The sequence below is a fragment of the uncultured Sneathiella sp. genome (assembly GCF_963976355.1).
GTDB lineage: Bacteria > Pseudomonadota > Alphaproteobacteria > Sneathiellales > Sneathiellaceae > Sneathiella.
Map to the genome: position 1 here is coordinate 114,651 of NZ_CAXBKA010000004.1, position 115,343 is coordinate 229,993.

The following is a 115,343-nucleotide window of genomic DNA, read 5'->3' on the forward strand; positions in this document are numbered from 1 at the left end:
CCAGGTCGCGACCGGATTGTCCCTTACCTTGTTTGGTGTCGGTCTCAGCGCTTTAATGGGGCAGGAATTTGTGGGAGAGCCAGTCTCGGCGCTGGGCAAACTCGATATTGCAGGTCTATCCGATCTGCCTTTTGTCGGGCCCATTCTCTTCGCACAGGATGCTCTGGTATATCTTTCCTTCGTTATGGTCGCCCTTGTCAGCTGGTTTCTCTATAAAACAAAGGCAGGGCTGATCCTGCGGGCCGTTGGCGATTCCCATAACGCAGCACATTCGATCGGCTATCCGGTGATCGCGATCCGTTATCTTGCCGTTATGTTCGGCGGGGCCATGTCGGGGATCGGCGGAGCTTATCTATCCCTCGCCTATACACCGATGTGGGCGGAGAATATGACTGCCGGACGCGGCTGGATTGCCCTTGCACTCATCGTTTTTGCGACATGGAAGCCGGGGCTTGTGCTGGTTGGCGCCTATATGTTTGGCGGCATTACGATTTTACAGTTGCACGCCCAGGCTGCCGGACTTAACGTACCCTCACAAATCCTTTCGATGCTGCCATATCTGGCGACCGTACTTGTCCTCGTCCTGATATCGAAAGATGAATCCCGTATTCGAAAACATGCCCCGGCTTGCATAGGCAAGATTTTTCATCCGGCAGCATGAAACCGAACTGTTTCTGTATAAAAAAGGAGAAAGCTAATGACACGAAAAAAATTCTCAGGCCTGATCAGCGTCGCTGCGTTGGCCGGCGCACTTCTAATGGGTGGAACCGCCAATGCCGAAGACAAGGTGGGCTTCATTTATGTTGGCCCGATTGGCGATCATGGTTGGACATATCGTCACGAACTTGGCCGCCAAGCCGTCCAGAAAGAATTCGGCGATAAGGTAAAAACCTCCTTTGTGGAAAGCGTTAAGGAATCAAGCAGTGAGCCGGTCATCCGCCAGATGGCAGCTGATGGCTATAAGCTTATCTTCACGACATCATTCGGTTTCATGAACCCGACGCTTAAAGTCGCCAAACAGTTTCCGGATGTGAAGTTCGAACATGCCACCGGCTATAAGCGGGCAGATAACGTCAGCACATATTCCTCGCGGTTTTATGAAGGGCGCTATGTGGTTGGCAAGATCGCGGGCAAGATGACGAAATCAAACGTCATTGGCTATGTCGGATCCTTTCCCATTCCGGAAGTTGTTCGCGGGATCAACGCCATGACGCTCGCCGCGCGTAGTGTCAATCCTGATGTGACGGTAAAGGTCGCCTGGGTAAATACATGGTATGATCCCGGCAAGGAAAGCGATGCGGCCAAGGCGCTGATTGATCAGGGCGCAGATATCATTATGCAACATACGGACAGCCCCGCACCGCTTCAGGTGGCTGAGAACCGGGGCGTCTGGGCGGTTGGACAGGCATCCGATATGGCCAAGTTCGCCCCCAAGGCACAGCTGACGGCGATTATCGACAATTGGGACGGTTACTATGTTGACCGCACCAGAGCGGTTCTTGATGGAACCTGGAAATCCGAGGATGTCTGGGGCGGTTTCAAATCCGGCATGGTAGAACTCGCACCTTACAACGACGCAATTCCAGAGGACGTTGTCGCTCTTGCCAAAGAAACCCGAAAAGGCATCGAAGATGGATCCATTCTTCCTTTCGCGGGTCCCTTTAACAAGCAGGATGGGTCCGTTGGCGCCGCGGAAGGGTCAGCTCTTGATGATGGAACGCTACTCGGCATGAACTGGTACGTCGAAGGTGTTGAAGGTCAGCTTCCCAAATAACGTTCAGTTTGCTCTGCCTTCCGCTGCTCAGGAGAGTTCAGCGGAAGGCAGGTTCTAATTGTTTGGAATGCCGTCATGACAGAACTTGATCGCTTCATCATGGAAATGCCCAAGGCGGAACTGCATTTGCATATTGAAGGCAGTCTCGAACCGGAACTTATGTTCGCATTAGCGCGCCGCAACAACATTAAAATTCCCTTCAAGAATGTTGACGAAGTCCGGGCCGCCTATCAATTTTCCAACCTCCAGGATTTTCTCGATATCTATTATCAGGGCATGAGCGTCCTGAAAACGGAACAGGATTTTTATGATCTGACCCTTGCTTATATTGCCCATATCCATGACCAGAATGTCATACATGCGGAAATTTTCTTTGATCCGCAGGGTCATACGGACCGCGGAGTTCCCTTTGCAACAGTGATCAACGGCATCAGTAGCGCTTTAAAGGAAGGGCGTGAGAAATATGGGATCACGTCAAAACTCATCATGTGTTTCCTGCGTCATTTAAGTGAAGAGGCGGCCTTTGAAACTCTTAAGCAGGCCCTTCCCCACCGTGATCAGATCATAGCGGTCGGGCTTGATTCATCCGAAGTCGGCTTTCCTCCGTCAAAATTTGACCGTGTATTTGAAAAGGCCAAATCGGAAGGCTTTCTTGCCGTTGCCCATGCAGGAGAAGAAGGACCGCCTGAGTATGTCTATGAAGCCCTTGATATGCTGAAGATCGATCGTTTGGATCACGGCAACCGGGCACTGGAGGATGACGCCTTGGTTAAACGACTTGTCGAAAGCCAAATGGCCCTCACGGTCTGTCCGTTATCCAACTTCAAGCTGGCGGGCATAACGGATATGCGTACGCATCCCATAAAGAGAATGCTGGATCTGGGCCTGAAGGCAACTGTTAATTCAGACGATCCCGCCTATTTTGGCGGATATGTGAACGAGAATTATCTGGCTATTTCCGAGAGTCTCAACCTGTCGAAGGACGACATCCTCAAATTGGCGAGAAACGGTTTCGAGGCGAGTTTTTGCACTGCCGACGAAAAGCAAGCGATGCTTGCTAAACTTGATGCTTTTGGATCCTAGCCGATGATTTTCCCGGTTGAACATCATCGCCAGGTTTCTTTTGAAGGTTCAACATTGTCGCTCCCGATTTATCTTGATTACCCAGCCTCCACACCATTGGACGATGAGGTCGCCGCAGCGATGGTAACCGCGGTAAAGGAATCTTCGGGCAATCCGCACAGCAGCACACATCACTTTGGTCATCAGGCCCGCCACTCGATTGAACAGGCGCAAGCGCATATCGCCAAACTCATTCATGCCCGACCTCATGAGATTATTTTCACATCAGGAGCGACGGAGGCCAACAATCTGGCGCTTCTGGGCTTCGTCCGAGCGGCTTCCGGTGCACGGCATGTTATATCGGTTGAGACGGAGCATGAAGCCGTCCTGCAGCCGCTTAAATATCTCTCAAAACATGAAGGTATCGCGCTTACACTGATGCAAGTCGATGAAAACGGCCTGATCGACCTCAAGGATCTAGAAAAAGCGATAAGGCCTGAAACAATCCTAGTATCCGTCATGGCCGTGAACAATGAAACGGGTGTGCGACAGGATATCAGCTCCATCGGCCGTATCTGTGCTGAGAGGAATATCGCCTTTCACTGTGATGCTGCACAAGCGCTCGTCACAGAAAGACTGGACGTTATTGAGGATGGCATCACGCTGCTCAGCCTGTCCGGGCATAAGATATATGGCCCAATGGGCATCGGTGCCCTCTATATAAAAGAGGGAACCAAAATTGCTCCTCTTTTCCATGGTGGCGGCCAGCAAAGGGATCTTCGCCCCGGCACGCTGCCAACAGCCCTTTGCGTCGGTCTAGGTGAGGCCTGCCGGATTGCAAATGAGAACAGGGAGAGGGATGCGCAACATGTTGGGCAGTTGCGGACGGTTTTTATAGATGCGTTGCGCAAAAGACTTGGTGAAGAGTTCCGCCTGAATGGCAACATGGCGCCGCATATTCCGGGATGTATCAGTATGACATTCGTGGGCCTCGATGCGGAGGATTTATTGCATGAATTGCCTGATCTGGCGCTGAGCACAGGGTCTGCCTGCGGTTCGATGAAATCTGAATCCTCCCATGTGCTTCGCGCTATGGGTCTCAGCGCCGAGGAGGTTGCCGCGACGGTCAGGATGGGCATCGGCCGGCCAACATCATTCGAAGACGTGCAATACGCCGCCCAACAAATTGCCGGTGCGTCTCGCAGGACTAGAAAAAGTTTTGAAGGCAGCTTGGACATCCGCCATGAGGGAAGTTGATGGAATTTGATTTAATGGAGTGGGTCCAACTGGCTGTTCGCTGGATACATATGATTACCGGCATCGCATGGATAGGCGCGTCCTTCTACTTCGTCTGGCTTGATATGAACCTGACCCCACCCGTCAAGGATGGATACAAGGACAAGGCCGGGGTCGGCGGTGAATTATGGGCCATACATGGCGGGGGTTTCTATGAAGTCCAGAAGTACCGGCTTGCACCTCCCGAAATCCCTCCGGTGCTCCACTGGTTTAAATATGAAGCCTATTTTACCTGGATCAGCGGCTTCATCCTGCTCACGATCCTCTATTATTTCGGGGCGGATATTTACCTCATTGACAGAAGCATTGCCGATATCTCTACGGATGCCGCCATTTTGATCGGACTTGGTTCGATTGTTGGCGGCTGGATAATCTATGATGCTCTTTGCAAATCGCCCCTGATCAATAATCAGGCCGCATTCGGCATTGTCCTTTTTATCCTGCTGACCTTCGCCGCTTTTGGCCTTTCGCAGATATTCAGCGGTCGCGGCGCCTATATTCATGTCGGAGCGATAATGGGAACCATCATGGTTGCCAATGTTCTTATGGTGATCATTCCCGGGCAGATGGCCCTCGTCTCAGCGGCAAAAAAAGGCGAAGCGCCGGATCCGGTCCATGGGTTGCGAGCGAAGCAGCGTTCCCTTCACAACAATTATTTTACGTTGCCTGTCCTCTTTATCATGATCAGCAACCATTATCCCATGACATACGGGAACACATATGGTTGGGCATTGCTCGCAGGTATCGCTCTGGTCGGCGTTCTTGTCCGGCATTACTTCAATATGAAAAACCAGGGCCGGGCGAAGCAGGGCTTTATTCTGCTGCCGATGGCCTTCATTCTATTCTTTGCGATCGCCTATGCCGCCGCGCCAAGGTCAGATAACGATGCACCGGCGGAGAAAGTTCCATTTGCACAGATCGAGAAAATCATTTTTGAGCGTTGCGCCAGTTGCCATGCGGCAAAGCCCGCAAACGCAGACTATGACGCCCCTCCCAAAGGAGTTCGCCTGGAGACACCTCAGCAAATTGCCCGCGAGAAAACCCGTATCAGACAGCAGTCGGTCGACACGAAGACCATGCCGCTTGGCAACCTCACCCAGATGACGGATGAGGAGCGCAAAATTATCGGCTGGTGGATTTCACAGGGCGCGTCGACCGATCAGGAATAGATCTGAACCGGATTTCCCGTTGCCACGGCGGCGGTCGCCTTTTCCTTCCGATCCCGGGAGAAATGGCGGATATATTTGCTTGTCACATTTTCGGTTTCAACGATGACGCACACATCAATTGTATTGAACTGGTGATCGATCACCGCACCGTCGCCGATATAACCGCCAAGGCGAAGATATCCTTTTAACAGGGGCGGAAGCTCCCGATGCGCCTGTTCGATATCAACTTCCTTACGCTTCATCATTTTCATCGGGATATAATGCTCTTCAAGCGCCCGTGGGCGTAAATGCCCGGGCGCCTTGTGATAGTGATGAAGATAGGACAAAACCCGCGCCTGCTCTTTCAGATCCGTACCATGAATGCTGCCACAGCCGAACATGATCTGCACGTCGTACTGATGGATATAGGTAGCAATACCCCGCCACAGCAGCTGCATCGCGCCCCGGCGGCGATAGGCGGCATCTATGCAGGAGCGTCCGAGCTCCATAATCTCACCGGGAAAGACGTTCAGATGGCCGAGATCAAATTCTGACTCCGAATAAAATCCACTGTTTTTCCGGGCAATGCTGCTCCTCAGGAAACGATAGGTTCCAACCACATACGGTGCTGCATCGGTTCCTTTTTCAAGGTCAATTACCAGCAGATGATCGCATATTTCATCGAAACGGTCTGTATCGCGCGCAAGGCTCTTACAAAGAGCCGACGGCGTCGCACCCATTTCTTCATAGAAAATCCGATAACGCAACGCCTGTGCCGCATCGATATCGGCGGCGCTTTTTGCAAGACGAAGCTCCAGGTTATTAAATCGCAAGGTTTCCAAAATACACTCCTACATACTCTTACGAGAGATTGCAGGAAGGTATCTCAAATAATTGTTGCGATTGGATGTCGGTTCAGTGACGCAACCTTTGCCCTTTTATGTCACATTTATTACAGCAATCGGGCCTAGTCGATCAGGGCCTGATAGACAAGTGCCCGCAATTCCTTACGCAGCGGATAGTAACTGCTCGGAATAAACTGCGTCAGGAAAAGAACGGTCATATCCTCAACCGGATCAACCCAGAAGACCGTACTTGCCATTCCGCCCCAGCCAAAATCACCCGGGGATCCCATCATTTGAGACAAGGCCGGCTCCAGCATGACCCAACCGCCAAGGCCAAAGCCGACACCCACAAAGGAAACTTCCGAGAAAACCGGCTGGCCGTAATTCGCGAGATCGCCGTCCAGATGGTTTTGGGTCATGAAATCGACTGTCCGCGACCCCAGCAGATGTCCGCCGTCATACTCCCCCAGTTTGCGGATCATCTCCGCAAATTTAAGATAATCTGCGGCAGTTGAAATCAGCCCGCCGCCACCGGAGTAACAGACTACGTTTTCCCGCTGGAAGGCGCTCTTCGTTCGGGAGTCCATGACGATGGATTTGCCAGCCTCATTGACCCCGTAGGCAGTGCTATAGCGATCAATTTTCTCGGCTGGTATGCCAAAATCCGTGTCCACCATTCCGAGAGGTTCAAATATATTTTCGTGAAAATAGGTTCTGAGGTCCTGCCCGGATATAACCTCCACCAAGCGCCCGATGACATCCGTCGATACCCCGTAATTCCATCGCTCTCCCGGATTAAAAAGCAGCGGCATGGCGGCGAGCTTTTCAATCTGACTCTCCAGACTTCCTCGCGTCGGACCAAAATCCATTTTCACATCGGTATAATGAGCGCCAAGCAGGCCTTCATTGAACCCATATGTCATGCCGGACATATGGGTGAGGAGGTTATGAATGGTCATTTTGCTGTTTGCCGGTTCCGTATCGTCGATGCTCCGGGCCTGTGGCCGAAGCACCTGCATATCCTTGAATGCGGGAATAAATTCTTCCAACGGATCATCCAGATGAAACAAACCCCGTTCATACAGCATCATCAACGCAACAGAGCTGATCGGCTTGGTCATGGAATAGAACCGAGCCATCGTATCCTCTTTCCAGGGAATATTGTTTTCCCTGTCCGCCTGACCTACGGATTTTGAATAGGCAACTTGACCCCCACGTACGACGACGGTCTGGGCGCCCGCAAGCTTGCCGCCTTCCACATACCGGTTCATCCAGTCCGTAATATATTCGAGCCGTGTTTTGCTAAAGCCGACGCTTTCGGTATCTTGAATGGATTTCACGCTCTCTGTCCTCCCCTTACAGATATGCTGGCTATGCCTGTATCGTTATTTGCTTCTGTTCACCCAGCCCTTCGACACCAAGCTTCATGATCTGGCCCGGCTTCAAGAATATGGGGGTTGGCTTCTGTCCCATCCCGACACCCGGCGGCGTCCCGGTCGAGATCACATCACCAACATCCAGGGTCATGAACTGGCTGAGATAGGAGATGATTTTGGCAACACCGAAGATCATCGTATCCGTATTACCGTCCTGCCGGCGCACACCGTCAACTTCGAGCCATAAATCAAGCTTTTGAGGATCCGGCACGTCATCACGCGTCACCAGCCACGGTCCGATGGGACCAAAGCTGTCATGGCTTTTGCCTTTTGTCCATTGCCCCAACCGTTCAGACTGGAACTCCCGCTCAGAGACATCATTCACGACACAATAGCCGGCCACATGATCCAGCGCCTCTGACTCGCTGACATATTTCGCGCGCTTGCCCATGACCACGCCTAGCTCAACCTCCCAGTCGGTTTTCACCGAGCTACGCGGTATTTCAACATTGTCATTGGGCCCGCAAATGGCAGATGTCGCCTTCATGAAGACAATGGGCTCAGTTGGCACCGGCTGGCCCGCCTCAGCAGCATGATCTGAATAGTTCAACCCTATGCACACAAATTTACCAACACTGCCCACACAAGGTCCAATGCGGGGCTCCCCCTCCACCAGCGGCAGGGACTTTGGATCAAGATCGCGAAGTTTTGCAATTCCTGCATCTGTCAGTACATCGCCCGATATATCGGAGACAATACCGCTAAGATCACGGATTTTACCCTCCGTATCGATCAGTCCCGGCTTTTCTTTTCCCAAAGGGCCGTATCTCAGTAAATTCATGCTCATTCCCCGCGTATTTTCAATTGTTTAGATTTTTATCACGATCTTTCCGAAGTGACCCGCCTGCTCCATCATGCGATAGGCCTCCCTCGCGTCCTGAAAGTCGACAGTCGCGTCAATAACCGGACGAATATCATTGTGTGAAAGCGCTGCGTTCATCCGCGCGAACATATCACGAGGACCGACATAAATCCCCTGCAAGGTGATGGATTTCCGCATGATGGATGTCGGGTCAATCTGCCCGCCCGTCAGCACGCCAACGAGAGATATGCGTCCCCCCAACCGCACCGCCGCAATCGATTTCTCAAGTGTGCCCGCGCCACCTACCTCGACAACCACATCAACTCCACGTCCGTCCGTCATCTCCAGGACCTTCTTTTCCCATTCCGGATGGTCCCTGTAGTTGATGACGTCTTTCGCACCGAGGGTTTTTGCCCGGTCAAGCTTCTCTTCACTGCTTGAGGTCAGGATCGTTCGAATACCTGAGGCTTTGGCAAGCTGCTGCGCAAAGATTGAAACACCTCCGGTGCCCAGAAGCAACGCAGTCTGTCCGGCACGCGCTTGCCCCCCTTCGATCAGGCAGTTCCAGGCGGTGAGACTGGCACAAGGCAAGGTTGCGGCCTCTTCAAACGACAGATGATCGGGAATCGGCAAGGCTCCGTTTTCTTGCAGAATTGCATATTCACATAGGAGGCCGTCGATTGGACCACCAAGGGCACTGGCCATTGCATCATTATGAATAGCCCCGCTGGTCCAATTCTGGAAAAAGGTTCCGACAACCCGTTCGCCCTTCTTAAAGGCAGTAACGCCACCGCCCACATCCTCAACAACACCTGCACCGTCGGAATTCGGAATACGCGGCTCCAGAATACCGCGTGCCCTGACATTCTTAATTGTCGACAGATCACGATAATTGATGGAGTTGGCGCGTAAGCGCACCAGTATCTCGCCAGGCCCCGGGGTTGGAACGTCCCGCTCGATCTGTTCAAGGCTCTCTATTCCCTGCTCTCCGTTGATGACCCAGGCTTTCATGAAATACTCCACCACTCACATAGTGCTTCTTTGAAAATGTAATTTATTTGTTTGCTGCAAAGCATTTTTTTAGTCCATAGTCTTGCTGGCCGATCCGGGTCGCCCTGTCCGGAATGGTGTTTATTCTTAATTCAATGCAGTCTGTGTCATGATCGCGCAATATCTTCCTGAATTCAATCTTTTCAATTTACTGGTTGTCTGCATCGCCTTCGCGCTTGGCGGATTTGTAAAAGGAATTGCAGCCTTTGGCCTTCCCACAATTGCGGTTCCGCCAATCGTTCTGTTTATGTCACTGCCGTCCGCCGTCTCCATCATGACCATTCCGATGGTCGTTACCAATTTCGTCCAGATGATGGTCTCCGGGCGGATCAAATCAGTCATCTTGCGCCATTGGCGGCTGTTCATAGGCCTGTTCATCGGCCTGCCAATTGGCGTCTTCATGCTCTCCGCAGTGGATACGCAATATTTGCTGATCGCGGTCGGTGTTTTCCTGATGTTTATCGCGACTCTCGAAATCACCGGTATCTCCTTTTCTTTTCTGGGAACACGGGAAAATTTATATGGCCCCTTAATTGGGCTGGTGGCCGGAATTATCGGTGGTATTACAACACTCTACGGTACCCTGCCGGTTTTCTTCTTCATTGCTCTCGGACTTGAAAAGGATGATTTCGTCTCCGCCGTAAGTGTCATGCTGTTCGGAGGCAGCATATTCCTGCTGCTCAGCCTGCAAAGCATGGACTTTCTGAAACCCACTGAAATCGCCTACAGCGTTATCGGACTTATTCCTCTATTTGCAGGCATGTGGGTCGGAACTAAAGTGCGCGGTCGTATTCCACAGGCCACATTCAAGAAGTTCGTCCTGATACTCGTTGCTCTGATAGGTGTGATAATGATCTACCGGGCACTATTCTGATTATTGGTTATTCTGCGGAAAGCCGAACATCGAGACTATCGGCACGGGGGATGGTGAAAGTGAATACCGCCCCTCCCTCCGGCTTGTTGACAACCCAGACCTGCCCTCCATGAAAAGTGACAATCTCACGACAGATGGCCAGTCCTAAGCCGGACCCCTGAGGTTTGTCCTCACCCCGATCAAGCGACTGGTGAAATTTTTCAAATATCCGCATAAGCATATTTTCCGGAATTCCCTTGCCGTTATCAGAGACACTGACTTCCAGCATGGTTTCAGTAATGGAAACCGAGATATTGATACGCCCTTGTGACTTATCACAGAACTTTATGGCATTTGACACAAGGTTGATGATGACCTGTATCAACTGATCGCGATCTGCACGTACATTGGGCAGATCATCCGGAGTTTGAACATCCACTATGACATCATTTTCCTTGATCAGACCGGCAAGTGACGCCATGGCTTCACGCAGCGTGGCGTCCATATCCACTGTATCGAGGGACCAATCCATCTGTCCTGCCTCCATCCTGGCAAGATCAAGTAGCTGATCGATAAGGCGCGTCAATCGTGAGCTTTCCTTGATGATAACATTTAGAAACTGCGCTCGCTCCTCTGGAGAAACTTCCGGATTATCCACAAGAATTTCGCCAAAGGCACGGAGCGACGTCAGCGGTGTCCGCAGTTCATGGCTGACCATAGAAAGAAAGTGATCTTTCAGGGAATCCAGTTCCTGCAATCGCTCATTCGCATTCCTGAGCTGCGCCGTTGCACGCTCTAGCTCCGCTGATTTTTGCTCCAGGCGGTGGCTGTATTCAATGACCTGGCTGGTTTCATCCAGAATGCGATACACTTCTTCAAGGCCGACAATCTCCCCCTTGACCACAGATCCCACCATCACCCTCGCCGTCGCCGAACCGATGGCACCTGCCAGCATTTTCTCAGCAAAATCGAGAAGCGCTGCGTCTGCCGTCTGGCTTTTCCGTAAATTGATATCCCGATCAGCCGCGAAATCCGAAAATGCTTGCGCCGCCCGCTGGACGCCCACGAAACGGCCTACCAGCTGCTGCAGATCCGCCACCGTTGCCGAACCGCGCCAGTACCGGCTGTCCCGCTCATCATCCGTGTGTCCAAAAACATCCACAAAAAGCGTACCCTGAATACGCTCGATCGCTGTCTGCTGCGTCAGGAGGGACACCAACCAATAGGCACCAATATTGAGCAGCATGCTCCAGAACAGGGCGTGAGTGAGACGGTCAAACCCATCCATTCCAAACAAGGCATAGGGCTTGAGCATGGCAATCCCATATGGCCCTTCCGAGATGAAACTCAACGGAAGCCATCCGGACTGCGCGAAGGATGGCAGCAACAGAGTATAGAGCCATGCCAAAAATCCGAGAGCAAGACCCGCCAAAGCTCCGCGGTAGGAGGCTCCCTTCCAAAAGATACCGCCAATGATAGCCGGTGCAAACTGTGCCGCCGCTGCAAAAGAAACAAGCCCGATAGTTACAAGCGAATAAGACTCGCTCGCGATCAGATAGTAGACATATCCCAAAATCAATATCATCAGAATGCTGACCCGCCTGATCGTCAGTAAAAGGCCGGTCAGATCGTCATTCTTGTTTATATTCAGCCCCTTCCAGCGCAGAAGAAGGGGCATTATGAGATCATTGCAGACCATGGTGCTCAAAGCGATCGCCGCGACAATTACCATGGAGGTTGCGGCAGACAGGCCGCCGACAAAAGCGATGAGGGCGAGAAAGGCCTGATCATGAAAAAGCGGCACGGTAAGCATGAACATATCCGCATCGGCCGACGCCCCGTCAAATGACAAGCGGCCCGCCAGCGCGATCGGCAAAACAAAGATATTGATGACCAGCAAATAAAGCGGGAACAGCCAGGTTGCCTTACGCAGAAATGACTCATCCGGGTTTTCGACTGCGGTGATATAGAACTGTCGTGGCAGACAAATGATCGCAGCCATGGATAAGACTGTCATCGTCATCCAGATACTGTAGTCATTATCACTTGATACCGTAAAAAGCTCATTGAGGCCCCTGTCCGCAGCCGTTGAAAACAAATCGGAGAAGCCATTAAACAGGCCGTAGGTTACGAAAAAGCCCACGGCGAGGAATGAGACCAGCTTGACCACGGATTCAAAGGCGATGGCGGCGACCAGTCCCTCATGGTGTTCGCTCGCATCGATGTGGCGTGTCCCGAAGAGAATGGCGAAGAGCGCAAGAGCAATTGCCACAATGAGGGTCGTATCAATAAAGAATATGGGCTCGCTCGGTGCATGGAGTAACGCCGTTTCTGACGAACTCACCAGAATGCGAAAACTGGTCGCAATCGATTTAAGCTGCAGGGAAATATAAGGCGTTGTCCCCACAACGGCGATGATGGTCACCAGCCCACCCAGCTTCGCCTGCTTGCCATAGCGCGACGCGATAAAGTCGGCGATGGAGGTGATGCGATGGACCTTGCAGATCCGGACAATCTTGACCCAGATGATCGACCAGAGCACGAAGACAAGCGTCGGACCAAGATAAATTGGCAGAAAATCAAGCCCCTGTGTCGCCGCCAAGCCAACACTGCCGTAGAATGTCCAGGAGGTGCAGAATACTGCAATTGACAGAGTGTATATGTAGGGGTTTCGGGTAAGAGGTCGGCCTTTTTCAGCCCGCGAATCGACAAATTGTGCAATAGCAAACAACAGGCCAAGGTAGAGAAACGAAACCGTGAGGACGATACCGCCGGACATCATTCATTTCCCCGCTCGCTATCGGCACCCGTTCTATCGCGCCCTGCGCCGGGTGTAGCGACCGTTTTCTCGATCCCGCGCCTTGCCCCAAGGGCTGTCATAGCAATTACAACTGCCCAGATCCCGAACATATACAAATAACTAACCGGAATTCCGAAAATTAAGGTCGGCACATCGAAAAGGGAAATCATGGGTGGCACGAAGGCTATCAGACAGACAACAAACAGCAGGATTGACCATTCCTTTTTGCGCCCGGTCCTAATCATCCATTCATGCCCGTATCATCTTCACTATTTCGCCTGATGTGCCGGTTTCTTTAGTGTAACAATATCCTTAACCATTTTACCAAGCGCCCGAGTGGAAAAGGGCTTTGTAACAAATTCATCCGCGCCCAGCGCAAGAGCCCGCTCCTTGTCAGCCTCGCGGCTTTTTGCCGACAACATAATAATTTTTACGTTCCGGCACGCGGCATTTGCCCGGATCGCCTCGCATACCGCAAAGCCGTCCTGTTTGGGCAACATGATATCCAATATCACCAGGTTGGGCACATAATCGTCTATCGCCCGCAACGCCTGATCACCATCTCGTGCAACACGCACCGTAAAACCTGCTTGTCTCAAAATAAACTGAAGAGACAGGACGATATTCGGTTCGTCCTCCACGACAAGCACCGTATGTGACATATTGACGTTCGCCTCCCTCACTTCGTCAAGGGTCCTGAGGGTCAACGGTCGGTTCCGGCTTTGCAATCAAGCTCTCTTATTATCCGTTGCCCAACCCTTCGGCTTCCTGAGCGTCAATTATACCCTATTCTTCCGGATATTGTCATCGGTCAATCTCTATCAGGGAGTGACGACTGCCAATACTATCTGTTCATTCGGTTTGAGATCAGATCATCAACGACAGCAGGTTCGGCCAATGTTGAGGTATCCCCCAAGCTCCCGTAATCATTTTCCGCAACTTTACGCAATATCCGTCGCATTATCTTGCCGGATCGGGTCTTTGGCAGTCCCGGCGCCCATTGGATCAGATCCGGCGTCGCGATTGGCCCGATTTCTTGCCGCACCCATTTCGAGAGCTCTGCCCGTAATTCTTCCGTGGGTTCGACCCCGGAAGTCAGAGTCACATACGCATATATTCCCTGCCCCTTGATATCGTGGGGATAGCCGACAACAGCAGCCTCGGCAACGAGTTCATGGGCGACCAGCGCGCTTTCGACTTCCGCTGTACCCATACGATGCCCGGATACATTGATCACGTCATCTACCCGACCGGTGATCCAGTAATATCCGTCCTCATCACGGCGGGCGCCGTCGCCCGTGAAATAACGGCCGGGGAAATTGGAAAAGTAAGTCTGGATGAAGCGCTCATGATCACCATAAACAGTCCGCATCTGGCCCGGCCAGCTATCCTTGATGCAAAGGACGCCTTCGCAGGCTCCCTCGAGTACCTTCCCCTCATTATCCACCATCACAGGGTCTATTCCGAAGAATGGAAGAGTAGCCGAGCCCGGCTTCAATGCCGTCGCACCAGGCAACGGAGAAATCAGAATACCGCCGGTCTCCGTCTGCCACCATGTATCAACGATCGGACATCGGCCTTCGCCAACGACATCATAATACCATCGCCAGGCCTCCGGATTAATCGGCTCTCCAACCGAGCCCAACAGTCGGAGCGACTTGCGGGATGTCTTTTTAACCGGTTCATCGCCATCACGCATCAAGGCACGGATTGCCGTAGGCGCCGTATAGAAAATATTGACCTGATGCTTATCGCAGACTTCCCAGAAGCGTGAGACAGTCGGGTAGTTCGGCACACCTTCAAACATCAGGGTTGTCGCCCCATTCGCGAGCGGTCCATAAATAATATAGCTATGGCCCGTTACCCAGCCGACATCGGCCGTACACCAGTAAATATCGCCATCGTGATAGTCAAATACATAACGATGCGTCATCGCTGCATAGACGATATATCCTCCGGTCGTATGCAGCACGCCCTTCGGTTGCCCGGTTGAGCCGGAGGTATAAAGGATGAAAAGCGGGTCTTCGGCGTTCATTTCTTCCGGAGGACAATCGGCGTCAACCTTGGCCATTTCTTCATGGTACCAGACATCCCGTCCTTCAACCCAGCCTGTCTTTTTGCCTGTGCGTTCAACAACGATACAGGTCGTACAGTCCGGACAATCTTCCAGTGCCTTGTCTGTATTGGCTTTCAGGGGAATAGGCTTGCCTCCGCGAACACCTTCATCCGCTGTAATGATGCAGTTTGACCTGCAGTCCCGAATACGGCCCGCCAATGCGTCCGGAGAAAAGCCGCCGAACACGATCGAATGAATGGCGCCGATACGGGTACAGGCCAGCATGGCAACAGCCGCTTCCACGATCATGGGCATATAGAGAGTTACGCGATCCCCTTTCTTAATTCCCTGCGCTTTCAAGACATTTGCAAACTTACATACCTCGGCATGTAATTCATGATATGTCAGGGTCTTATCGTCGTTGGGATCATCCCCTTCCCAGATTATCGCGGTGCTATCCCCACGGGCATCAAGATGCCTGTCGAGACAATTGTAGCTGACGTTAAGAGTTCCGTCATAGAACCAGCGAATGTGCAAATCATCTTTATCGTAGGAAACATCCTTGACCTTCGTATAAGGCTTTATCCAGTCAATGCGCTTGCCATGCTCTCCCCAAAAAGCCTCAGGATCCTCAATCGACGCACGGTACATTGCCTGATAATTCGTCTTATCGGCCCATGCCGTCTTCGCCAGCTCTTCCGGTACGGGATATAGATCCTTTGCAGACATTCTTTTAAGTCCTTTCACCCAGTGTTTGTCTTTGTCCTGTTACGTATCAACAATCAATAGGATATTTGAGCGTCCGTCGCCACCCCAATACGATCAAAATATTAGAATCTGCCAGTCTCCGGGCGATCAAATCGCCAGATACTCGTGACGTAATTCCTGATCATCAAGAACTTGCTGCGCTGTGCCGCGAAAGGCAATCTGGCCCATATCGAGGATTAAAGCCTTGTCCGCCAGCTTCAGCGCAGCGATCGCATTTTGCTCAACAATGATCGTCGTAATCCCCAGTTTCTTGATCTCCAGCAGAATCTTTTCAATCTCCTGCACAATGACAGGGGCTAGTCCTTCATAAGGCTCGTCCAGGAACAGGAGCTTCACATCCCGGGCAAGAGCCCGGGCAACCGCCAGCATCTGCTGTTCCCCGCCGGACATAGTAATTGCATCCTGATTACGCCGTTCCCCAAGACGGGGGAAATGATCATAAATACGTTCGATCTCCCAGCCTTTTGGTTCCGCGACTTGGGCAAGGACAAGATTCTCCTCCACCGTTAAACCACCAATGATCCGGCGATCTTCAGGTACGAGTTGAACACCCTCACTCGCGGCCTGAAAAGCCTTGAGCGTATGCATTGGCTTGCCGTCGAGATAAATTTCGCCACGCTTCAAATTCGGGCTATCAACCCGGGCAAGCGCCCGCAAAGTCGACGTCTTGCCGGCGCCATTGCGCCCCAGCAGCGCGACAATATCCCCTTCCTCGATATCGAAGGAAACACCTTGCACAATGTATGATTCGCCATAATAGGCGTGAATATCCTTTGCGCTAAAATAGGGCCTCTTTTCAGAAGTTTCAGACATTAGTGGGCCCCTCCCAGATAGGCTTCCTTGACTTTCGGATCCTCCCGAACGCTTTGTGGATCTCCCCCTGCGATAATCTGGCCACGGGCCAGCACGCTGACCTTATCGGCGAGACTGAACACAACATGCATATCATGTTCAATAATCACTTTTGTCATCCCCCGTGACTTGATCTTCTTAAGGAGCTCGATGGTTTGGTTGGTGTCATGACGCGCCATACCGGCTGTGGGCTCATCCAGAAGCAACAGGCGCGGGCGCAGGATCAGACACATCCCCAGTTCTAACCGCCGCTTGTCGCCACGGCTGAGACTGCCTGCCTCCGACATCATCATGTCCTTAAGCCCCACGTCCTCGAGAATATGCTCAGCTTCATCGCGAAGCTCCGACTGCTGGCTCAACAGCTTGTTGGCATTAAACCGAAAGGCCCCGTCCCGATGCGAAAAGGCGGGGATCATGACATTCTCAAGCAAGGTCATTTCCTGAAAAATCTCAGGAGTCTGGAAAACCCGTGCGACGCCAAGCTGGGCAATTTCATGGGGCTGCCGTCCCGTCAGTTCTGTACCGGCAAAGGTTACCTTACCGGTATCCGGCTTGAGGCGGCCGATGCACACATTCAGCAAGGTCGATTTACCGGCGCCGTTGGGGCCGATAATCGCATGTGTCGTCCCTTCCTCGACATTCAGGTTGACGTCGGAAAGGGCGCTAAGACCGCCAAAGCTCTTGTTGATATTATCGAGATGAAGAACGAGATCGCTCATAATGTACCCTCTACTCGCCAGCCTGTTTATGCGCTTCAACGGTCTGAGTTTTGTTGTTCCGACCTGATTTGACATAAGCGTAAATACGACGGAAACCCTCAACCAGCCCGCCTGGCAGGAATATCACGATGACCATGAACAACAGACCCAGGCTCAGGTGCCAACCGCTTCCGACAAAGAGGCCGACAACCGGCACAACAAAGTCGACGACACTGTCAGGCAGGAAGGAAAAGGCCTGTTGCAGCACATTATTGTCAAAGGCGGAGAAGATATTCTCAAAGTACTTGATCAATCCTGCACCCAGCATCGGCCCGACAAGCGTGCCGGCACCACCAAGAATGGTCATCAGCACAACCTCACCAGACTCGGTCCACTGCATCCGCTCGGCACCTGCCAGCGGGTCCGTCACCGCAAGAAGACTACCTGCCAAGCCAGCATACATGCCGGAAATTATAAACGCCGTCAGCATGTAGGGCCGGGTATTCAGACCCGTGTATTTCATCCGGTTTTGATTGGACTTGATGCCCTTCAGCATAAGACCGAACGGTGATCTGAATATCCGCAAGGAAATATAGAAGCAAATAACCAGCAACACGGCGCAGAAATAAAAGCCCGGATAGCCGCTCATCGTCTCCCCAAAAAGATCAGTACTCGGCAGGCCAGCAGGAGCCGATCCATCCGTGAACATCCGATCGAGAATACGAGGGTCAGATCGCGCAAGCTGCAATCCCGTCTCACCGTTTGTAATCGGCGTCAACACGGAATAGGCAAGATTGTAAGACATCTGTGCAAAGGCCAGCGTAAGGATCGAGAAGTATATCCCGGTCCGGCGCAAACTCAAGAAGCCAATGGCCGCGGCGAGAATGCCAGCAAACAGGACACCGAATATCACTGCCGGGATCACATTCATCGTCAATAATTTAAAAGACCACACGGCGGCATATGAACCCACCCCCAGGAAGGCGGCATGGCCGAAGGAGAGATATCCCGTCAGGCCGAAGAGAATATTGAATCCGATGGCAAAAATTCCGTAGATCGCGAATTTTTGCAGCAAATCCGGATAGTTGCCCCCAATCGGTTCGAGCCAGAGTGGCATCGCTAGGATAGCGGCGGCAAAAATGATCACCAGCATAGTGTCATTTAGTAACGGCTTCTTGGTATCAGTCATCCATCACTCCAGCCCGGCCCATGAGACCGCGTGGCAAGACCAGCAAAATTACAACAGCGACGAGATAAAGAATAATCTGGTCGATCCCCGGTAGAATCTCCTTCACTTCATTCATCGAGGCAAAAGACTGAACAACGCCCAGCAGGAATCCGGCGAGCACAGCACCACCAAGTGAGCCCATTCCGCCTACGACAACGACAACAAAGGAAAGCACTAGAAAATCCATCCCCAGATGATAGTCCGGTGGCAAAATCGGTGTGTACATCACACCCGCAACACCGGCAACGATGGCGGCAATGGCAAAGACGACCGTGAACCGCCGCTCGATATTGATACCGAGGAGGCCGACAGTCTCCCGGTCGCGCATGCCGGCCCGCACGACCATGCCATAGGTCGTGAATTGCAAAAATGCGAAGACCGCGAAAATGACAACAGCCGAGAAACAAAGATAAATCAGGCGCCACCAGGGATAGACCAGATTATCGCCAAGACCGACCCAGAGGCCAACATCAGCGCTGCCCGCCAAAATATCGGGGGCGGGCTGCGGTATCGGGTTAGCTCCGAAAAATGATTTAATAATTTCCTGAATAACGATTGCAAGGCCGAAGGTGACCAAGATCTGCTCTGCATGGGGGCGCTTATAGAAATGCTTGATCAGGCCCCGTTCCATGATATAGCCAACGAGTAGCATAAAAGGTATGGCCAACAGGATCGACAGCGGAACGGAATAATCGATAATCATCCGGCCTGTCTCGCCGAACCAGGTTTCAAGATAAGGCTGCTCTTTATAGGCAGCGAAGGCGGTAACACCTTCATCCCGGACCTTGACTGACAAACTAACCAGTTTCTGGAATGTCACGGCGCAAAAGGCGCCAAGCATGAATAATGCGCCATGGGCAAAATTCACAATCCCCAGCGTCCCGAACACCAGAGTCAGCCCCAATGCAATCAGGGCATATGCTGCTCCCTTATCAAGGCCATTGAGTATTTGAATAAAAATGGCATCCATAAAATCTACCCCAAGTAACCCTAAATCGCTTTTTTATAGCGACTTGAACACCGTCCAGAAATTTAAGGGCTGGCGCAGTTTACCATGCGCCAGCCCATGGTTTTCATTGGACTACATTTTTACTTCGTATGGACCCAATTCACCACCGAAAATTGTCCAATCATACTCAACCTGAGCACGTGGAGTAACATCAACCACTTTCAGCAGATCAAACTGACTGCTTGGGTTGTCATTCCCACGCACCACAAGAACATCTTTGAAGCACTGATGATCCTCTGCGCGGTAAAGCGTCGGGCCATTACCCATGCCATCAAAGTTGAAACCTTCAAGCTGCTTGATCACTTCCGGAGGATAAAATGTTCCGGCCATTTCACAGGCATTCGCATACAATAATGTCTGTACATAGCAGGTATGAGCAGCCATGGATGGCGGCGCGCCATATTCCGCACCGAAGGACTGAACAAAGGCCTTCGAGCCCTCATCCTGTAGTGACCAGTTCCAGTTGGTCGTACCCAGAATTCCCTTGATCGCATCGCCCGCACCTTGCGCCATCAGACGCGAGAAGAGAGGAACCACAATCTCGAAATTCTTACCATTGACCTGCTTGTCACGCAGACCGAACTGAACCGCCTGGCTAAGCGAGTTGATCATGTCCTTACCATAATGGTTCAAGATCAGAACGTCAGCTCCAGAATTCAGGACCGGTGTGATATACTGAGAGAAGTCACCGGCACCAACCGGCGTCTTTACCGTGTTCACCGTTTCCCAGCCAAGCGCCTCTGTCGAGTTCTTGATCGACTCTTCCTGGGTCCAGCCCCACGTATAATCGGCCGTCAGGTGATAAGCCCGGCGGTCACCGCCATACTCCTTATTCAGCACAGGCGCCAGCGCAGCACCGGACATGTAAGCATTGAAGAAATGCCGGAAGCCGTAGCGGCGCTTGTCCTTACCCGTCGTATCGTTGGAATGGGTCAAGCCAGCCATAAAGATAATGCCCTGCTCCTGACAGAGTGATTGAACGGCGACGGCCACACCGGAGGAAGAGCCGCCGGTAATCATCAAGACACCGTCTTTTTCAATCATGCGTTTCGCCGATTCGCGCGCTGCATCCGATTTCGTCTGGGTATCACCGGTTGAATAGGTCACTTTCTTGCCAAGAACACCGTTACCAGTGAGCATTGACGGCTTGAAGGTGTTCAGCATACCGCCGTCCCCTTCTCCGTTCAGATGCTTGACGGCGAGCATGTAGGCGCGCAGTTCATCGGCTCCCTCATCTGCGTAAGGCCCGGACTGCGGCACATTAAAGCCCAGTTTCAGTTCGCCGGAATTCTCAGGATTGTTGCGGAACTCTTCGGCCCAGGCGTTCTTTACAAAGAAGCTTGGCGTCGCAGCAACCAAGCCGCCAACAGCACCAGCCTTGAGTAGGCCGCGGCGCGACAAGCCTGATTTTTTAATATCGCTCATGAATTGTCTCCCATAGGTTATTGGATCATCCCCGGGCAGGGCGAACTTGATATGTTATTAATTCAGCTTCGACCCTACCATGTAAAAATTTCACATTTTTGCCATTTTTCCCAATAAAACCTTGTAAAATGGAGGTTTTTTATGTAAATATTTTCTAATTTATTTTGTAAATCTGTAAATTTGTGTAAATTTTAGGAGCCGCCAATGGCGAAATCCCCGCTTCTTGGCAATCGGTTACGGCGTTTGCGCAAGGAAAAAGAACTGACGCAGGTCGAGCTGGCCGATCGGCTGGGCATCTCCGCGAGCTATCTTAACCTTCTTGAACATAACCGGCGCAGCATCACCGTTCCCTTATTGTTGCATTTAAGCAAAATCCTGAAAGTCGACCCGCAGGTATTTTCACCTCAAGAAGAAGGCCATCTGATCGGGGAGATCACCGATGCCCTGAAAGACCCGCTCTTCTCGGACGATGAATTTACGGCCGACGAAATTGCCGAGATGGCCGCGGACGCCCCCTCGTTAAGTTCCGCCTTCAAGAAAACCTATGATGCCTTCAAAACCGCACAGACAAACTTGCAGCTTTTGAGCGAACGACTTTCCCAGGATTTGCTGTTTGCCGACTCATCTTTTCGACTACGAACGCTTGTGACGTCCATTATGTCGTCTACTGAGATTGTTCACGACAATGAAGACCTCAGCCCGAAGGAACGCAGGGAGTTTTTGCAAATCGCATTGAAAGATAGCGATGCGCTAAATGACACGGTAAATGAGATGCTAGGCGTCGTCGGTGACGGAAGTCTGACTGGCAAGACCTGGGCGCCCTCCCCGAACGAGGCTGTTTCTGATTTTATCCAGGCCCGTAATAACTATTTTGACCAGATAGAGACAGCAGCAACGGAGTTTCGAACGTCTCTAGGTGATAACAACCTTCCGCCAATGCCCCTCATGATCACACATTTACAACAGGAGTATGGCATAAGCGTCGATTTCGCGACGCGTGATAGCCATAATACCGAAGCAACGCTCTACGACGAGAAAAACCAGTCTCTGGTTCTCTCGAAGTCATTACCTCAATCAAGTGTGAATTTTCATCTTGCCCTGCTCTGCGGGCAATTGAAATTCCCCGAACTTTTTAAAGAACTGGCGAACGCACCAGAACTACCGACGGATGCTGCACAGCAAAAAGGGATAGCGGCGCTCGCCAATTATTTTGCCGGCGCCTTTTTACTGCCGTATGAGCAATTCTTTCGCTCAGCAGAAGATTTAAGATATGATATCGAACTCCTGCAGCAACAGTTCGACGCAAGCTTCGAACAGATCTGCCATCGGCTGACAACCTTGATGCGGCCCGGGAAAAACGGCGTGCCTTTTCACCTGATCCGATGCGATATCGCGGGCAATATTTCGAAGCGTTTCAGTGCCTCCGGCTTGCGTATCCCGAGATATGGCAACTCCTGCCCCCGCTGGGTCCTGCATGCCGCGTTCCTGACCCCGGGCACCTTATGTCCACAAATATCCGAAATGCCCGACGGAAGCCGTTTTTTCTCGATTGCCCGTACCGTCACTAAACCAAGCCTCGGATACGCCCAGCCAAAACGCCATTACGCCATCAGCATCGGATGCGATATTGCTGACGCACATCGACTAATTTATGCAGACAGCCTAAATCTCACCGCTCCAAAGGCCGTGATGCCCATCGGTATAACCTGTCGGCTTTGTGAGCGCCCGGACTGCGCCCAGCGCGCCGCACCACCGCCCTCTCAAACGCGGCAGGCTATACCTCAGAAGCGCAACATTTCACCGGGCATCGGGGATTTCTAAAGCGATCACAGAGAGCTAATAGCTATTGAGGACAAGTTGGCCTTTTGCGGTTCTGCGGATTGCGCCATCACGTATGGCCGTGAAGTCGAGTTGCATATTGACACCTGTAAGTGTCCGTTTATAAATCTGCATGTCATAACCGCCGGAGGCACTGATCGCCATTACATAAATGGTCAATGTCTGCTTTTCCAGCTGCGCCCAGGAAACCGTGTCCCCAGCATAGACATCACCTGAATTACTATCCTTCCAGACATTGCCCTTGTCCGTTTTGACAAAAGTGAGTGTGGTTTCCTTCAGAACTTCCGTAGGGTCTCCCGGTGTTCCTTTCTGGCGCAAGAGCGTCCGCCAGGTAATAGAAAAATCCCCTTCCGCCGTCGGCTTGATATTCACATCAATATCGCGACTCGTAATCGGAAAACTGACACTCACATTGCTTTCCGAGACAGCGTTGCCTCGCCAGTCCCCCTTGAAAGCAGAAATTGGCAAATCCTTTGCCATCGCAGTTGCGGGGGCGGCCATGACAACGGCCAGAACAAATATCAGAAGGCTTTTTATGTTACTCAAAACTCAGGTCCCCATAATTTTTTGCGTCATACTCCGTATGCGAGAATGCATTCTAAGATAAGCGACGCCTGCCTTCCAGTGTTTTAAATCCGGATTTAAAAGAAAAAAGGCCGCAGATAGCTACGGCCTTTTCCCTTCCTGTCAACAAAGCCATCAGCTTTCATCGACGACAATTTTTCCGTTGGTAATATCCGAATTGTCGAGAGACGCGTTTTCAACCACAATGGAGAAACCGGCTATTTCGACATTCGATCCGTCGGTGACTGTAATCGTTGTATTTCCTCCCGATTCTGAGAAGACAACATGATCTGCCCGTTCACCGGCTGCAATGTCAAGCCTGTCAAAAATTGCGGACAGGTTGATAACGTCTGAGTCACCGTTGGCGCCGAAATCTTCAATAACATCATGACCGTCTGACCCTACATCGCTGTAGTAGAACTGGTCATTGCCATCACCGCCAGACAAAGTATCATTCCCGCCAGCGCCAATAATAATGTCATTGATCGCACTGCCATCAATATCCTCACCCGCCGCAGTTCCCAGCAGGCTATAATCCGGCATGATCGTTATCGTCAGCACCGCCGAGCTCGTCGATCCATCCGTATCAACAATGGTATACCCTATCTCTTCCTGCTCGACCCCGGTGACACTCTTATTTGCAAGAAATGCATATGCACCGTTTTCAAAATTCATCTCCAGAAGACCAAAATCTGTATCAATATACAAAAGGTTGCCTTCAACCGTAGAATTCGGGCCTCCTGCAAGGGTATATGTCTCGCCTTTATAGCTGATGGATTCAATCGGAGTATCTGCAAGCGGGTCTGCGCCCAAAACATCATTATCGAGCACATTACCGGTTACCCAATTATATTCGGGGTCAATACTGGACGATAAATCCTCGACGTTATCTACATAGCTATAGGGTGTACCATCCGGATTATTATCTTCCGCTGTATTATCGATCTGGCCTAGATATATGCTATTTTGAGCATCACTTCCGATGCCAACAGCATGCACTTTAACTCCCGTGAGGCTGTTATTAACCCAATTGTTAAACCTATCAATACCGGCCAGCGTCTCTCCCACAGTTGGCTGTCCATCAGACAGGAAATATATCACCTTCTCATGACCTGGCATGAACTCAACGGTGCTCGTCAGGTCTAGAGCCGCTTCATAGTTAGTGTTGCCGCCGGTCAAAGTATCTAAATCATCAAGAGCATCCAACACGGACTGCAAAGTTGTATACGTCCCGGCATTATGAAAATTCGCGACTTCATCAAAATCTATCAGCGTTATCACGGTGTTCGGTTCATTTAGCTCGAACAGGTTAATTGCCAAATCTTTGAGTGCATCTTCCATCAATTGCAACTCGTACTGGCTCATACTGCCGGATGTATCCATTACAAAAACAGCGTGCGTATTGGATGGAGACACTGTTATTGTGGGACCGTCATTAACTGCAGTAGGTCCATCATCAGAAGGCGGCACCTCATCAACAGTTACATCGATAGTGAAGCTCGTGCTCGCTTCATTATTGCTATCGGTCAGCTCTCCACCACCAGCCACTGTTGCCCCTTCGGTCGCTGTCGCCGTTACGGTCAAAGTGAAATCCGTGTCATCATCCGTAGGCGGGGTAATTGTCAGATTTGCAAAGTCCCAACCTGTAATGTCAACGTCAGAACCATCACCAACGAAGTTATTGACACCATCGGAGAGCGTTGCCCCCACAGGCACGCCGCCAACGGACACAGCAAGAGTTTCAGAGCCGTCATTATCCTGAAGGGCGGCTGAAATTTCGGGAAGCTCTATCGCTGTGTTCTCATCCCCAGAGGCCGTGCTGTCGCCAGAAGTCGTCGGAGCATCGGCAACCGCATCAATGATGGCTGTCCCGTTGCCCTCCGCAGACCCGGTTGCGCCGGCGCCATTCTGGAAATTCGCCGTTACATCCAACGGAATATCCGCATCGGAGTTTTCTGGCGGCAACAGAAACATTAGCGGTAAAACACCATTAGAGGCCGAGACAGTATAGCTACCACCAGCAACATTCACTTCATTCCCTGCGCCTGTTCCGCCAACAAAGAAGCGTGATCCGGCAGGGAAGCCGGAAATATCAACGGACGTCAGTTCTTCATCTGTATCCGGTGTAAATCCGACAAAAACCTGCATCGGCAATTCAGATGTATCACCAACATTCTGGTTTGGCTGCCAATCTTCATATCCACCGCTTACCGATCCGGACTGACCATCCGCTGTCTCAAACGTCAGGGTAACCGTACCTGTCGGATCATCCGGTCCAGGAGGTGGCGGAGGCGGCGGCGGAGGTGTCTCGGGAGGTGTGCTGGAAATCGGATCAAAGTCCTCATTCTCACCAATAATCTCTTCAATTTCCTCACGGCCAAAAGACAATTCGGTCGGCGGCAGCAAGTCAGCAATCCCGATAGGATCGCCGATACTGCCCTCATTGAAAGGGGTGAAATTTGCGCCACCACCATCACTATTGTCGTCACCGGCCTCCGGATTGATGTCTGCGAGCGAGTATCCCTGAATAAGCGGAGTAATCTCGCTTATTTCCACGATTTCACCATCTATCAGTTCAATCTTAGGGGGATTTTCCGTTGCACCAAAAGTCAGGAAGTCCTGGAGCAGGATAGGTTCACCACCTTCAGCCGGAACAACAATCAGATTGCCTGAATCCTGTGTAAACAAGACACCCTGAAGCGATTCAATCGGTAACCTGATTGTCTTTCCAGGCGCTGCTTCAATAACAATTTCAGCACCGCTTGTATTTTTAGTGCCGATGGTGTTGTTACCGTTTGGCGTTACCATTTTACCCTACTCCACAAACCTAATTTAATCCTGGTGACGTCGAATCAGCTAACTCTCTCTAAAAATAGCCAAATTCTAGCCATATGTCTGTAAATTTGTTAATTCTGAAATAAAAGTACTATGAAGAAGCATATCTCTTCATCCCCTAAACGGGGGATATGATAAAAAAATTAGTAAAATTTTAATCTTCTTCGCCTGAGACTGGCGAAGAAAAAAGCGAAGGATTGCGTCATTTATCGAAAACGAGAAGACAGCGCGATCATGGTCATGATAGCGGATAGCAACGCAATCAATACTGAAATCAGGGCAATCGCCTTTAGGGAGGCGCCAGCATCCAGTGCAAACCCCATAAAGACGGGACCAAGCGCCGATCCGAACACCATAACGACAGTGGCCACCGAACGAATGGCACCGAGATGCCGGGTGCCATAAAGTTCCGGCCAAAGCGAAGACAATACCGGATTGGTCGACCCAGCTCCCACGCCAAGAAAAAACATGACAATCCCGGCAAATATCTGTTCAGGGAAAAAAGCAAATAAAAGTATGCCGAACGACATGGGCAGCAATACAAATGGGACGAGCCTGCGCGCCCGGAACATATCTACGAGAAAGCCGGCCATCATACCGCCACACAACGAAGCGATTGCAAAAATGACAAAGCTCAAACTCCATATTTCGAAATCCCACCCCTTCAGCGCGATGAAATACACCTGATGAAAAAACAGCCCGGTAATAATCGCGGCCTGCGCCATCGCCGTCGGAAGCAGTAGATAAAACTTACCGTCACGCAACATCTCTGCGCGGGTCCAGTGTTTGGCATCCTCATCTGCTGCCTGAAGTTCCGATGCTCCCGTTCCATCCTGATGGCTTGTATGCCGGATCAGGAAGGACGCGCCAGGCAACAATGTTATTGCCGCCAAAATCGCCATCCCCGGCCAAATCATGCGCCAATCGACAAAGCCAAGCGCCAACACGATGAGCGGTGGAAATAATGCCTCTCCCAATGGAAAACCAAGCGCAGCAATCGCAATGGCACGACCCCGCTCCACTTCATAACGACGTGCCATTGCCGTCAAGGCGACATGAGTCATCATTCCCTGTCCGAGAAACCGGACACCAATGATGCCAAAAAATAACGAGATTGGGCCTTGGACAAAACCAAACGCAATCATCGCCGCCACCATCAAAAGCCCGATCTTGAGAACGAAACTTTTGAGTGGCAAGCGATCAACCAGTGGTCCTGCCTTCCAGAGAAGCGCGGCGCAACACAGGGTGGCAACTGTATAGATACTGCCAAACTCTCCATTGCTGAGGCCAAAGTCATTGCGAATATGGCCGCCAATAACAGAGATCACATATGTCTGACCCGGCCCCGACCAGAAAGCCAGTAGCAACCCGAACAGAAGAAATCGCCATTCCTGACGGATGAAAGGTAAGGTACCTTGCAGACGCAACATTATTCACAACCGATAAAAAGCTAACGTCCGTCATTGCGTCATGTATGGAAGATCAAGTCAATCGAACAACGTCAGCTTATGAAGCATTTTTCGATCCGGTCCAGTGTTTCCATGGCTGGAAGGCATTGAGCCACCAAACTGTTTGGCTCGCGTCCTCTACTTCGCAAAGTTGAAGCCCCGAGAGGTTACGTCAAGCCGGAAAACCAAAATCAGGCCTCTTTGCACCAATTTCGCGAAAGCGAGCTTCTTAGAAATCAAAAATTGAACACTGCACCTCATAAAACGGGCTGGCATATCACTGCTCTGCATGCCAAAATCCGATTACAGGGAATAAAGATAAAAGCGAACAAAACGAATGCCAGAATATATCCTAGCCATTGATCAGGGTACCACGTCTAGCCGCGCCATCCTTTTCGATCAGGCGCATCAACCAGTAACCGTTGGACAGCAGGAATTCAAGCAGCATTTTCCGGCTTCCGGATGGGTCGAGCATGATCCGGAAGATATCTGGCACACAACGCTGGCAACCATTAAGCAGGCGCTGGAACGCGCAAACGCAACGATCAAAGATATCGCTGCCATCGGCATTACCAATCAGCGAGAAACAACCGTCATTTGGGATCGGGAAACTGGAAAGGCTATTCATAACGCAATTGTCTGGCAAGATCGTCGCACCGCACAGTTCTGTGCGGAACTGAAGTCGCAGAAACTGGAACCGTTATTCTCGGAAAGGACGGGGCTTTTACTGGACCCCTATTTTTCCGGCACCAAAATCACCTGGCTGCTTGATAATGTTACCGGAGCGCGTGATGCGGCCAATGCCGGGAAACTCGCGTTCGGGACGATAGACAGTTTCCTCCTCTGGCGGCTAACTGGTGGAAAGGTTCATGCGACGGACGCCACCAATGCCAGCCGAACACTCATCTATGATATTCATGAAGGATGCTGGTCCGATGAGTTGCTGGAAATTCTGAAAATTCCGAAGTCCCTGTTACCAGAGGCTCGAGACAGTTCAAGCGACTTCGGTGATCTGGACGCATCCCTGTTTGGCCACGCCGTCAAGATCACCGGCATCGCAGGCGATCAGCAGGCTGCCGTTGTCGGTCAGGCCTGCACCAAACCCGGCATGATGAAATCAACATACGGGACGGGTTGCTTCGCCCTGCTCAATACCGGCGATACACCTATTCAATCGACACATAAGCTTCTGACGACAATTGCGTATCAGTTAAACGGCAAGCCGACATATGCGCTGGAAGGATCAATTTTCGTTGCCGGTGCAGCGGTTCAATGGCTTCGGGACGGTCTTGGTATCATCGAACATGCGGCGCAATCGGGCGAGTTTGCAAAGGAGGCGGACGCCGGCCAGTCCGTCATAATGGTACCCGCTTTTGTCGGGATTGGCGCCCCCTACTGGGATGCGGATTGCCGTGGCGCGATATTCGGTCTCACCCGGGCAACCGGCCCGAAGGAACTCGCAAAGGCCGCGCTGGAAAGTGTCTGCTTTCAGACCCGGGACCTGCTCAACGCCATGCAGGCGGATTTCGCCGATAGCCAGTCCCACGAGACAGTGCTGCGGGTAGATGGCGGCATGGTCGCATCGGAATGGACAATGCAGCGGCTCGCCGACATTCTGGGGGCGCCGGTCGACCGCCCAGTCTCTGCAGAAACGACAGCTCTGGGGGCCGCCTATCTTGCCGGACTTCAGGTTGGGTTTTATCCATCGATTGAAGAGTTTTCGAATAGCTGGCAACGGGAGAGGCAGTTCGCGCCTTCTATCTCTCAACAGGAGCGCGAAGCCGCATATGAGAGATGGCAGGACGCGGTGCGCCGTACCCTCTCAAACCACTAATCGGATAATAAGGACAGAAAAGTCATACGCATGGCAGTAATCGAATATTTTTATGCCGGATATTCCGCTTTTGCCTATATCGGTCATGCGGAACTCTTGCGCATCGCCAAGGCAGCAGGGCGGGAAATTACCCACCGGCCATTCGATTTACGCAAACTCGTTCTGACAACCGGCGCACAGCCTATCGCCTCCCGGACACAAGCACATAAAGACTATTTCTTTGGCCGCGAGATCGAGCGTTGGGCGGAGTATCGCAACATACCAGTAATGAAAGGAACGCCAACCCACCACGCTCACGATATCACGCTTTCCAACTGTCTGTTGACCGCCGGCCTGGTTCAGGGTTTGAATATAGATACGCTGTCGCTGGAAATGTTGCACGCCCATTGGGTCGATGATTTTGATCTGGATAACCAAGAGGATCTGAAAGAAATATGCGCACGGGCCGGGATTGATCCAGCTCCGCTTCTTTCCGCCGCGCTATCCGATGAAGTGCGTGCACTCTATGATGCGAATACGGAGGAAGCCATCCGCCGGTCGGCTTTTGGCTCCCCCACATATTTCATTGATGGCGACATGTTCTATGGACAGGACCATCTGGAATTGATCGCCCATACCCTGAAGATCTAGCTGTCGCTATCAAGTGTTCCGGCATTCGGAACGAAAAGCTGCTGGCCAGCGATTTCATACTCTCCGATCATCTTCTGAGCCTTCGGGCTGACCAGCCATTTTTCAAGCTTCATGGCCAGCTCCTTTTTGACATGAGGATGTTTTTCCGGATTTACCGGCAAATATGCATATTGATTGAACAGCACCGGATCACCGGAAAACAGCAGTTCCAACTCCCCCTTATTCTTGAAATTCAGCCAGCTCGCACGGTCCGCGAAGACATATCCGTTCATTGCACTTGCTGTGTTGAGTGTGGCACCCATGCCGGAACCACTGGCACGATACCACTGCCCTCCGTCTTTTTCAGGGTCAAGGCCAGCCGATTTCCAGAGTGCCAGCTCTTTCCGGTGAGTACCACTATCATCCCCGCGGCTGACAAATACGCCGCCTTTCTCTGCAATAGCGGCCAAAGCGTCGGCTGCCGTTTTCGCGTCCTGAATGCCTGCCTCATCGGTTTTTGGGCCGATAAGGATAAAGTCATTATACATGACCTCCCGGCGGTGCGTACCAAACCCCTGCGCCACGAATTCCTCCTCGGCTTTGCGGGAATGTACCAGAATGGCATCAACGTCACCTGCCCGCCCCAATTTCAAGGCCTGGCCTGTTCCAACGATCAGGAGATGCACGTCAATTCCGAGGTCCTTCTTGATCTCGGGAACCAGAATATCCGACAGGCCGGAATTATGAAAAGAGGTCGTGACTGCCATTTTCATCTCGTCGGCCATCGTCACTGTCGCCGTCATCAACCAGATGGCCAATGCCGTTAAGAAAGATCGGAATTTCATATCAATAGATCTCCTCTGATAAAAGTTGTTGCTTCCTTGGTTTTGGGTCCGTCAAAAAAGTCACTGACGGCGGCGCGCTCGTGGATTGCGCCGTGATACATGAACAATATTTCCGATGCGAGTCGGCTTGCCTGCCCGAAGTCATGGGTCGCCATCACAATGCGCGTCCCTTCTTCAGTCGCCACCCGGATCAGCGCCTCGATCTCCTGGGTCGACGCGCCATCAAGATTTGTAGTTGGCTCATCAAGAAACAGGATATCCGGCGCCGTGATTAACGCCCTTGCCATTGCCAGTTTTTGCTTCTCTCCCCCGGAGAGAACAAGCGCGTTCCGGTGAGCCGCGTATTCCAGACCGACTTTTGCGGTCCAGTCTTCTGCTGTAGCCCGTGCCGTTCGATGACCAACACCGCGAACATAAAGCGGATAAGCGATATTTTCGATAACAGACCGACGCAGCATTACAGGTGTCTGGAATACGAAAGACTGGCGAGCGTAGGCATCACTTTTCCTGACGGACCATTTGACGCTGCCGGAACTCGCCTGTTCCAGACCATGCATCAGACGCAGCAGAGTTGTCTTCCCTGCCCCATTCGGTCCAATGACAATACTGCAGCCGGTTTCTCCGATATGAAGATCGAGCGGGCCGAGGATCGGCTTCCCGCCCTTGCGCACGGACACATTTTGCAGGGACACGGGAAGGATTGACGCTACCATGTCCCCTCGCGTTCTGTTCTCGACAAAGTATGAATCGCCAGATTAATCAGTATCGCTATGGTTATCAGGACAATGCCGAGGCCAAGCGCAAGCGGAAAGTTCCCCTTGCCCACCTCAAGAGCAATGGCCGTGGTCAACACACGGGTCAGATGATCAATATTTCCGCCGACGATCATGATGGCGCCGATCTCGCCAATGCCGCGGCCAAACCCCGTCAATGTTGCCGTCAACAATCCACGCCGCCCGTCCCAAAGCAAAGCCTTCATCCGCTGCCACTTGGTGGTCTTCACGGAGATAAGAAGGTCATGATACAGAAACCAGAGCTCCCGCATGGACTGATGTGAGATCGACGCAATAATCGGTGTCACGATGATCACCTGCGCGATGATCATGGCCGTCGGAGTGAACAGGAGGTTGAGAACACCGAACGGGCCGGATCGCGACAAAAGGATATAGACCACCAGCCCGACAACAACCGGGGGAAGTCCCATCAGCGCATTCAACAGTGCAACGGCGAGACGCCGGTATCGAAACCGCGTTACAGATAACCAGGCCCCAAACGGCAGACCAATCGCTGCGGCGATAAGAACGGCAGAAATTGTCACCTGCAAAGATCTCAGTGAAATTTCAATGAGGTCATGATCCAGGTGTATAATAAGCCCGACAGCCGATTGCAGCCCTTCAATTATATCGTTCATTCTGTCTGCAATGTATCGGAACCAGATGTTCCTCAGACTCCCTGTTTGCGTCGTTTTTTATTCCGCTTGCGCGCATTTCACAAGGAAGTAGTAAGGCATGGCAGATGTTATTACCAGAATCTTCCTGAAGAGTTCCAAATTCATCTCCAGAGGCATCTTTTCAGTTTTCTTTCGTATTGACGCGATATAGACAGTATACTCACTCAAAAAACGGGGGAACCTTTCATGCATCTGACCGAGCGCCAGGCAGAAATTGTTGAAATCGCCAAGTCGCGTGGACGAGTGCAGGTAGATGACCTGGCCGCGCATTTCGATATCACGCCACAAACGATCCGGATGGATCTGAACAGCCTCTGTGCCAATCGGGTGCTTGTTCGCTTCCATGGCGGCGCCCTCTTTCCGGAAGCGAATGAGAATGTGGAGTATGAAGCGAGGCGGCAGATAGCGGCCGCGGAAAAAGCCGCCATCGGAGAGGAAACTGCCAAAATCATCCCGGATCATTCCTCCCTTTTCATCAATATCGGCACAACAACGGAAGCGGTAGGACACAGCCTGGTCAATCACAAAGGCCTGATGGTCGTTACAAATAATATTAATGTCGCAAATAACTTACGACTTTATCCGTCAATCGAAGTCGCTATCGCCGGCGGTGTTGTCCGTCATTCAGATGGCGGCATTGTCGGTGAGGCCGCCATTGATTTCATCAACCAGTTTCGTGTTGATTATGCCGTCATCGGCGCCTCTGCCATTGATCCCGACGGCTCCCTCCTCGATTTTGATTTTCGTGAGGTCAAGGTTGCCCAGGCTATCATAGCGAACGCGCGCCATGTAATCCTTGTTGCTGATTCGACGAAATATGCCCGCCGTGCACCGGTGAAAATCGCCCGGATCGCTCAGGTGGACACACTGATTACCGATCGCGTTACTGAACCGTCCATCCGCCAAATCTGCGCTGAGGGCGATGTCCGGGTAATCGAAGTCGCCCCTTGATCCTTCATAAATCAGAAATGAGTCTTACAAGCGATATTTTCGTTTTATTTTCTTTTTGTTTTCATATATAGCTTATTACTCTTCGTTATGATCGATAATTCAGTGAATTCGCATTTCAGGAAAGCGGGGCTTGATGACCGCGGAATTTGACCTGTTTGTTATTGGTGGAGGTATAAACGGATGCGGCCTTGCACGTGATGCGGCAGGTCGTGGCTATTCCGTCGCTCTTTGCGAAATGAATGATCTCGCGAGCGGCACATCTTCCGGGTCGACAAAGCTCGTTCATGGTGGTCTTCGCTATCTTGAGCATTACGAGTTTCGCCTGGTTCAGAAGGCGCTCTCTGAGCGTGAGGTGCTTTGGTCAAATGCACCACATATTATCTGGCCGCTGCGTTTTGTGCTTCCACATCATAAAGGCTTGCGCCCCGCCTGGCTGCTGCGCTTCGGCCTCTTCCTTTATGATCACCTTGGCGGACGCAAGAAACTCCCTCCGACAAAAACGCTCGACCTTAGAAAGGCAATTCCGGGAAAGTCACTGAAAGAAGAATTTTCAAAGGGCTTCGAGTACTCGGACTGCTGGGTAGATGACTCCCGCCTGGTGGTGCTTAACGCGATGGACGCCGCTGCCCATGGCGCGGTTATCGAACCGCGAACAAAATGCATCTCGGCAGAGGAGAAAGATGGTCTTTGGTACGTAACAACAGAAGATGGTCAGGCAGGGAAAACGAAAACCAGAACGGCCCGGATGATTATTAACGCTGCAGGCCCGTGGGTTGACGATGTCATTGACGCAACGACACATAACAATACGTCCCATAATGTCCGCCTTGTTCAAGGTAGTCATATCGTTGTTCCCAAACTCTACGAACATGACGAATGCTATATATTTCAGAATGAGGATGAGCGTATTATCTTCGTCATCCCCTATGAGCAGGACTACACCCTGATCGGTACGACTGACAGGGATTACAATGGTGATCCGGGTAAGGTGACCATCAGCGAGTCGGAGATTTCATATCTATGCGATGCCGCCAGTGAATATCTGAAGAATCCGGTGAAAAACTCTGACGTCGTCTGGACCTATTCCGCGGTACGCCCGCTTGTCGATGACGGAGCCAGCAAGGCCCAGGAGGCGACGCGTGATTATGTCCTGAGATGGCAATCGGATACGGAGAGCGCCTTGCTCCTGAACATCTTCGGCGGAAAAATTACGACCTACCGCAGGCTGGCAGAAGCCGTTCTTGAAAAAGTGGAAGAAAAACTTGGCGCCAAGAAGGCCCCCTGGACAGCGGAAGCGCCGCTTCCGGGGGGTGATTTTCCAATGGAGGGTTTCTCAGATATTCTCACACTGGTCCAGAAAAAATATCCGTTCCTTGATACCCATCAGGCAGTCCGTCTGCTCCGCGCCTATGGAACGCAGATATATAACGTTTTAGGGAATGCCACTTCCGAAAGCGATCTGGGCCGCGATTTTGGCAACGGACTTTTCGAAAAGGAAGTCCGGTATCTGATGACTGAGGAGTGGGCGCAATGTGCCGATGACATCGTCTGGCGGCGGAGTAAATTGGGTATCGGGATGACGAGCAATCAACTCTCTGACCTTGATAACTGGATGCAGGCACAACAAGAAGACGTTCGCCTGAACGCGTGATACTCCAGAAGCTGAAAATCGACGTTTAAGTATAATCGGACGGATTCAAGACGCACTCAATAGCTCATTTTATACGCCGAAATAAGACAGAATTTTCGAAATGACCAGGTTCTGATCTTCCACCGACAAGTCCCCAAAAAGCGGAAGCCTGACCAATCTCTCTGCGGTTTCAACCGTATTTTTCAAATCTCCATGTACTCTGCTGGATAACAGACCCTTTGGCGAGCTATGCAAAGGAACATAATGAAAATAGGCGTGAATATCACTTTCCTTCAGGAACGTGATGAAATCTGTCCGGCTCTCCAGATCCGGCAGCAGAAGATAAAACATATGCCCATTATGCGCGCATTCCTGCGGAATCTTGGGCAGTCGGGCCAGGCCTTTATCTTCAAGAATTTTCAACGCGTCATAATACCGGTTCCAGATTTTAAGGCGTGCCTCCGTGATCTTCTCCGCCTGGTCGAGTTGCGCCATTAAAAAGGCCGCATTCATATCGCTGGGCAGATAGGAGGAACCGATATCGCTCCACGTATATTTATCGACCTGACCGCGGAAAAACTGCTGTCGATTGGTGCCCTTCTCCCTGATAATTTCTGCTCTTTCAACAAATGTTTTATCCCGCAGCAACAGGGCTCCGCCCTCGCCCGCGATGATATTTTTCGTTTCATGAAAGGAGAAGGCGCCCATGTCACCAATAGCCCCAAGTGGACGCCCCTTGTAGGTTGACATGACCCCTTGAGCTGCATCTTCAATGACCAGCAGGTCATGGCGTTTTGCAATGTCCATAATGACATCCATCTCACAGCCCACACCCGCATAATGCACCGGAACGATCGCCTTGGTGCGCTCTGTGATCGCATCTTCGATAAGCTTTTCATCGATATTCTGTGTATCTGGCCGTATATCGACAAACACGGGCGTCGCCCCGCAGAGAACGAATGCGTTCGCCGTCGAAACAAAAGTAAAGGACGGAAGAATAACTTCATCGCCTTGCTTAACACCAGACAGGAGGGCCGCGATATCCAATGCACCCGTGCAGGAATGCGTCAGCAATGCCTTGGTTACACCGGTATTCTTTTCCAGCCACCGATGGCAGTCCTTGGAGAAATTGCCATCACCAGCCACATGGCCGGCCAGCATCGACCGTTGAATATAGTCAACTTCATTACCTGTAAGATAAGGTCTATTAAACGGAATCATTATCCTGTCTTCTTCTCAAAATGTCAGTTTGTACTAACAGGTATCACCGGTTGAAATAAGCGGACTTCTTCTAGACTGTATTATGCCAAAACTGCCTAGCACAAGAATCCAATTCTATGCAGAATTTTGTAAAAAGAAAGTGAAGGCGTTAATAACTAACTCACTATGACTTGAAAAATTGTTGCAGCAACATCCTGCGACACATATCCTTTTTTAAAAGTTCCCGAAAAAACAGGGATAACAAAAAAGGGAGGGTAATATTATGTATCCGGGGAAATATGCACTGGAAAACCCTGATCGACCGGCATTTATCATGGCGTCTTCAGGTGACATCGTTACATATCGCGACTATGAAGCAAGAACGAATAAGCTCGCCCATTTCATGCTGCAACAAGGGCTGCAGCAGCGCGACCACTACGCAATTTTTATGGAAAACAATGCTTGGTATCTTGAAAGCTGTGGTTCGGGAGAACGAACGGGCCTCTACTATACCTGCATAAATTCCTATCTCACGGCAGAAGAACTGGCCTACATCATCAACAACAGTGAATCAAAGATTCTCATCACGTCTGATGCGAAACGATCCGTCGCGAAAGAAGCGTTGAAATCATGCCCGAACGTGAAATTAAGCATCGTTGTTGATGGAGAAACCGACGATCAGTTCATCAATCTTCAGGAAGCAACCGCAGACTGCCCAACAATACCGCTTGAGAATGAAAAGCTTGGCCTATCAATGCTTTACTCATCAGGTACGACCGGGCAGCCGAAAGGCATCCTGCGCCCTATGCCGGACAATCATCCGCTGGACCAGATCCCGCTGTATATCTTTCTGCAGAAGCTTTGGCAGTATCGGGAAGATATGATTTATCTGTCCCCGGCGCCCCTTTATCATTCCGCGCCGCAAGCCGCCGTCAATTTCACAATCCGTTTTGGCGGTACAGTCATCATCATGGAGCGTTTCGATCCGGAGAAATATCTGAACTTGGTTTCAAAGTATAAGGTGACCCACAGTCAGCTTGTCCCCACCATGTTTTCACGTATGTTGAAATTACCCGAGGAGGTTCGTAAGCGCGCAGATACCTCCTCGTTGGAAGTCGCAATTCATGCCGCTGCTCCCTGTCCGGTGCAGGTCAAGAAAGACATGATTGACTGGTGGGGCCCGATTATTCACGAGTACTATGGTGCCACTGAAGGTCTGGGTTTCACCGCCTGTAACAGCGAGGAATGGCTTACCCATCCGGGTTCTGTCGGAAAAGTGCTCTTGGGAAATTTGCATATTCTTGATGAAGAAATGAACCCCTGCCCAATGGGAAAATCCGGCACAGTCTGGTTCAAGACAGCAACCGAATTTGAATATTTCAATGATCCTGAGCGTACAAAAGAATCGCTTTCGCCGGATGGCACCATGAGCACGGTCGGTGATATGGGATATAGTGATGAGGATGGATTTCTTTACCTGACCGATCGTGCAACTTTCATGATTGTGTCAGGTGGTGTGAATATTTACCCGCAGGAATGCGAGAATTTACTTATCACCCATCCGAAGGTGGCCGATGCCGCGGTTTTTGGTGTCCCGAATGAAGACTTCGGTGAAGAAGTAAAGGCTGTTATCCAGCCGATGCCAGGGATCAACCCCGGGGAGGAATTCACCGCAGAGCTCTCTGAGTTTTGTCATGAGCATCTCTCTCCTCAAAAATGTCCCCGTTCCTTTGATTTTGCGGAACAGTTACCCCGTTTGCCAACGGGCAAACTTTATAAGCGATTGCTCCGGGATCGTTACTGGGGCGACAAAAAGAACAAGATCGTATAGGAAGCCTTCGCTTTATATATGTTGACTGGCCGCAAATCTCTGCTTTCAAGTCTTGCCCGAGGATCAAACTACATTATGATGGCGGCCTATGGACAAAGATTCAAATGTCAGAGCCGCCAAATTTTCGATCGGGCAAATCGTGAAGCACCGGGTATACCCGTTTCGTGGTGTGATTTACGATGTGGACCCCACATTCAGCAACAGCGAAGAATGGTGGCAATCCATTCCGGAAGAAGTGCGCCCAAAGAAAGATCAGCCATATTACCACCTGTTCGCGGAGAATGCGCAAACAACATATGAGGCTTATGTCTCAGAGCAAAATTTGCTGATCGATGATAGCGGGAAGCCCGTTTCGCACCCGGCTGTGAAAGAGTTTTTCTCGGAACTTCGCGACGGGCGTTACATATACGAAAATCGCCTGCAATCCTGAAGTCAGGTTGATCTGACGGCTCCTTCTCTTGTAGACAAAACACCCCTATCGATCCCTCATAATAAATATCAAATTGGATCCGGAACGACTGCCCTTTGGCAACCCGGCATTCCCGAAGCCCGCCAAATTCAATCTCATGAGTCGGTATACCCTTCACTAAAATATTTCCTAATATGAAATTTATATTGACTCATATGAAATTTTTCATAACCTAATATTAGGAGAAAATATGGACAAGATAGCCGTCAAAACTGCTGAAATCGGCAAACGGCTTCGCGCAGCCCGTATCAGCGCCGGACAAACACTATCCGATATTGCCAAGCGTTCAGACCTTTCAGAAAGCTTTCTTTCGAAACTGGAGAGAGGCCTTTCATCCGCCTCTATTGCCAACCTCATTCAGCTTACTGATGTTTTAGGGTTAAGCCTTCAGGGCTTGTTCGATGAAGATGCAGGGGCGCAGAAGACAAGGGTATCGGTTCACCGCGCCAAGGATAATCTTCCGCTGGAAATTGATAGCAGCGGATATCGATGGCATCACCTGGGTGGAGGCGCCCCGCAAGATCACTTGGAAGTGTTCTACCTGATTTTCCCCATGCAGAATAAAATGGAAGCTTTCGTATCGCACACAGGCCAGGAATGTTGCTATGTGGTCTCCGGAGAAATTCTGTTCTTTGTCGGTGAGGAACGGCATCTGTTGTGCTCTGGTGACGCAATATTTATCGACTCTGAACAGCCTCATCGTGCCGAAAACGCCGGAAGTGGCGAAGCACATGTCCTGATGACAGTTACGAAATCCTCTGAAGTGCATAAATCACCAGATTGGTGGCAGCTAATGGCGTCCCATAGCTCCAAGGCATAAATTTAACTTGATAAGAAAGAGAGGCAATCGATGAGCAAGGAAATCTCGGATACAGCTGAACAGAACGCTTTACTGAATACAAAGCGAGAAGCGTCCCGCAAAGACCATTTACCTTATGTCGTTCGCCATCTTGATGATCTGGATTGGGAAACCATTCGCTGGCCGGGAGAAACCGGTAAGATGGTCTTTCATCCGAACCCTGATCGGCCAACCGAGCCAAATGCTGGCATACTTCGTTTGGAGCCTGGCGCATATCATCCCGAGCATTATCATGGTTTTGCGCAGGTCTGGTATATTATGGAAGGGGAATTCATTATCGACGGCGAGAAATGCACTCCCGGATCGATGCTGTTTCATCCTGATCCGCATTTTGAAGGCGAGTTTAAAACCGAGACTGGCGGGGATATTCTAATAGTGCAGTACCCCGGCCCGACCACCGGAGAGCGGCCTATCTATGCCGGGCGCTTCAATATGGAAAAACGTAATACTGTCAACGAAGAGCGGGTTGATCTCTGATCTGTTCAGTTCATGAAATTCCGACGGTCAAAAGTATACATGACATGGGCGGTTTCCAGTTTTCGATCCTGCCAAAGCTGGAAATGTAACGTCTAGCCCAAGCAATAAATAACCGCTACCATTTAGAATGGAGAAACTAATAAGAACAATAGGGAGAGTAGAAAATGCATTGCCAACAAATAATCCAGTTTGGAGAGCCGTTACAGGCTCGTGATTACCCGACACCTGAGCCAACAGGCACGCAAGTTTTGCTGAAAGTCTCTGCCTGTGGCGTCTGCCATAGTGACCTTCATATCTGGGAAGGGTTCTTCGATCTTGGCGGAGGGCAGAAGATGGACCTCTTGCAACGCATGTCGCTCCCCTTCACCCTGGGACATGAAGTGGTCGGAGAAGTGGCGGCGCTTGGCCCGGATGCGGAAGGTGTGGAAATCGGTGACAAACGCATTGTCTTTCCCTGGATCGGTTGCGGTAAATGCAATGTCTGTCAGGCAGGTGATGAGCTTCTCTGCATGGCCCCGCAAACCGTCGGCACCCGCTATAACGGCGGATATGCGGATGAAGTAATTGCGCCACATCCAAAATATCTCATCCCCTATGATGGTGTTCCCACCGAACTTGCCTGTACCTATGCCTGCTCCGGCCTAACCGCCTACAGTGCCCTTAAGAAGCTCTCTCACCTGAGCGAGAATGACCACCTTGTCATTATTGGCGCCGGCGGCGTCGGGTTGTCGGCGGTTCATTTCGCCTCCAGTGTCGTCAGGGCGAAAATAATTGTGGCGGACATTGACGATACGAAGCGCGCTGTCGCCCGCCAGTCCGGCGCGCATGAAACCATCGATAACAGTGATCCTGATGCGGCGCTTGCCAAACTTCAGGAGATCACGAAAGGCGGTGCGGCGGGCGCCATCGATTTTGTCGGTGCCCCCGCTACGGCGCTTTTCGGATTTAATGGTTTGAGAAAAGGCGGTCATATGGTAACCGTTGGCCTCTTTGGGGATTCAATGCCGCTGTCGATTGCCATGCTGCCGCTGATGATGCGGACGATACAAGGGTCCTATGTGGGTTCTCTTGAGGAAATGCATGAAATGATGGCACTCGTGCGGGCAGGGAAAATCGCTCCAATACCATACGAAATCCGACCCTTGGATGACGCCAATAGCGCTCTGACAGACCTGCAAGCCGGTAAGATAAAGGGCCGGGTCGTCCTCAGTCCACACAAATAGTCATAGAAAAGGGCAGGGGATATAATCCTCTGCCCTGTATTATTCAAGTTAATTATCTGATTAGTTTACAGATACAACCTTGCCCAGAGCATTAAACTTCTCACCAGTAAATTCAACTGGCATCATCGCCTCAATCGGGAAGAAGTCAGTCGGGCTGGTCTGGATTTTAATTCCTGGCAGCATCATATCCAGATCCAGATCTAGATTAGCGGCTTCTTTCATAACGTTCTCACGCGTCAGATTGTCACCAGCCTGTTTCAGCACCTGCTCCATGGTCTGACCGACCAAATATCCATAGGCCGTAAACGCACTAGTCTTGTCACCATCCGGGTAGTACTCATCCATAAACTTTGACCATTTTTTATAGGCCTCTGATTCAAAGTTCGCCGGATCGGTAATGTCCATATAGTACATCAGCGAAATGACGCCTTTTGAATTATCAAGACCTGCTGGCTTGTAAACAGAGCCAACGGAGTTAGAGACGGAGTTATTCAGGAAAACAGCGTCCCAGTTCAGCTCACGGAATTTCTTTATGGCCTGCGCCGCGAACTTTGGCGTTGTAACGTTGAAAAAGACGTTTGCGCCGCTGTCTTTGAGCTTGATCATCTGTGAGTTGATCGTCGGATCCGTAACTTCGTAGCTTTCTTCCGCAACGATAATAGAATCAGCCTTGTCACCCAGATATTCTCTCAGTCCATGAACATAGTCCTTACCATAGTCATCGTTTTGATAAAGAATGGCTACTTTCGGATCTGTCACATTTTCAGTAATATAAGCCCCAAACAACTTACCTTCTGTCTGATAGCTTGGCTGCCAACCCATCGTCCATGGGAAATTTTCAGGATCGCCCCATTTTGTCGCACCGGTGGCAACGAACAGCTGCGGAATTTCCTTCTGATTCATATAGTTATGAATAGCTGAGTTTGTTGGTGTCCCCAGGCTTTCGAAAATGAGCAGGACTTCGTCCTGTTCAATAAGCTTGCGAACCTGCTCCTTGGTTTTTGGCGGGCTATAGCCGTCATCCAGCGAAATAAATTCGATCTTGCGGCCATTCACACCGCCGTTTTCCTTATTGATCTTGTCGAAATAGGCAGCGGTCGATTTACCAATCTGACCATACGCGGCGGCCGGACCACTATACGGCATGGTGTTTCCAAGCTTGATAGAGTCATCCGTTACACCTGGCCCGTACATTTTGTCGGCAAATGCCGATGTTGCGACCATTCCCATTGCGGCAATGGCGGCAAGGCCGAATGTTAATTTTCTCCCATTATACATTAGTTCCTCCTGTTATTAATTATCATATCAATGATACGAGTTTTTTCCACGTATTCAACTGATCCGTTTAAAACATCTTCTTTACTCGTATTCTCAGCAGGTTTACCAAACCGGCAAACCCGGAGGGCATTACATATATGACAAGTATGAGAATAACGCCAAAAATTGCATAGGAAAGGCCCGTAGAGATTTCTTCTGCAAAATTTGGAACTGTCAATATGAAAAACCCGCCGAAAACGGCGCCCCAAATAGATCCCGTTCCACCAACGACCATGCCGATAAACAGCAGGATAGAGAGTTGGAAAGTGAAGCTATCTGGCGCAACAAACTCAATGACGATCGCGGCCAGTGCCCCGGCAATACCGGTGTAAAATGCACTAACCCCAAAGGTCAGGGATTTATACAAAGAGGCATTAATGCCCATAGACCTGGCTGCAATGGGGTTATCCCGAATTGCCATCATGGCACGCCCCGTACGGCTATTGATAAGGTTCCAGGCAATCCAAAACATAAACAGCATGATCACGAAAGCAATGATGTACCACCACTGGTCCATTGTCAGACCGAAGTTGTCAGCCAGAAACGATGGAACCTTTGGCCGGAAAATATCCAGACCCTGGACACCGCCTGTCAGCCCTTCCAGATGGGATGACTTCAAAATCTGGGGGACGGAAACGCCGAGCGCAAAAGTCGCCAGAGCAAGATATAGTCCTTCCAGTCTAAGTGCTGGCAATCCGAAAAGGAACCCGGCGACAAAGCAAACAATACCGCCAAAAGGAATGGTCACATATACCGGCCAATCCAGATGATAAACAAGTATTGCCGCCGTATATGCCCCAACCGCATAAAAGGCGCTGTGGCCGAGCGAGAACTGCCCATTGAAGCCTGTCAGCAGGTTGAGCCCTAATATCGCGATCGCGTATATCATGATCAACGTGCCCTGGAATGTCGCATAACCTTCCAGGAAAAAAGGCAAAGCTGCACCGATGATTATAAACAAAGCCACCCATTTATAGGGCATTTTTGCGCCGACTGTCAGTCTTGGATCTACACGCGTTTCTACATCCGTTGCCATACCGCTACACCCTGGTCACAATAGTTTTACCGAATAGTCCATTCGGCTTGAACAATAGCACCGTAACGATCAGCACAAGCGCGACCGTCAGTTTCAATTCACTGCCAATTGCCGGAATATATGTCCCGGCCATATTCTCGATGATACCAACCAGGAAACCGCCGGCAACGGCGCCCCCTGGACTTGATATCCCGCCAACGATCGCCGCAGCAAATCCGTATAGAAGAATACCCAGCATCATATTTGGTTCCAGGAAGACAATCGGCGCAATCATCATACCGGCGACAGCGCCTATAGCCGCCGCCAGGCCCCAGCCCAACGCCAACATCCAGCCGACACGGATGCCAACCAGCCCGGCAGATGCAGGATTTGCCGCTGCTGCCTGCATCGCCATTCCCACCCGTGTAAACCGGAAGAAGCAAAATATCGCCAACAGCAAAAGCAATGTCACAAAGAACATACCCACTTCATGCAGTCCGATCAGACCGCCAAAAGAGCCATCCGGAAATGGTGAGGGGAATGTCTTGATGTTATGATCCCAGATGGCGCCAGCCAGGCTATTGAAGATGGCAACGAGGCCGATAAATACAACAATATGGCTGAGGACCGGAGCGCTATGGAGTGGCTTAAAGATGATCCGCTCAATCGCAAGCCCGCCGATGAAAGAAATAACAATTGTCGCGAAAAACGCCACCCAATAGGGCAGGCCGCCCGCGATCATCGCCCAGCAGATATAGGTGCTGAACATCGCCATTTCGCCTTGTGCAAAGTTAAAATGGTCGATCGCTTGGTAAATCATGACAACCGCGAGAGCCAGGCAAGCATAAATTGCACCGTTCGCGATACCTGTCAGTATTTGCTGAAGAAAAAGATCCATGGAATTTTTCCTAATACCCTAAGTAGGACCGGCGAACGGTCTCATTTTCAATAATCGATTGTGAGGTGCCGGAAATGACAATATTTCCCGTCTCCAGCAAGTAGGCATGATCCGCCAGCTCCAATGCGAGCGCCGCATTTTGCTCAACCAGCAACATGCTAACGCCCTCTTCAGCATTGATCCGTTTCAGGATATCGAACAGTTCCTGCACAATAAGTGGTGCCAGACCAAAGGATGGTTCATCCAACAGAAGCAATATCGGCCGCAACATCAATGCCCGGCCAACGGCCAACATTTGCGCTTCACCGCCACTCAAGGTTCCGGCTTGCTGATTGCGGCGCTGTTTTAGAATCGGGAAATAATTGTAAACCCGCTCTATATCTTCTGCGATAGCGGCCTTATCGTTACGGCTATAGGCACCGAGCCGCAGATTATCTTCCGCCGACATGCGAACGAAGGTACCGCGTCCCTCGGGGACATGTGCAACACCTTTGCGTGTAATATCTGCGGTACTCAAGGATCCAAGTTCCGTGCCACTGAGATTAATTTGCCCCTTGCGGGTAACCATTCCACTGATGGCACGCAATGTCGTCGTTTTACCGGCGCCGTTTGCGCCAAGAATCGTGGTCACTCCTCCCTTATCCAGACTAAAATCCAGCCCATGCAAGGCTTTGGTCGGGCCGTAGGATGCTTCAAGCCCTTTTACTTCAAGTAAATGACTCATTTTTTGCCCGTCCCCAAATACGCTTCAATGACATCAGGATGCTGTTGGATTGCAGAAGGCGGGCCTTCCGCCAGTTTACGGCCAAAGCTGAGCGCAACGACCTTCTCCGACACTTCCATCACCAGTCCCATGTGATGCTCGACGAGCAGGACTGTTGTTCCGAACTCATCGCGAATTCGCCGTATTGTATTGACCAGCAGAGACAACTCATTGTGATTGAGACCACCTGCCGGTTCATCCATCAACAGCAATTTGGGATGGCTTAAGAGCGCACGGGCAATTTCAAGACGCTTCTGAACCCCGAACGGAAGATCGCCGATACGTTGCAGTGCCGTATCTTCAAGTTCCATAAAGCGAAGAATCTCTAGCGCTTCACGGCGCAGTTCCTTCTCTTCTCTCTTGATCCAGGGCAAATGCAGCGCATTGCTTAAATAGTCTGATTTCCCCTTCGAATGACCGCCAATCATAATGTTGTCCAAAACGGTCAGGTTGGTGAAGAGAGCCAGATTCTGGAAGGTCCGCCCAATGCCGATTGAACTCATCTTATGCACAGGACTTTTCAGGATGGATTGCCCGCGAAACAGGATATCTCCGCCATTGACGTCATAAAGTCGGCTGATGCAATTGAACAAGGTGGTCTTTCCGGCGCCGTTCGGACCTATGAGGCCGACAATCTGTCCGGAGGGTATGTCGAAGGAGACACCATCCAAAGCGACGATCCCGCCAAAATGAACGCTGACATCCTTGACACTGAGCAACGTGTCTGTCGCTTGAACGTCCGCAGACGCTATACTATCAGTATTTTTGTTCACTCATAACTAATGGCTGCACAAGCTCCCAGATGCATCTTCAATCTCATTATGAATACGCTTCCGGACGCCTAAGCGTCCACCTCCCAGTTAAAACGTTATTCGTTATTTTTGCAGTCAGACTGTGCCTCAATATTTTCCTTTTGGCTAGCAAAAAAATATATTGTTTCTAGAGGGTAAGGAAGAATTTTAGTAATTGTTATATTAGAAATCTATCTATAGAGGTGTTTTTATGGAAAGAAAAAGGCAGCGCTTAATTCGGCGAATTTTACCGAATAGCGCTGCCTTCAATGTGCATCAATGAAGTTAGCTGGCGCGAATCTGCGTCAGGAAATTCTCAACTTCCCGATCGAGATCAGAAACCTCTTTCGCCATATCATTGGAGACTTCCTGCACCTGAAGCGCTGTTTTGCCAGTCGATTCCGCCGCGTCTCTGACGGAACTGATATTCTGGGATACTTCCTGAGATCCTTCCGCAGCCTGTTGAACGCTCCTGCTTATTTCACCGGTTGCAGCGCCCTGCTCTTCTACTGCAGCGGAAATCGAGGTCGCAATTTCGTTGATTTTGCTAATCGTGGTTGTAATACCTCCGATTGCTCCAACCGCATTTCCGGTTTCTTCCTGAACGGCTCTGATCTGTTCAGTGATTTCTTCCGTTGCCTTAGCCGTCTGAGCAGCAAGATTTTTCACTTCGCTCGCGACAACTGCAAAGCCCTTGCCTGCATCGCCAGCACGCGCCGCTTCTATCGTAGCATTCAGGGCCAACAGGTTGGTTTGTCCCGCTATGTCGTTGATGAGCCCCACAACGTCACCGATCTTGGCAGCTGCCTCATTCAAGGACGTTACCATGATATTTGTCCGCTCAGCCTCGGACACTGCTTCCCCGGCGATACCTGCTGCCTGATTGACCTGTCGGCTGATCTCATTGATGGAAGACGTCAGCTCTTCTGTTGCTGCCGCCACTGAGTTCACGCTGGATGTTGCAAGATCCGACGCAGACGCAACTGTAGCAGATCGCTGTGTTGTATCTTCCGCCGAGCTTGTCATCGATACAGACATTTCGCTCATTTCAGCCGTGGCTACGGCGAATTTCTCCACCAAATGTTTTACGCTGCCTTCAAAAGCATCGGCGAGCTGGTTCCGCTCTCTGGTCTTCGTTTCTGCGACATCACGCTCGACACGCTCGCGTTCTTCCTGAGCAGATTTTTCAGCCTGGCGCTGCGCTTCTTCCTGCCTGGCCTTTTCTTCTTCACGGATTTTACGTTGTTCATCCGCTTCAAGGCGCGCTTCATTCGCCTCTCTTGCTGTATCGCGGAACCCGACGAGAGCGTGCCCGAGGCGGGCGATCTCATCCGTACCGTCACGATATATGCTGGACGTCAAATCCCCCTCGGAGAGCCGTTGGGCCGATGCCACCAGCAGCATCATGCGGCGAATAATATTTCGTTGTACATAGAGCCATCCGATAGCAATGGTTGCAATCAGAGCTATAACAGCACACACAATCAAAGCCATTCTCGTGTTGTCGGAGAGTGCCTCGCTTTCTTTGGAAGCAACAGCAAGCGATTCCTGCACTTCCTCAGTAAAACTGTTTACATTTTTTACGAGAATCCCGGCGAGAAATCGGCTTTCGCTCACGATGCCCTGAGCAGCATTTGCCGCCTCAAGCTCCATGATGCGGGTTTTGAAAATATTCACCGACCCATCTTTGCTACCTTTCACACCCATCGCAAGGAAATCGTCAAAAAGCTCGACCAGTTCCTTCGTTCGGGCTTTGGATGTCTCTTGTTCGATCGCGGTAAGCGGTGTTCCCATTGATGAAATGGAAGAAAGAAACACTGATTCCAGGTCTTTGACCGCATCGATATCGGCCGCCTGCAATCCTTCTGTCAGAAGGCTCAGCATTTGATATCCACTGCTCTTGAAGGTAAAGATTTCTTCCTGAAAACGCAGAATTTTAGAAGGTTTCGTAGACAGTTCTGATGTATCAAACCGCGGCTTCACACCTGTAAGTGCCTGATCTACAGAACTTTCAAGAAGTTCGCCCCATTGATTTGAATTTTCGATAACCTGAACACGCAGCGGAAGCAAAAAGGAATTAAGCCCGGTATCCAGTATGTCACGCGCTACGGAAAGCCGTGGTGCTGTTGAGTTTAATAAAGCAGCGTATTCAAGACGACTTTGAACCTGTTCGTTCAAACGCTCAAGATTATTCTGGATTTTAACTAGGCCATCATCAATTTTCTGAAGCGACTCATTCCCAACCATATACTGTTGTAATATTTTTAGCTGTTCACTCGTTTTCTTGGCGGCGTTGGTAATTCCTTTATAGCTTTGAGCTCTTTCTGCCTCTCCCTTCGCATTACTCAGTTGCGGAGCCGCAGCCGTAAAAGTCGTTATTTCGTTCGCAAGATTCATAGCTAGAGTGATCGCCGGTACTTTCTGGTCGATCAGTTCTTTTTTCGATGATGTAAGTGTTCCCAGGCTGAACCAGCTCACAATCGATATCGCTACGGTTAATGTCGCTACAACCGAAAAGGATGCAATCAGCCTTGGTCCAATTCCAAACCTGGAATAAGAAGCCTCTCCCTTTTCTTCTACAACCTTGTTTTTCCTATTAAAAAACTGCGTAACCTTTTTTATCATCTGGTACATAAGCCTATTTAGCCCCTCATCAGTTGTAATGGCATAGCTACAGTTACCGTAAAAATATTAACGATGAGTTATACAGCGTCATAATGAAAGAGATTTGGCATGAAAGTCTAAATTTCGCTATACTGGTATAAGAAAAATAAGAACCGTAGCATTTGTTTAAGCGCAGCTGTCCGATTTCCTGCACTCTAACTCTTGCCGAGGAGCAACTAAGAGGAGATCAAGATGAGCGTAACAAACTTAAAAGAGTCATCGCGCAAACAATACAGCGAAGCAGAATGGCAGATCCGGGTCGATCTGGCCGCTGCTTATCGACTGGTCGCCCTGTACGGCTGGGATGACCTTATCTTCACTCACATCTCCGCACGGCTACCTGGGCAGGACAATCATTTCCTCATTAATCCCTACGGCATGATGTTCGATGAAATTACGGCCTCCTCGCTCGTGAAAGTCGATATGAATGGTGAAATTGTCGGAGAGAGCGACTATAAAGTGAATCCGGCGGGTTTTACGATCCACTCTGCTGTTCATGAGGTTCGCCATGATGCAGCTTGTGTCATACATTTACACACCGCTGCCGGTACCGCCGTTGCCACTCAGGAGGAAGGACTGATGCCGCTCAACCAAACGGCATTGGTAATCCGGGAGCAGCTCGCCTATCACGAATATGAGGGCATTGCCCTCAATCATGATGAACGACCGCGCCTTCAGAAGGATCTTGGAAATAAAAAGCTGATGCTGCTCTGGAACCACGGCACCCTTGCCCTTGGCGAAACCGTCGCGGATGCCTTTCTTGGAATGTATTTCCTTGAACGCGCCTGCGAAATGCAGGTTGCCAGTCTTGCGGGCGGCAAAAAGCTTCACTATCCTTCTGACGCTGTCAAAAAGGTAACGGCAGGTCAGGGAGAGAATGGTCTCACGGCTGTATCCGGAATGGCATGGAAGGCTCTTTTACGCAAGCTCGACCGGCAGCTTCCGGGATACGCTGACTGAAAATTTCGCCATCTCTGGCGAGCATAAAATACGAAGGTCCTTTATTCGGCATTAAAGGAATAGACGCAGTTCCGTTGAGAGGCAGAGAAGCTGACATCCTTGTGATATCAACTTTTCGCGAGAGGCATTGGTATTCATGCAGATGATCGCTAGTTTTCAGCTATTGGTGAAAGCAGTGAAACGGAGAACTCCGGATGCGTGAATACATACTCCCTCTCGTATATTCCTGCGTGGCAGTGACAATACTGGGTTACAGCCTTTTGGGAAATTCCGCTCGGGCCAACGCCGCCGAAGAAACGGCAATTCTGGCCGGCGGTTGTTTCTGGTGCGTGGAATCCGATTACGATCATGTACCGGGCGTCATTTCAACAACATCCGGTTATATTGGTGGCGAACTCCCCAACCCCACATATAAAGCCGTCTCCGCAGGCGGAACCGGCCATATCGAAGCCGTAAAAATTGTCTTTGACCCCGGCAAGACATCCTACTCAGACATTCTTGATGTCTTCTGGCGGAGCGTCGATCCAACGGACGATGGTGGACAGTTTTGTGATCGAGGGGAAAGCTACAAAACAGCAATATTCGCAACAACCGATGCCCAGAAGGAAACCGCGCAATCCTCCAAGGCTGCACTCAACGGCTCAGGTATCCTGAAAAAGCCGATTGTTACTGAAATTCGGACTGCTCCCGAGTTTTATCCCGCGGAAGACTATCATCAGGATTATTACAACAAGAATCCAATTCGATATAAGTTCTATCGCTTTTCCTGCGGCCGTGATGCCCGGATCGAAGAATTATGGGGCGATCAGGCACATCAGGGCATCATGGATCATTGATCAGACCTGCTGATGGAAGAAGCTCTCAGTAAATAAAGTGACAAAAAGGCTGTCTGCGCTTTAGAATAGCATTCATATAGTTTCGATTGGGGCCGTGTATCTACCCGATCGTAGGAATAATAACAAGAAAAGCTTAGCCCATGCCTCTTTACGCGGCGCTTCAAAACAGCAGAACTCTTCAGGGTATTGCCTGGATGGTCCTGTCGAGCATCCTTTTTGTCGGCATGACTGCTATTATCCGGCATTTGGGATCCGGGCTGCCCGCCGTTGAGGCGGCTTTCATCCGCTATTTTCTGGGATCGCTTCTAATCCTTCCCATGGTGATCAGGCATTGGCCGGGCATCCCAAGCAAGCGTGATACAGGGTTTTACATCCTCCGGGGGATAGTGCATGGGGCCGGTGTTATTCTCTGGTTTTATGCTATGGCCCGCATCCCGATTGCAGAAGTAACGGCGATTGGATATGTCGCCCCAATTTTTGTGACAATCGGCGCTGCCATATTTCTGGGCGAAAGGCTTCAATTTCGCCGGATAGCCGGCGTCATCTGCGGCTTTGCCGGTGCATTGATTATTCTTCGTCCCGGATTTCAGGAAGTAAATATGGGCCAGATGGCGCAGCTACTCGCTGCCCCGCTTTTCGCCATTTCCTTCATTCTCGCAAAAAAGCTGACAGAAACGCAGGGCTCATCAATGATTGTCGGCATGTTGTCGATTGGATGCACCGTTGCCTTGTTGCCCGGCGCCATACTCCAATGGCGAAATCCGACAGCGGAAGAGTTGTCATGGCTTGCCCTCGCCGCCGTCGTTGCCACAGGCGCGCATTATACATTGACCCGGGCGTTCGAAGCTGCGCCGATAACCGTTACTCAGCCACTCGGCTTCCTGCAACTGATCTGGGCGGCTATTCTGGGTGTGCTCGCATTCGGCGAGCCGCTCGATCCGTATGTCATGGTTGGCGGCGCCGTGATCGTTGCCGCCGCCACCTACATCTCCCATCGGGAAATACAGGTCAGCCGTCAACAGAGAACCCCTACCGCCATCGCTACAAAGGTATGATTGACTAGGCAGCCCGGATTGACCGAACCAAAGAAAGGGAAGAAAAATGACAGCGCAAGTAGAGTTTCATTATGATTTCGGCAGCCCGAATTGCTACTTCTCGCATCTTGTCATTCCCGAGATAGAAAAGCGCACAGGCGTCAAATTCACCTATGTCCCGATTTTGCTGGGCGGGGTCTTCAAACTGACCAACAACAAATCTCCGATGGAACAGTTCAGGGAGATTCCGCTCAAAATGGATTATATGCGCCTTGAAACAAACCGCTTCATTGAAGCCCATAATCTGACAAAATTCCGCATGAACCCGAATTTTCCGGTCAACACCGTGCAAATCATGCGCGGCGCCCTGGCCGCAGAGCAAGAAGGGTGCACGGATCGTTATATCGATGCTGTGTTCACCGCTATGTGGGAGGACGGCAAACAAATGGACGATCCCAGCATTATTCAGGACGTCTTGAACGACGCAGGCCTTGATGCGGAGAAAATCATGGCGCGCGCGCAAGATCAGGAGATAAAGAACGCTCTGATCAGCAATACGAATTCGTCCGTTGAGCGCGGCTGCTTTGGGGCGCCAATGTTCTTTGTCGGCGATGAAATGTTTTTCGGCAAAGACCGGCTGGAGACCGTCGAGCGGGAAATTGCCAAGCAGAAGTAACGCACAGACAGGATATACGCCCGCTACCGATATAATCTATGGTGCTTCAGGCACTGTCTCCTTGCCCTGGCCGCCAAGCCTGGTTGCGAAGAAGCCCATAACAAGCCCGACCAGCGCGCCTTCCAGCACGTACCAGAACGGAGAGGAAAGGGGAAAGTCCGGACCGAACACATCCAGCATCATTTGCGCAAACGTATCATAGACAAAAAGTGTCAGCACAAAATTCATCCATCCACCGATAAGGGGAGCCCGGAACCACCATGGCATGGGAAGACGAAGCACCGGATGCCAAGTCAACACACCAAACACGCCGATAAATGCGCCTACGGTAATATACCAGAACAACACACCGAGCCTCAGCATAAGGCCGCCTTCGGGCCAGATATAGGGCAGCAGAAGAAAGCCGATCAGCCCGACAATAAGGCCAATGATCTTGCCAACGGCAATACGCGTTATCAAAGATGGTTTGTCAAACATGCCTTCTCCTCACGAATTGGAATATTCAACTTACCTAATTAATATAGAACCGCCTTGATGCTGATCAATTTCCACCGATTTTGATTACTAAATAACGCGCCCTTCAAGAGCGGAGGCCGTTTTTTCTTCATTTTCCAGATAGTCGGCCATTGCCGCGTCTCCGGTCATGTTTCTATCCGGTTCAAGGCCATCGGCAATTCGAATAATGTTCAGGCAGAACCAGCCAAGGCCAGCCTTAGAAGGCTTGATCTGTTGTTCATAAGCAATGGCCATGCTATCCGACCCGGCCAGAAGCTGGTTGGGCGCGTCTGTATCCACACAAAGAGGCCGACCGATACCGATGATGTCCACGTCCCCCTCGTCAAGGGCGGCATCCATGGCATTCCGGCTACGAAAGCCGCCTGTTACCATCAGGGGAATACCGGTTGCGTTACGAATACTTTTTGCATATCCCATGAAATAGGCTTCCCGTGCAACGGTTGTGCTCCGAATTTCATCTGTACCGCGCGCGCCGATCATCATGGCCGGATTTTCATAATTCCCACCGGAAATTTCAAGAAGGTCGACCGTATCTTCCTCTAGCCATTTAACCACTTGCAGGCAGTCTTCATGACTGAACCCCCCCTTCTGGAAATCAGAAGAATTCAGCTTGACGGAGATGGGATACTCCCTGCCCACTACGGCCCTTGTTCCCTGCACCACTTCACGCAATAAACGCGCACGATTTTCAAGGCTTCCCCCCCATTTATCCTCACGCTGATTGGCAAGGGGGGAGAGAAATTCAGAAATAAGATACCCATGCGCTGCGTGAATCTGCACGCCCGAAAAGCCGGTTTCCTTTGCAACCGTCGCCACATGAATAAATCGCTTGACGACATCTTCCACTTCGTCGGACGTCAGCGCTCTTGGTGCCGCAAACATACTGTCAGGTAAAGTCATGGAAATTTCAGATGGCGCGACAGGGCGCGGATTGACACGCCGGGGCGTTTGTCGCCCGGCATGACCAATCTGCATGAAAAGCAACGTATTGTTGACCGTTCCGGCAGAGGCAAAAGCGCGCAATTCCTCAAGCCCGCCGTTCTGATCAATGACAACATTTCCCGGTCGCTCCAGGAACCGGCGATCAACCTGTACGTTGCCGGTCACAAGAATACCAGCCCCGCCTTCCGCCCATTTACGATAGAGCCTGACATGACGTTCGGTTGCACGATTCATGGAATCTGCCAGCCCTTCCGTCATCGGGGCTTTGGCAATCCGGTTTTTTACGGTCACACCGCAAGGAAGGGTTATCGGCGAGGAGATATCGGCGGTCATTGGTTGCTGTCCTTTTCGTCATTCTCAAGGTGACAATTATGCGCGGCAAAATCCTAACGGGCTTTGCCGCGCCAATCAAGCAGGCTTAGAAGTTGCCGGTCTGAAAGTCCTGAACAGCCTGCTGAATTTCCTCGAAGCTGTTCATCACGAACGGTCCATACCGCGCAACCGGCTCGCCGATAGGGCGCCCGGCAACCAGTATTGCCCGCCCGCCAGTCTCACTCGACAGACTGACATGATCGCCATCCGAAAGGATCGCGAGATGATGCCGGTCTACGGCTTTACTTCCAACATCAACTGTCCCTTCGAAGACATAGGCAAACGCTGTATGCCCTTCAGGGACCACATGCACATAACTACCGCCGGGAGAAAGCGCTACATCGATATAGATCGGATCTGTCGCAACGCCCGTTACAGGCCCCACGACGATGCCGTCAGGGCCATCAACTTCTCCCGCCAGCACACGTATTTGCGTACGGCCGAGATCCACTTCCGGCACATCTTCCGGATCAATATTCTGATAGCGCGGCGGACACATTTTATCCTTTGCCGGCAGGTTCACCCAAAGCTGGAATCCGCTCATACGGCCCTCTTTTTGCTCCGGCATTTCCGAATGCACGATGCCGCGCCCGGCGGTCATCCACTGAACACTACCGGGACCGAGAACCCCTTCTGAGCCGGTGGAATCCTTGTGCCGCATCTGACCTGCGATCATATATGTCACGGTTTCAAACCCGCGGTGCGGATGAGACGGGAACCCGGCAATATAGTCGTCGGGATTTTCCGTGCCGAAATTATCAAGCAGCAAAAACGGATCCAGTTCAGAAATCTGTCCTGTCCCGATTGACCGACGCAGCTTTACGCCAGCCCCATCGGAGGCTTCCGTCGAGAGGATGACACGGGTAACAGTACGTGGTGTGGACATAATAAACCTTACTTTCCTTCTCCATAATATTGGAACGACCGGTTAGATATAGGCATCAATATCCGGATTGTAAGTCCCACCCTATCCGCGGCCGATAAACGGCATCTTGGTCGCCATAATCGTCATGAACTGGACATTTGCCTCAAGACTGAGACTATCCATATAGAGAACAGCCGAGGCAACATTTTCCACATCCATCACGGGTTCCGGCGCCATTTCCAGATTAGCCTGTGGCACGCCTTTTTTCATGACGGCCGTCATCGGTGTCTCCGCATTTCCAATGTCGATTTGCCCACAGGCGATATCAAACGCCCGCCCATCAAGGGACAGGGATCTGGTCAAACCGGTTATCGCATGCTTGGTCGAAGTATAGGCAATACTGAAAGGCCGAGGAACATGCGCGGAAATCGATCCGTTGTTGATGATCCGCCCCCCCATCGGCGTCTGCTTGCGCATCATCCCGAAAGCAGCGCGCGCGCAATAGAAAGACCCGTTCAGATTCGTATTGACGACATTTTGCCAGACATCGATTGCGAGTTCATCCGGCGGCACCGGCGGCGCCCCGATTCCGGCATTATTGAAGAGTAGGTCAAGCCGACCGAACTCGGATCGGATCGTGTCGAAAAGATCGCCGACAGCAGCCGGATCACTGACGTCGGTCGGCACCACGCGACCGTTTCCCGCATTTTCACCGGCCAGGTCCAGCGTTTCCTGCAACGTCTGACGTTTACGTCCGGCGAGCACAACTCTATATCCGTTCTTCAACAACGTCAGTGATACCGCCCGCCCAATTCCCGCCCCTGCTCCGGTAACCAGAGCAATTTTTCTCTTTTCAATCATTTAATCCAAATTCCATTTATTCGATTAGCTAAGCATTGCCTTCATCGCCCGTTTTCGGGCCTGACCGGCAACCAACCTGCGTTTGCGGGGCGCGGCAAGCCAGACAGACAAGATCGATAAGATCGACAAGGCGATAATAACATAAAAGGCCAGATGGTAGTTCCCGCCCTGATCATAGAAATACCCGGTCAACCACGGTCCTAACGCGCCACCAACAAGAGCCAGCATACCAAGTGTTCCGAAAATGATACCATAGCCCCGACCCTGGAACAGATCTGCGGGCATGGACCCGAAGACCGTTGCGATCCCATAGCCCAGGCCGCCTTGCAGTATCACCATGGCATACATCATCGTCACGCTCGGCACATGCTCCATCACCAGCAGCAGGACACAGCTTAACAAAAACCCCGCAGTGGAGAGAGACCAGACCCACTCCCGGCCAATGCGATCGGAAAGGCTGCCCAGATAAATCTGTCCGAGCACGCCCGCAAAGCCGACAAGGCCAAGCGCAGAGGCAGCCTCCATGTCCGAAAATCCAATTTCGATCAAATATTTTGTTTGATGAATCTGCACGGCATACCAGACATATAGCGCTGTTGAGCACGCCAGCGCCAGCCACCAGAATGTTGCCGTTTTGGCGGCTTTGCGTAACGTCCAGTCCGTATTCACCCATTCCGCGTCAACAACAGGATCCGCCGCCGTTTGCTGACCGCGCGTCATTTCCTTGTCCGGCGCGGCATCCCCGTCCGGAAACAGGCCAATATCCGCCGGTTCCTTACGCTGGAGGAAAAAGTTCATTGGCACAACAATGACCAATAGCAACCCAGCCATTAACCAGCAAGCATCCCGCCATCCTTCTGCGGAAATAGTTTCCTGTATAAGAGGCATCAGAATGATTGATCCGATCCCGACACCCGAAAAAGCAATGCCCACAGCCAAGCCGCGCCGACGCTGAAACCAGTTGGGCAGAAACATTGACTGCCCCACATAGGTGAGAACAATTCCGGTGCCAACCATGAGCACGCCCAGTGTGAGATAAAAGTGCCAAGGCTCCGTCGAGTAGGTAGAGAGGATAAAGCCAAGACTTACCGACACTGCCGAAATAGATAAAAGAAACCTTGGTGCAATGAACTCCAGAAGCTTCCCGACAACCGGAGCCAGAATAGCCGCAACCGCAAACCCAATGGAAAAGGCCGCGGCCGTTGTCGCACGATCCCAGCCATATTCATTCAGAATTGCCGGAAAAAGCAAAGAGTATGAGGTCCGGACATTCACCCCGATTCCCATTGTGATAAAAACGATCGCTACAACTGCCCAGCCGTAAAAAAAGGGCGTGCGTGCCAGCAAGGCATCCATACCGCTCAGCGGCCTGTTACTTTCCAGTTGGCTCATGCTGTTTCCTTATTATTTATTTTGAAATGCGGAATCTCCCAATCAGCATGACGAAATCTTACTCCAGTATTCGTTGCAAGCGAAACGGAAATATCAGCTTTTTTGTTTGACGATAAACAACTTGCTCTCTGTCTCAGGGATTATAGTATAAAGCCGATTCACCAAGCATCGGGACAGGGCCGGATAGGGACTGCTATCTGATGGCTTTATTCCTGAATGTCCCCGAAAAACAGGAGCTCCATAGGGCCATGACTTCATCTTCCACAAAACTCGGGTTTGTTGAACAGGTCGTCCTGCTCGCGATGATGATTTCAATGGTTGCCCTGTCAATCGATGTCATGTTACCGGCGCTGCTTCCTATCAGCCAAGACCTTCAGGCCACCGACCCGAATGACCGGCAATATGTCGTTTCTGCCGTTTTTCTTGGCCTCGCAATCGGACAGCTTTTTTACGGACCGATTTCTGACAGTACCGGCCGAAAACCCGCGATTTACTTCGGCTTTGGCCTTTTTCTCGTGGGATGCCTGCTGGCGATATTCGCGGAAGATTTCACCACAATGTTGATCGGCCGGTTTTTGCAAGGCCTCGGGGTTGCCTCTCCCCGTATTGTGTCCCTTGCCCTTATCCGCGATCAGTATGAAGGGCGGGAAATGGCAAGATTTGTCTCTCTTGTCATGACAGTCTTTATTCTGGTGCCGATATTGGCCCCGGCTGTCGGTCAGGGAATTCTGTTTTTTGCTGAGTGGCGGATGATCTTCGTAACCCTTTTTGCTCTGGGTTTTGCCACTCTGCTCTGGTTTGGTGTGCGACAGGATGAAACACTGGCACCTGAAAAGCGTGCCCCCTTCTCACTTCGCAGGATCTGGCGTGCCGTGAAAGAAGTGGTCTATACCCGGGCCGCATTTGGCTTTACGATGGTTGGTGGCTTTATTTTCAGCGCTTTTTTGGGGTATCTGACAATGTCCCAGCAAATTTTCCAGGATCAATACGGTGTCGGCGAAATGTTCGCTGTTTATTTTGGCGTCCTCGCACTCGCAATTGGAACCGCGTCATTTACCAATGCCAGATTGGTCATGCGATTCGGGATGCGCAAGCTGTCATATATTGCTCTTGTCGCACTTACCGGCATCTCCGGCCTCTTCCTGATCTTTACGTTTGTGAAGAACGGGCAACCACCGCTCTGGACGCTTGTCACCTTCTTTATGATCGCGTTTTTCTGCATCGGTATCCTGTTCGGAAACTTCAACGCCATGGCAATGGAACCGCTCGGCCATATCGCTGGAGTTGCCGCCGCCGTCATAGGCTCGATCACGACCTTCGTTTCCATGGGACTGGGAACACTTATTGCTCAGTTTTACAACGGAACTGTCCTGCCCTTGATTGCCAGCTTCGCCTGCTTGGGAGCCTTGTCTCTCGCCGCGATGATCTGGACCGTGCGGACATCTAAAACACTTCCGGGTTCCTGATCCAAAATGTGGAATTCAATTAAATCAGTTGCCTCTCTTTTGGCCAGCTACGGCCTCCTGATGGTTGCAAATGCGATGTTCGGCACCCTTCTCGGTCTGCGCAGCAAGCTGGAAGGCTTCTCAACGGAAGTTACCGGTCTGATTATGGCCGGTTTTTTCATTGGCATGCTGGTGGGCGCAATGTATGCAGTTCGCGTGGTCGCCAGCGCCGGGCATATCCGTTCATTTGCGGCCTTCGCATCCGTAATGTCCGTTGCGGTTCTGGCCCATGTCCTGATCATCGAACCTGTGGCATGGTTTATCTTGCGCGCGATTACCGGGTTTTGCATGGCCGGCATGGTCATGATTGTTGAAAGCTGGCTCAATGAACGGTCGACCAACGCTACCCGAGGGCGTGTTCTTTCACTCTATATGATAACGAACTATCTTGGTGCCGGATCCGGACAATTCCTGATTACCGTCGCCAATCCAGACGGATTTCAGCTTTTCTCGATTGCGTCAATTATCTTCTCTATTGCGCTGGTACCCATTCTCCTGACCCGTGCAACTGTTCCGCGCCCATCAGCACCGGAACGCATGAAGTTTCGCGATCTTATAAAAATTTCGCCGGTCGGAGTTACCGGCACCTTGATCGCAGGGCTGACGAACTCGGCCATCAACAGTATGGGGCCGATTTTCGCCAACTCGATCGGGCTCAGTCTCGGGCAGATATCCACCTTTATGGCGAGTATATTGTTGGGCGGCATGTTGCTGCAATTTCCGGTTGGCCGGTTGTCGGACCATTTTGACCGACGGACGATCCTGATCAGCTCCGCGCTGGCGACAGCATTAATCAGCGGCGGTATCGTCTGGGCCGCCGCCGGTCATCACGTCTTCGCGCTGTTCGGGTTCTGTCTCCTGTATGGGGGTTTCTGTTATACAATCTATCCGATGTCATCCGCCCAGGTAAATGACCTCGCGGATCAGAACCGGCTGGTTCAGGTATCCGCGGGGCTATTGCTGGCCTATGGAACGGGCGCGAGCATCGGCCCCATACTGGCCTCGCAGATCATGGGACAGTTCGGCCCGTTTGGTTTGTTTTATTATGTCATCGGGTGCACTCTTTTTCTCACCGGCTTTACTGTAATCCGTGTGCTTCAAAGACCTGCTGGGAATAGAAAAGCTGTCTTCCTCCCTCTCGGCAGTCTTGGGTCCTCCAGCAAACAGCTTTACAGCACCGTCGTAAAGGAAGCGAGGAAGCGGGGCACAAAAGAGACTGATTAAATTACAATCCGGGGAAATGCCGTTGCGACCCCGGAAAAAGCGGATAATATCTCGATCTAAGAAAGATCGCAGCATGAGGAAAGTATCGTCATGAGTGTCAAGAACGAACGACAATTTTTGAGCATTCCCGGCCCAACAACGGTTCCCGACGAAGTCCTTGCGGCCATGCACCGCCCGGCGATAGATATTCGCAAGGGTGAACTGGTCGAAGTGACGGCAACACTAAAAGACGGCCTCCGCATGGTCAGCAAGTCAGAAGGGACGCCGTTTATCTACATCGCCAACGGCCATGGTGCATGGGAGGCGGCCCTCAGCAATGTACTGAGCCGGGACGACAAGATTCTAGTGCTTGAAAGCGGGTCATTCGCCATGGGCTGGGGCCAGGCCGGCGGCACGATGGGTCTCGACGTTGAGGTGCTTCCGGGAAGCTGGCGAAAATCGGTCGATCCGAATGCACTCGAAGCCCGGCTGAAGGAAGATAAAAGCCGTGACATCAAGGCAGTACTGGTTGTTCAGGTTGACACTGCGTCCAGTGTTATAAACGATATACCGGCGATCCGCCGCGCAATCGATAATGCAGGCCATGACGCGTTGTTTATGGTCGATACGATTGCTTCTCTCGGAACGATGGATTTCCGCATGGATGAGTGGGGCGTGGATGTCACGGTTGCGGCCTGCCAAAAAGGCCTGATGATGTCGCCCGGCATCAGTTTTGTCATCGCAAATAAAAAAGCGCTGGCACGTCATGAGACGGCAAATCTGCGCACCGCCTATTGGGACTGGACAAACCGTCTGGGACCGGAGCACTACCAGAATTACGCTGGCACCCCACCGGTTCATATGCTGTTCGGACTGCAAAAAGCATTCGAGATGATCCGCGCGGAAGGGTTGAAGGCAATATTCCTGCGGCATCAGCTCCTCGCTGAGGCGACCCGGGCCGCCGTCGCAAAATGGTCCGAAGGGAACGAACTCTCCTTCAATATTATTAACCCGGCCGAGCGCGCAAATTCGGTCACGACGGTTCTCGTTGCCAACGGGAATTCTCTCGAAGCGATCCATGAATATTGCAACAGAAAATGTGGTGTTGTTATCGGTGTGGGCATATCGGAGCTTTCAGGTAAAGCGCTTCGAATTGCGCATATGGGACATATCAATGCCCCGATGTTACTTGGGACACTCAGCGCAGTTGAAATGAGTATGAAGGCCCGGAATATTTCTCATGGATCCGGAGGGGTTCAGGCAGCAATTGATTACCTTGCCAAAAATGTCCCTCAATAAGGACAGTATGTGACCCCGGATACGGACAGCTACCGGTAAGGTTGCTAACCTCATGATAAACTTGGGGTGAGCAACACAAATGACAAAATCTGATAATCCGGGTGTGAAGATACCGCCACCGCTTTGTTTTTTTGCATTCCTGGCGTTTGGAATTTATTTCAACTCGGCCTGGATGGAAGGGCGCGCGGCGGCGCCCGTTTTAACATTGATCGGCGGTCTGCTCACTTTGGTTTCGGCCATTTATCTCGCGCATAGTGCAAGAAAGCATAAAACGGCCGGATCAAATGTGGAACCTTGGAAGCCGACGACGACCATTATTTCAGATGGAGTCTATAAATACTCCAGAAATCCGATTTATGTAGCTATGGCAGCCGCTTACCTCGGCCTCGCAATTGCCGCAGCGAGTTGGCTGGCCGTTGTCCTGCTGCCTTTCTGTCTGGCTTTTATTCGCTATTACGTCATTGCCAAAGAGGAGACCTACCTTGAAGATAAGTTCGGCAGCGAATATCTAGAGTATAGGAAGAAGGTCCGGCGCTGGCTGTAGATTTATAATGTGCGCCGGATTTTAGCTGAACTTCAATAATGCAAAGGGCGCAGCGGATGACGGACGATGTTAAAACCCATGTTAAATCGAAATCAACCTGGACACGGCTGATTTACCTGATCCTGTATGGGATTATCTACCGACTTGCAGAAATTGTACTGCTTGCCATAACGATCGTGCAGTTTTTGAAATCGCTATTGACCGGCTCTCCGTTCACTCGTTTACAGTCTTTCGGTGGTGCATTGGCGGAATATAACAAACAGCTTGTTGCCTTTCTCTCCTATCAAAGCGACGAGAAGCCATTTCCGGTCGGGCCTTGGCCACCGGAACCGGAGATCGAAAAAGCGGATGAGGTTATCATCGTCGCTGAGAAGGCCGACGAAACTCCTCCTCCGAAGAAATCGACCAATACAAAAAAGACGGATGATCCGAAAAAAGACACTGGTCCGGAGACAACCTGATAGACAAGCGCGGCGACAGCAGACTTTGGTTCTTGGTACAGCAATAACGTGATCTCTATTCATGATGCTTTTGCATTGCCAACGATAATGGCCTGTGTCATGAGGGAAATACTGAAAATCAACGCGGTGTGTCGTCATGATCAACAAACTTGAACAGCTTCTGAATGAAAAGCCGTTTCTTCTTGCGGATGGCGCTGTCGGGACCAATCTCTTCGCCGCTGGCCTGCAGTCCGGAGACGCGCCGGAGCTTTGGAATATTGACGCACCGGAGAAAATTCACTTTCTTCACCGTGGCTTTGTAGAAGCTGGATCAGACATCATCCTGACCAACAGCTTTGGCGGAACAAGCTATCGCCTTAAGCTTCATAACGCGCAGGGTCGTGTCCATGAACTAAACCTGGCCGCCGCAAGAATTGCCCGCTCCGAGGCGGACCGCGCGGATCGTACAGTTATCGTCGCAGGGTCCATGGGCCCGACCGGCGAGCTCATGGAGCCAATGGGAAGCTTGACGCACGACGGCGCGGTTACTGCCTTCAAGGCACAGGCTGAAGCCCTCATTGAAGGAGGCGTTGATGTTCTGTGGATCGAGACGATGTCATCGAAGGAAGAAGTCGCCGCCGCCGTGGATGCTGCTCGTGCAACCGGATATCCATTCGTCTGCACCATGTCGTTCGATACAAACCGGCGGACGATGATGGGGATAAAACCCTCAGAATATACGGAATTCTGTCACGAACTCCCCGCAAGACCCACAGGCTGGGGCGCGAACTGCGGTGTCGGGGCGGGCGAGATGCTGGAAACAGTGCTGGGACTTAAATCGACCGCAGCAGCGGAAGACATTATCGTCGCGAAGGCCAATTGCGGCATTCCTGAATTCAAGGATGGTGCCCTCACCTATAGCGGGACGTTGGAGGTTATGGCCGATTATGCCCGTCTCGCGGCAGACGCGGGCGCACGTATTATCGGCGGCTGCTGCGGCACCAGTCACGCCCATCTAAAGGCGATGGCAGACGCCCTTGATGCATATACGCCGAAACCGAAGCTGGACCTGCCGGAGATTGAGGCGCATTTCGGTCCGGTCTGGCAGACGGAAATACCAGAAGGTGCCGGCCATCGTGCCTCAGGTGGAGGTGAAGGCGGCCGCCGCAGCGGCCGTCGTCGCAGGAACTAACTCACACGTATCAAGCGCTGGCGCTCGGCCTTGCGGATACTGCGGCATGCCAGCGTTTCAGATTATCCAGCCCGTCCGGCATTTCGATTTTTGCCATGCCGGTTGCAAAATCGACAACGACCAGCGCCCCGACATCCGCGGCCGAGTAGCTGTCGCCCACGACAAAATCATGCCCCGCCAGTTGCTCGTTCAGGTCCTCAAAGAAATAGATAACACGCTGCCGTCCGCGTTCCGCAAGTGCCGGAATCTGTTCTACATCCCGCGGACCCGTAATGGCACGTCCGGCAAGCCGGGGCGCTGAATTCCGAAGCGCTTCCGCAACGGCCATAAACCCGTTGACGTTGATATAATGGCACCAGTCATTTATTTGCGCCCGTTCACTCGGGTTGCTGCCGAACAAAGGTGGTTCGGGGCAAATTTCCTCGATATAGCGGTTCATCGCATCAATGGAGGATATCCGTGTGCCATCGTCCAGTTCCAGAACGGGCACCGTGCAGTGCGGATTAATTTTCTTGAAGTCATCCGTCAACTGTTCGCCCTCGCGCATATTGACATTGACTTTTTCTACTTCAAGGCCCTTTTCCGCCAGGAATATTCTGACTCGGCGTGGACTTGGCGGACCAACACAATCATATAGTTTCATTTTCTTTTTCCTATCCAGTTTTGCGCCCCGGATCAGGTTTTCTCCCCCTTATTCGGGAAGTCGTCGAACAGATCGACAATGCCGATCATAGTGGTAATTTTCTTATTCTCAAGCACCTCGGAACAATGTCAGATCACGTCTTAAGCCAGTATCCACCCTTCTCCAGCGTCTTGAGATGTCCCGCCGTCGGCCCGGCGAAATGCGTCCCGATGATCAGCGTATCCGAGTCACTGTATTTTTTTAGAAAATCTTCACGGGTAACACGAGCCGCTTCCGCATCGGCATCAGCGGAACTCGACCATTCCGGATGAGCGATCTGACAGGGATGATGCATGCTGTCGCCGGTAATGACGGCCTCTTCCCCGTTGGAGCGAATCTGGACACAAACATGACCGGGCGTATGGCCGGGTGACGGGAACAGGCTTATGCCGTCACAAATCTGATGGTCCATCGATACGAAGTCGGCAAGTCCTGCGTCTACAATGGGCGCAACAGAATCGCCAATCACGTCGCCGAACTCATCCTGTGACGCAGAGTTCCAGTGGGCCCACTCCTTCTCGCCAATGAGATATCGCGCATTGGGAAATGTCGGCACCCATTCTCCATCCACAAGCATTGTATTCCAGCCAACATGGTCGACATGCAAATGTGTACATAAAACAGTATCGATGCTTTCACGCGGATAACCGGCAGCTTCTATATCCGTCAAAAAGCTGGTTTGCAGCATGTTCCAGGCCGGAATTTCGCGTTTCTTATCGTTGCCAAGGCAGGTGTCGACAATAATTCGGCGCTCTCCCGTATCGATGATGAGCGCATGAATGCTCATGATCAGCTTCCCCTCCTTTGAGGCAAAATGCGGTATCAGCCAGTCAATCGGCTGAATAGCCTCCGGTGTCGCCTGAGGCAGGATAAAGCGCGTCCCGCCCATTGCTTCCACCTCAACGACCTGGGTGATTTTGATATTCCCGATCTGCCACCTGTTCATCCGCTCATCCTCCCTTATTATTATTTTATGGTAGATGAGTATAACGGCTCGAGATCACCTTACAATAAGCATCAATCGGATTTTCCGAAAGTTACCCATGCTGCATAAATTCGGGTGCCGGTCGTGATCCAGCACATAGCCCCGAATATCAGCGCAATGGCAAAGAAGTAGTCAGGGAACAGGCACATCAGCACCATGGCCGCAATCGTCTCCCCGCCTTCCGCGAGCCCTCCCAGATAATAAAGCGATTTGCTTCCCTGAATAGCCGTGGTGATACGGTGTTTTTCCGCCATGATTGCATAGGTGAGGAAGGTTGACCCTGTCCCCATAAAGCTGAAAATCAGCAGCGCAGCAAACAGGGCATTCTCGGGACGGGCGAGCGCAAAAGCGAAAACGACTGCAGAATAGAAGATAAAATCGCAAACGATGTCGAGATAACCGCCAAAATCCGTGAGGAGAGAGTGCCGCGCAACAGCACCGTCAAGGCCGTCAAAAAGCCGGTTGAGGAGTATGAATACAAGGGCCAGACCGTATTCCTCAACTGCGATGAGAGGAACGGCAACGAGCCCCATAAAAAAGCCGGCAATCGTTATCGCATTCGCGGAAATACCGATCGCCGCGATTTTCGTTCCTGCCGCATTCAACGGCGGATCAATGATATGTCGTAACGCCGTATCAAACATTTCTGGTCTGAAATACCCTCTTGATCCGAGAACAGTCTAGTGAGATTGTATTAGGCAAAGTACATAATGGTAATAATCGGACATAGTAAAGCGATATGAGATCGCTCCCAATAATGTGACTTCGCTTTATCAGGGAATGAAATGGCTCAGATACATGAATTTTTCGCCCGTGTCGACTGGACCGGCGCCCGAAAAGGGGCAACGACGGACTATAAAACCTACTCTCGCGACTATGACATCCTGATTGACGGACGCTCAACGATAAAGGGATCTGCGGCTCCTCCGTTCCTCGGCACGGACGACAGGTATAATCCCGAAGATTTACTGTTGGCATCCCTCTCCGCCTGTCACATGCTAAGCTATCTTGCGCTCTGTGCCCGGAAAAGAATCAAGGTGACCGCCTATCATGATGACGCCTGGGGAAAAATGGAAATGAAGGATGGCGGCCTGCGGTTTACGGAAGTCATTTTGAAGCCATTCGTCACGATCGAAGCCGATGGAGATCTCGAAAAAGCGAAAACGCTTCATGAAGATGCTCATGGCATCTGCTTTATCGCAAATTCTGTAAATTTTCCGGTTCGCAACGAGGCAAGTGTCATGTTTGCCAAATAACCAAATATTAATCCTGTTGTGCCACATTAGTTCCCAATACAGAACCTGAACCGAGACCGATAATGCAACAGAAATTCGAAGCGGCGATTTACAACGAAGAAGTCCTCGCAGCTCTCCAGGAAGGAGAACACCACAAGAACCTGTCTGATAGCTGGGCGGAAACCCATTATTTCGAAATTTATGCCTCCAGCCTTGAGGACGCATGGGATAGAATGCGGCGCAAATACAGCACTGATCGTGGTTTTGTGATCAAATCTGTCGAAGAAGTCGACTAGAGATTTCTAGTACCCGACATAGTAAGGATTGGTGCCGCCGGCATGATCGGTGACATCAAGGACGCGCTCAATCATTGGAACGGCGGACTTAATCTCCACCTCAACGCCCTGCTTAAGGGTTGCATCGGCCATACCGCATCCCTGACATCCCCCCGCCATTTCAACATAGGCGGTCTGATCCTGAATATCGATCAGGGTTATGTAGCCTCCATGCGCCGCAATCGCGGGATTGATCCGGGTTTCCAGAAGTACGCGAATCTGCTCCGCCTCATCCGTTTGAAGCCCGGGACGATCTGACGTATTCACCGCCTCTTCATCGACCATACGTTCAAAACGGACCCGCTGAATTTCCGGAACGAAATGCCTGACGGTATTCTCGATCTTGATCTGGGTGCCGAAAGCCGGTGTCGAAAGGCCGGAGCTATCCATTTCCAGCACCACAACACCATCCTCCGGATCATAGGACTTAAAGGCGACGTCTCCCCCATCATCCCGTAACTGGGGCTTCACCCGTGTTTCCACCAGATCAACAATCGCATCGACAATTTTTTGTTCTTCCTCGGAATAGCTCGCGCTTGCCGCTTTCTCCTCACCGTTTAAAACAGGCATGCCACTCATGTAATGATCCATTATCGCCGCCAGGATCATGGGTTTCAGCTGGATCCAGAGCGTTTTTTGCTCTTCGTCCGATTTTTTGACGATGGTCACATAGTCTTCACCGAGTTCTACTGATTTCACCCCCGGGATATCAAACAGCCGTGCCGCGAGCGGTGATCGTGCACGTGCATCTGTCTCATCTTCAAAGACAACCGATCCAGAGGTCAGAACCTGACGACCTGGAAGGAACTTCATCCGCGCGTCATCTTCATGTGGCAGGGTCTGAATAAACATCAAGCAACTCCAAACCCGCTCGCGGCGGGACATCAATATATTTGACCGTCAGCTAACAGATTAACCGGGGGACGGCAAGGCTCAACCATAACATAATACGCTTGCAGTTGCTTGCAATAGCCCGAACCGTCCTTCGCTCCTATACAGTAGCCACGGGATTTGCGGGAGAACCGACCGCGCCCGGCAACCGTATCGGCGGTGCTGTCAACAAGAACCGGGATCGGCCATGTGCCTTCAGCCAGCTGTTTAGCGGAGTGAGATACCACAGCTCGCCCAGATGGATACCGAGTTTGAACAGGCAATGCTCATGGATGGGCAAGAAAGCGCAGCTTCCTTCCCCGGAGCGCGATGGATGCGCTTCAACAGCGTAATTATCGGCAATCAACAGAGAAAGCCCTGAATCCGTAATCCAGTTCAGCAGCTTTCCATCCCGGCCATCCAGCGCTGCGCAGGAGTTATGCAGTTTTTCCTTATCCGGCTTGCCCCCCATATCCATGATCATCTGAGCAAAGCCTGTATGGAGGCAGACCATGTCTCCCTCTTCGACCGTGACGCTGTCCTTCTCCATTACCCGCATGAGATCGTCATAGCCAACCATCTTCTGTTCCCAGCCAAACTCTTCCTCGAGATCAATCATGACGCCACGTCCCTGCACTCCGACGGCGGCCATATTCTCAATACCGAGAGCGTGGGCACGGCTCCCGCCTTCATCCTGCGGCCCGCAAATATGCTCACCGCCGCGATAACCGTTGTAATAGACAATCTCCGCCTTTCCGTCCCCGTCCGCATCAAACTCCTGCCCCACATGAGCAAGGCTGTCCCATTGCGATGAATATTGCGTATGCATGACAACCAGATCATCACAGATCACGTCAATCATGTTAGGATCGTCCTGCGACAGGTTATAGTTCATATTCGGCCGGTTGCCGGAGCGGACCGTCGGCCTCAATTCTGGCGGATAACGCCGGGGGTTAAGAAGATTCCCTCCTGGCAGGTCAAGTGGCAAACTGAGACAGAAACGTTCCCCGGCGTGCACTTCCGCCGCGGCGGCGCGTACTCTTTCAGGTGTAATCAGGTTAAGACGACCAATTTGATCGTCCGCGCCGAAATCACCCCAGTTGGACCCCTCGGGCCGGTTTTTCCATCGCGACATATTTTTCTCCCTTTGTTTTTTATTTTTCAGTACACCATAGCCTCAAGGTATTCTTGTGCAAAGCCCCGAGTCCGCCTGAATTGACCGCCGACGCACAAACTGCTAGCTCTAAACAAAACAGAACGGACGCGATAAAAATGAAAAACGAAGCGGCAACGGCCTTTAGGATCATAACCACATTGTCGATCGTTTATATCGCCAGTAATTTTTATCGTTCTTCCATTGCGGTCATCGCCCCCAACATGATGGACGAGATCGGGCTCACCCATGAAGAACTCGGCATTATCGGCGGTATTTTTTTCATTGCCTTCGCCTTGTTTCAGGTTCCAGTCGGCATTTTTCTGGACCGATATGGCCCACGCAAAACCATTTGCGTTCTGGCGTTGTTTGCGGCAATCGGCTCTGTCGGATTTTCACTTGCGACAAACTTTCTGGAACTTTCTGCGGCCCGCTTCGTAATTGGAATCGGCTGCGCCCCGGTCCTGATGGGTTCTCTCGTCATCATTTCAAGATGGCTTTCCGTGGAACGTTTTGCCTTTTATGCATCCTTGATTGTCGGAATGGGCGGGGTTGGAAATATTCTGGCGACAACGCCGACGGCAATCCTGACAGATATCATCGGGTGGCGCGACGTCTTCTTGATCGCCAGCGGTGTCAGCGCATTTTCAGCCATCTTCGGCTTTTTCATTATCAAGGATGCCCCGAAAGACCATGCTTTTCACGATCGTGAAATCGAGAGCATGAAGGATACCCTGCTCGGTGTGATGGAGATCATCAGGAACCGGCAATTCCAGTATATTTTTGCCATCAACCTTGTCATCTACGGCACGGTCATGACCATCGTCGCGCTTTGGGGCGGAAACTTCCTGCGGGATATCTATGGTCTCGATCTTACGGCCCGCGGCAATATCCTGTTCTGGATGACCGCTGGAGTCATCGGGGGCAATTTCTTTTACGGCTATGTCGACGGTTTATTCCGGACGCGAAAACCGCTGGTTCTGGCAGCGGCAAGCACAACGATCCTATTGCTCGTGATTTTGGCAGTAATCCCTGTCATAGCTGTCTGGCAAGTTTCCGCCCTACTTATTCTGTTCAGCTTTTTCGGAAGCTATGGCGTTCTTATCATGTCTCACGGTCGCTCAATATTTCCGGAGAGACTTCTTGGACGTGGTATCGCAACCTTGAATACCGCTGTTTTCCTGGGCGTTTTCCTCCTGCAATCCATGGGAGGATTTATCATCGGCGGCTTTGTCAGTGATGACGGAGTAGCTCCACTTATGGCATATCGCGTCTTCTTTATCACCCTTGCGATCTTGGTTTCAATCGGCGTCTTTGCCTATAGCAGGTCAGAAGAATCAAAAAACACCGACAAAAAGGCGCCGGAAACTGCCTGAATGCGTTTCTTCCGGCGCCTGATTTATCTAAGACTGTGCTAATCCGTTACTAGTTACGGAAATTACTGCCCTTGTTATCAAGCAAGCGCAGCAGGCCCGGCCACTCCAGGCCGGATTGCGATGCACTGATCTTGAACTGACCGGCAGCATGCTCACACACTTCCCGCGAGGGTATGATAAGCTCGGAGTCACCAGCCAGCGCCTTAATCTGCGATTCACAGGATTTTTCAAGGTAGAAGATGCGGCGGAATGCTTCCGATATGGAGCTGCCAACCGTCAGCAGGCCATGATTGCGAAGAATCATCGCGATACTGTCGCCCATATCCCTGACAAGGCGTTCACGCTCGTCCAAATCCAAGGCAATACCTTCATAACCATGGTAGGCCAACCGACCATAAAACATCATTGAATGCTGACTTATCGGGAGAAGTCCCTGTTTCTGCGCGGACACCGCCATTCCGGCACTGGTATGCGTATGCAGGACACAGGCGACATCGTGGCGAGCCCCATGGATAGCGCTATGGATCGTGTACCCGGCCGGATTGATGATGAAGGGTGTCTCGCTTAAAACATTCCCGTCAATATCCACTTTCACCAGACTTGATGCCGTTATTTCATCAAAAAAGAGCCCGTAAGGGTTAATCAGAAAGTGATTCTCCGTGCCCGGCACACGCGCCGAAATATGGGTGAAAATCAGATCGGACATGCCATAATGGGCAACCAGCTGATAACAGGCCGCAAGATTGACCCGCTCTTCCCATTCCTCATCGCTGACTTTACCTTTGAGGCTGGGCACCATTTTATTGATCTTGTCTACACCCATATCAAATATTCCTTTTGCTGTTGTTCTTAATTCCCATGCGATTTGAGCATGTTACGCGCAATCACAAGTTGTTGAATTTGTGTTGTCCCTTCATAGAGCCGCAGCAACCGAACATCCCGATAGAAGCGCTCTACTTTGTATTCCGCCATGTATCCAGCCCCGCCATGGATCTGAACCGCGCGATCTGCAATCCGCCCCGCTGCCTCGGTTGTAAACATCTTGCAGCAGGCGGCCAGCATTGAGATATCCTCATTCTTATCATATTTTCGCGCAGCATCCAACGTCATTGCGGTCGCGGCAAAGAGTTCCGTCTGACTATCTGCGAGCAGCGCCTGAACGAGCTGGAACTCTCCGATCACTGTGCCGAACTGTTTTCGTTCCGACGCATAGGCAAGAGCCTCTTCAATAATTCGCTCGGAGATACCGGTTGAGACGGAGCTCAAATGCAAGCGCCCTCGATCCAGAACTCTCATTGCTGTATAGAAACCCTGCCCCTCGCTCCCGCCGAGTAATGCGGATGCCGGAACACGGGCGTCCTCAAAGATAACGTCACTCGTCTTTGTGCCGCGCTGCCCCATTTTCTCGTCCGCCTTGGCGATTGTGATACCGGGCGTTGAAGGATCGACGAGGAAAGCGGAAATACCAGATGCCCCTTTCTTCGAGGAATCCGTCCGCGCCATTACCGTCAGCATTCCGGCACGCAGGGCGTTCGTGATATATCGCTTGGTCCCATTCAGCACATAATCATCGCCGTCGCGGACAGCGACTGTACGTAAGGAAGCAGCGTCGGATCCTGCCTCCGGTTCTGTCAGGCAGAAAGAGGATATGATCTCTCCCGAAGCAAGGCGCGGCAGATATTGTTTTTTCTGCTCTTCCGTACCGGTCATGACAAGTCCCTGACTACCAATGCCAACGGTTGTCCCAATGACGGAGCGAAAAGCCAGCGATGCTTTGCAAAGCTCATGAATCACTTCACATTCCTGTTCCATGCTGAGCCCCAAGCCGCCATATTCTTCCGGGATGGACAGTCCGAACAGGCCGAGTTCCCGCATTTCCTGAATTATTTCTTCCGGAACATCGTTGGTTTCCTCAACCTTATCTTCCGCCGGAACAAGTTTTTCCCGGACGAAGCGGCTCACCGCATCCTTCATTAACTCAAAAGTCTCGCTATCCAGCGCCATTATCTTCCCTTTTCTTGATTTTCTTTATTTGAAAGTTTCAGTAATCAGTCTACTCCGCAGATTACCTCGATACTACGTGCCAGCCCTACGAGACGCGGCCCGACATTTTCGCGTAATCTGGCTTCTGTTACCAGATAAGACGACCCGCCGCAATTATAGGCAGCGACATCACCGCTTGAATTATCACGTGTAGCGGTTCCCACAGCATGAAAAACCGATTGCCACTCACCCATGGAGAGGCAATATCCAAAATCTGCGAAATCCTTTTGCGCTGCCTCAAAGCCTTTTTTTATTACCGGCCAATCCTGCAAATGTTTTTTCCGCACGTGATCAAGCAACAATGTCCGTTCGCTCTCCGCCAACTTGCACAGAAAGGCCCGGCCGACTGCCGTTGTGGCAATAGGCAGATATGATCCGGTTTCCAGCCGAAGTGTGCTCTCATCTCCGCCGCGCGCTGTTTCGACATATACCATATTCAGACGGACGCGCGTTGCCATGGCAACACCAAGGCCTATCTGCGCCGCAAAATCTCTCATCAGGGGCCGCGATAACAATCTCAATTTGTTGTTGGCAAGGAACGTGTAGCCAAGAGAGAGCACCGCCGGAGACGGCTCATATTTTCCGAGGCTTTTGCGATATGTCAGATAACCGAGCTGCATCAACGTGCTGGTCAATCTCGAAACCGTTGACCGCGGCAGCTTCGTTCGCTTGGCAAGCTCATTATTACCAACCGGACCTTCTCCAGGCCGGAACGCTTGTAAAATTTCGAGGCCGCGCGCCAGAGAGGTGACAAAATGCCGATTATTGTCCGGCACTGAAATACCCTCAACGAATGTTTCTTCTTCGAGCATTTTCTAACTATAGTAAAAAAAGAATTTCCTGGGAAAAAAACTTGCAGAATTCCGTTCCACTATGCAGAATACCCACCTATTAGAAAACAAAAAAATAACATACCAAGCTTTCCATGGGAGGAAATAATGGGAATTAGCTTAAAATTATGCGCAGCTGCGGCCGCAGCGGTGATCACATTCTCGTCTGTTGCTCAGGCGGAAGACGTCAAGTTACCGGATACTCTCGCATGGAGTGCCTACAACACCGGAACAACCGGTTACAACCAGTCAGTCGCAATTGGCAAGGCATTAAAAGACAAATATGGTATCGACCTCCGTGTTATTCCGGGCAAGAACGATATTTCGCGCATGGGCCCGCTCAGGACTGATAAAGTGCAGTTCGTCGCAAACGGTGCCGGTACATTCTATGCTGCGGAAGGTGTCTTCGAGTTTGCTAATCCTGACTGGGGCCCACAGCAGGTGCAGATGCTGGCGTCCGCAACTTCTGACGCTAACCTGTCTGTAGGCGTTGCCGCCGATGTTGGCGTCAAGACTTTTGCTGACCTTAAAGGTAAACGTGTTGGGGTCGTTCGCAGCTCTCCTGCCCTGACGATTGGTACGGAAGCCATGCTTGCGTTCGCGGGCCTTACTTTCGATGATGTTGAAGTTGTCGAATTCGGCGGCTATGGCGCAATGTGGAAAGGGATGATTTCTGGACAGATTGATGCGGCGTTTGCTTCAACCGTCTCCGGCCCGACAAAACAGCTTGAGGCATCTCCTCGTGGCATTTACTGGCCGCCAACCCCGGCTGCAGATAAAGAAGGCTGGGAACGTATACAGAGCGTTGCACCATACTTCGTGCCCCATGTTGCGACATTGGGAACTGGAAATATTTCCAAGGATACGCCTCATGATGGCGCCGCTTATCCATATCCGATCCTGATTACACGTGCAGACCAGGATCCAGATCTGGTTTATTCCATGATCAAGGCCGTGCATTCGGAATATCCAAATTACGAAAAGTCACTTCCCGAAATGACCGGCTGGGCACTTGAAAACCAGACCTTTAAATGGGCCGTTCCCTACCATCCCTCAGCGGTTAAATATTGGAAGGAAATTGGTGCCTGGACGGATGACATGGAAGAGCACAACAACAATATGCTGAAGCGTCAGCAGGTTCTTGCCGATGCGTGGGCAACCATGGAAGGCAAAGGCCTTGAAGGCGATGCGTTTACTGCTGATTGGATGAAAACCCGGGCTGCTGCACTCGAAGCGGCAGGTATGAACCCGATTTTCAAATAATCCTAAAACACATATTTCCTTATGGAAACGCAAAAGCAAGAAAATGGCGCGGTGGTGAAGCCTGAGTTGGCTCGCCACCGAAGCCTTTCCTTCGGCTGGATGGCAATCGTTATTGCGGTTACCATCATAGTCATCACGCTCGCCGTCAATCAGCTCTTCAATGCCGGTTTTTTCGTTGGCTATACCTGGCTTGATAACGAGTATCAGTACGCGCTTTTCGGACTGCTTGTCCCGATTGTCTTCTTGATTTTTCCGGCCAGCGGGAAGTCGGCCATGGACAAGGTTCCTTGGTATGATGTCCTATTTGCCGTGACCACCTTTGGACTGCTTGTGTTTTTCTTTATGAATGCCGAGCAAATTCTGGATAATGGTTGGGAAATGGGAGCACCTGATCATATCGTTGCCTTGGGCTTCATTCTGTGGTTACTGGTTCTTGAGGCAACAAGGCGCGCCGGCGGCACAGCCCTGTTCACAATTGTTCTTATCATTTCACTTTATCCGCTTTATGCCGATATTATGCCCGGACCGATTTCCGGCCTAGGCAGTTCGCTCTCGGACACAACAGCCTATCATGTCCTCAGTGCGGAGAGCATGCTTGGCATACCGATGCAAGCGCTTGCCAACCTTGTTATCGGATTCCTGATTTTTGGCGTTGCCTTGACGCAGACCGGCGGCGGCAAGTTTTTCATCGATCTGGCATTTGCTGCACTTGGTCATGTCCGTGGCGGACCTGCGAAAGTTGCTATCTTCTCTTCCGGCTTGATGGGTTCCATGAGCGGAAGTGTGATTTCCAACGTTATCACGACAGGCGTAATGACGATTCCCGCAATGCGAAAAACGGGTTTCAGGGCTTCATACGCTGCTGGTGTTGAAGCTTGTGCGTCAACTGGCGGTGTGCTGATGCCCCCGATTATGGGCTCGACTGCCTTTATCATGGCGGTCTTTCTGAACATCCCTTATATCACGATCGCGGTTGCGGCCATTATTCCGTCAATCCTGTATTATCTGGCCCTGTTTATCCAGATTGATGCCTATGCCGCAAAGAACAACATGCCAGGCCTGCCAAAGGAACAGCTTCCTAAATTGGGAGAGACATTCCGTAACGGTTGGCATTTTATTGCAGTTTTCATTCTGCTGATCGTCATGCTGGTTTACCTTAAACAGGAAGTTCTCGCACCTTTCTACGCAACAGCATTGCTCCTCATCATCAACCAGATATTCTCGAAAGAACGCTGGGGGATGAGAGAGTTTTGGGCGTTCATCCTTGCCGCTGGCAAGCTGCTCGCCGAAATCGCTGCAATTCTGGTCGGTGTCGGTCTCATTGTCGGAGCCCTCTCGATTACGGGCATGGCGGGAACGCTGGTCAACGACCTCGTCTTTATCGCAGGGGGCGATATCCTGGTCCTGCTCCTAATGGGTGCCATCGCCAGTTTTATCATGGGGATCGGGATGACGGTTACGGCTGCCTATATCTTCCTGGCCATTGTTCTGGCACCAGCACTTGTACAAGGTGGACTTGACCCTCTGTCCGTTCATCTCTTCATTCTCTACTGGGGCATGGTTTCATTCATCACCCCGCCAGTGGCGCTTGGTGCATTCGCCGCGGCTTCAATTGCAGGTGCCAGTCCTATGCGGACAGGTTTTGAAGCGATGCGACTTGGCTCGATCATCTATTTCGTGCCGTTCTTTTTCGTTCTGGATCCAGCCTTCATCCTGCATGGCGAACTCAGCCGGACAGCTCTTCTGTTCGTTTGTGCGGTGGGAGGTGTGATCCTCGTTGCGAGTTCCCTGCAAGGCTATCTTGTCTGGGTTGGCAACCTGCATCGGCATCCCGTTCTGGGCTGGCCGATCCGGGCACTTATCCTGATCGGCGGGCTGGCATTGGCGACACCGGGCGGTAGTGACCTGATACCGTTCAGCGATTTAGAGTTGGCACTCCTTGCATTGGTTACCGCGGGTCCCGCGGCGGCTCTTGCATATCTGTTTGAACGCCGAGCGAAAGCTGCCATGGCCTAAGGTCATTTTCACATAAACGGCTGGACTAAGGTCCAGTCGTCGAGAAACGCCCGCCACCAATCATAGCGGGCGTTTTTTTTCAGCAGCTCGGGAAATCTATACGCTCTCTACTGCTTGCGATAGCCACCCCCCTATCGTATGTTGCGCCGGTATTTCAATAACGGAAATTGGCGGAAAACATGAGACGTGGATTAACAATTGCAATGATCGGGATTGTTCTGCTGTTCTGCGCAGCGATCGTTATTGTCTATGTTTCGATAGGTTCCGTGATTACCTCGTCAGTCGAAAAATATGGCTCTGCGATGACCCAAACTTCGGTCACATTACCGGAAGCGGATTTTTCTCCAACCACAGGAGAGGCAACATTACTGAATCTGAAAGTTGAAAGCCCCGCTCCCTTCATCGCTCAGCCTGCCCTGCTCGCGCCGCATATAGAGATACAGATTGACCCGCACACCATCGATCAGGGGACGATCGTCATAAAGCGCCTTATGGTCGAAGCTCCGGAAATTACCTATGAAATCACAAAGTCCAGTGACAACCTCAGGAAAATCCGTGACCATATTGAGGCCGCGGTTTCAGCTGAACAACGGGGGCAGTTTCCCCTGGATCGCAAAGGCTCGCCGAAGAGATTTATCATCAATGACCTTTATATTCAGAATGGGGTTGTCATTGTTCAGGCCGAAAATTTGACCGGAAATAGAGAAACGGCTCTATTGGAAGATTTACATTTGAAAGCTCTGGGACAGGCTGAAAATGGTCTTGAAGCCGCCGCACTGGTAGAGAGAATTTATACACCCCTGCTTCAGGCAACGACCCTTGCGGCCCTCTCAACCGATTTGAATTTATCTGACCAGATGCGAAACATATTGCGCGGCGCCAGTGACGAGACAGGTGAACTGATTGATCGCCTGCGGAATCTTCTTGAAAAATAAAGTTGCCCGCTATGCGAGGAGCAGGCATAACGGATATCGCAACAACTGTTTGTTAGGGTCGATCTGTGGCGGAAAGCAAACCTTCTCGAGAAGACGGGCTACACCGAAGCGATAACCGGCGCCACGAACTTATGGCGGCAGCGGCACATCTGTTTAACCAACGCGGCTACGATGCAACATCAATGCGGGATATCGCGCGTGAGGCTGGCATGCTCGCTGGTTCCATGTATTATCATTTTTCCTCAAAGGATGAATTGATTGTTGCGACCTATGAAGAAGGCCGGCGGCTTCTCAGCACAGCGTTACTTGAAGCAATTGACGGCATTGAAGACCCATGGGAACGGTTGACCGAAGCCGCGGTCGCGCATATGAATACGCTGTTCGGAGGAAATAATTTTTCCATTCTGCTATGCGCGGACATCTCTCGAACGGCCCCAACGTTGCGAAGTCGCCTGATTGAAATCAGAGATAGCTACGACAAGTTATTTATGGACCTGATTGAAGACTTGCCGTTGAAAGGCGATGTTGACAAAGGATTGTTGCGGCTCAGTCTCCTGGGCTCCCTGAACTGGTCCAGCAGCTGGTATCGCCCCGGTGGACAGACTCCCGCCCAAATTGGCGCTTTCTTCGTACGCTTGATGAAAGATGGCCTGAGCTAAACTCTCAGTTTATTTCACATAATTTTTTGTAAATTAAATATTTCACACGATAAATAAGAAAATAATGTTGTGTTCTGCATAAAAACAACTATATCTACGCTAAAGGTGGTGACAGCAGGCCGAAATTCATAATCTTGTGAACGACGAAAGAAATCATTGCTGAACAGGCTGTTCTTATTACAGTAAATGATCATATAGGCCGTTGATTGCTGGCTCAAAATATGGCTAAACTGTGGTGTTGGCCGGCTCGCGAGGTTGTCCACCCCTAAACTAAAAAGTGCGAGTAGGAAAGTTGAACGAACTAAAAATAAAATCAGATCCTGTCTCCGTTCCCAGGAAAGAAGTCGCCTCAGTTGTCATCCGATTTGCTGGCGACTCGGGAGATGGCATTCAGATCACAGGTAGCCGTTTTACGGACACAACAGCGTTAGCCGGGAACGATCTTGCAACCTTTCCCGATTTTCCGGCAGAAATTCGCGCACCGGTCGGAACGACATTTGGTGTCTCCGCTTTCCAGATAAATTTCGGATCCCGAAGAATCGAGACCGCGGGTGATGATCCTGATGTGTTGGTGGCCTTGAACCCGGCTGCCTTAATGGTCAACCTCTCTCGCCTGAAACCCGGCGGTATGATCATCGTTGACAGTGGCACATTCACGGATCGCAACCTTAAAAAAGCGGGCTATCTTACCAACCCGCTTGAAGACCAGTCCTTGGAGGCCTACACCGTTCTGGAAATTGATATTACCAAGCTGGTTCTTGAATCCGTCAAGGAACTCGGTCTTTCCCAGAAAGAAGGTCTTCGGTGTAAAAACTTCTGGGTACTTGGCCTTGTATACTGGATTTATGGTCGCGACCGCGGAGATACGATCGACTGGCTAAAGCGTAAATTTGCGAAGCGACCGGAAATCGCCGATGCGAACATTGCGGCACTGAACGCCGGGCATATCTATGGCGAAGCCTCGGAAACCGCAGGAATAAGTGAGCTTTATTCTATTCCCGCCGCCGAAATGTCAAAGGGTCTGTACCGTACGGTTACTGGCGGCGAAGCCCTTGCCTGGGGTCTGGTTGCCGGCGCAGAGCTGGCAAATCTGAAGGTATTTTTCGGATCCTATCCGATTACACCGGCCTCCCCGGTGCTTCATTCGCTTGCGAAGATGAAGCAGTTCGGTGTAAAGACATTTCAGGCCGAAGATGAAATCGCCGCCATATGCTCTGCGATCGGGGCCTCCTATGCGGGCTCGCTCGGCATTACATCTTCCTCAGGACCGGGTATCGCCCTTAAAGGCGAAGCAATCGGACTGGCCATTTCCACTGAATTGCCCCTGATTATCGTCAATTCACAGCGGGCGGGCCCCTCCACCGGTTTGCCCACAAAAACCGAGCAATCCGATCTATATCAGGCCGTTTATGGCAGGAATGGGGATGCGCCGCTGGTTGTTCTTGCGTCCCACGGCCCGGCGGACTGCTTTGATGTCGCGATTGAAGCCTGCCGCCTTGCAACAAAATACATGACCCCGGTTATGCTACTGACGGACGGCTATATCGGGAACGCAGCAGAGCCCTGGCTGATCCCGAATGTGGCGGATCGGGAGCCTTTCCCGGTAGCCTTTGAAACAAACCCGGAGGGTTTTGCACCCTTCAACCGCAATCCGGAGACATTGGCGCGGCCATGGGCAATCCCGGGCACGCCGGGTCTTGAACATCGCGTTGGCGGGATCGAGAAGGAAGAGGGTTCCGGGAACATCTCCTATGAGCCTGCCAACCATCAGCAAATGACCAATTTGCGGCGGGATAAAATCCTCAATATTGCGCAGGACATCCCGGAACAAACGGTCGAAAACGGTGAAACCAGCGGAAGGCTGGCTGTTGTCGGATGGGGATCGACATATGGCCCCATAAGCCGCGCCGTGGATAACAAGCTTGCTGAGGGTGCAAAAGTTTCCCACATTCATTTGCGGCACATCTGGCCATTGCCACGCAACCTCGGTGATCTGCTCCGGGGGTTTGATAAGGTGATTGTTCCGGAAATGAACGATGGGCAACTGAAAACTGTCTTGCGTGACCAATATCTTATCGATGCCCGGCCGCTGACAAAGGTGACTGGTCAGCCGTTCAAGATATCAGAGATCGAACGTGCCATTGACGCGGCACTGGAGAATTAAAATGAACATTGCTGTAACATCAGACAAGCTCAAACCCGCAGACTTTGCTTCCGATCAGGAGGTACGGTGGTGCCCGGGTTGCGGCGACTACGCAATCCTGAAAGCAGTACAGCGGACTTTACCGGATATTGACACACCGAAGGAGAATTATGTTTTTGTCTCCGGAATCGGTTGCTCGTCACGCTTCCCTTATTACATGTCAACTTATGGCTTCCATACGATCCATGGCCGCGCACCCGCAATCGCAACTGGCATGAAGATTGCCAACCCGGAACTTGATATCTGGATGGTAACAGGCGATGGCGATGGCTTCAGTATTGGCGGCAACCACATGCTTCATGTCCTGCGCCGCAACGTTGATTTGCAGATTCTCCTCTGCAACAACGAGATTTATGGCCTGACGAAGGGTCAGTATTCGCCGACCTCCGGAGTTGGACTGCGCACGCCATCCTCTCCGGACGGATCAGTCGATACGCCTTTGAAGCCACTGGTATTTACGCTGGGTGCCGGCGCCCGCTTTGCCGCTCGCGCCTATGATACGCAGAAAACATTGCCAGACATCCTGAAACGGGCTCATGCGCATAAAGGCACGTCGATGGTTGAAATCCTTCAGAACTGTATCGTCTACAATGACGCGGTTTTTGACAATGTTCTCGCCCGAGAAGTCGCAGCGGACAAGCAGCTCCATGTCGAGCATCGTAAGCCAATGATTTTTGGCGCGGAGAAGAATAAAGGGATTCGGCTGAATACGAGCACATTGACCCTGGAAGCCGTCACCATTGGTGAAGACGGAGTGACTGAAGCCGACATTCTTGTTCATGATGAGAAAAACCGCTCCCTCGCCACATTGATTGCCGCAATGGACGGAAACGAACTGCCCGTTGCCTTTGGTGTTATTTATTGTGATCCGGCCCCGACATATGAAGACGGGATTACCCAAAAGCTGGAACAGGCAAAAGGAGAAGTCACTCCCTCCATGGACGCCTTGCTAAGACAAGGTCATACCTGGCAGGCTTGACGGCCTTACAATTTTGAACAACAGAGGCCGATCCTGCGACGGGTCGGCCTTTTCTTTGCATTCGTAAAAGCTTTGCAATAGCCTCTTAGCATGACAAAGGACAGCAGTGAAAACACCCTGCTGGCGCGGCGAGAGGCTTTACTTAACGTAATGCAGTCAAGCACAAGTGACAGTCAGCCGGTGGAGCTTGATCAAAGTCGGGTCGGACGGCTGTCCCGGATGGATGCGTTGCAGGGACAGGCAATGGCTCAGGAAACGGAACGGCGACGCAAAAATGAACTGCAGCGCATTGAAAGCGCCCTCGCCCGGATCAAAGAGGGCGAATATGGAGTTAGTGTGTCTTGCGGTGATGAAATCTCGAAAAAGCGCCTTGAACTCGATCCGAGCGCCCCTCTTTGTATTGACTGCGCAAGCAGAGGGTGACCGGATCAATCCTGCTGCTTGGATGAGGAGGACATTTTGCGGCGGCTTTTCCGCTGTAAATAGTTAAGCCCTGCGACAATGGCCCAGATCGGCAGAACGACAACGGCCCCAAGCAGGATATAATCCGCCGCCCAGCGCACCGTATTCAGTGCAAGTGAGTAAATCTCACCGATAGTGCCCGTCAGGTCCTTTAATAGCTCAATTGGCGTAATGTCAAACAGTGTCAGGGCCCACCCAACCAGGAAGGATACAATCAGCAGCTTTACGATCAGCGAGCCTATATTTCTTGGCATTAAACTTCCCCAAAAAAAACTGTCGAACAGCTTAAACTTATCTGTCCGGACATGATCAATCATATAGTTTGCCAGTATGGCATGACCAGAGTTTATTTGACCTCCGCCTGAAATGTGGCTGATTCCCAATTATCACTATATAGGCTATAATCCTGTTTTGCACATTCTGTGGCAGTTGTTATAGTAGCTTATGTAGTCCCTGTTGGAGACAAGTTGATGTCGTTAAAGTTTCGTATTCCCGCTGGCGAAAAAATTGTTGTGAACGGCGCCGTTCTTACCAATTCAAGCAGCAAGGCTATGCATTTTTCACTGGAAAATGACGCCTCGATCATGCGCGAGAGAGATATTCTGTTGCCGGAAAATGCGGAAACGCCTCTGCAGAACGTCTATCTTTTTATCCAGTTGATGTATATCGAGCCGGGAAGCCACGAGGATCATCACAAGAGTTTTCAGAATGCCGCACAGATTGCCTTCCTGTCCACAACGGACAACGATGAACGGAACCTCGTGTTCGAGGTTGTGGGCCTTGTGGGCGAGAAAAATTATTATGCTGCACTGAAATTACTGCAGAAGCATTTCAAGGCCACACTCCCTCCCGCAGAAGAATCAGCAGATTAAAAACTAGTTCCTGCAGAAAATTTTGTTACGATTCATACAAGAAAATCGATTTTTCCGACAACCTCATATGGAATTATTCAAGTTTATTTAGCCCGGCCATAAAATAAATACGGCACGGCAGCGGTTGAAAAACGCTCAGATTTCTGCGCTTTTTTAGATATTTCCTCAGGCCTGAACGCCTTTTCCTGTTATCCCGACTGGCAAATGCATTGCTCATTAATCTTTTGTTAGGAAATCCCGGAGATAGTCAGGGCACGGTTTCGAAGTAGACCGGGGCTCAAAAGAGCTGATTGGTCGCAGATGCGACAACTCTAGAATGAGGATTAATATTATGGCTTCTATCAATACAAACTCCGGCTCCATGGCTGCTCTGCGTACTCTTAACATGACGCAGAAATCTCTCGCTCAAACTCAGTCCGCACTTGAAACAGGTCTTCGTGTCAACAACGCAAAAGATGCTCCGGCAACTTTCGTTATTGCACAGGGCATGCGCGCTGACATTGGTGCTCTGAACGCTGTTTCTGAGGGTATTGCCTTCGGTCAGGCGACAATAGGCATGGCGATGGCCGGCGCTACCGCAATTTCTGATCAGTTGACAACCCTAAAAGAACTTGCCACACAGGCGAAGAACGAAGGCCTTGACGGCAGTATCATTCAGGATCAGGTCACCGAAGTACTTGCACAGATCGATGCGATCACCAGTACTTCTGCGTTTAACGGCGTGAACCTGTTGACAGCAACCGCAACGACGCTGACGGTTCCTACTGGCCTTGGTGCGACTGACAACGTTACGTTCACCAATATTGACCTGTCGTCAACAACTGGGCTTGCCTTGAACACTATCGACGTAAGTGTAATTGCAAATAACGCTGCCGACATAGCGACAATTGATGCTGCTATTGCAAGTGTTGGTACTGCTTTGACCAGCATCGGTACCTTCGCCAATCGTCTCGATGACCAGGGTGAATTCACCCAACTGTTGACGGATACGATGAAAGAAGGTCTCGGCGTTCTGGTTGACGCAGATATGGCTGAAGTTGCTGCTGAACTGACTGCATTGCAGACGAAAGAACAGCTCAACATTCAGTCACTGAGCATCGCCAACTCTGCACCGCAGACAATTCTGGCACTGTTCCGCTAATAGTGGCTTCAACAAGGGAAAGGCGGCTCATACGGGCCGCCTTTTTCGTTAACCTCTCCTTTACGGCTTCTCGATTATAATAGGTCGATTGAACTCGTTTTTCGTTGGAATACGATATGCAAGTGTCCACAAACAGCTCGCTGCTCTGGTACAAGCTATCCAGCACCCTCAAAGACTCGCATATGAAAGCGTTTGAGGCACAGCCGTCTGTTGCGCGCGATATCGGCACATTCAAGGAAAAAATTGGCGAGATCAAATCTGTTGATGATTTGATGAAGAACAGAACCGTCCTGACGATGGTGCTTTCCGCTTTCCAGTTGGAAAGTGAAATCGACAAGCCGGCGATGGTTCGAAAAATACTTACTGAAAATCCAGCTGACAAAGAGAGTCTTGTGAACCGGCTGGCGGAGCCTCGCTGGGCCAAACTCTCCAGCGCCCTTTATGGTCTGAATAGTGACCCGGACTTTTTCCAGAAGCAGGCAAATATCGATGCCATTCTGGCGGGCTACAAGACGAATGAGTTTGAAAAGTTCGAAGGACAAAATGCGGATGGCGTCCGCGAGGCAATGTACTTCAAACGCCTTGCAGGAAACGTCGACAAGCTCTCACAGATAATGGCGGACAAGACCCTGATGCATGTCGTCCGGGTAAGCCTTGGCCTGCCGGAAAGCTTTCAAAGCCTGAGCTATGAGCAGCAAAGGGATCGCCTTGAAAAGCAGATTGATATTGCAGACTTCAAGGATCCGAAAGAGATTGACAAGATCATCCAGCGGTTTCTGGTTTATACCGAGATCAACAATACTGATCCTACCAGCAACCCCATCCTGTCCCTTTTCCAGCCCATCTCCAATGGTGACTTTGTCGGCCCGCAGCCCATCCAGATCGATTTGTTCGTCTGAACCCTTTTAGGCTGCGTCGACTACTGCAAAACTCCTTCAATACAGATATGATGCCCACTTACAAAGGCGGGCAGAACTTTCTCAAGCGTGAAAAAAATTCCTATCCCGTGCCCTTTTTTCCCGTTATATCTAAATGATGAACTAGCGAAGATTGCCTAAAATCCGCACAAAACTGCGGTTTTTAGAACTGGCACGCCCTTTGCTTCTGTAGTTGCGAGTGAATTCGCGATCTTTTGATTGCTTCAAAGTTTCTACAGGAGATGAAGATGACTTTTTCTATTAACACCAATGCAACGGCGATGGCGGCTCTGCGGACATTGTCTCTTACACAGACCAGCCTTGCCCAGACACAGCGTCAGGTCGAAACCGGCCTCAAGGTCGCCGAGCCAAAAGACAACCCGGCATCTTTTACAATCGCGCAAACAATGCGTGGCGACATCGGGGCACTTGACGCAATCGAGGAAGGACTGACATTCGGACAGGCGACGGTCAGCATGGCCAATGCCGGCGCCTTGCAGATTTCAAATATCCTGATCGACATCAATCAGAAGGTAACCCAGGCTTTTAACGACGGCCTTGACGTCGCTGTGCTTCAGGAAGAAGTGGACGCCCTGCTCGCCGAAATCACCTCGGTTGTCGGCTCCAGTGTTTTCAATGGTGTCAATCTGATTGACGGTGTAAGTGCTGATTTGGATGTTCTGACCGGTCTTGGCGGTGTAACGCAGACAATCGCTGCACAGGATTTGCGCCTCGCTACTTTGGGCCTCGTTGGGCTTGACCTTACTAACCCTGCCGCTGCCCTCGCCGCCGTTGATGGTGCTGAAGTTATCGTTGGCAATGTTATCACTACTCTTGGTACAGCTGCGAACCGTCTCGACAGCCAGGCTGAATTTACCCAGCTTCTGACGGACAAGCTTAAAGAAGGTCTCGGTATCCTTGTTGACGCCAACCTTGCCGAAGCCAGCGCGGAATTGCAGGCATTGCAGACGAAGGAACAACTTGGCATTCAGTCCCTGTCGATTGCCAACTCACGTCCGCAGTCTATCCTACAGCTTTTTCAGTAATTGGTAACAGTATCGTAAGGATATTAGTCAATAGTAAGAAATACTATCGAGAACTGAAGAGAACATTATATGTCTGTAGCTGCTTATCAAAAGGCCAATCAGAATACCGAAAACCCGAGACAAACCGAATACCGGGCTTTCGCAATACTCACTCGTGCTATGGAAGAAGCTGACAAAGAAGACAACACAATGGCAAGAATCAAGGCTGTCGCCAACAACCGGCGACTCTGGCTAACCTTGCAAATGGATCTTCTTTCAGAGGAGAATGGGCTCCCTGACGACCTGAGAGGTCGGCTTCTTTCCATCGCATTCTGGGTCAGCCGCTATAGTCTGAATGCCATGAAAGGCGAAGCTTCAGTTGCGCCATTGATTACCGTCAACAAACAGATCATGGAAGGCATGAAGCCAAAAGATCCGGGCAGCGCACCCGCGCCTTCAACCCCCTAGGTATCCATCGGCAATATTGGCCGCAACAACTGCAGCCATCAAACTTTTGCCTCTCCCGCTCTATCCCCTAAATCCGACAGCGGTTATACTTTGCCAAAAGCAGTATCTGCCAGGGAACGGATTGAATGAGCTGGGAAAAAGAAGCCGAAGAAATAAGGAAAATGCGCCTTGCCGCAAAAGCACAAGGCGGCGATGAAGCCATAAAATTCCACCATGCGAAAGGCCGCCTGACCGTCCGAGAACGCATCGACGCTCTCCTTGACCAACACAGCTTTCAGGAACAGGGCCGCATTGCCGGCTCGGCCGAACGTGATGATGCCGGCAATATAACGGCTTTTACCCCTGCGAACTATATTACTGGCCTGGGTTTGATCAACGGAAGACGCGTCGCTGTCGGCGGCGAGGATTTCACTCTTAAAGGCGGTTCTCCCAATGCAGCCGGTCTGCGTAAGAGTGTTTTTGCGGAGGAACTCGCCTCACAATATCGCGTTCCGCTCATCCGAATGCTGGAAGGTGGCGGCGGGAGCGTTGCAAAGGGAAAAGGCTCAGACACTGTCGGAAGCCCCGCCTATGAGAAACCCAGATTTCTCTCGATCTCAAAGCTGCTGGGCGAGGTCCCGGTCGCTTCTGCCGCTCTCGGCCCCGTCGCCGGATTCCCGGCGGCACGTTTTGCCGCCTCCCATTTCTCGGTCATGACGCGAAAGACGGCACAGCTGCTAATCGCCGGCCCCGCGCTCGTTGAAAGAGCCCTCAACATCAAAATGACGAAGGAAGAACTGGGGGGCGCTGGGATCCATAGCCGAAACGCCGTTGCCGCGAACATTGCGAAGGACGAAGAAGATGCTTTTGTGCAGATCCGGCGCTTTCTGAGCTATCTTCCCGGCAATGTCTGGGAACTGGCGTCCGTCCAGACCACCGATGATCCTGTTGATCGAATGGAAGAGGAGTTGCTGAGTATAGTTCCGAAAAACCGCAGGCTCCCTTTCAAGATACGAAATCTGATCGCACTGGTGGTTGACCGGGGCAGCTTTTTTGAGATGGGAAAACATTACGGACCCGGACTTGTGACCGGATTTGCCCGTCTCAATGGACAATCCGTCGGCGTGATTGCCAATGACTCATACTATTATGCAGGCGCGATGGGCGCAGATGCGGCACAGAAAGTTCGGCGGTTCATTGAACTTTGCGATACTTTTCATATCCCGATTGTCAATTTTACGGATGAACCCGGCTTTATGATCGGCCCCGACTCAGAGAAAGACGGAACCATCAAATATGGCGCTTCTGCCGTTGCCGCCGCGGTTATGTCAGTCGTGCCATGGGCAACAATCATCATTAAAAAGGCCTTCGGAGTGGCCGCTGCAGCGCATTTCAGCGAAAATGGATATGTTCTTGCCTGGCCAAGCGCCGAGATGGGACCGCTTCCCGTTGAAGGAGGTGTCGCCGTCGCCTATCGCCGCCAGATCGAAGAGGCGGACGATCCTGAAAAACTCCGGGCGGAACTCGAAGAAAAGCTCGCAGCCCAGCAATCTCCTTTTCCCCGGGCAGAAAGCTTCAGTGTCCACGACATCATTGATCCGCGGGAAACCCGCCCGGCCCTCTGTCAATGGGTAAGCTGGATACAACCGCAACTCGATCAGTTGAGGGGCCCCGTCTCATTCTCTTTCCGCCCCTAAGACATTTACGTCACAGCGCAGCTTTGTTAAAATCCCAGCTGCTCGACATAATGAAAAAAGGGATGACATAAAATGACGGCTGCGTTGAAAGTGAAAATCGATGGATGGGAAAATGGCGATCCGATCCCCGGAAAGTTTGCGTTTGGCGTACCTGCGGCAGAAGGACATGTCGCCCTTAGCGATAATCGGAACCCCGCAATAAGCTGGTCGGATGCGCCGGAGGGCACCAAATCCTTTGCAATTATCTGTCATGACCCGGACGTCCCCTCTTCCGGTGAGGACGTGAACCAGGAGGGCAAAACGGTTCCGGCAAGTCTGCCGCGCGTCGACTTTTACCATTGGGTACAGGTGGATATCCCACTCGAATACTCCAGTCTTGCCGAAGGGGAGGTCACAGACGGGATAACTGCAAAAGGCAAAGCCCCGGCGAAACGGGCATACGGGCGGACCGGCCTCAACAATTATACGGACTGGTTCGCGGACGACCCGGATATGGCGGGAGAATATGGGGGATATGATGGCCCCTGCCCGCCTTGGAATGATAGTATTGTCCATCACTATCATTTTACAGTCTATGCTCTTGATGTGGAAACGCTGGGCCTCACCGGATCATTCGGCGGCCCGGAAGCGCTGGCTGCGATGGAGGGACATATTCTGGCGAGCGGATCCTATGTCGGCACCTACAGCATGAACCCGGACGTACCAGCATAGCAATTACCGGCAACATCCGTCAGCCAAATTTTAGGACGCATTCTCTTGTATTTCTCCGGGCATCGCCCACTTAAAGAAAAACAGGGAATGGATGATTTCTGCCGTGATGAGCCCGTCGATCGCCAAAATGCCCAGCGAGAATGCAGATTTTGAAGACGCGGTCGATGCCATTGAGAAGTGGCTGATTAGGAAGACTCTTGGCAACGTCTCCCTGACCAAAATATTCACGGAGTTCAGCCGCAGGATCGACCAGACCCTCTTCCCGCTCATACGGTCCCATGTCACGATGCGGCAGATGCACCCCTTTATTGATCATACCGATCATACCTGGAACCGCGAAGGCGAAGAATTGACCAGCAACTCCCGCCCAAGGTCGCCCATAGACGATCCAAACTGGGTGCAAAGCCCTCTGTATTACATGCTTGAGAATGTCATTCTGGAATACAGATGCGACATGACGCAAGCTGGGAATGTAAAGAAATTTCCGATCTTTTCTGATTTTGAGCAGATTGGCGGGACAGATTATATTGCCTTTCTAACGCCATTCGGTTCACGGGAGGCCGCAATCAAAAGCCATGACGGCGTGATGTCCTCCTGGCTCACAGACAAGGAAGGCGGATTTGAAGAAAGAGATATAGCGGCGTTAAAACATCTGCTTTCTCTCTTTGACATCGCCGCGCGTGTCTTCAAGCGAGAACAAACTCTTCAGGACGTCCTAAGCGCCTATTTAGGGCCGCTTGCCGCCAATCAGGTGATGGAGGGAAAAACACAGCGGGGAGACGGCGATATTATCCAGGCCGTCATCTGGATATGTGACCTTCGTGGATCCAGCAGCCTCGCGGACCAGATGGCAATGGCCGACTATTTAGCACTGCTCAATCAGTTTTTTGAATCGATGTCGGAAGCCGTTATGGCCGAGGGCGGCGAAGTGCTGAAATTCATGGGGGACGGATTTCTGGCTATCTTTCCTACCCCAAACGAGGCGACGATCGCTGACGCCGCGAACAGAGCTCTGACAGCGGCTCAGAAGGGCGCAAATGCCCTTGCGGCTCTCCCATCGGAGGCGGCGAACCTCAAATTCGGTATCGGTATTCACCATGGCGATGTCATGTTCGGGAATATCGGCGCACGTGAACGGCTCGATTTCTCCGTCATCGGCCCGGCTGTCAACATGGCCAGCCGGATTCAGGATCTGACCAAAACCCTCGACGCCAATCTCTTGGTGACATCTGCCATTGCCGAACATCTGGACCGCCCATGGCGGAGTTTCGATCCGCAATCCGTTCCTGGCCTAAAGGATCCAATCAAGGTTTTGACACCGGCCTGAACCATTCTAGTTCGGATCGTAGCTCGCTATAACCCATTCCTCCTTTTCCGCTGCCTGACGCCATTCGACGAACTCAGGCAGCGCCCAAAGAATATCGAAATACGCCTGACAGGTTTCATCCAGAGGAACGGATCGGCTATGGAAACGTACCAAAACGGGTGCAAAAAATACATCGGCGAGGGATATTTTCCCAAAAAGATAGGGCCCCTGCTCCGAATAAAGCGAGCGGCATTCTCGCCATATTTCGCAGATACGTGCTATATCGGCTTCCACCTCTTCCGGCAAGACCATATATGGTTGCCTCTTGGATAAATCCATCGGCACATGCTCCCGAAGCGCCATAAAACTGGAATGCATTTCGGCGACAATCGACCGCGCTCTCGCCCGGGCAAAAACCTCTTCCGGCCATAAGTTGGCGGACGGACATTGTTCTGCCAGATATTCACATATGGCCAACGTATCCCAGATGGCATTCTCGCCAACCTTTAAAGAGGGAACTTTCGGTGGAGCATCAGGATTCGCTGCCTTTAGAGCCGTATGGGAGTCCGTCCGGTAAAGCGGCACGACAACTTCTTCGAACGTCATTCCGGAGAGTTTCATGGCGAGCCATCCGCGCAAACTCCAGGATGAGTATCTTCTATTTCCGATAACTAATTTTACATCTGCCATTTTGTGATTCACCCAATAAGGTCTCTAATCCGACTTCGCGAATTCAGGACGGACGACCGCCTGAGCGACCAGAACACGATTGGTGTTTGGATCAAAGGTTGCTGCAGGAGAGCCATAAAGGACATATCCATCCGCCAAGGCGTCACTCACCCGTACACAGAAATCATGAGTGTCTTCTCCCGTCAAAAGTCGATAGCCGGGCTTCTCATCTGCCATTTTTGTTCCCCTAAACTAACTAAAGGTCGGCTTCTTTCGCCGCCAGACCAACAATAAAAACCCCAGCCCAAAACTAACCGCACCCGCAATCAGGAACGGAACTCTCAAAGGCTCTACATTACGTCGAAGGAATATGGTCTGGCTCTTTATCTTCGCGTCTTTTGGAGAAATTTGCCAGTCAATCAAATACTGCCCGGGCGCCGACACATCAAATGTCTTTATGACCTGCTCGGATGTTTTTGATGCATACTCTGGAGCGTTGTCTTCCCGTTTATCTCGTTGCTGGCCTTCTGCTTCGAAGAGTGCCGCCCCGCCCGGCCCCGTCAATAAAATGGAATAGTCGAACGCCGCTGCACTTCCGGCCAACAGCTCTATGTCATAACTCACCGAAAGGATAGCCCGCATCGGGTTCATGGACGGGTCAAGCCGCACAAGACCTGTACTTCCCGCCTCGCCCGCCAGTTCAAAACGGGCAACCTCCTCTCCGCTTGCCGAATAATCATATCCAACCCAGCCAATAAGGCCCAGACCGCAGAGTATCAGAAGAATGATGAGTGTTTTACGCAACCCGTTTGCTGCCCTGTTTAAAGAATAGTGCCGTGCGGGGAAGCTGCCTCAATACTTATTGGCGATGCTTGCCCGAATAGACATATTCTTTAACAGGATCATCCGGTAGATGCTACAGCAAGATAATCCACAATGGAGGAAACCAACCCTTACGTATTGCTGTCTGACTTTTTATAGACCAGCGGATATTCTTCCAGCGCTCTGGTTTTCTTGGCAACCGAAGGCATTTTGATCGCATGCCTGTTAAACGGCATTTCCAGATATTTAAAGCTTAAATATGCGAGGACTACTGTCAGGCCGGTTCCAAGCACCAAAAGGATTGTCGCTAAGGTTGGCTCAACTGCGACAATCCAGTCTCCGGTACGCGGTTCCTGTACTAATTGGTAATCAAAAAATTTCATCAATATTCGACCCATTACATACCAGACAGCCGCATGAATCATATATATCCCATAGCTTATGGTGCCAAGGATCACCAGTTTCGAATTGTTCAGAAACTTTTTTAGCCCGGACATTTCAGTCCACAAAAGGGACAGGAAAATAAACGTGCAGGTAAACGGCGTAACCAAGCTTGATATGTAATTCCCAAAATACCAGCAAACCAGCATCAAAATAATGCTGAGGTAAACGAATATGGGCGCCACCCGAATAGTAAAATTACTATAGATATAGTATACTAACACTCCGATGAAAAATGAATACATGCATCGAAACAGAGCCATCCCTGTCTCCGGATATCTACTGTCTGTCAAATACAAAGCGTATCCCGCGATGATGACAAGTAATACACTGGCAAATATTCTCGAAATATCTGAAGCAAATAAAGTCAAAACAAGCGCGAAGATTGCATAAGTGTAGAATTCTACGGAAACTGACCAACTGGGATAATTGTAACTTATATTATCTGTAAATATCCCTTGTAATAAAAATACATTGTTGAAAAAATCGAGAGCATCGAAATCTGAAAAGGGACGGATTCCGCGTACACCGCCCCAAAATACTTCAAATAAATACTCGATTAAGGGAAATCCCAAAGCGAATAATAAGAATGTGACAAAATGTAGGGGATACATCCGCAGGAATCTATTAAACTGGAAGACTACGGCAGAAGACAGGTTATTGACACGCTCAACATAGCTGTAGGCAATAACGAAACCGCTTAATTGGAAGAACATGTCAATCAGCATGGGGCCATTTTGCAACATTATATTGTCATTCAGCAAAAATGACGATTTTCCAATGTAATTCCCGTGAGCAATAACGATTGCGAGCGCAAAAATACCTCTCAGAGGCTCCAAAAAGAGAAATTTTTCTTTGGTTGCCATAAAAAACCTTTAAAATTACCTAAAGTATGTCTTCAGTTTACTCCACCATGAGAAACCTGCCTGCAGGTAGCAACCGTGCCCCTACATATTTTATGGCTAAAAAGTAACACCTGCAGAATTAACAGAGCATTAAGTCAGCAAAATTATACAAATGGAGGAGATTGAAGGTCGGACTTATTGTGCCTGGTGCCGCCGGGTGGATTTGAACCACCGGCCTCTCCCTTACCAAGGGAGTGCTCTACCCCTGAGCTACGGCGGCAAGTTAGGTCCGGACGCGGCGGAATATATAGGGATTTCATGTCATGTCAAAGAGTTTCAGCCGGACTTTAGAAATTGCTGTTCTCTCTTGTTTTTTAGGACTGTAATAAAATCAGAATTTCTGCCTTGCCTGACACAAAACTGCAATCTGGCATACTTACAATTCTATGACATATATTTGCCTGATCGGCACTTATACAACAACCAGAAACCTGCCAGGAGTTGAATATGTCTGCGCGACGAGATGAGGAACTCTCCTTCGACAAATTTGACGAAGAACATTACCCACGCTCAAAAACTACCGACTTTCAGGCGATTTCAACCACGCTAATGTCCCGCAGAAACTTTCTCGGTAACAGTGCAAAGTTCGGCGCCGCCGCATTTATTATGGGAACAACATCCCTTTCAGGGCTTGCCGGATGTAGCTTTCTGACAAGAGATTTCAAAGAAGTTGAAGCAAACAGCCGCGATACCATTACCGTACCAACCGGGTATCAATGGCACGTTGTCAGCATGTGGGGAGATCCCCTATGGTCGAGCAGCATTCCGTTCGATCCGGAAACACGCGGAACGGCTGAGAGCCAAGCGCTTGCTGTTGGCGACAACAATGATGGTATGTCTCTCTTCGAGGACGACGGTTCCTTGATCCTTGTTTCCAATAATGAATATGTGAATCAGGGCATTATCTATGGCAACCGGGAGAGCAAAAAGCCCGAAACCGATGATGACGTCCGCAAGGGCATGGCAGGGCACGGTATAACCGTTGCAGAAATAACTGAACAAGACGGTAAATGGGGTATCGTCAAAGACAGCCCCTACAATCGCCGTATTACCGCAAACTCCCCGATGGAAATAACGGGGCCGGCACGCGGTCATGCAATGATGAGAACCACCGCGGATCCTTCAGGAGTCCTTGCACTCGGCACCTGGAATAATTGCGGCAACGGCCAGACCCCCTGGGGCACCTATCTCACCTGTGAAGAAAATTTCAACGGATACTTCTCCAGCAGTGATGACGCCTACCAACCTTCACCTGAGTTAAACCGCTATGGCGTGGGCAATAAGGACTGGGGGTACGCCTGGGCCAGCGTCGATGGCCGGTTTGATATCAGCAAAAACCCCAATGAGCCGAACCGCTTCGGCTATGTAGTAGAAATCGATCCGCTTGATCCTGACTCCACGCCAAAAAAACGCACGGCCCTGGGCCGCTTCAAGCATGAGAATGCCGAACTCGTCGTTGCAGAGAACGGTCATGTGGTAGTTTATCTCGGCGATGATGAACGCGGCGAATTTCTCTATCGGTTCATCAGTGCAGAAAAATACTATGAGGGCGAGAACAACCGCAATCTTCTTGAGAACGGCACGCTGTATGTTGCGAAATTCAACGATGATGGTAGCGGCAAATGGATTGCCCTGACGCCGGAAACAACCAGCATGGCGTCCCAGGCTGAAATTTCCATTCTCACCCGGCAGGCGGCTTCCAGTGTCGGGGCCACAACCATGGACCGGCCTGAATGGGTTGCCGTGAATCCAGACCGGGCAGAAGCCTATCTGGCGCTCACCAACAACAAGAACCGCGGTAAAAAGCCGAATGCAGGCGGAGATCCTACTCCCGTTGGCGGACCTAATCCCCGGGCAGAAAATCACTATGGACAAATAGTCCGTTGGCGACCCGTCAATCAGGACCACACATCCGATGAATTCTCCTGGGATCTGTTTGTGGTCGCGGGTAATCCCAGAGCTCATAACGATGCCTACGCTGGATCTGAGAATATTAACACGGGCAATATGTTCAATTCTCCGGACGGGCTTGCTTTCGATGATAGCGGATTCCTGTGGATTCAGACGGATGGTAATTATTCCGACAAAGACAATTTTGCGGGCATGGGGAACAATCAGATGCTGATCGGTGACCCCGTAACCGGCGAGATCAAGAGGTTTATGGTGGGTCCCAAGGAATGCGAAATTACAGGCCTCACCTGGAGTCCGGATCGAAGCACCGTTTTCGTGGGCATCCAGCATCCGGGTGAAAAAGGGAACAGCCATTTTCCGCAAGGAGGACAGACAGTTCCACGTTCGGCCATTATTGCTGTCTCACGTGAAGACGGAACAGCACTCAGTTAATCTGGATCTCCTTTCAGATAGACCCTTCAAGCAGGCCGATATCGGGGATCGTTGCAATTGCCACCGAAGCAGTCTAAGGAAGCAGTGACATTCACTGGGAGCCGAAGGCAATGGCGGATCACGGCAATAAAAAAAGCACAGACAAAGAAAGGCTGAAGGCAGAAAAAGCTGAGCGTCTGGCGGCAGAGCTCCGCGCCAATTTGCGCAAACGCAAGGAATTGCAGCGCAGTCGCGGTGGAATTGCTCCCGACGCCATCAAAAACCGCGACAAATTAACCGACTAGTCAATCCGTTTTAACCTTGGCCAGCTTACTCGCAAACTGTAGTATGCCCGTCCGATTTAGTAGTTGAGCGGAGAAATAACGCATGTCCATTCTGTCCGATAAATGGATTAGGCAATCGGCCTGGGAAACAGGCATGATTGAGCCCTTTGTAGAGAGCCAGAAGCGCGAAGGCATTATCTCTTATGGCCTGTCCTCTTATGGCTATGATGCTCGGGTTTCTGACGAATTCAAGATATTCACCAATATTGATTCGGCGACTGTCGATCCGAAAGCCTTCTCAAGCTCAAGTTTCGTCGATCGCAAAACAGATGTCTGTGTCATTCCGCCCAATTCATTTGTTCTAGCTCGCACTGTCGAATATTTTCGTATCCCCCGGGATGTTCTTGTAATATGTCTCGGCAAATCAACCTATGCTCGTTGCGGCATCATTGTTAATGTCACGCCTTTGGAGCCGGAATGGGAGGGACACGTCACTCTCGAATTTTCAAATACGACTCCGCTTCCGGCGAAAATCTACGCTAATGAAGGCGCATGCCAGTTCCTCTTTCTCAAGGGTAACGAGCCCTGTGAGACATCCTACAAGGACCGCGCAGGAAAATATATGGGACAGGAAGGCGTTACCCTTCCCAGACTTTGAAATTATAACACTGAAACATTGATTATTCTTTGAAAATGAAGTTTTCAAAAGCGCCAAATACTTTCCCTTCTTGCGAAAAATGGGATAAAAGCCGTTCATTCACTTGGGGTGTCGCGACCGGTTGATAAGACTGGTATTTCCGCCCGCAATTAGCCAACTGGATTAAGCAGAGTAAATTTATATGGATAGCATTAGGATAAGAGGCGGAAAGCCGCTTCAGGGGAAAATCGAGATCAGCGGCGCAAAGAATGCAGCCCTTCCGCTCATGGTAGCCAGCCTGCTGACTGAAGACACATTGACCCTTTCCAATCTGCCACATGTGGCCGATATTTCAACCCTGATCACTTTGCTATGCCAGCATGGCGCAACAGCGGCAATGAATGGCGAGACGGCAAACGGCGGGGGGAGCGATGGTCGGTCGCTGTCAATTCGGGCTGCCAACATCACCAATACCGAAGCCCCGTACGACATTGTCCGCAAAATGCGTGCTGGTGCCCTTGTCATGGGCCCCCTCCTCGCGCGTGTTGGCAAAGCACGTGTGTCTTTGCCGGGCGGATGCGCAATCGGAACACGACCGATGAACCTTCATATCAGCGGTCTTGAGCAAATGGGGGCGAAAATTACGATTGCGGGCGGCTATATGGAAGCAGTGGCGCCACATGGTCTCAAGGGCGCGGAAATCCGTTTCGAGACAGTCTCCGTCGGGGCAACAGAAAATCTGCTGATGGCAGCCAGCCTGGCCAAGGGGACGACGATACTGGAAAATGCAGCAAAAGAGCCGGAGATAACCGATCTCGTCCACTTACTGCGGCAGATGGGGGCGCAGATTGAGGGAGACGGCACCGATAGGCTGATTGTTCACGGCGTCGAAAACCTTCATGGGACAAACTATCGCGTTATGCCGGACCGGATCGAGACCGGCACATATGCTATTGCAGCTGTGATTACAGGTGGCAAAATTGAGCTATCAAATACCAGTGCCGAACTGGTCAGCTCTGTACTGGAAGCACTTGTAGAGGCCGGTGCCAGCGTTACTGAAACCGAAAATGGATTTATTATTTCGAGGGAAAAGGATGATATTCGCGGCGTAGATATCATGACTCTCCCCTATCCTGGCTATCCGACGGACATGCAGGCGCAATTCATGGCCCTCATGACGATTGCCAAAGGCGCAGGCATGATCACCGAAACAATTTTTGAAAACCGCTTCATGCATGTACCGGAATTAGCCCGTCTTGGCGCCAATATTACCGTACATGGCCATTCGGCGCTGGTTCGCGGCGTTGATCATCTGGTCGGCGCGCCGGTTATGGCCACGGACCTGCGGGCATCCGTCTCACTTGTGCTAGCAGGCTTGGCAGCAGAGGGAGAAACCGTTATCAATCGTGTATACCATCTGGATCGCGGATATGAGCGTCTGGAAGAAAAGCTGGCCGCTTGCGGCGCGGATATCGAGCGTATCCACACGAGTTGAACATTGAATGAGAGCAGGACTGAAAAATGCCCAAGGGCCTGAAACTTTATGCCGCTGAAGTCGAGGATGCCGAGATCCTCTCGGCAGCGCTTGAAGGCATGATCACCAGCCCCGGGGAAATGAGTTTTCACAAATCGTCACGCGCCTTCACGATAATGGGGTCGCGCTTTATGTGGGAAGCCACAAATGACGATGCCAACCCTGCCGATAGCTGGTATCGAATTCGGTCCGGACTTCATTTCGGAGATGTAATGGCTGTTAAGTCAAACGGCATCTCCCAAAATACACCAACCGAAGCTCTCGAGTTGCTCAGCATGTCGGCAAATGTCACAACCAGTTCTGATGCTGAAATCCAGCTTAACTTTGCAGGTGGCGGAGTGCTGCTTTTAAAAGCGGAATGTATTAATCTAACCCTGACCGATACGGGAGAGGCTTGGCAAACCGAGCACAAACCCCAACATGAAGAGACTAATTCCCCTTCCGATCAGGATAAAGAATGAAAATGGAGCGGTCGCGTGCCATCTAATGAAGAGCTGGTTATTGCCCTGCCAAAGGGCCGGATTTTAAAAGAAGTCATGCCGTTGATCCGCGCCGTCGGAATTGAACCCGAGCCAGCCTTTGACGATCCCTCAAGCCGTCTTTTACAATTTCGCACGAACCATCCCAATATTTCTATCATCCGAGTCCGCTCCTTCGATGTGGCGACATTCGTTGCCTTTGGCGCGGCGCAGCTCGGTGTTGCCGGAAACGACGTATTGCTTGAATTCGACTATCCGGAAATATATGCGCCCGTGGATTTGGATATCGGCCATTGCCATATCGCTGTTGCACAGCCACGTGATCTGGAGGATGATCGCGATCCCAGCCGTTGGAGCCATATCCGCATTGCGACAAAATATCCCAACCTCACTCACAAGTTCTTCGCATCGGCGGGCATTCAGGCGGAATGCATCAAGCTTTCCGGTGCGATGGAACTCGCGCCCGGTCTCGGCCTGTGCCGCCGGATTGTCGATCTTGTCTCGACCGGGGCCACACTGGAAGCGAATGGTCTGGTGGAAGTAGAGAAAATTCTCGATATTACGTCGCGGCTGATCATCAACCGGGCTGCTCTCAAAACCCGGTCAGTGGAATTAAACGGCTGGATCGAGAAGTTCCGGGAGGTGGTAAATGCCGCTTAAGCTGAATATTGCGGATCCCGGCTTCGAACCGGACTTCACCGACCTGCTAAATCAAAAACGTGATGATGACAGGAATGTCGATGCCGTTGCCGCGGAAATCCTGAACGAAGTGCGCGATCGGGGTGACGCCGCCTTGCTGGATTATACCCGCAAGTTTGATCGGCTGGAGATAACAGATGCCGCCGCTCTTCGGATCACAAGGGCCGAAATTGAGAACGCTATTGCTGAATGTGACGAGGTAACCCTGGCGGCGCTGAATATTGCCGCCAAGCGGATCGAGGCATATCACAGGCAACAGCTACCAAAAGACCATTTTTATGAGGATACGGATGGCGTAAAACTTGGCTACCGATGGACAGCGATTGAAAATGTCGGGCTTTATGTGCCGGGGGGAAGGGCGACGTATCCGTCTTCCGTATTGATGAACGCAATTCCGGCGAAGGTCGCTGGCGCCTCTCGCATTGTTATGGTTGTCCCTACGCCCGATGGCGTGATCAACCCCATGGTTCTGGCTGCAGCTGATCTTTGCGGTGTTGACGAAATTTACCGGATCGGTGGCGCGCAAGCCATCGGGGCGCTCGCCTTCGGAACAGAAACAATCGCTCCCGTCGACAAGATCGTCGGTCCCGGCAACGCCTATGTCGCAAGTGCCAAGAAACAGGTGTTCGGGACAGTGGGAATTGACATGATCGCGGGTCCCTCAGAGATACTGGTTGTCGCAGATAACAAGAACGATGCCGCATGGATTGCCGCTGATTTGCTGAGTCAGGCCGAGCATGACCCCGTCGCCCAGAGCATCCTGATTACGGATGACGCGAACTTCGCCGAAAATGTCGAAGCTGCCGTTGAAAATCATCTCAAAGCTCTTGACCGTGCGGAAATTGCCCGTGCAAGCTGGCAAGACTATGGCGCCATCATTCTGGTGCGGGATCTTTTCGAAGCGCCCGCATTGGTCGATCGCATTGCCCCTGAACATCTCGAGCTGTGTGTTGACGATCCGGACAGCCTTGCCAATAAAATCCGTCATGCAGGCGCGATTTTTATGGGGCGCTATAGTCCCGAAGCAATTGGTGATTATGTCGCCGGCCCCAATCATGTGCTCCCGACGGGGCGAACTGCACGCTTCTCCTCTGGTCTGTCGACCCTTGATTTCGTCAAGCGGACTTCTTTGATGAAGCTCGACCGGAACAGCCTCCGTCAGATCGGTCCCGCGGCGATATCGCTTGCAGAGTCGGAAGGACTTGATGCCCACGCTCTGTCCGTTTCTATCAGGCTGAACTGATGCAAACGGGGAAGGAGGAATAGCCACATGCCCGACAATCAGTATATCGCGAAGATAGCTCTCGATGAAAAGACAGTTGTCCGGCGCAATGCGGATATTGAGCATGAACGCAAGGTCGCTATTTTCGATATACTCGATCAGAACAGCTTTATTGTGAACGGTTTTGAAGACGACGGCCCCTATTCCTTGCACCTCAGTATTGAAGACAACCGGCTTGTCTTCGATGTGCGGACGGAGGACGATACCACAGGCTTGGTTCGAATTCCGCTGCCGGTCATTTCCTTCCGCCGTATCATCAAGGACTATTTCCACGTTTGCGAAAGCTACTTTGATGCGATTAAAACGGCCTCCCCTTCCAAAATCGAAGCCATTGATATGGGGCGTCGCGGCCTTCACAATGAGGGGTCCGAACTCCTGAAGGAGCGCCTCAAGGACAAGGCGGAGACTGATTTCGACACGGCACGTCGCCTGTTTACCCTGATGTGCATCCTTCACATTCGGGGTTAGAATGACGAAAAGCCCATTCAGCCACAACCGTATTGGTTATACGGACCGGTTCCCCGCATGAGCGATTTGCCCTACAGCGATGAACTCCCGGGCAGTGTGCTTTTTGCCTGCACGCATAACAGTATCCGCTCCGTAATGGCCGAGAATATTATGAAAAGCCTCTATGGTCATGCGGTGTATGTGGATAGCGTCGGTGTGCGCGCGAAGACAGTTGACGGCTTCGCAATCGAAGTACTGGAGGAAATCGGACTTGATGCGTCCAACCATGTGGCAAAGAATTTTGAAGATCTGGAAGACAGCTCCTTCGACATGATTATCTCGCTCTCACGTGAAGCTCACAACAAGGCGGAAGAACTGACACGGACAACGGCGTGCGAAACCGAACTCTGGAATACAATTGACCCGTCTCTGACCGAGGGTAACCGGGAAATGCGATTGAATGCTTTCCGCCATGTTCGGGATGATCTCTATGAAAAAATCAAGGCCAGGTTCAGGATAGCCCCGGCACCACGTGTGTAAAAGCGGCGCTTAGACATACAGTAAATTCACCAATACTGCTGTTTTTTATGTTTTCTTTTGAACGGATTAAAGGAAAAGCTTGCTTTTTAGTATTCTTGCCCCTTATTTTGCAGCATCGGAAACGATTGGAATAGGATTTTATGGCGAAAGAAGAACTATTGGAGTTTGAAGGAACGGTGACGGAATTGCTGCCGAATGCAATGTTCCGTGTTGTTCTTGAGAATGATCATGAAGTGCTGGCGCATACTGCCGGCAAAATGCGCAAGCATCGCATTCGTGTATTGGCGGGCGACAAAGTGACCGTCGAAATGACACCCTATGACCTGACAAAAGGCCGTATTACCTTCCGCTACAAGTAGGTAATTTCTTATGGGTGACCAAAAAAGCCCTCGGACACCTGTTGCCGACAGGGTGGAACATAGTGCTGACAACGACCGGCTATCTCGTCACCTCCCTACTCTAATCCTTGCCTCTGCGTCACCGCGGCGTCTGGCTCTCCTGAAGCAGATTGGACTAATCCCTGAAAAGGTGGACCCTGCGGACATAGACGAAGCCGCCAAATCGAATGAACGCCCCCGCGATCTTGCAAAGCGCCTGGCGGTGGAAAAGGCATGCGCCGTGATGGCACGGCATTCCGGTTCTTTCCTTCTGTCGGCAGATACCGTCGTCGCAGTGGGCCGTCGGGCCCTTGGAAAGGCGGGCACGGAGGATGAAGCATATGCGTTTCTCGAACTGCTCTCCGGCCGCCGGCATCAGGTTCATACCGGCATTGCCCTCGTAACCCCAAACGCAGACATTATTTCTCGCGTGGTCAGCACAGCCGTTGTCTTCAAGCCCCTCGACCAATCAGAAATTCGTGGCTATCTAAGGCAGGGTGAATGGCAAGGAAAGGCGGGCGGGTATGCCATTCAAGGCTATGCCGCCGCGTTCGTCCGTCAAATACAGGGCTCATACAGCAATGTCGTCGGCCTGCCGCTCTTTGAAGTCAGCAATCTGTTGCGCGGTAACGGCTTTCCATTCTGGACGGAAACGGCCGGATGAAAAAGACCCTCCTGATCGAAGAAGGTCCGTTTGAAACCCGTAGTGCCCTTCTGAATGACGATACCGTCGTGGAATTGCAGATAGAGCGCCCGGGGAACATTTCCCGCATCGGTAGGTTTTACAACGGCCGCGTGTCAAAGATTCTCCCGGATTTGAATATCGCCTTTGTCGATATTGGGGAGAAGACCGATGGCTTCCTACAGTTAAGTGATCTGCAAACAAAATCAGCAAATCTCAACAGCGCCATAACAGAAGGGGAAAGACTTCTTCTGCAGGTGATCAAGGACGCCAAAGGGGATAAAGGACCACAACTTGGCGCCCGATTTGCGCTCCATGGACCGAACCTCATCTACAGGCCGTCGGGTAAAGGATTAACACTCTCCAAGAATATAAAAAACGCGAACAATAGGAACAGGATCACAAAGCTGTTGGGCGAGTTCGCCGAAAATGCAGGAATTACTGTAAGGACGAACGCAAACAAAACTGCCGACCAGCTTCTCTTGTCGGAGATCAAATCCCTGATTTCAGAGTGGGAAGAAATCTCTGCGGAAAAAAGCGCATCGGAAAAGCCGCGCCCTATCGGAAAACCGGAATCCCCCCTCACCCGTATCCTGCAAACCTTATTTACAGGCGATAGCAAAGTGATCGTCAACAACGCCGCAGCGCTGAACGCAACGAAATCTTACCTGATCCATAAATTGTCAGGGCTTGAAGCTGATATAGAGCTTTGGAATCGGCAGGAGCCACTCTTCGAGACGATGGGCGCGAACGCAGCGATTGAGCAGGCGTTGCAAAAACGGGTGCCGCTCAAGTCTGGTGGGAATATTACATTGGAGCCGACAGAGGCGGCAATCGTCATCGATGTTAATTCTGCCTCTCATACCAGGCGGGATGGAAGACGATCGGCAGCCCTCTCCGTAAATCTGGAGGCGGCAGCTGAAGTCTGTCGCCAAATCCGCCTGCGCAACTACGCCGGAACAATCATCATCGATTTCATTCAAATGAACGGCAAAGGCGACGCCGGGGAACTCAGCAGCTTTTTACAAAACCAGCTCGATCAGGACTCCGTCCCGTCGCGTATGATCGGCATGACCGAAATCGGATTGATGCAGATAACGAGAAAGCGCACCCGCCCGCAATTGAGCGACATCATGACTAGAAGCTGCCTGCAATGCGACGCGTATGGCTTTGTACCCAATGATATCACATTAATGGCCGGCCTTTACCGCGAGTTGCAGGACGTTATCCGCTTTTCTCCCGGTGCGTCGCTTCATATTAAATCCGGAACGGGACTGGCGTTGAGACTTGAACGCCAAAAAGCTATGCTGGAGAAGGAATTGGCAAAGCCGATCTCCATTTTGATCGACACGGCCCTTTCTGAAAGCGAATATCAGATACTTTAGGAATAAAAATGGACAAGAAACTTCCAAACAAGCCCTGTCCGCAATGCGGGGCCCCTCCGGTGGTCAAATTCCGCCCCTTTTGCTCCGCCCGCTGCAAACAGGTCGATCTCGGGAAATGGTTCAATGAAGCCTATGTCATTCCAGGGGAAGAAACCATTCCGGCTAATGACGAGGACACGAATTAACGGAGCAGTTATGGCCCCTTAGCCAGCAAAAGCCAGACTAAAATCCGGGATGCCGGCTTTTGCGCTTTTTTAACTCAACACCTCTGGACAGCCCGGAATATTTCTTTTATAAACCTGCTTCCTCGCCCACGCGGCATAGCGTGTCTCGCGACAAGCCCAGGTAGCTCAGTTGGTAGAGCAGCGGACTGAAAATCCGCGTGTCGGTGGTTCGAATCCGCCCCTGGGCACCATTTTTTCAAATCGCGAACAGTGCAAGACATGTGAAGCTAAATGGTTTAGGCTCAAAAACGGCACAATATCCTTATGCCCCTTACAGGCGTCGGGCAAGGATCAAAGTCGAGCCTAATCCGATGATACGGCATAATCCAGTTGATATTCATTTCTCAACTTGCGGGCTAACTCTGTGACTACCGCTTGGTTTGTACTGCCAAACACTTTCGTACTGAATTTCTTTTAGGAACCAATCATGCAGCTGGATATTGATGTTCAATTACATTATCGCTTGGAAGAGCCAACCGATATTTTGATGCAGATAGAGATCGCCGATCTTCCCGATCAACAGCTGTTAAGCTCAAATCTTGAGCTGGGAAAATACGAGCACTTCGCCCGCGTCTTGGCTCAGGAGGGCCTTGGTGATCGCATTTTGCTCCGAATGAATGATGCGTTTAAATGTCACTATACAGCGCGCGTCTCTGTTGATCGCCCTGCCCTCAAACTTGCCAATCTGAAAGCCGTACCACCGCATCTCCTGCCAGGCGACACGATCAGGTATTTAATGCCATCGCGATACTGCCCCGCGATTGAGTTTCAATCCTTTGCCGCCACCGAATTTGGCGAATTTGAAGGCGGTGCGCGCATTGCGATAATGCAGGACTGGATTACCGAAAAGGTGCGATATGTTTCGGGCTCTAGCAACGGCCAAACGACTGCCTTCGATACCTTTGTGCAACGTCAGGGCGTCTGCCGTGACTTTGCTCATCTAATGATCACGCTTTCGCGCGCCTCTGATATTCCTGCGCGTTTTGCCAGCGTATATGCGCCGGGGGTAGCGCCGCCTGACTTTCATGCGGTAGCGGAAGTTTATTTGGCGGGAACCTGGCATCTTGTTGATACATCAGGCATGGCAGAAGCTAATGAAATAGCACGGATCGGCGTAGGGCTTGACGCCGCCGAAGTTCCCTTTCTGAGCGGCTTTGGACAGATTAAACTACTGCACCAATCCGTCCAGACCAAAGTTGTGGTAGATTAACCCGTGCAATGGCTTTGTTGGGGGAAAATGCTTGGGTGCGGATGTTACGACTCCAATTTAGTGGCCTCGTCCAGCGTACCGAGGCGTCATCATTCTGTCGGTGGTTCTGTACCGCCCCTGGGCACCATATTTCCAAATGCACTATGCCTGCATCATCTTCACCTTATACTTTGCCAGCCGAAACAACCCGTTTGCCAAAATTACCGATCCAAAAAGCACGATGCTTAAGATAATCGGATCGAAGACATTGCCTGAAGTGTCATAGATCCACCCTGCGATTGGCGGACCCGCTGCCATTATCGCATAATAACCGGTGAAGAAAATTCCCATACCAATCGCACGTCGGTCAGGACGCATGGCCTCCCCGGCGAGGGCCATGATTACACCGGCAGGTGCCATGCCTATCAAGCCGAACATAAGACTGGAAACGAGACCATTGCCATTACCTGCCAATAATGCTAAGGCCGCCATGGCTCCAATCATACATATTGTCAGGACAATACCCGGCCTGCCGCTGCGGTCAGCGAGCTGACCACATGCAGCGCCGGAAAAAATCATGACCCAGCTTCCAACGCTGATTATTGTAGCCGCTTCAACAGCGCCAGCCCCGGCTTCCTCAAGCACTAAAGGTGAAAAGCTTAGATAAATTACGTATGCAGCATTGAATAGGCCCCAGGCCGCAGCGGCAATCAAGGTTAAGCCAAGCTCTTCAAGGCTTAGTCCGATCGGCGGCTGGTCACGCTTCGTTACTACAGCTTCCTCGGGCGGACGATACAAGCTAAGAATAGCAAGACCACCCACGGCGCAGTATCCGGAAGCGCTCAGGAACGCACAGCGCCAGTCCACTGTCTCAGCTAACCATTCATGCCCGATCTGGCCGATGGCGATGCCAAAGGGCCAGCTCATCACAAGAACGCTCATCGCGGTGGCGATTTCTTTACCGGCAAACCAATCCGTAATCATTTTCGTAAAATATAGCGTCGAGAACAAAAAGCCCACTCCACTAATCAATCGGCCTAACCCGACCACCGAACTGTCTGGAGCGATCCCCGATAATAGTCCGCCAACTGCCAGCGAAATCATCCCGGCGGCGCCCAGAACGCGATCTGAAAAATACCGTCCTGACAAACCGGCGGGTATGGCGAGAAAAAGCCCGGGCAGCATGAAAAGCCCGATTAGGGTACCTATTTCGGTATAATCTAGGCCAAAGGCATCGATAAGGTTGTTGCTGACGGATCCCAGCGTTTGAAATTGCAATCCAAGCCCAACCCGCGCAAAAAAAAGCAGCAATAGTATGCGCCAGCGAATAGCCATAGAAAGTCCTTTACCCTTATTTGGTTGTCGGGCCATCGCCGACCCGCGGATTGATGCGCCCACCATCGGCGATCGCCATTATCATCACAATCTCTTCCGGGAGCGGGGCATCCGGCACGGAAACGGTCATGGTGTCGAAATGCGCAAAGGACCATGCCTCGTCTTTATGCCCAAGCGGCACATCAATTCTGGAGCCCACGGCACCGATCTTGACATTTGAGGGGATCAGCGCCTTGCCTCCGCCCAAAGCCGCGCGCATGTATTTTCCGAGTTTCGGGTGTATCAGCGCACCCCCATGTTCCATGTCTCCGCCAGTACCCACGAGGGCCGCTTTGCCATAACTGACCGAGGGACCCGGCAACATGGTCGCTAGCTCACCCATAAGACTCTCGCCGAGCGCCGCCCCAGTATCAAATAATTCGGCGAGATCTTCCTTGTATCCATTGGCAAGGGGATTCTTAGTCACGGCTGCCACCGCAATCCGGGTAACAGGCGTGCAGGATATGCCATACGGATCTGTGAACACAGTGTCCCGGATGATGACTATTCTTCGCTTGTGCATACTGCGCCACCTCCAACATTTGAAATCAGATAGATGTAACTCTATGCCCAACCGAGAGCTTTGAGGGAATATCCATCATTCCATATTTTCGTCATAAGGCTAATCTTTAAGCCGTCGAATTCCATGGCGTATACATAATCGGCAGCGACGGCCTTGCCGGTTGCGGGAACCGGCCCTCCGTCGCCGCTATGCGTGCCGTGAAAAACCGCCGAAGCCACCACAACACCCCGCCCCTCATCACTTACGAAGGCCTTTAATTCATAGCGGCCATCAGGAATTGGAACCAGCAGCCCCTTCATCCATTCCACGTAACCCTCAAGCGTGCTGACATCCGCCAACACTTCGGACTGGCAGGAGAAAGTCGCTCCTTCGTGACAAAAATTCCTGCAACCGTCCCAACCTCGACCGGTTTCGCATGCCTCAAAAAACCTCCAAGCCGTATCGCCAATAGTCATTATTGTCTCCTGTCACCGCGCTTATCACAAAGCAATATCTTCCGTTTTTCATAGCTGAGCTTAGCGAAAGAAGAAGAAGTGGAAAATCGGTCATATGCATTATTTTATCTACTGCATTTGATGTATAGGGCGATGATGCAAGATGCATTATGCTCCTTGGACGACGCGATAAGCTGTCGTTTGACGTGCAGCCCATTTCGGAGAATTAAGCCTTGTTAAGCCCTCGAGAGAAGGAAATTGCAGCAGCCTATACGCGAGGCGATAATTACCAGCGAATTGCCGCCCATTTTCATATTGCGCCGTCTACAGTTCGCACGCATCTCGCGACGATCTATCGGAAACTCGGCGTATCGTCCAAAATTGAATTACTTAAAGCACTTGAAGGTGAGCAACCAAAATCCAAAAGCTCGGAGGAACAAGCCACATTGATCTCGGAGCTTGCCCTTAGTCTTGAAGAAGCAATCAGCCGGGAACGGGCTTTGAGCGAGGTATTGAGTATCATCAGCAGGGCAAGCGGCGACGTACAGGAGGTCATTTCTGCCGTTCTTGGCTATGCTCTCGAGTTATGCGATGCGCAATACGGAATACTTTTCGCTTTCAGTCCCGAAAAAGGCTTCAAGGCGACGTATATCAAGGAAATCCCACTGGCATTCCAGACTTGGCTAAGCGAGCAGGGCTGGTTTCATGTCAATCCAAACACGGGCCTCGGACGCATGGCCTCCGCCACCGATATTATCAATATCGCCGATGTTCGCATGGAGGAAATATATCGTCACGGAGATCCCTTGCGCGACGCCACCGCAAATTTGGGAGGAGCGCGATCGTTTACAGCCATTCCCATGGTATCAAAAGAGGGTTTGATCGGTGCCTTTACCATATATCGCCAACAACTGCGTCCCTTCGACGACAAAAGCCTGCAATTAGCCAGGATTTTTGCCGATCAGAGTGTTATCGCCATCGAAAATGCGCGGCTTGTCAGTGAGATAGGAAATGGCAGAGACAAGTAAGAAGGTCTTCGTGCTTCCAAGCACAATAAAGGTACTCGGCATGCTAACGCGCTATCCGCGTGTCGGTGGTTCGAATCCGCCCCTGGGCACCATTTTTGATATTCGCGAAATGTAAACACTAATAATTTAGAATGCTAAATTAAGTGGCTGAATTCTTTGTATTCTAATGTAAAAAAAGCGATTTGCCGATAACGTCGACAAATCGCTTTTTTATATCACATTTTGTGGACTAAATCCTTGTTAACGGAAAGTCCGGCTTTTCCAGAGTGATACAAAATGTTGTAAAGCCCCCTTGTTATGTACCATTATTTGATAGAGTTTCGGGAATGGGTGGTCTCATATTGAGGGCCTGATGAGGTCTGATGTGATTATACTGCCTGCGCCATTTGTTGATGACAGTTTTGGCCTGATCAATGATTGTAAACCATTCGGAGTTGATCAAGAACCTAAACCTGATCACCTGTAAATCGAAACATCATTTGTTTTTTAGACATAACCTCACCCATCTTTGCTGTGTTGGATAGTCCTAAGCTTAAGCGAGATTAGAGTAAGGATAAATATAAACTCAAACTATGGCATATGCGGCAGTATTAATTGGGGAGAAATACTTTAATAAAGTTACGAATTGTCAAAATACGCAACTGTATTAAGCACACAACATCTGATTTAGAAGCATCAAATGTAATTATAAGACTGATTCCCAAAATGGCTCGAAGGAGTTACACATGTTAGCAAACTTACCCTGCTTTCGAACGACCACGCCCAGATCACATTTTGGACATATGTATGCATCAACTTGACATTTAACAAAGGAACAAAGGTATATCTCCCCCGTAACGCAATTATTGCATTTTGGATTAACATACCCACAATGCGGATAGTGGACATAGACAGGATAAATTAGTTCTTTCCACCTTCACTATAAAAATTTCTTCAGATTATTATTTCACCGCTCCGAAGAATAATGGATCTGGCAACACTATAAGCTGCCAACATGGAAGTCTTTGGATTATCAGGAAGTGAGTTGCCGGCAATTTCAACTGACATTTCTCCAAAATCGCCGGAGGCCTTGAGATAGTGAAAGTTAGATGAGGTGGAAGGATCGGCAACAATGATTGCCCTGGTATCCTGGAAACCAAGACCAGCCAACGCAATTGTTGCAATGACATTCGCATTTTTCGGATAACGCCGTACCGCTTCTTCCGCCGATCCTTCATACAGAACGACAGGCTCTCTCAGGTTATCCTGCATTAAAAATTTTTCACCTGGAGTCCCTCTCCAAGCCTGTGGAGGTTTCACAACCTTATGTTCTACGACTTTAAGGCCCGAGAATCGGGCCGCCGACAAGGCTTCCACGCCTGCTATGGCGCCCGTGATTATGGATATTCTTGCACCACTCTTCGCGGCATTTTCCATCAGCGTATTACGAAGCTCTTCATCAGCGAGCACACCAACGGATATAATTGAAAAGGCAATGCCTGCCGCAAGGATTTCAAGCCCATACTGACGCACAGACTGATGTCCAGCACATTCATAAATACCATCAGGAGCCAATGCGATAAGATCTTCAACCCTATGCACAACTTGGCAACCTGACGGCAACTCAATTGTGTTGGTTTTTCCCGGCCGGACCAAAACGGCAGTAATCATTGTATTGCGGGAATGCCGATGAACGACATCCATGACAACTTTTGCTATCGCACCATATCCGATTAGGCCGATCCGCCGGGAGTTTGTCATGATGCTAAGAACTGCCCATCAAATACTTCATTGAGCGTCATGCTTCGTTCAATGGATTTGTTCAATTGTAGAACATTTTGTGTCACATCAAGCGTTTCTTGAGAAAACTTCCCAGACGAAGAAACGGCAGCCTTGACCATACCTGCACCGATGTCCAGGACTTCATCCCCTAACGCACCAAATACCGGTTTGAGTGGCTCACTGATGGCTTTCGCATCATTTTCCAAAACGAACTTCGATGCCTTGCTAAGCGCCTTTACCATCGCAGTGCAGGTTTCCGGATTAGACGCCATATACTCAGGTGTTGTCCAAAGCCCCTCCATCATAAACGAAGGGAGGTTGGGGTCCTGTCCGTTCGAATTATCAATAAGGGTAATCGCCTTACCTGAATGAACAACGCGCTCGCCAAGCGGAACAGAAATGTAGATAACATCTACATCCTTGTTTTCGAGTGCGGCAGCAACAGCTGGCCCCCCCCCCACACCGACAATCGTCGCATCTGTATCAGGGTTCAATCCCGCCTTCGCCAAATTAAATCTCGCAAGCTGCCAGGTTAGCGACCCGGGCCTTGTGACCCCTATTTTAAGACCCTTTAGGGCAGCCAGTTTCTCGCCAATCGGGCTGTCTGCTGTCAGATTTAGTCGATCAGCGGTTTCCTTAACCATTGAAACATTGATGATATTCTTGTCCAATGTCGCCATGATACATTTGAGTTCAAGACCGCGTGCCAGAGCCGGTAGCACCTGCGCCCCGTCATTGACGGTAAAGGCTGCGTCCCCTGAAATTACCGCCTGAACATCTGGGCCTCCGCCACGGGTTACCACGAGGTCGACATCAAGCCCCTCTTCCTTAAAAAAGCCAAGTTCAGATGCCAGATAGTTCTGAATAAAGGCCAACGAGGTAACAGCTTGCGTGACGGTAATTTTCTGGAGCGTGCTTGCTCCAAAAGCTGGACGTTTTAGCCCGATTGTCCCTGCAAGGGCCAACGTTGCTGCGCTCCCTGTCAAAAATGATCTACGAGGTATGCCTTGTATCTTTGTCATTTTACACTCCTGGTTTAGTTGTGGTTCGGGTCCAAATACTGATTTTATATTTTCGGCTGTATGACCGGGGCGGATCAAAGCCCCTGACCGCCCGCATCCCCTGAGCGAGATGGCGGCCTCCAAGCAAGTGCGCGTCGTTCGATCCATGCCAAAATAGAATTCAACAGCACAACAAGTATCATCAACACGATAATGCCGCCCATTGTTCCTGTGGTGTTGTAAATACTTGTTTCCAGTTGGATTTTATAGCCAAGGCCTTCACTGGACGCGATAAACTCTCCAATGATTGCCCCGATGACAGCGTAAGGAATGGAGAGCTTCAGCCCTAGAATGATGTAAGGCATAGCGGCTGGAAGGATAACTTTGGTAAACAGGCTGAAAGACCTGGCCCCCATCACCCATGCCAGATCAACATAACGTCTTTCGACGGAACGAACACCAGCATAGGAATTGTAGAATACAACAAAAAATACAAGCGTAAACACAAGAACGATTTTCGGAGTAATCCCAATTCCAAACCAGATCACGAATAGAGGAGCTAAGGCGACACGTGGGATTCCGTTGAGTGCGAGAAGGAAAGGATCAAGAATTTTCGCCGTCTTTTCCATCCTCCCTATTGGTAATCCCAGCGCAAGGCCAAAGAACGCCCCAAGGGAATAGCCGACTATTATCTCTGTCATAGTCGCGCTCAAATGCCGCAAGAAATCACCGTTAATTATCCAATTATAAATATAGGCAACAATCAGACTCGGTTTGGAAACCCAGAAGGAATCAAAAAGTCGTCCCGACATAAACTCCCAGGATCCCAGCACAACTACCAGAATAGCTGTCTGCCAGATCAGCGTTGTGTTGATGGCCTTTTTATTTTTTGCGACGGGTTGAAGCCGTTGTTTGGAATTTTCGGCATCAGACATTTAGTTTCTCCCCATTGCGTTGGCCGCTGAAACTTCATCCGCTAGTTCATCCCATAAATCAGAAAGCGCTGTGCGAAACTCAGGATCATCATGCAGATGATGCAAATCTCTGGGGCGTGTAAGCTTGATATCATACACAGACCGTATCTTGCCGGGACGCGCCGTCATAACCACGACCCTGTCTCCCAGTGCAATGGCTTCCTGCAAATCATGTGTAATAAAAATGACCGTCTTTTTATCCTGCAGCCACAGATCCAAAAGCTGTTGCTGTAGGACGATCCGTGTTTGAGCATCAAGCGGGCCAAAAGGTTCGTCCATAATTATAAGCCCCGGATCGAATGACAGGGCCCGCACAATATTGCCACGCTGGCGCATGCCGCCGGATAATTGATGTGCGTAGCGGTTTTCGAATCCGGCGAGCCCAACTTTGTTGAGCAACTCTTCACTACGCTTTATACGTTCTGCCTTTGCCACTCCGCGAATTTCCAATGGAAATTCAACGTTTTCCCGCAGCGTACGCCAAGGATAAAGGTTATCCTCCTGGGTAACATAGCCAATATTGCGAAGCTGTTGCCATGCGGGTTTGCCGTTAATCAGAATTTGACCGGATGAAGGCTTATCCAATCCGACGACAAGGTTAAGCAATGTAGATTTCCCACATCCGGATGGACCAACTACTGTAACAAATTCCCCATCACCGACATTCAGTGAGAAATTATCAAGTGCTATCACTTCACCGCCATCAGGACTTTCAAAGACCTTTGTTACCTTGTCGAATATTAAAAAGTCCGATGAAGACTGCATGCATTTCGCCTCAAATTTAAAGTCATCTTGTTGATGTTTAAATCATTCAATCACATATACTGCATTGCCAACAAGAGCATAATATGGAACGATCAGTTGCTAAATTGGCAACAACAATCCTAGTCTTCACCCTCACTAGATTTAGGGATAAAGGTATTTCTCATGGACCGCGATCTTCAGTCATTAATGCCTAGAGCGAGAGATGCGCAGCATCTCACGGCCTTACGTTATTTCCATGAAGTGGCAAAGACCGGCTCAATTCGCGAAGCAGGTGATAAACTCAATGTCGCCTCTTCTGCCATTAGCAGGCAAATTTCAAAACTGGAGGCGGAAGTTGGAGAGGTGTTATTTGAAAGGCTGCCGCGCGGCATGAAGTTGACTGCGGCTGGAGAAATATACAGCGAGTATGTGGTCGACAGCCTGCTCGCTCTTCGCAGGCTTGGCTCTGAAATTCAACAACTACGGGATATGAAGCTCGGGACAGTAAAAATTGCAGCCATTGAAGGAATGATAGGCTCCTTCCTCTCCCCACTTGTTTCCAGCTTTAGGAGAGAGTATCCCGACATTAATTTTCAGCTCCTCGTGGCGAGTGCAGCAGATGTGACAACCCAACTGTTGGCTGGCACAGCAGACATCGGACTTGCATTTAATGCGCCCGCTCAGGAAAAAATTGAATATCGCCTTAGAATTAAAGATCCTGTGATGGCGATAATGGCGCCAGATTTTGAATCAAGTAATATTGAGAAGTTCGATTTGCGCAGTGTTGCACAAAGCCCCATTGCAATACCCGTCGCAACATTTGGAATCCGTAATCTTCTTGATCAGGCCTGCCGTGAAGCAAAGATTCCCATTAATCCCACGCTGGAAACAAACTCCATTGAAGCGCTGCGGGCTTTCGCAAAGAATGGAGACGGTATCTCAATACTACACACCTATGCCGTTAAAAAGGAACTGGAAGCCGGAGAACTCATCGCCCGACCCATAACTTCCAATGCGTTAACAGGCGGGACTATTGACCTCTGCATTCTATCTCAGAGATTGTTGCCGGTCGCTGCAAAGGAATTTTTGATGTTCGCGGAAGACAGGCTTACTCATGTGAAGTAGATGTACGGTCAGTCTGTGTCCTCCTTTTGTCCGATATCATGCCCAAACAGCAGCGATCTGTTTTCTTCCAGATCGATATGGACATCTATCAGCGCTGGCCCTTCTGCCTGGAGCAACCACTTCACTGTTTCCACTATTTCATTACCTTTTATAACCTTACGCCCGTCGGCACCAAAAGATTTTGCCAATACTGCGAAATCAGCGTTCCCATACTCAGTACCATAACTATATTCTTGACGCGCTTTCATAGCGCCATAGGCAAAGTCATTCAAAATCACAACTTTAACATTCGCACCAGTCCGAACAGCTGTTTCCAGTTCTTGGCAATGCATGCTGAAGTCACCATCTCCCAAGACACAAATGACCTGACGCTCCGGAGAAGCAATCGCCGCACCAATGGCACCTGACAAAGCGAAGCCGACAGTGCCGGAATTAGCCGCATAAAAGAAGTTCTCCGGCTGACGAACGAGCCATTCCCCAGCAAACTGCTGAAAACGCCCTCCCCCCATAACGATCGTATGATCTACAGATACATTTTCCTCAAGCGCGTTCATAACGGCTTGTGGCTTAACGGCAATGTCATCATAAATCTCATAAAAATATTTGCGCTTTGCCAAACGGTCTTCAGCTTTCGGTCTCAAATTCCAGAAAGGAGCTGCAGGGTCTCGAAATTTCTCCGAAAGTTTCTTCGAGAAAGCGCCCGCATCGCCCACAATAGCCAAATCAACTTTCCAGTTCTGCGCAATCATCGAAGCTTCTATATCGACCTGAATAATTGCCTGATCTTGATTAAGCAGCGACCAATTATGTGTTGTGAGATCATCCAGCCGGCAGCCCAAAGACAGGACGAGATCGGCCTCTTTCAAAGTTTCACTGGCATGCGCCTGCCCAAAACGACCTGCGTGGCCCAGGCACAGAGGATGATCCTCTGCCAATGCTCCACGACCATTTGGGGATGTTACGACGGGAATTTCCCAGCGCTCGCACATATTGCGTATCGACTCTCTAGCTGCGGCAGACCGCCCTCCACCTCCGACTACAGCAACCGGCCTTTCGCAATTTAGCAACAATTCAACCGCGGTATCGACGGCTGCAGCAGCCGGCTCTGGCGGATAGGCATGAGCAAATTTCTTGAAAGGAGAGGCTACTTCTTCATTCCAGAGATTTTTGGGTACACTTAACAAAACTGGCCCAGGCCGACCCGACATTGCCAAGCGCAAAGCTCTGTCAAGAAGCCTCGGAAAAGCGTCAGTGCTCTCGACCCGTTCACAAAATTTCAGCATCGGAGAAAAAACAGCAATCTCCGGCATTTCATGCCAAACTTCACGCCCAATAAGCGACTGATGCTCTTGACCCGCAATTATGAGAAGCGGTGAAGAATCACGCATCGCGGCAAGTGCCGCCGTAAGCGTGTTTGCCAATCCCGGACCAAGATCAACGAGCAGAACACCAATTTTTGCGCCAAGCCTTGCGGTTGCGTCCGCCATATGACCTGCGCACTGCTCATGGCGAGTGACAACAAAATCCGGCTCCCCAAGTCGCCTCATTGCTTCCATTGCCGGTAATGTTGTGATGCCCGGTAATCCGAAAACCGTTTTTACCCCTAGGGCACTCACATTTCGCCATAAATATTCAGCGACATTTGACGCCATCAAACCTGCTCTCCTTGATTAACTGTCTTTATAGTCCAAGCCTGAATATAGGTTACCGGTACGGATTTCAGGAACAACTACCAAATTTAGCGCACAGAGAGCGCAAAACGGCAATTCATAAGGGGCCATAGAATCCGGTGTATGGCAAATTTCGCACCGCAAACCCCAAAGAAGAAGTGGGCAAAAATTAATACCAACAGCGCACTAGGCCAGACGAAAATGCAGTCATGGCGGCTGAACCAAGCATCAATCAGTTTGATTTTGTAATAGATGAAAATGTGGGGGCGCTGAAGATAGCTAAAGAGAGAGCAAGCTCAGCTACTGCAAATTATCTATTCGCCCCAAAAATCTTGTACTTGGAAGGCAGGGCAACAGAATGGAGTCTTGTTTCAGATAAGATAACAATAAACTACGTC

General features: G+C 50.9%; 113 protein-coding genes and 2 tRNA genes (2 of these 115 cut by a window edge). 62 read left to right on the forward strand and 53 right to left on the reverse strand.

What is annotated here, in order from left to right; all coding sequences use genetic code 11:
• From AAC599_RS10780 to AAC599_RS10800, 5 genes are all read left to right on the forward strand, one after another.
• Positions 1 to 661: the 3' portion of an ABC transporter permease gene (locus AAC599_RS10780; protein WP_340150404.1), read on the forward strand. Its footprint begins 269 nt before the window's first position; the window shows 661 of its 930 coding nt (coding positions 270–930); its start codon lies off the left edge, out of view; it ends in the stop codon at positions 659 to 661.
• A gap of 36 nt (positions 662 to 697) precedes the next feature.
• Complete coding sequence (locus tag AAC599_RS10785; protein WP_340150405.1) at positions 698 to 1,774, forward strand: BMP family ABC transporter substrate-binding protein; 1,077 nt, start codon at positions 698 to 700, stop codon at positions 1,772 to 1,774.
• Positions 1,775 to 1,849: 75 nt separating this feature from the next.
• A complete protein-coding gene (locus AAC599_RS10790; RefSeq protein ID WP_340150406.1) occupies positions 1,850 to 2,857 on the forward strand; it encodes an adenosine deaminase in 1,008 nt (335 codons plus the stop codon).
• Between the two features lie 3 nt (positions 2,858 to 2,860).
• Entirely contained in the window at positions 2,861 to 4,093 is a 1,233-nt protein-coding gene (locus AAC599_RS10795; RefSeq protein ID WP_340150407.1) for a cysteine desulfurase family protein, read from the forward strand.
• Positions 4,093 to 5,301: a urate hydroxylase PuuD gene (locus AAC599_RS10800; RefSeq protein ID WP_340150408.1), complete on the forward strand. Its 1,209-nt coding sequence runs from the start codon at positions 4,093 to 4,095 to the stop codon at positions 5,299 to 5,301. Before AAC599_RS10795 ends, AAC599_RS10800 begins: the two co-directional genes overlap by 1 nt.
• Here AAC599_RS10800 and AAC599_RS10805 read toward each other — a convergent pair.
• The 4 genes from AAC599_RS10805 to AAC599_RS10820 form a co-directional block, all read right to left on the reverse strand.
• On the reverse strand, positions 5,292 to 6,122 hold the full coding sequence (locus AAC599_RS10805) for a GNAT family N-acyltransferase (RefSeq protein WP_340150409.1): 831 nt from the start codon (positions 6,120 to 6,122) through the stop codon (positions 5,292 to 5,294). The genes AAC599_RS10800 and AAC599_RS10805 overlap by 10 nt on opposite strands.
• A 125-nt stretch (positions 6,123 to 6,247) precedes the next feature.
• On the reverse strand, positions 6,248 to 7,465 hold the full coding sequence (locus AAC599_RS10810) for a serine hydrolase domain-containing protein (protein ID WP_340150410.1): 1,218 nt from the start codon (positions 7,463 to 7,465) through the stop codon (positions 6,248 to 6,250).
• 31 nt (positions 7,466 to 7,496) lie between these two features.
• Positions 7,497 to 8,342, reverse strand: coding sequence for an ureidoglycolate lyase (locus tag AAC599_RS10815; protein WP_340150411.1), 846 nt, complete (start codon positions 8,340 to 8,342; stop codon positions 7,497 to 7,499).
• Between the two features lie 27 nt (positions 8,343 to 8,369).
• Positions 8,370 to 9,374: an NAD(P)-dependent alcohol dehydrogenase gene (locus tag AAC599_RS10820; protein WP_340150412.1), complete on the reverse strand. Its 1,005-nt coding sequence runs from the start codon at positions 9,372 to 9,374 to the stop codon at positions 8,370 to 8,372.
• 148 nt (positions 9,375 to 9,522) lie between these two features.
• Between AAC599_RS10820 and AAC599_RS10825 the strand changes: the two genes are divergently transcribed.
• The gene (locus tag AAC599_RS10825) at positions 9,523 to 10,287 is read left to right on the forward strand and encodes a sulfite exporter TauE/SafE family protein (RefSeq protein WP_340150413.1); all 765 of its coding nucleotides are present in this window, start codon (positions 9,523 to 9,525) and stop codon (positions 10,285 to 10,287) included.
• A 7-nt stretch (positions 10,288 to 10,294) separates the two neighbouring features.
• Here AAC599_RS10825 and AAC599_RS10830 read toward each other — a convergent pair whose 3' ends face one another.
• From AAC599_RS10830 to AAC599_RS10870, 9 genes are all read right to left on the reverse strand, one after another.
• A complete protein-coding gene (locus tag AAC599_RS10830) occupies positions 10,295 to 13,048 on the reverse strand; it encodes a sensor histidine kinase (protein WP_340150414.1) in 2,754 nt (917 codons plus the stop codon).
• Positions 13,045 to 13,311 (reverse strand): hypothetical protein, encoded by a 267-nt coding sequence (locus AAC599_RS10835; protein ID WP_340150415.1) that lies wholly within the window; start codon positions 13,309 to 13,311, stop codon positions 13,045 to 13,047. The genes AAC599_RS10830 and AAC599_RS10835 overlap by 4 nt, the downstream gene beginning before the upstream one ends.
• A 24-nt stretch (positions 13,312 to 13,335) precedes the next feature.
• Positions 13,336 to 13,773, reverse strand: a complete 438-nt coding sequence (locus AAC599_RS10840; RefSeq protein WP_340150416.1) for a response regulator — start codon at positions 13,771 to 13,773, stop codon at positions 13,336 to 13,338.
• Between the two features lie 137 nt (positions 13,774 to 13,910).
• Positions 13,911 to 15,851 carry an acetate--CoA ligase gene (gene acs, locus AAC599_RS10845; RefSeq protein ID WP_340150417.1) on the reverse strand — a complete coding sequence of 647 codons (1,941 nt, stop codon included), beginning with the start codon at positions 15,849 to 15,851 and terminating at the stop codon, positions 13,911 to 13,913.
• A gap of 126 nt (positions 15,852 to 15,977) precedes the next feature.
• Positions 15,978 to 16,703: an ABC transporter ATP-binding protein gene (locus AAC599_RS10850; protein WP_340150418.1), complete on the reverse strand. Its 726-nt coding sequence runs from the start codon at positions 16,701 to 16,703 to the stop codon at positions 15,978 to 15,980.
• Entirely contained in the window at positions 16,703 to 17,461 is a 759-nt protein-coding gene (locus AAC599_RS10855) for an ABC transporter ATP-binding protein (RefSeq protein ID WP_340150419.1), read from the reverse strand. Before AAC599_RS10855 ends, AAC599_RS10850 begins: the two co-directional genes overlap by 1 nt.
• Positions 17,462 to 17,471: 10 nt before the next feature.
• Entirely contained in the window at positions 17,472 to 18,629 is a 1,158-nt protein-coding gene (locus tag AAC599_RS10860; protein WP_340150420.1) for a branched-chain amino acid ABC transporter permease, read from the reverse strand.
• Positions 18,622 to 19,638, reverse strand: coding sequence for a branched-chain amino acid ABC transporter permease (locus AAC599_RS10865; protein ID WP_340150421.1), 1,017 nt, complete (start codon positions 19,636 to 19,638; stop codon positions 18,622 to 18,624). The genes AAC599_RS10860 and AAC599_RS10865 overlap by 8 nt, the downstream gene beginning before the upstream one ends.
• Positions 19,639 to 19,749: 111 nt before the next feature.
• Positions 19,750 to 21,102 carry an ABC transporter substrate-binding protein gene (locus AAC599_RS10870; protein WP_340150422.1) on the reverse strand — a complete coding sequence of 451 codons (1,353 nt, stop codon included), beginning with the start codon at positions 21,100 to 21,102 and terminating at the stop codon, positions 19,750 to 19,752.
• A 204-nt stretch (positions 21,103 to 21,306) separates the two neighbouring features.
• Here AAC599_RS10870 and AAC599_RS10875 point away from each other — a divergent pair, with 204 nt between their 5' ends.
• Entirely contained in the window at positions 21,307 to 22,923 is a 1,617-nt protein-coding gene (locus AAC599_RS10875) for a short-chain fatty acyl-CoA regulator family protein (RefSeq protein WP_340150423.1), read from the forward strand.
• A gap of 15 nt (positions 22,924 to 22,938) precedes the next feature.
• On the opposite strand, the gene AAC599_RS10880 is transcribed toward AAC599_RS10875, so the two are convergent.
• The 3 genes from AAC599_RS10880 to AAC599_RS10890 form a co-directional block, all read right to left on the reverse strand.
• Entirely contained in the window at positions 22,939 to 23,487 is a 549-nt protein-coding gene (locus AAC599_RS10880) for a hypothetical protein (protein WP_340150424.1), read from the reverse strand.
• A gap of 153 nt (positions 23,488 to 23,640) precedes the next feature.
• Positions 23,641 to 26,313, reverse strand: a complete 2,673-nt coding sequence (locus AAC599_RS10885) for a VWA domain-containing protein (RefSeq protein ID WP_340150425.1) — start codon at positions 26,311 to 26,313, stop codon at positions 23,641 to 23,643.
• A 233-nt stretch (positions 26,314 to 26,546) separates the two neighbouring features.
• Entirely contained in the window at positions 26,547 to 27,770 is a 1,224-nt protein-coding gene (locus AAC599_RS10890; protein WP_340150426.1) for an MFS transporter, read from the reverse strand.
• A 355-nt stretch (positions 27,771 to 28,125) separates the two neighbouring features.
• On the opposite strand from AAC599_RS10890, the gene glpK reads away from it, so the two are divergent.
• Together glpK and AAC599_RS10900 are read left to right on the forward strand one after the other, a co-directional pair.
• Entirely contained in the window at positions 28,126 to 29,622 is a 1,497-nt protein-coding gene (glpK, locus tag AAC599_RS10895; RefSeq protein WP_340150427.1) for a glycerol kinase GlpK, read from the forward strand.
• 30 nt (positions 29,623 to 29,652) lie between these two features.
• Entirely contained in the window at positions 29,653 to 30,252 is a 600-nt protein-coding gene (locus AAC599_RS10900; protein WP_340150428.1) for a 2-hydroxychromene-2-carboxylate isomerase, read from the forward strand.
• Here AAC599_RS10900 and AAC599_RS10905 read toward each other — a convergent pair.
• The 3 genes from AAC599_RS10905 to AAC599_RS10915 are packed head-to-tail and all read right to left on the reverse strand — an operon-like array spanning position 30,249 to position 32,487.
• Complete coding sequence (locus tag AAC599_RS10905) at positions 30,249 to 31,076, reverse strand: substrate-binding domain-containing protein (RefSeq protein ID WP_340150429.1); 828 nt, start codon at positions 31,074 to 31,076, stop codon at positions 30,249 to 30,251. The two genes, AAC599_RS10900 and AAC599_RS10905, sit on opposite strands and share 4 nt — an antisense overlap.
• On the reverse strand, positions 31,073 to 31,789 hold the full coding sequence (locus tag AAC599_RS10910) for an ATP-binding cassette domain-containing protein (RefSeq protein ID WP_340150430.1): 717 nt from the start codon (positions 31,787 to 31,789) through the stop codon (positions 31,073 to 31,075). The genes AAC599_RS10905 and AAC599_RS10910 overlap by 4 nt, the downstream gene beginning before the upstream one ends.
• The gene (locus tag AAC599_RS10915) at positions 31,783 to 32,487 is read right to left on the reverse strand and encodes an ABC transporter permease (RefSeq protein WP_340150431.1); all 705 of its coding nucleotides are present in this window, start codon (positions 32,485 to 32,487) and stop codon (positions 31,783 to 31,785) included. Before AAC599_RS10915 ends, AAC599_RS10910 begins: the two co-directional genes overlap by 7 nt.
• A 225-nt stretch (positions 32,488 to 32,712) precedes the next feature.
• Here AAC599_RS10915 and AAC599_RS10920 point away from each other — a divergent pair, with 225 nt between their 5' ends.
• A complete protein-coding gene (locus AAC599_RS10920; RefSeq protein WP_293962924.1) occupies positions 32,713 to 33,477 on the forward strand; it encodes a DeoR/GlpR family DNA-binding transcription regulator in 765 nt (254 codons plus the stop codon).
• Positions 33,478 to 33,610: 133 nt separating this feature from the next.
• Positions 33,611 to 35,128: a glycerol-3-phosphate dehydrogenase gene (gene glpD, locus AAC599_RS10925; RefSeq protein ID WP_340150432.1), complete on the forward strand. Its 1,518-nt coding sequence runs from the start codon at positions 33,611 to 33,613 to the stop codon at positions 35,126 to 35,128.
• A gap of 69 nt (positions 35,129 to 35,197) precedes the next feature.
• On the opposite strand, the gene rffA is transcribed toward glpD, so the two are convergent.
• A complete protein-coding gene (rffA, locus tag AAC599_RS10930; protein ID WP_340150433.1) occupies positions 35,198 to 36,328 on the reverse strand; it encodes a dTDP-4-amino-4,6-dideoxygalactose transaminase in 1,131 nt (376 codons plus the stop codon).
• Between the two features lie 262 nt (positions 36,329 to 36,590).
• Between rffA and AAC599_RS10935 the strand changes: the two genes are divergently transcribed.
• From AAC599_RS10935 to AAC599_RS10955, 5 genes are all read left to right on the forward strand, one after another.
• Positions 36,591 to 38,138, forward strand: a complete 1,548-nt coding sequence (locus AAC599_RS10935) for an AMP-binding protein (RefSeq protein WP_340150434.1) — start codon at positions 36,591 to 36,593, stop codon at positions 38,136 to 38,138.
• A gap of 88 nt (positions 38,139 to 38,226) precedes the next feature.
• Positions 38,227 to 38,568, forward strand: a complete 342-nt coding sequence (hspQ, locus tag AAC599_RS10940; RefSeq protein ID WP_340150435.1) for a heat shock protein HspQ — start codon at positions 38,227 to 38,229, stop codon at positions 38,566 to 38,568.
• A gap of 229 nt (positions 38,569 to 38,797) precedes the next feature.
• Positions 38,798 to 39,427, forward strand: a complete 630-nt coding sequence (locus AAC599_RS10945) for an XRE family transcriptional regulator (RefSeq protein ID WP_340150436.1) — start codon at positions 38,798 to 38,800, stop codon at positions 39,425 to 39,427.
• Positions 39,428 to 39,457: 30 nt separating this feature from the next.
• Positions 39,458 to 39,943: a hypothetical protein gene (locus AAC599_RS10950; protein ID WP_340150437.1), complete on the forward strand. Its 486-nt coding sequence runs from the start codon at positions 39,458 to 39,460 to the stop codon at positions 39,941 to 39,943.
• Positions 39,944 to 40,107: 164 nt separating this feature from the next.
• Complete coding sequence (locus tag AAC599_RS10955) at positions 40,108 to 41,166, forward strand: alcohol dehydrogenase (RefSeq protein ID WP_340150438.1); 1,059 nt, start codon at positions 40,108 to 40,110, stop codon at positions 41,164 to 41,166.
• A gap of 60 nt (positions 41,167 to 41,226) precedes the next feature.
• On the opposite strand, the gene AAC599_RS10960 is transcribed toward AAC599_RS10955, so the two are convergent.
• The 6 genes from AAC599_RS10960 to AAC599_RS10985 all read right to left on the reverse strand — a co-directional run bounded on the left by AAC599_RS10960 (position 41,227) and on the right by AAC599_RS10985 (position 48,584).
• Entirely contained in the window at positions 41,227 to 42,444 is a 1,218-nt protein-coding gene (locus tag AAC599_RS10960) for an ABC transporter substrate-binding protein (RefSeq protein WP_340150439.1), read from the reverse strand.
• Positions 42,445 to 42,511: 67 nt separating this feature from the next.
• Positions 42,512 to 43,519 (reverse strand): branched-chain amino acid ABC transporter permease, encoded by a 1,008-nt coding sequence (locus AAC599_RS10965; protein ID WP_340150440.1) that lies wholly within the window; start codon positions 43,517 to 43,519, stop codon positions 42,512 to 42,514.
• Positions 43,520 to 43,523: 4 nt separating this feature from the next.
• Positions 43,524 to 44,396 carry a branched-chain amino acid ABC transporter permease gene (locus tag AAC599_RS10970; protein WP_340150441.1) on the reverse strand — a complete coding sequence of 291 codons (873 nt, stop codon included), beginning with the start codon at positions 44,394 to 44,396 and terminating at the stop codon, positions 43,524 to 43,526.
• Positions 44,397 to 44,406: 10 nt separating this feature from the next.
• Positions 44,407 to 45,120, reverse strand: a complete 714-nt coding sequence (locus tag AAC599_RS10975; protein ID WP_340150442.1) for an ABC transporter ATP-binding protein — start codon at positions 45,118 to 45,120, stop codon at positions 44,407 to 44,409.
• Positions 45,117 to 45,932 (reverse strand): ABC transporter ATP-binding protein, encoded by an 816-nt coding sequence (locus tag AAC599_RS10980; RefSeq protein ID WP_340150443.1) that lies wholly within the window; start codon positions 45,930 to 45,932, stop codon positions 45,117 to 45,119. Before AAC599_RS10980 ends, AAC599_RS10975 begins: the two co-directional genes overlap by 4 nt.
• Before the next feature lie 303 nt (positions 45,933 to 46,235).
• Positions 46,236 to 48,584, reverse strand: a complete 2,349-nt coding sequence (locus AAC599_RS10985) for a methyl-accepting chemotaxis protein (RefSeq protein WP_340150444.1) — start codon at positions 48,582 to 48,584, stop codon at positions 46,236 to 46,238.
• Between the two features lie 222 nt (positions 48,585 to 48,806).
• Between AAC599_RS10985 and AAC599_RS10990 the strand changes: the two genes are divergently transcribed.
• The 4 genes from AAC599_RS10990 to AAC599_RS11005 all read left to right on the forward strand — a co-directional run bounded on the left by AAC599_RS10990 (position 48,807) and on the right by AAC599_RS11005 (position 52,120).
• Positions 48,807 to 49,574, forward strand: coding sequence for a class II aldolase/adducin family protein (locus AAC599_RS10990; protein ID WP_340150445.1), 768 nt, complete (start codon positions 48,807 to 48,809; stop codon positions 49,572 to 49,574).
• Between the two features lie 194 nt (positions 49,575 to 49,768).
• On the forward strand, positions 49,769 to 50,410 hold the full coding sequence (gene msrA, locus AAC599_RS10995) for a peptide-methionine (S)-S-oxide reductase MsrA (RefSeq protein WP_340150446.1): 642 nt from the start codon (positions 49,769 to 49,771) through the stop codon (positions 50,408 to 50,410).
• Positions 50,411 to 50,550: 140 nt separating this feature from the next.
• Positions 50,551 to 51,465 (forward strand): EamA family transporter, encoded by a 915-nt coding sequence (locus AAC599_RS11000; RefSeq protein WP_340150447.1) that lies wholly within the window; start codon positions 50,551 to 50,553, stop codon positions 51,463 to 51,465.
• 46 nt (positions 51,466 to 51,511) lie between these two features.
• A complete protein-coding gene (locus AAC599_RS11005) occupies positions 51,512 to 52,120 on the forward strand; it encodes a 2-hydroxychromene-2-carboxylate isomerase (protein ID WP_340150448.1) in 609 nt (202 codons plus the stop codon).
• Positions 52,121 to 52,156: 36 nt separating this feature from the next.
• Here the strand turns inward: AAC599_RS11005 and AAC599_RS11010 are convergent, their stop codons facing one another.
• The 5 genes from AAC599_RS11010 to AAC599_RS11030 form a co-directional block, all read right to left on the reverse strand.
• Entirely contained in the window at positions 52,157 to 52,597 is a 441-nt protein-coding gene (locus AAC599_RS11010; RefSeq protein WP_340150449.1) for a hypothetical protein, read from the reverse strand.
• Positions 52,598 to 52,684: 87 nt separating this feature from the next.
• The gene (locus AAC599_RS11015; RefSeq protein WP_340150450.1) at positions 52,685 to 53,911 is read right to left on the reverse strand and encodes an NADH:flavin oxidoreductase/NADH oxidase family protein; all 1,227 of its coding nucleotides are present in this window, start codon (positions 53,909 to 53,911) and stop codon (positions 52,685 to 52,687) included.
• Between the two features lie 85 nt (positions 53,912 to 53,996).
• Positions 53,997 to 54,836, reverse strand: coding sequence for a pirin family protein (locus tag AAC599_RS11020; RefSeq protein WP_340150451.1), 840 nt, complete (start codon positions 54,834 to 54,836; stop codon positions 53,997 to 53,999).
• Between the two features lie 81 nt (positions 54,837 to 54,917).
• The gene (locus AAC599_RS11025) at positions 54,918 to 55,676 is read right to left on the reverse strand and encodes an SDR family oxidoreductase (RefSeq protein WP_340150452.1); all 759 of its coding nucleotides are present in this window, start codon (positions 55,674 to 55,676) and stop codon (positions 54,918 to 54,920) included.
• Between the two features lie 24 nt (positions 55,677 to 55,700).
• Positions 55,701 to 57,068 carry an MFS transporter gene (locus AAC599_RS11030; RefSeq protein ID WP_340150453.1) on the reverse strand — a complete coding sequence of 456 codons (1,368 nt, stop codon included), beginning with the start codon at positions 57,066 to 57,068 and terminating at the stop codon, positions 55,701 to 55,703.
• Between the two features lie 248 nt (positions 57,069 to 57,316).
• Between AAC599_RS11030 and AAC599_RS11035 the strand changes: the two genes are divergently transcribed.
• The 6 genes from AAC599_RS11035 to bmt all read left to right on the forward strand — a co-directional run bounded on the left by AAC599_RS11035 (position 57,317) and on the right by bmt (position 63,251).
• On the forward strand, positions 57,317 to 58,534 hold the full coding sequence (locus AAC599_RS11035) for a multidrug effflux MFS transporter (protein WP_340150454.1): 1,218 nt from the start codon (positions 57,317 to 57,319) through the stop codon (positions 58,532 to 58,534).
• Positions 58,535 to 58,540: 6 nt separating this feature from the next.
• A complete protein-coding gene (locus tag AAC599_RS11040; protein WP_340150455.1) occupies positions 58,541 to 59,797 on the forward strand; it encodes an MFS transporter in 1,257 nt (418 codons plus the stop codon).
• Between the two features lie 90 nt (positions 59,798 to 59,887).
• Positions 59,888 to 61,075, forward strand: a complete 1,188-nt coding sequence (locus AAC599_RS11045) for an aminotransferase class V-fold PLP-dependent enzyme (protein ID WP_340150456.1) — start codon at positions 59,888 to 59,890, stop codon at positions 61,073 to 61,075.
• A gap of 79 nt (positions 61,076 to 61,154) precedes the next feature.
• Positions 61,155 to 61,619: an isoprenylcysteine carboxylmethyltransferase family protein gene (locus AAC599_RS11050; RefSeq protein WP_340150457.1), complete on the forward strand. Its 465-nt coding sequence runs from the start codon at positions 61,155 to 61,157 to the stop codon at positions 61,617 to 61,619.
• A 56-nt stretch (positions 61,620 to 61,675) separates the two neighbouring features.
• Positions 61,676 to 62,080, forward strand: coding sequence for a DUF4389 domain-containing protein (locus AAC599_RS11055; protein WP_340150458.1), 405 nt, complete (start codon positions 61,676 to 61,678; stop codon positions 62,078 to 62,080).
• Between the two features lie 136 nt (positions 62,081 to 62,216).
• A complete protein-coding gene (gene bmt / locus AAC599_RS11060) occupies positions 62,217 to 63,251 on the forward strand; it encodes a betaine--homocysteine S-methyltransferase (RefSeq protein ID WP_340150459.1) in 1,035 nt (344 codons plus the stop codon).
• Positions 63,252 to 63,261: 10 nt separating this feature from the next.
• On the opposite strand, the gene AAC599_RS11065 is transcribed toward bmt, so the two are convergent.
• From AAC599_RS11065 to AAC599_RS11075, 3 genes are all read right to left on the reverse strand, one after another.
• Positions 63,262 to 63,894, reverse strand: coding sequence for a glutathione S-transferase family protein (locus AAC599_RS11065; RefSeq protein WP_340150460.1), 633 nt, complete (start codon positions 63,892 to 63,894; stop codon positions 63,262 to 63,264).
• Between the two features lie 133 nt (positions 63,895 to 64,027).
• Complete coding sequence (locus AAC599_RS11070; protein ID WP_340150461.1) at positions 64,028 to 64,879, reverse strand: MBL fold metallo-hydrolase; 852 nt, start codon at positions 64,877 to 64,879, stop codon at positions 64,028 to 64,030.
• A 71-nt stretch (positions 64,880 to 64,950) separates the two neighbouring features.
• Positions 64,951 to 65,562, reverse strand: coding sequence for a CDP-alcohol phosphatidyltransferase family protein (locus tag AAC599_RS11075; protein WP_340150462.1), 612 nt, complete (start codon positions 65,560 to 65,562; stop codon positions 64,951 to 64,953).
• 141 nt (positions 65,563 to 65,703) lie between these two features.
• On the opposite strand from AAC599_RS11075, the gene AAC599_RS11080 reads away from it, so the two are divergent.
• A complete protein-coding gene (locus AAC599_RS11080) occupies positions 65,704 to 66,174 on the forward strand; it encodes an OsmC family protein (RefSeq protein WP_340150463.1) in 471 nt (156 codons plus the stop codon).
• A gap of 62 nt (positions 66,175 to 66,236) precedes the next feature.
• Positions 66,237 to 66,449 carry a hypothetical protein gene (locus tag AAC599_RS11085; RefSeq protein WP_340150464.1) on the forward strand — a complete coding sequence of 71 codons (213 nt, stop codon included), beginning with the start codon at positions 66,237 to 66,239 and terminating at the stop codon, positions 66,447 to 66,449.
• Positions 66,450 to 66,455: 6 nt separating this feature from the next.
• Here AAC599_RS11085 and AAC599_RS11090 read toward each other — a convergent pair whose 3' ends face one another.
• Positions 66,456 to 67,340, reverse strand: a complete 885-nt coding sequence (locus tag AAC599_RS11090) for a NifU family protein (protein WP_340150465.1) — start codon at positions 67,338 to 67,340, stop codon at positions 66,456 to 66,458.
• Positions 67,341 to 67,479: 139 nt separating this feature from the next.
• A complete protein-coding gene (locus AAC599_RS11095) occupies positions 67,480 to 68,493 on the reverse strand; it encodes a cyclase family protein (RefSeq protein ID WP_340150466.1) in 1,014 nt (337 codons plus the stop codon).
• Positions 68,494 to 68,630: 137 nt separating this feature from the next.
• Between AAC599_RS11095 and AAC599_RS11100 the strand changes: the two genes are divergently transcribed.
• Positions 68,631 to 69,887 (forward strand): MFS transporter, encoded by a 1,257-nt coding sequence (locus AAC599_RS11100; protein ID WP_340150467.1) that lies wholly within the window; start codon positions 68,631 to 68,633, stop codon positions 69,885 to 69,887.
• Between the two features lie 49 nt (positions 69,888 to 69,936).
• Here AAC599_RS11100 and AAC599_RS11105 read toward each other — a convergent pair whose 3' ends face one another.
• The 3 genes from AAC599_RS11105 to AAC599_RS11115 are packed head-to-tail and all read right to left on the reverse strand — an operon-like array spanning position 69,937 to position 72,742.
• Entirely contained in the window at positions 69,937 to 70,710 is a 774-nt protein-coding gene (locus tag AAC599_RS11105; protein ID WP_293962890.1) for a class II aldolase/adducin family protein, read from the reverse strand.
• A 26-nt stretch (positions 70,711 to 70,736) separates the two neighbouring features.
• Positions 70,737 to 71,891 carry an acyl-CoA dehydrogenase family protein gene (locus AAC599_RS11110; protein ID WP_340150468.1) on the reverse strand — a complete coding sequence of 385 codons (1,155 nt, stop codon included), beginning with the start codon at positions 71,889 to 71,891 and terminating at the stop codon, positions 70,737 to 70,739.
• Positions 71,892 to 71,935: 44 nt separating this feature from the next.
• Complete coding sequence (locus AAC599_RS11115; RefSeq protein ID WP_340150469.1) at positions 71,936 to 72,742, reverse strand: IclR family transcriptional regulator; 807 nt, start codon at positions 72,740 to 72,742, stop codon at positions 71,936 to 71,938.
• Between the two features lie 126 nt (positions 72,743 to 72,868).
• On the opposite strand from AAC599_RS11115, the gene AAC599_RS11120 reads away from it, so the two are divergent.
• From AAC599_RS11120 to AAC599_RS11150, 7 genes are all read left to right on the forward strand, one after another.
• Complete coding sequence (locus AAC599_RS11120; RefSeq protein WP_340150470.1) at positions 72,869 to 74,023, forward strand: TAXI family TRAP transporter solute-binding subunit; 1,155 nt, start codon at positions 72,869 to 72,871, stop codon at positions 74,021 to 74,023.
• Between the two features lie 21 nt (positions 74,024 to 74,044).
• Positions 74,045 to 76,039: a TRAP transporter fused permease subunit gene (locus AAC599_RS11125; RefSeq protein ID WP_340150471.1), complete on the forward strand. Its 1,995-nt coding sequence runs from the start codon at positions 74,045 to 74,047 to the stop codon at positions 76,037 to 76,039.
• A 179-nt stretch (positions 76,040 to 76,218) separates the two neighbouring features.
• Entirely contained in the window at positions 76,219 to 76,974 is a 756-nt protein-coding gene (locus AAC599_RS11130) for a hypothetical protein (RefSeq protein WP_340150472.1), read from the forward strand.
• Between the two features lie 65 nt (positions 76,975 to 77,039).
• A complete protein-coding gene (locus AAC599_RS11135) occupies positions 77,040 to 77,633 on the forward strand; it encodes a TetR/AcrR family transcriptional regulator (protein WP_340150473.1) in 594 nt (197 codons plus the stop codon).
• 292 nt (positions 77,634 to 77,925) lie between these two features.
• A complete protein-coding gene (locus AAC599_RS11140; RefSeq protein ID WP_340150474.1) occupies positions 77,926 to 79,797 on the forward strand; it encodes a 2-oxoacid:acceptor oxidoreductase subunit alpha in 1,872 nt (623 codons plus the stop codon).
• 1 nt (position 79,798) lies between these two features.
• On the forward strand, positions 79,799 to 80,815 hold the full coding sequence (locus tag AAC599_RS11145; protein WP_340150475.1) for a 2-oxoacid:ferredoxin oxidoreductase subunit beta: 1,017 nt from the start codon (positions 79,799 to 79,801) through the stop codon (positions 80,813 to 80,815).
• A 90-nt stretch (positions 80,816 to 80,905) separates the two neighbouring features.
• On the forward strand, positions 80,906 to 81,238 hold the full coding sequence (locus AAC599_RS11150) for a TraR/DksA family transcriptional regulator (RefSeq protein WP_340150476.1): 333 nt from the start codon (positions 80,906 to 80,908) through the stop codon (positions 81,236 to 81,238).
• 5 nt (positions 81,239 to 81,243) lie between these two features.
• Here AAC599_RS11150 and AAC599_RS11155 read toward each other — a convergent pair whose 3' ends face one another.
• Entirely contained in the window at positions 81,244 to 81,531 is a 288-nt protein-coding gene (locus tag AAC599_RS11155) for a DUF6460 domain-containing protein (RefSeq protein ID WP_293962880.1), read from the reverse strand.
• 216 nt (positions 81,532 to 81,747) lie between these two features.
• On the opposite strand from AAC599_RS11155, the gene AAC599_RS11160 reads away from it, so the two are divergent.
• From AAC599_RS11160 to AAC599_RS11195, 8 genes are all read left to right on the forward strand, one after another.
• Positions 81,748 to 82,149 (forward strand): flagellar biosynthesis repressor FlbT, encoded by a 402-nt coding sequence (locus AAC599_RS11160; RefSeq protein WP_340150477.1) that lies wholly within the window; start codon positions 81,748 to 81,750, stop codon positions 82,147 to 82,149.
• Positions 82,150 to 82,480: 331 nt separating this feature from the next.
• The gene (locus AAC599_RS11165; RefSeq protein ID WP_340150478.1) at positions 82,481 to 83,290 is read left to right on the forward strand and encodes a flagellin; all 810 of its coding nucleotides are present in this window, start codon (positions 82,481 to 82,483) and stop codon (positions 83,288 to 83,290) included.
• Positions 83,291 to 83,406: 116 nt separating this feature from the next.
• Positions 83,407 to 84,189, forward strand: a complete 783-nt coding sequence (locus tag AAC599_RS11170; protein WP_340150479.1) for a DUF1217 domain-containing protein — start codon at positions 83,407 to 83,409, stop codon at positions 84,187 to 84,189.
• A 266-nt stretch (positions 84,190 to 84,455) separates the two neighbouring features.
• The gene (locus tag AAC599_RS11175; RefSeq protein ID WP_340150480.1) at positions 84,456 to 85,253 is read left to right on the forward strand and encodes a flagellin; all 798 of its coding nucleotides are present in this window, start codon (positions 84,456 to 84,458) and stop codon (positions 85,251 to 85,253) included.
• Between the two features lie 69 nt (positions 85,254 to 85,322).
• A complete protein-coding gene (gene flaF / locus AAC599_RS11180; protein ID WP_340150481.1) occupies positions 85,323 to 85,700 on the forward strand; it encodes a flagellar biosynthesis regulator FlaF in 378 nt (125 codons plus the stop codon).
• 125 nt (positions 85,701 to 85,825) lie between these two features.
• Positions 85,826 to 87,376, forward strand: a complete 1,551-nt coding sequence (locus tag AAC599_RS11185) for a carboxyl transferase domain-containing protein (RefSeq protein ID WP_340150482.1) — start codon at positions 85,826 to 85,828, stop codon at positions 87,374 to 87,376.
• A gap of 72 nt (positions 87,377 to 87,448) precedes the next feature.
• Positions 87,449 to 88,087 carry a YbhB/YbcL family Raf kinase inhibitor-like protein gene (locus AAC599_RS11190; protein WP_340150483.1) on the forward strand — a complete coding sequence of 213 codons (639 nt, stop codon included), beginning with the start codon at positions 87,449 to 87,451 and terminating at the stop codon, positions 88,085 to 88,087.
• Positions 88,088 to 88,178: 91 nt separating this feature from the next.
• Positions 88,179 to 89,414 carry an adenylate/guanylate cyclase domain-containing protein gene (locus AAC599_RS11195; protein ID WP_340150484.1) on the forward strand — a complete coding sequence of 412 codons (1,236 nt, stop codon included), beginning with the start codon at positions 88,179 to 88,181 and terminating at the stop codon, positions 89,412 to 89,414.
• A gap of 6 nt (positions 89,415 to 89,420) precedes the next feature.
• Here the strand turns inward: AAC599_RS11195 and AAC599_RS11200 are convergent, their stop codons facing one another.
• The 5 genes from AAC599_RS11200 to AAC599_RS11220 form a co-directional block, all read right to left on the reverse strand.
• Positions 89,421 to 90,083, reverse strand: coding sequence for a glutathione S-transferase family protein (locus tag AAC599_RS11200; RefSeq protein WP_340150485.1), 663 nt, complete (start codon positions 90,081 to 90,083; stop codon positions 89,421 to 89,423).
• A gap of 24 nt (positions 90,084 to 90,107) precedes the next feature.
• The gene (locus AAC599_RS11205; protein WP_340150486.1) at positions 90,108 to 90,299 is read right to left on the reverse strand and encodes a DUF1737 domain-containing protein; all 192 of its coding nucleotides are present in this window, start codon (positions 90,297 to 90,299) and stop codon (positions 90,108 to 90,110) included.
• A gap of 15 nt (positions 90,300 to 90,314) precedes the next feature.
• Positions 90,315 to 90,866, reverse strand: coding sequence for a hypothetical protein (locus tag AAC599_RS11210; RefSeq protein ID WP_340150487.1), 552 nt, complete (start codon positions 90,864 to 90,866; stop codon positions 90,315 to 90,317).
• Positions 90,867 to 91,015: 149 nt separating this feature from the next.
• Positions 91,016 to 92,191 carry an acyltransferase gene (locus tag AAC599_RS11215; RefSeq protein ID WP_340150488.1) on the reverse strand — a complete coding sequence of 392 codons (1,176 nt, stop codon included), beginning with the start codon at positions 92,189 to 92,191 and terminating at the stop codon, positions 91,016 to 91,018.
• A 184-nt stretch (positions 92,192 to 92,375) separates the two neighbouring features.
• Positions 92,376 to 92,450: transfer RNA gene (locus AAC599_RS11220), tRNA-Thr, on the reverse strand.
• A gap of 227 nt (positions 92,451 to 92,677) precedes the next feature.
• On the opposite strand from AAC599_RS11220, the gene AAC599_RS11225 reads away from it, so the two are divergent.
• The 15 genes from AAC599_RS11225 (at position 92,678) to AAC599_RS11295 (ending at position 104,332) form a co-directional block, all read left to right on the forward strand.
• Positions 92,678 to 94,573, forward strand: coding sequence for a PhoX family phosphatase (locus tag AAC599_RS11225; RefSeq protein WP_340150489.1), 1,896 nt, complete (start codon positions 92,678 to 92,680; stop codon positions 94,571 to 94,573).
• A 110-nt stretch (positions 94,574 to 94,683) separates the two neighbouring features.
• Complete coding sequence (locus AAC599_RS11230) at positions 94,684 to 94,857, forward strand: hypothetical protein (protein ID WP_340150490.1); 174 nt, start codon at positions 94,684 to 94,686, stop codon at positions 94,855 to 94,857.
• A gap of 82 nt (positions 94,858 to 94,939) precedes the next feature.
• On the forward strand, positions 94,940 to 95,494 hold the full coding sequence (gene dcd, locus AAC599_RS11235) for a dCTP deaminase (protein ID WP_340150491.1): 555 nt from the start codon (positions 94,940 to 94,942) through the stop codon (positions 95,492 to 95,494).
• 181 nt (positions 95,495 to 95,675) lie between these two features.
• On the forward strand, positions 95,676 to 96,968 hold the full coding sequence (gene murA / locus AAC599_RS11240) for a UDP-N-acetylglucosamine 1-carboxyvinyltransferase (protein WP_340150492.1): 1,293 nt from the start codon (positions 95,676 to 95,678) through the stop codon (positions 96,966 to 96,968).
• 26 nt (positions 96,969 to 96,994) lie between these two features.
• A complete protein-coding gene (locus AAC599_RS11245; protein WP_340150493.1) occupies positions 96,995 to 97,468 on the forward strand; it encodes a DUF2948 family protein in 474 nt (157 codons plus the stop codon).
• Positions 97,469 to 97,483: 15 nt separating this feature from the next.
• Positions 97,484 to 98,146 carry an ATP phosphoribosyltransferase gene (hisG, locus tag AAC599_RS11250; protein ID WP_340150494.1) on the forward strand — a complete coding sequence of 221 codons (663 nt, stop codon included), beginning with the start codon at positions 97,484 to 97,486 and terminating at the stop codon, positions 98,144 to 98,146.
• Positions 98,136 to 99,428, forward strand: coding sequence for a histidinol dehydrogenase (hisD, locus tag AAC599_RS11255; protein ID WP_340150495.1), 1,293 nt, complete (start codon positions 98,136 to 98,138; stop codon positions 99,426 to 99,428). The genes hisG and hisD overlap by 11 nt, the downstream gene beginning before the upstream one ends.
• Positions 99,429 to 99,455: 27 nt before the next feature.
• On the forward strand, positions 99,456 to 99,935 hold the full coding sequence (locus AAC599_RS11260) for a UPF0262 family protein (protein WP_340150496.1): 480 nt from the start codon (positions 99,456 to 99,458) through the stop codon (positions 99,933 to 99,935).
• A 57-nt stretch (positions 99,936 to 99,992) separates the two neighbouring features.
• Complete coding sequence (locus AAC599_RS11265) at positions 99,993 to 100,454, forward strand: hypothetical protein (protein ID WP_340150497.1); 462 nt, start codon at positions 99,993 to 99,995, stop codon at positions 100,452 to 100,454.
• Between the two features lie 140 nt (positions 100,455 to 100,594).
• Positions 100,595 to 100,813, forward strand: a complete 219-nt coding sequence (gene infA, locus AAC599_RS11270) for a translation initiation factor IF-1 (protein ID WP_161315948.1) — start codon at positions 100,595 to 100,597, stop codon at positions 100,811 to 100,813.
• Positions 100,814 to 100,823: 10 nt separating this feature from the next.
• Complete coding sequence (locus AAC599_RS11275) at positions 100,824 to 101,495, forward strand: nucleoside triphosphate pyrophosphatase (protein ID WP_340150498.1); 672 nt, start codon at positions 100,824 to 100,826, stop codon at positions 101,493 to 101,495.
• Positions 101,492 to 102,898 carry a ribonuclease E/G gene (locus tag AAC599_RS11280; protein WP_340150499.1) on the forward strand — a complete coding sequence of 469 codons (1,407 nt, stop codon included), beginning with the start codon at positions 101,492 to 101,494 and terminating at the stop codon, positions 102,896 to 102,898. Before AAC599_RS11275 ends, AAC599_RS11280 begins: the two co-directional genes overlap by 4 nt.
• Before the next feature lie 8 nt (positions 102,899 to 102,906).
• Positions 102,907 to 103,083 (forward strand): DNA gyrase inhibitor YacG, encoded by a 177-nt coding sequence (gene yacG, locus AAC599_RS11285; protein ID WP_340150500.1) that lies wholly within the window; start codon positions 102,907 to 102,909, stop codon positions 103,081 to 103,083.
• A 154-nt stretch (positions 103,084 to 103,237) separates the two neighbouring features.
• Positions 103,238 to 103,313 (forward strand) — tRNA-Phe (locus tag AAC599_RS11290).
• Between the two features lie 236 nt (positions 103,314 to 103,549).
• The gene (locus AAC599_RS11295) at positions 103,550 to 104,332 is read left to right on the forward strand and encodes a transglutaminase family protein (RefSeq protein WP_340150501.1); all 783 of its coding nucleotides are present in this window, start codon (positions 103,550 to 103,552) and stop codon (positions 104,330 to 104,332) included.
• 141 nt (positions 104,333 to 104,473) lie between these two features.
• Here the strand turns inward: AAC599_RS11295 and AAC599_RS11300 are convergent, their stop codons facing one another.
• Genes AAC599_RS11300 through AAC599_RS11310 form a run of 3 tightly spaced genes read right to left on the reverse strand, consistent with a single transcriptional unit; the run spans position 104,474 to position 106,663 of the window.
• Positions 104,474 to 105,646, reverse strand: coding sequence for an MFS transporter (locus AAC599_RS11300; RefSeq protein WP_340150502.1), 1,173 nt, complete (start codon positions 105,644 to 105,646; stop codon positions 104,474 to 104,476).
• 16 nt (positions 105,647 to 105,662) lie between these two features.
• Positions 105,663 to 106,208 carry an amino acid synthesis family protein gene (locus AAC599_RS11305; RefSeq protein WP_340150503.1) on the reverse strand — a complete coding sequence of 182 codons (546 nt, stop codon included), beginning with the start codon at positions 106,206 to 106,208 and terminating at the stop codon, positions 105,663 to 105,665.
• Positions 106,209 to 106,249: 41 nt separating this feature from the next.
• A complete protein-coding gene (locus AAC599_RS11310; protein WP_340150505.1) occupies positions 106,250 to 106,663 on the reverse strand; it encodes an ester cyclase in 414 nt (137 codons plus the stop codon).
• 212 nt (positions 106,664 to 106,875) lie between these two features.
• Between AAC599_RS11310 and AAC599_RS11315 the strand changes: the two genes are divergently transcribed.
• Positions 106,876 to 107,670 carry a LuxR C-terminal-related transcriptional regulator gene (locus AAC599_RS11315; protein WP_340150506.1) on the forward strand — a complete coding sequence of 265 codons (795 nt, stop codon included), beginning with the start codon at positions 106,876 to 106,878 and terminating at the stop codon, positions 107,668 to 107,670.
• A 933-nt stretch (positions 107,671 to 108,603) separates the two neighbouring features.
• Here AAC599_RS11315 and AAC599_RS11320 read toward each other — a convergent pair.
• The 4 genes from AAC599_RS11320 to AAC599_RS11335 form a co-directional block, all read right to left on the reverse strand.
• Positions 108,604 to 109,410 carry an aspartate dehydrogenase gene (locus AAC599_RS11320; RefSeq protein WP_340150507.1) on the reverse strand — a complete coding sequence of 269 codons (807 nt, stop codon included), beginning with the start codon at positions 109,408 to 109,410 and terminating at the stop codon, positions 108,604 to 108,606.
• Positions 109,407 to 110,453 (reverse strand): ABC transporter substrate-binding protein, encoded by a 1,047-nt coding sequence (locus tag AAC599_RS11325; protein ID WP_340150508.1) that lies wholly within the window; start codon positions 110,451 to 110,453, stop codon positions 109,407 to 109,409. Before AAC599_RS11325 ends, AAC599_RS11320 begins: the two co-directional genes overlap by 4 nt.
• Positions 110,454 to 110,527: 74 nt before the next feature.
• Positions 110,528 to 111,367, reverse strand: coding sequence for an ABC transporter permease (locus tag AAC599_RS11330; RefSeq protein ID WP_340150509.1), 840 nt, complete (start codon positions 111,365 to 111,367; stop codon positions 110,528 to 110,530).
• Positions 111,368 to 112,171 carry an ABC transporter ATP-binding protein gene (locus tag AAC599_RS11335; RefSeq protein WP_340150510.1) on the reverse strand — a complete coding sequence of 268 codons (804 nt, stop codon included), beginning with the start codon at positions 112,169 to 112,171 and terminating at the stop codon, positions 111,368 to 111,370. It lies immediately after the preceding gene.
• 162 nt (positions 112,172 to 112,333) lie between these two features.
• Here AAC599_RS11335 and AAC599_RS11340 point away from each other — a divergent pair, with 162 nt between their 5' ends.
• Positions 112,334 to 113,275 carry a LysR family transcriptional regulator gene (locus AAC599_RS11340; protein WP_340150511.1) on the forward strand — a complete coding sequence of 314 codons (942 nt, stop codon included), beginning with the start codon at positions 112,334 to 112,336 and terminating at the stop codon, positions 113,273 to 113,275.
• 8 nt (positions 113,276 to 113,283) lie between these two features.
• Here AAC599_RS11340 and AAC599_RS11345 read toward each other — a convergent pair whose 3' ends face one another.
• Positions 113,284 to 114,927, reverse strand: a complete 1,644-nt coding sequence (locus AAC599_RS11345) for a thiamine pyrophosphate-binding protein (RefSeq protein ID WP_340150512.1) — start codon at positions 114,925 to 114,927, stop codon at positions 113,284 to 113,286.
• Positions 114,928 to 115,154: 227 nt separating this feature from the next.
• Between AAC599_RS11345 and AAC599_RS11350 the strand changes: the two genes are divergently transcribed.
• Positions 115,155 to 115,343 carry the 5' portion of a DUF4823 domain-containing protein gene (locus tag AAC599_RS11350; RefSeq protein ID WP_340150513.1) on the forward strand. 132 nt of this gene lie beyond the right edge of the window, so 189 of the gene's 321 nt are visible here — the first part of the coding sequence; the start codon lies at positions 115,155 to 115,157; the stop codon falls past the right edge of the window.

Coding starts and splice junctions, on each gene's coding strand:
- AAC599_RS10870 (WP_340150422.1), bottom strand. CDS start 21,102: ATGAGCGATATTAAAAAATCAGGCTTGTCGCGCCGCGGCCTACTCAAG.
- AAC599_RS11175 (WP_340150480.1), top strand. CDS start 84,456: ATGACTTTTTCTATTAACACCAATGCAACGGCGATGGCGGCTCTGCGG.
- AAC599_RS10825 (WP_340150413.1), top strand. CDS start 9,523: ATGATCGCGCAATATCTTCCTGAATTCAATCTTTTCAATTTACTGGTT.
- AAC599_RS10865 (WP_340150421.1), bottom strand. CDS start 19,638: ATGGATGCCATTTTTATTCAAATACTCAATGGCCTTGATAAGGGAGCA.
- AAC599_RS10960 (WP_340150439.1), bottom strand. CDS start 42,444: ATGTATAATGGGAGAAAATTAACATTCGGCCTTGCCGCCATTGCCGCA.
- AAC599_RS10935 (WP_340150434.1), top strand. CDS start 36,591: ATGTATCCGGGGAAATATGCACTGGAAAACCCTGATCGACCGGCATTT.
- AAC599_RS11120 (WP_340150470.1), top strand. CDS start 72,869: ATGGGAATTAGCTTAAAATTATGCGCAGCTGCGGCCGCAGCGGTGATC.
- AAC599_RS11185 (WP_340150482.1), top strand. CDS start 85,826: ATGAGCTGGGAAAAAGAAGCCGAAGAAATAAGGAAAATGCGCCTTGCC.
- AAC599_RS11090 (WP_340150465.1), bottom strand. CDS start 67,340: ATGTTTATTCAGACCCTGCCACATGAAGATGACGCGCGGATGAAGTTC.
- AAC599_RS11080 (WP_340150463.1), top strand. CDS start 65,704: ATGGCTCAGATACATGAATTTTTCGCCCGTGTCGACTGGACCGGCGCC.
- bmt (WP_340150459.1), top strand. CDS start 62,217: ATGATCAACAAACTTGAACAGCTTCTGAATGAAAAGCCGTTTCTTCTT.
- AAC599_RS11055 (WP_340150458.1), top strand. CDS start 61,676: ATGACGGACGATGTTAAAACCCATGTTAAATCGAAATCAACCTGGACA.
- AAC599_RS11110 (WP_340150468.1), bottom strand. CDS start 71,891: ATGGCGCTGGATAGCGAGACTTTTGAGTTAATGAAGGATGCGGTGAGC.
- AAC599_RS10910 (WP_340150430.1), bottom strand. CDS start 31,789: ATGGTAGCGTCAATCCTTCCCGTGTCCCTGCAAAATGTGTCCGTGCGC.
- glpD (WP_340150432.1), top strand. CDS start 33,611: ATGACCGCGGAATTTGACCTGTTTGTTATTGGTGGAGGTATAAACGGA.
- AAC599_RS11195 (WP_340150484.1), top strand. CDS start 88,179: ATGATTTCTGCCGTGATGAGCCCGTCGATCGCCAAAATGCCCAGCGAG.
- AAC599_RS11190 (WP_340150483.1), top strand. CDS start 87,449: ATGACGGCTGCGTTGAAAGTGAAAATCGATGGATGGGAAAATGGCGAT.
- AAC599_RS11340 (WP_340150511.1), top strand. CDS start 112,334: ATGGACCGCGATCTTCAGTCATTAATGCCTAGAGCGAGAGATGCGCAG.
- AAC599_RS11095 (WP_340150466.1), bottom strand. CDS start 68,493: ATGTCGCGATGGAAAAACCGGCCCGAGGGGTCCAACTGGGGTGATTTC.
- AAC599_RS11170 (WP_340150479.1), top strand. CDS start 83,407: ATGCAAGTGTCCACAAACAGCTCGCTGCTCTGGTACAAGCTATCCAGC.
- AAC599_RS11075 (WP_340150462.1), bottom strand. CDS start 65,562: ATGTTTGATACGGCGTTACGACATATCATTGATCCGCCGTTGAATGCG.
- AAC599_RS11030 (WP_340150453.1), bottom strand. CDS start 57,068: ATGAGCCAACTGGAAAGTAACAGGCCGCTGAGCGGTATGGATGCCTTG.
- AAC599_RS10965 (WP_340150440.1), bottom strand. CDS start 43,519: ATGGCAACGGATGTAGAAACGCGTGTAGATCCAAGACTGACAGTCGGC.
- hspQ (WP_340150435.1), top strand. CDS start 38,227: ATGGACAAAGATTCAAATGTCAGAGCCGCCAAATTTTCGATCGGGCAA.
- AAC599_RS10900 (WP_340150428.1), top strand. CDS start 29,653: ATGGCAGTAATCGAATATTTTTATGCCGGATATTCCGCTTTTGCCTAT.
- AAC599_RS11115 (WP_340150469.1), bottom strand. CDS start 72,742: ATGCTCGAAGAAGAAACATTCGTTGAGGGTATTTCAGTGCCGGACAAT.
- AAC599_RS11045 (WP_340150456.1), top strand. CDS start 59,888: ATGAGTGTCAAGAACGAACGACAATTTTTGAGCATTCCCGGCCCAACA.
- AAC599_RS11025 (WP_340150452.1), bottom strand. CDS start 55,676: ATGATTGAAAAGAGAAAAATTGCTCTGGTTACCGGAGCAGGGGCGGGA.
- infA (WP_161315948.1), top strand. CDS start 100,595: ATGGCGAAAGAAGAACTATTGGAGTTTGAAGGAACGGTGACGGAATTG.
- AAC599_RS10905 (WP_340150429.1), bottom strand. CDS start 31,076: ATGAAATTCCGATCTTTCTTAACGGCATTGGCCATCTGGTTGATGACG.
- AAC599_RS11125 (WP_340150471.1), top strand. CDS start 74,045: ATGGAAACGCAAAAGCAAGAAAATGGCGCGGTGGTGAAGCCTGAGTTG.
- AAC599_RS11015 (WP_340150450.1), bottom strand. CDS start 53,911: ATGACCGCCGATATCTCCTCGCCGATAACCCTTCCTTGCGGTGTGACC.
- AAC599_RS11225 (WP_340150489.1), top strand. CDS start 92,678: ATGTCTGCGCGACGAGATGAGGAACTCTCCTTCGACAAATTTGACGAA.
- AAC599_RS10990 (WP_340150445.1), top strand. CDS start 48,807: ATGAGCGTAACAAACTTAAAAGAGTCATCGCGCAAACAATACAGCGAA.
- AAC599_RS10855 (WP_340150419.1), bottom strand. CDS start 17,461: ATGAGCGATCTCGTTCTTCATCTCGATAATATCAACAAGAGCTTTGGC.
- AAC599_RS10790 (WP_340150406.1), top strand. CDS start 1,850: ATGACAGAACTTGATCGCTTCATCATGGAAATGCCCAAGGCGGAACTG.
- AAC599_RS11200 (WP_340150485.1), bottom strand. CDS start 90,083: ATGGCAGATGTAAAATTAGTTATCGGAAATAGAAGATACTCATCCTGG.
- AAC599_RS11300 (WP_340150502.1), bottom strand. CDS start 105,646: ATGGCTATTCGCTGGCGCATACTATTGCTGCTTTTTTTTGCGCGGGTT.
- AAC599_RS11265 (WP_340150497.1), top strand. CDS start 99,993: ATGAGCGATTTGCCCTACAGCGATGAACTCCCGGGCAGTGTGCTTTTT.
- AAC599_RS11295 (WP_340150501.1), top strand. CDS start 103,550: ATGCAGCTGGATATTGATGTTCAATTACATTATCGCTTGGAAGAGCCA.
- AAC599_RS11310 (WP_340150505.1), bottom strand. CDS start 106,663: ATGACTATTGGCGATACGGCTTGGAGGTTTTTTGAGGCATGCGAAACC.
- AAC599_RS11345 (WP_340150512.1), bottom strand. CDS start 114,927: ATGGCGTCAAATGTCGCTGAATATTTATGGCGAAATGTGAGTGCCCTA.
- AAC599_RS10920 (WP_293962924.1), top strand. CDS start 32,713: ATGCATCTGACCGAGCGCCAGGCAGAAATTGTTGAAATCGCCAAGTCG.
- AAC599_RS11150 (WP_340150476.1), top strand. CDS start 80,906: ATGACAAAGGACAGCAGTGAAAACACCCTGCTGGCGCGGCGAGAGGCT.
- murA (WP_340150492.1), top strand. CDS start 95,676: ATGGATAGCATTAGGATAAGAGGCGGAAAGCCGCTTCAGGGGAAAATC.
- AAC599_RS11320 (WP_340150507.1), bottom strand. CDS start 109,410: ATGACAAACTCCCGGCGGATCGGCCTAATCGGATATGGTGCGATAGCA.
- AAC599_RS10875 (WP_340150423.1), top strand. CDS start 21,307: ATGGCGAAATCCCCGCTTCTTGGCAATCGGTTACGGCGTTTGCGCAAG.
- AAC599_RS11005 (WP_340150448.1), top strand. CDS start 51,512: ATGACAGCGCAAGTAGAGTTTCATTATGATTTCGGCAGCCCGAATTGC.
- AAC599_RS11050 (WP_340150457.1), top strand. CDS start 61,155: ATGACAAAATCTGATAATCCGGGTGTGAAGATACCGCCACCGCTTTGT.
- AAC599_RS11155 (WP_293962880.1), bottom strand. CDS start 81,531: ATGCCAAGAAATATAGGCTCGCTGATCGTAAAGCTGCTGATTGTATCC.
- hisD (WP_340150495.1), top strand. CDS start 98,136: ATGCCGCTTAAGCTGAATATTGCGGATCCCGGCTTCGAACCGGACTTC.
- AAC599_RS11100 (WP_340150467.1), top strand. CDS start 68,631: ATGAAAAACGAAGCGGCAACGGCCTTTAGGATCATAACCACATTGTCG.
- AAC599_RS11035 (WP_340150454.1), top strand. CDS start 57,317: ATGACTTCATCTTCCACAAAACTCGGGTTTGTTGAACAGGTCGTCCTG.
- AAC599_RS11070 (WP_340150461.1), bottom strand. CDS start 64,879: ATGAACAGGTGGCAGATCGGGAATATCAAAATCACCCAGGTCGTTGAG.
- msrA (WP_340150446.1), top strand. CDS start 49,769: ATGCGTGAATACATACTCCCTCTCGTATATTCCTGCGTGGCAGTGACA.
- AAC599_RS11205 (WP_340150486.1), bottom strand. CDS start 90,299: ATGGCAGATGAGAAGCCCGGCTATCGACTTTTGACGGGAGAAGACACT.
- AAC599_RS11260 (WP_340150496.1), top strand. CDS start 99,456: ATGCCCGACAATCAGTATATCGCGAAGATAGCTCTCGATGAAAAGACA.
- AAC599_RS11085 (WP_340150464.1), top strand. CDS start 66,237: ATGCAACAGAAATTCGAAGCGGCGATTTACAACGAAGAAGTCCTCGCA.
- AAC599_RS10950 (WP_340150437.1), top strand. CDS start 39,458: ATGAGCAAGGAAATCTCGGATACAGCTGAACAGAACGCTTTACTGAAT.
- AAC599_RS10985 (WP_340150444.1), bottom strand. CDS start 48,584: ATGTACCAGATGATAAAAAAGGTTACGCAGTTTTTTAATAGGAAAAAC.
- AAC599_RS11105 (WP_293962890.1), bottom strand. CDS start 70,710: ATGGGTGTAGACAAGATCAATAAAATGGTGCCCAGCCTCAAAGGTAAA.
- AAC599_RS11065 (WP_340150460.1), bottom strand. CDS start 63,894: ATGAAACTATATGATTGTGTTGGTCCGCCAAGTCCACGCCGAGTCAGA.
- AAC599_RS10955 (WP_340150438.1), top strand. CDS start 40,108: ATGCATTGCCAACAAATAATCCAGTTTGGAGAGCCGTTACAGGCTCGT.
- AAC599_RS11130 (WP_340150472.1), top strand. CDS start 76,219: ATGAGACGTGGATTAACAATTGCAATGATCGGGATTGTTCTGCTGTTC.
- AAC599_RS10820 (WP_340150412.1), bottom strand. CDS start 9,374: ATGAAAGCCTGGGTCATCAACGGAGAGCAGGGAATAGAGAGCCTTGAA.
- AAC599_RS11215 (WP_340150488.1), bottom strand. CDS start 92,191: ATGGCAACCAAAGAAAAATTTCTCTTTTTGGAGCCTCTGAGAGGTATT.
- AAC599_RS11325 (WP_340150508.1), bottom strand. CDS start 110,453: ATGACAAAGATACAAGGCATACCTCGTAGATCATTTTTGACAGGGAGC.
- AAC599_RS10815 (WP_340150411.1), bottom strand. CDS start 8,342: ATGAATTTACTGAGATACGGCCCTTTGGGAAAAGAAAAGCCGGGACTG.
- AAC599_RS10970 (WP_340150441.1), bottom strand. CDS start 44,396: ATGGATCTTTTTCTTCAGCAAATACTGACAGGTATCGCGAACGGTGCA.
- AAC599_RS11330 (WP_340150509.1), bottom strand. CDS start 111,367: ATGTCTGATGCCGAAAATTCCAAACAACGGCTTCAACCCGTCGCAAAA.
- AAC599_RS11280 (WP_340150499.1), top strand. CDS start 101,492: ATGAAAAAGACCCTCCTGATCGAAGAAGGTCCGTTTGAAACCCGTAGT.
- acs (WP_340150417.1), bottom strand. CDS start 15,851: ATGTCTGCAAAGGATCTATATCCCGTACCGGAAGAGCTGGCGAAGACG.
- AAC599_RS11245 (WP_340150493.1), top strand. CDS start 96,995: ATGCCCAAGGGCCTGAAACTTTATGCCGCTGAAGTCGAGGATGCCGAG.
- AAC599_RS10890 (WP_340150426.1), bottom strand. CDS start 27,770: ATGTTGCGTCTGCAAGGTACCTTACCTTTCATCCGTCAGGAATGGCGA.
- yacG (WP_340150500.1), top strand. CDS start 102,907: ATGGACAAGAAACTTCCAAACAAGCCCTGTCCGCAATGCGGGGCCCCT.
- AAC599_RS10800 (WP_340150408.1), top strand. CDS start 4,093: ATGGAATTTGATTTAATGGAGTGGGTCCAACTGGCTGTTCGCTGGATA.
- AAC599_RS11020 (WP_340150451.1), bottom strand. CDS start 54,836: ATGTCCACACCACGTACTGTTACCCGTGTCATCCTCTCGACGGAAGCC.
- AAC599_RS11230 (WP_340150490.1), top strand. CDS start 94,684: ATGGCGGATCACGGCAATAAAAAAAGCACAGACAAAGAAAGGCTGAAG.
- AAC599_RS11010 (WP_340150449.1), bottom strand. CDS start 52,597: ATGTTTGACAAACCATCTTTGATAACGCGTATTGCCGTTGGCAAGATC.
- AAC599_RS10795 (WP_340150407.1), top strand. CDS start 2,861: ATGATTTTCCCGGTTGAACATCATCGCCAGGTTTCTTTTGAAGGTTCA.
- AAC599_RS11000 (WP_340150447.1), top strand. CDS start 50,551: ATGCCTCTTTACGCGGCGCTTCAAAACAGCAGAACTCTTCAGGGTATT.
- dcd (WP_340150491.1), top strand. CDS start 94,940: ATGTCCATTCTGTCCGATAAATGGATTAGGCAATCGGCCTGGGAAACA.
- AAC599_RS10860 (WP_340150420.1), bottom strand. CDS start 18,629: ATGACTGATACCAAGAAGCCGTTACTAAATGACACTATGCTGGTGATC.
- AAC599_RS11160 (WP_340150477.1), top strand. CDS start 81,748: ATGTCGTTAAAGTTTCGTATTCCCGCTGGCGAAAAAATTGTTGTGAAC.
- AAC599_RS10885 (WP_340150425.1), bottom strand. CDS start 26,313: ATGGTAACGCCAAACGGTAACAACACCATCGGCACTAAAAATACAAGC.
- AAC599_RS10850 (WP_340150418.1), bottom strand. CDS start 16,703: ATGTCTGAAACTTCTGAAAAGAGGCCCTATTTTAGCGCAAAGGATATT.
- flaF (WP_340150481.1), top strand. CDS start 85,323: ATGTCTGTAGCTGCTTATCAAAAGGCCAATCAGAATACCGAAAACCCG.
- AAC599_RS11335 (WP_340150510.1), bottom strand. CDS start 112,171: ATGCAGTCTTCATCGGACTTTTTAATATTCGACAAGGTAACAAAGGTC.
- AAC599_RS10975 (WP_340150442.1), bottom strand. CDS start 45,120: ATGAGTCATTTACTTGAAGTAAAAGGGCTTGAAGCATCCTACGGCCCG.
- AAC599_RS11145 (WP_340150475.1), top strand. CDS start 79,799: ATGAACATTGCTGTAACATCAGACAAGCTCAAACCCGCAGACTTTGCT.
- rffA (WP_340150433.1), bottom strand. CDS start 36,328: ATGATTCCGTTTAATAGACCTTATCTTACAGGTAATGAAGTTGACTAT.
- AAC599_RS11305 (WP_340150503.1), bottom strand. CDS start 106,208: ATGCACAAGCGAAGAATAGTCATCATCCGGGACACTGTGTTCACAGAT.
- AAC599_RS10915 (WP_340150431.1), bottom strand. CDS start 32,487: ATGAACGATATAATTGAAGGGCTGCAATCGGCTGTCGGGCTTATTATA.
- AAC599_RS10945 (WP_340150436.1), top strand. CDS start 38,798: ATGGACAAGATAGCCGTCAAAACTGCTGAAATCGGCAAACGGCTTCGC.
- glpK (WP_340150427.1), top strand. CDS start 28,126: ATGCCAGAATATATCCTAGCCATTGATCAGGGTACCACGTCTAGCCGC.
- AAC599_RS10830 (WP_340150414.1), bottom strand. CDS start 13,048: ATGATGTCCGGCGGTATCGTCCTCACGGTTTCGTTTCTCTACCTTGGC.
- AAC599_RS10785 (WP_340150405.1), top strand. CDS start 698: ATGACACGAAAAAAATTCTCAGGCCTGATCAGCGTCGCTGCGTTGGCC.
- AAC599_RS11165 (WP_340150478.1), top strand. CDS start 82,481: ATGGCTTCTATCAATACAAACTCCGGCTCCATGGCTGCTCTGCGTACT.
- AAC599_RS10835 (WP_340150415.1), bottom strand. CDS start 13,311: ATGATTAGGACCGGGCGCAAAAAGGAATGGTCAATCCTGCTGTTTGTT.
- AAC599_RS11040 (WP_340150455.1), top strand. CDS start 58,541: ATGTGGAATTCAATTAAATCAGTTGCCTCTCTTTTGGCCAGCTACGGC.
- AAC599_RS11275 (WP_340150498.1), top strand. CDS start 100,824: ATGGGTGACCAAAAAAGCCCTCGGACACCTGTTGCCGACAGGGTGGAA.